The organism is Hyphomicrobium sp. ghe19 (assembly GCF_902712875.1).
Lineage (GTDB): Bacteria > Pseudomonadota > Alphaproteobacteria > Rhizobiales > Hyphomicrobiaceae > Hyphomicrobium_B.
The window spans coordinates 344,916-460,258 of record NZ_LR743509.1 but is presented as its reverse complement, the minus strand read 5'-3'; the positions used below and the strand labels follow the sequence as shown (position 1 = coordinate 460,258).

General features: G+C 60.4%; 106 protein-coding genes, 1 tRNA gene and 1 other RNA gene (2 of these 108 cut by a window edge). 51 read left to right on the top strand and 57 right to left on the bottom strand.

What is annotated here, in order from left to right:
- From AACL53_RS02140 to AACL53_RS02105, 8 genes are all read right to left on the bottom strand, one after another.
- Positions 1-77, bottom strand: partial view of an NAD-dependent epimerase/dehydratase family protein gene (locus AACL53_RS02140; protein ID WP_339081997.1) — the beginning only. Its footprint begins 928 nt before the window's first position; only the first 77 of its 1,005 coding nucleotides appear in the window; its start codon is at positions 75-77; the stop codon falls past the left edge of the window.
- Positions 78-163: 86 nt separating this feature from the next.
- Entirely contained in the window at positions 164-1,528 is a 1,365-nt protein-coding gene (locus tag AACL53_RS02135; RefSeq protein ID WP_339081995.1) for an MATE family efflux transporter, read from the bottom strand.
- 18 nt (positions 1,529-1,546) lie between these two features.
- Positions 1,547-2,152 (bottom strand): recombination mediator RecR, encoded by a 606-nt coding sequence (gene recR, locus AACL53_RS02130; RefSeq protein ID WP_339081993.1) that lies wholly within the window; start codon positions 2,150-2,152, stop codon positions 1,547-1,549.
- A 57-nt stretch (positions 2,153-2,209) separates the two neighbouring features.
- Positions 2,210-2,530, bottom strand: a complete 321-nt coding sequence (locus tag AACL53_RS02125; protein WP_339081992.1) for a YbaB/EbfC family nucleoid-associated protein — start codon at positions 2,528-2,530, stop codon at positions 2,210-2,212.
- Positions 2,531-2,568: 38 nt separating this feature from the next.
- The gene (locus AACL53_RS02120; RefSeq protein WP_339081991.1) at positions 2,569-4,383 is read right to left on the bottom strand and encodes a DNA polymerase III subunit gamma/tau; all 1,815 of its coding nucleotides are present in this window, start codon (positions 4,381-4,383) and stop codon (positions 2,569-2,571) included.
- Positions 4,384-4,483: 100 nt separating this feature from the next.
- Positions 4,484-4,579: signal recognition particle sRNA small type (gene ffs, locus AACL53_RS02115), an RNA gene on the bottom strand.
- Between the two features lie 98 nt (positions 4,580-4,677).
- The gene (locus AACL53_RS02110; RefSeq protein WP_339081989.1) at positions 4,678-5,589 is read right to left on the bottom strand and encodes a prephenate dehydratase; all 912 of its coding nucleotides are present in this window, start codon (positions 5,587-5,589) and stop codon (positions 4,678-4,680) included.
- A 27-nt stretch (positions 5,590-5,616) separates the two neighbouring features.
- Positions 5,617-6,351, bottom strand: a complete 735-nt coding sequence (locus AACL53_RS02105; protein WP_339081987.1) for a 3-deoxy-manno-octulosonate cytidylyltransferase — start codon at positions 6,349-6,351, stop codon at positions 5,617-5,619.
- A 161-nt stretch (positions 6,352-6,512) separates the two neighbouring features.
- Between AACL53_RS02105 and AACL53_RS02100 the strand changes: the two genes are divergently transcribed.
- The 8 genes from AACL53_RS02100 (at position 6,513) to AACL53_RS02065 (ending at position 16,235) form a co-directional block, all read left to right on the top strand.
- Positions 6,513-7,076, top strand: a complete 564-nt coding sequence (locus AACL53_RS02100; protein WP_339081985.1) for a cytochrome c family protein — start codon at positions 6,513-6,515, stop codon at positions 7,074-7,076.
- A 163-nt stretch (positions 7,077-7,239) separates the two neighbouring features.
- A complete protein-coding gene (locus AACL53_RS02095; RefSeq protein ID WP_339081983.1) occupies positions 7,240-9,177 on the top strand; it encodes an extracellular solute-binding protein in 1,938 nt (645 codons plus the stop codon).
- On the top strand, positions 9,174-11,081 hold the full coding sequence (locus AACL53_RS02090; protein ID WP_339081981.1) for an extracellular solute-binding protein: 1,908 nt from the start codon (positions 9,174-9,176) through the stop codon (positions 11,079-11,081). Before AACL53_RS02095 ends, AACL53_RS02090 begins: the two co-directional genes overlap by 4 nt.
- Complete coding sequence (locus tag AACL53_RS02085) at positions 11,081-12,202, top strand: microcin C ABC transporter permease YejB (protein WP_339081979.1); 1,122 nt, start codon at positions 11,081-11,083, stop codon at positions 12,200-12,202. The genes AACL53_RS02090 and AACL53_RS02085 overlap by 1 nt, the downstream gene beginning before the upstream one ends.
- Before the next feature lie 2 nt (positions 12,203-12,204).
- Entirely contained in the window at positions 12,205-13,419 is a 1,215-nt protein-coding gene (locus tag AACL53_RS02080; RefSeq protein WP_339086858.1) for an ABC transporter permease, read from the top strand.
- A complete protein-coding gene (locus AACL53_RS02075) occupies positions 13,419-15,050 on the top strand; it encodes an ABC transporter ATP-binding protein (RefSeq protein ID WP_339081977.1) in 1,632 nt (543 codons plus the stop codon). Before AACL53_RS02080 ends, AACL53_RS02075 begins: the two co-directional genes overlap by 1 nt.
- Positions 15,051-15,061: 11 nt before the next feature.
- Positions 15,062-15,697, top strand: a complete 636-nt coding sequence (locus tag AACL53_RS02070; RefSeq protein ID WP_339081975.1) for a glutathione S-transferase family protein — start codon at positions 15,062-15,064, stop codon at positions 15,695-15,697.
- An 88-nt stretch (positions 15,698-15,785) separates the two neighbouring features.
- Complete coding sequence (locus tag AACL53_RS02065; protein WP_339081972.1) at positions 15,786-16,235, top strand: hypothetical protein; 450 nt, start codon at positions 15,786-15,788, stop codon at positions 16,233-16,235.
- A gap of 10 nt (positions 16,236-16,245) precedes the next feature.
- Here the strand turns inward: AACL53_RS02065 and AACL53_RS02060 are convergent, their stop codons facing one another.
- Both AACL53_RS02060 and AACL53_RS02055 read right to left on the bottom strand, forming a co-directional pair.
- The gene (locus tag AACL53_RS02060; RefSeq protein ID WP_339081970.1) at positions 16,246-17,142 is read right to left on the bottom strand and encodes a C40 family peptidase; all 897 of its coding nucleotides are present in this window, start codon (positions 17,140-17,142) and stop codon (positions 16,246-16,248) included.
- Positions 17,139-18,560 (bottom strand): M17 family metallopeptidase, encoded by a 1,422-nt coding sequence (locus tag AACL53_RS02055; protein WP_339081968.1) that lies wholly within the window; start codon positions 18,558-18,560, stop codon positions 17,139-17,141. The genes AACL53_RS02060 and AACL53_RS02055 overlap by 4 nt, the downstream gene beginning before the upstream one ends.
- Before the next feature lie 247 nt (positions 18,561-18,807).
- On the opposite strand from AACL53_RS02055, the gene AACL53_RS02050 reads away from it, so the two are divergent.
- Positions 18,808-19,758 (top strand): tetratricopeptide repeat protein, encoded by a 951-nt coding sequence (locus AACL53_RS02050; protein WP_339081965.1) that lies wholly within the window; start codon positions 18,808-18,810, stop codon positions 19,756-19,758.
- A gap of 181 nt (positions 19,759-19,939) precedes the next feature.
- Here AACL53_RS02050 and AACL53_RS02045 read toward each other — a convergent pair whose 3' ends face one another.
- From AACL53_RS02045 to AACL53_RS02000, 10 genes are all read right to left on the bottom strand, one after another.
- A complete protein-coding gene (locus tag AACL53_RS02045) occupies positions 19,940-20,923 on the bottom strand; it encodes a type II secretion system F family protein (RefSeq protein ID WP_339081963.1) in 984 nt (327 codons plus the stop codon).
- Positions 20,924-20,962: 39 nt separating this feature from the next.
- Complete coding sequence (locus AACL53_RS02040; protein WP_339081961.1) at positions 20,963-21,952, bottom strand: type II secretion system F family protein; 990 nt, start codon at positions 21,950-21,952, stop codon at positions 20,963-20,965.
- Entirely contained in the window at positions 21,945-23,438 is a 1,494-nt protein-coding gene (locus tag AACL53_RS02035) for a CpaF family protein (protein WP_339081959.1), read from the bottom strand. Before AACL53_RS02035 ends, AACL53_RS02040 begins: the two co-directional genes overlap by 8 nt.
- A gap of 13 nt (positions 23,439-23,451) precedes the next feature.
- On the bottom strand, positions 23,452-24,753 hold the full coding sequence (locus AACL53_RS02030; protein ID WP_339081957.1) for a CtpF protein: 1,302 nt from the start codon (positions 24,751-24,753) through the stop codon (positions 23,452-23,454).
- A 15-nt stretch (positions 24,754-24,768) separates the two neighbouring features.
- A complete protein-coding gene (locus AACL53_RS02025; RefSeq protein ID WP_339081955.1) occupies positions 24,769-25,506 on the bottom strand; it encodes a CpaD family pilus assembly protein in 738 nt (245 codons plus the stop codon).
- A gap of 18 nt (positions 25,507-25,524) precedes the next feature.
- Positions 25,525-27,138, bottom strand: coding sequence for a type II and III secretion system protein family protein (locus AACL53_RS02020; RefSeq protein WP_339081953.1), 1,614 nt, complete (start codon positions 27,136-27,138; stop codon positions 25,525-25,527).
- A 39-nt stretch (positions 27,139-27,177) separates the two neighbouring features.
- Positions 27,178-27,984 carry a Flp pilus assembly protein CpaB gene (gene cpaB, locus AACL53_RS02015; RefSeq protein ID WP_339081951.1) on the bottom strand — a complete coding sequence of 269 codons (807 nt, stop codon included), beginning with the start codon at positions 27,982-27,984 and terminating at the stop codon, positions 27,178-27,180.
- Positions 27,985-28,203: 219 nt separating this feature from the next.
- Complete coding sequence (locus AACL53_RS02010; RefSeq protein ID WP_339081949.1) at positions 28,204-28,713, bottom strand: prepilin peptidase; 510 nt, start codon at positions 28,711-28,713, stop codon at positions 28,204-28,206.
- 98 nt (positions 28,714-28,811) lie between these two features.
- Complete coding sequence (locus AACL53_RS02005; RefSeq protein ID WP_339081947.1) at positions 28,812-28,988, bottom strand: Flp family type IVb pilin; 177 nt, start codon at positions 28,986-28,988, stop codon at positions 28,812-28,814.
- Positions 28,989-29,194: 206 nt separating this feature from the next.
- Positions 29,195-29,374, bottom strand: coding sequence for a Flp family type IVb pilin (locus AACL53_RS02000; protein ID WP_339081945.1), 180 nt, complete (start codon positions 29,372-29,374; stop codon positions 29,195-29,197).
- A 564-nt stretch (positions 29,375-29,938) separates the two neighbouring features.
- Here AACL53_RS02000 and AACL53_RS01995 point away from each other — a divergent pair.
- The 4 genes from AACL53_RS01995 to AACL53_RS01980 all read left to right on the top strand — a co-directional run bounded on the left by AACL53_RS01995 (position 29,939) and on the right by AACL53_RS01980 (position 32,721).
- Complete coding sequence (locus tag AACL53_RS01995) at positions 29,939-30,448, top strand: pilus assembly protein N-terminal domain-containing protein (RefSeq protein ID WP_339081943.1); 510 nt, start codon at positions 29,939-29,941, stop codon at positions 30,446-30,448.
- Between the two features lie 159 nt (positions 30,449-30,607).
- The gene (locus tag AACL53_RS01990) at positions 30,608-31,177 is read left to right on the top strand and encodes a TadE/TadG family type IV pilus assembly protein (protein ID WP_339081941.1); all 570 of its coding nucleotides are present in this window, start codon (positions 30,608-30,610) and stop codon (positions 31,175-31,177) included.
- A 3-nt stretch (positions 31,178-31,180) separates the two neighbouring features.
- Positions 31,181-31,807, top strand: coding sequence for a TadE/TadG family type IV pilus assembly protein (locus tag AACL53_RS01985; protein WP_339081939.1), 627 nt, complete (start codon positions 31,181-31,183; stop codon positions 31,805-31,807).
- A gap of 302 nt (positions 31,808-32,109) precedes the next feature.
- Positions 32,110-32,721 (top strand): TetR/AcrR family transcriptional regulator, encoded by a 612-nt coding sequence (locus AACL53_RS01980; RefSeq protein ID WP_339081937.1) that lies wholly within the window; start codon positions 32,110-32,112, stop codon positions 32,719-32,721.
- On the opposite strand, the gene AACL53_RS01975 is transcribed toward AACL53_RS01980, so the two are convergent.
- Positions 32,687-33,616 carry a metal-dependent hydrolase gene (locus tag AACL53_RS01975; RefSeq protein ID WP_339081935.1) on the bottom strand — a complete coding sequence of 310 codons (930 nt, stop codon included), beginning with the start codon at positions 33,614-33,616 and terminating at the stop codon, positions 32,687-32,689. The genes AACL53_RS01980 and AACL53_RS01975 overlap by 35 nt on opposite strands.
- A gap of 222 nt (positions 33,617-33,838) precedes the next feature.
- Here AACL53_RS01975 and AACL53_RS01970 point away from each other — a divergent pair, with 222 nt between their 5' ends.
- Positions 33,839-34,756: a cation diffusion facilitator family transporter gene (locus AACL53_RS01970; protein WP_339081933.1), complete on the top strand. Its 918-nt coding sequence runs from the start codon at positions 33,839-33,841 to the stop codon at positions 34,754-34,756.
- On the opposite strand, the gene rimO is transcribed toward AACL53_RS01970, so the two are convergent.
- A complete protein-coding gene (gene rimO, locus AACL53_RS01965; RefSeq protein ID WP_339081931.1) occupies positions 34,753-36,144 on the bottom strand; it encodes a 30S ribosomal protein S12 methylthiotransferase RimO in 1,392 nt (463 codons plus the stop codon). The two genes, AACL53_RS01970 and rimO, sit on opposite strands and share 4 nt — an antisense overlap.
- A 71-nt stretch (positions 36,145-36,215) precedes the next feature.
- Between rimO and AACL53_RS01960 the strand changes: the two genes are divergently transcribed.
- Complete coding sequence (locus AACL53_RS01960) at positions 36,216-37,244, top strand: XdhC family protein (RefSeq protein WP_339081929.1); 1,029 nt, start codon at positions 36,216-36,218, stop codon at positions 37,242-37,244.
- Positions 37,241-37,852 (top strand): nucleotidyltransferase family protein, encoded by a 612-nt coding sequence (locus tag AACL53_RS01955; protein ID WP_339081926.1) that lies wholly within the window; start codon positions 37,241-37,243, stop codon positions 37,850-37,852. The genes AACL53_RS01960 and AACL53_RS01955 overlap by 4 nt, the downstream gene beginning before the upstream one ends.
- On the opposite strand, the gene AACL53_RS01950 is transcribed toward AACL53_RS01955, so the two are convergent.
- Genes AACL53_RS01950 through AACL53_RS01930 form a run of 5 tightly spaced genes read right to left on the bottom strand, consistent with a single transcriptional unit; the run spans position 37,831 to position 43,975 of the window.
- Positions 37,831-38,934 carry a DUF1513 domain-containing protein gene (locus AACL53_RS01950; RefSeq protein WP_339081924.1) on the bottom strand — a complete coding sequence of 368 codons (1,104 nt, stop codon included), beginning with the start codon at positions 38,932-38,934 and terminating at the stop codon, positions 37,831-37,833. The two genes, AACL53_RS01955 and AACL53_RS01950, sit on opposite strands and share 22 nt — an antisense overlap.
- Positions 38,924-39,994 (bottom strand): imelysin family protein, encoded by a 1,071-nt coding sequence (locus AACL53_RS01945; RefSeq protein WP_339081922.1) that lies wholly within the window; start codon positions 39,992-39,994, stop codon positions 38,924-38,926. The genes AACL53_RS01950 and AACL53_RS01945 overlap by 11 nt, the downstream gene beginning before the upstream one ends.
- Positions 39,991-41,154 (bottom strand): di-heme oxidoredictase family protein, encoded by a 1,164-nt coding sequence (locus AACL53_RS01940; RefSeq protein WP_339081920.1) that lies wholly within the window; start codon positions 41,152-41,154, stop codon positions 39,991-39,993. Before AACL53_RS01940 ends, AACL53_RS01945 begins: the two co-directional genes overlap by 4 nt.
- Before the next feature lie 8 nt (positions 41,155-41,162).
- Positions 41,163-42,641, bottom strand: a complete 1,479-nt coding sequence (locus tag AACL53_RS01935; RefSeq protein WP_339081918.1) for a multicopper oxidase family protein — start codon at positions 42,639-42,641, stop codon at positions 41,163-41,165.
- Positions 42,642-42,688: 47 nt separating this feature from the next.
- Positions 42,689-43,975, bottom strand: coding sequence for an imelysin family protein (locus AACL53_RS01930; protein ID WP_339081916.1), 1,287 nt, complete (start codon positions 43,973-43,975; stop codon positions 42,689-42,691).
- A 214-nt stretch (positions 43,976-44,189) separates the two neighbouring features.
- On the opposite strand from AACL53_RS01930, the gene AACL53_RS01925 reads away from it, so the two are divergent.
- The 8 genes from AACL53_RS01925 to phoB all read left to right on the top strand — a co-directional run bounded on the left by AACL53_RS01925 (position 44,190) and on the right by phoB (position 51,651).
- Positions 44,190-44,687 carry an Rrf2 family transcriptional regulator gene (locus AACL53_RS01925; RefSeq protein ID WP_339081914.1) on the top strand — a complete coding sequence of 166 codons (498 nt, stop codon included), beginning with the start codon at positions 44,190-44,192 and terminating at the stop codon, positions 44,685-44,687.
- 48 nt (positions 44,688-44,735) lie between these two features.
- Positions 44,736-46,001: an ATP-binding protein gene (locus AACL53_RS01920; protein ID WP_339081912.1), complete on the top strand. Its 1,266-nt coding sequence runs from the start codon at positions 44,736-44,738 to the stop codon at positions 45,999-46,001.
- Positions 46,002-46,396: 395 nt separating this feature from the next.
- Positions 46,397-47,425 carry a phosphate ABC transporter substrate-binding protein PstS gene (gene pstS / locus AACL53_RS01915; protein WP_339086856.1) on the top strand — a complete coding sequence of 343 codons (1,029 nt, stop codon included), beginning with the start codon at positions 46,397-46,399 and terminating at the stop codon, positions 47,423-47,425.
- 93 nt (positions 47,426-47,518) lie between these two features.
- Positions 47,519-48,502 carry a phosphate ABC transporter permease subunit PstC gene (gene pstC / locus AACL53_RS01910; RefSeq protein ID WP_339086855.1) on the top strand — a complete coding sequence of 328 codons (984 nt, stop codon included), beginning with the start codon at positions 47,519-47,521 and terminating at the stop codon, positions 48,500-48,502.
- A 2-nt stretch (positions 48,503-48,504) separates the two neighbouring features.
- Positions 48,505-49,356 carry a phosphate ABC transporter permease PstA gene (gene pstA / locus AACL53_RS01905; RefSeq protein WP_339081910.1) on the top strand — a complete coding sequence of 284 codons (852 nt, stop codon included), beginning with the start codon at positions 48,505-48,507 and terminating at the stop codon, positions 49,354-49,356.
- On the top strand, positions 49,353-50,138 hold the full coding sequence (pstB, locus tag AACL53_RS01900) for a phosphate ABC transporter ATP-binding protein PstB (RefSeq protein WP_339081908.1): 786 nt from the start codon (positions 49,353-49,355) through the stop codon (positions 50,136-50,138). The genes pstA and pstB overlap by 4 nt, the downstream gene beginning before the upstream one ends.
- 57 nt (positions 50,139-50,195) lie before the next feature.
- The gene (gene phoU / locus AACL53_RS01895) at positions 50,196-50,909 is read left to right on the top strand and encodes a phosphate signaling complex protein PhoU (RefSeq protein ID WP_339081906.1); all 714 of its coding nucleotides are present in this window, start codon (positions 50,196-50,198) and stop codon (positions 50,907-50,909) included.
- A 34-nt stretch (positions 50,910-50,943) separates the two neighbouring features.
- Positions 50,944-51,651 (top strand): phosphate regulon transcriptional regulator PhoB, encoded by a 708-nt coding sequence (gene phoB / locus AACL53_RS01890; protein WP_339081904.1) that lies wholly within the window; start codon positions 50,944-50,946, stop codon positions 51,649-51,651.
- A 33-nt stretch (positions 51,652-51,684) separates the two neighbouring features.
- Here the strand turns inward: phoB and AACL53_RS01885 are convergent, their stop codons facing one another.
- The gene (locus AACL53_RS01885) at positions 51,685-52,674 is read right to left on the bottom strand and encodes a zinc ABC transporter substrate-binding protein (protein ID WP_339081902.1); all 990 of its coding nucleotides are present in this window, start codon (positions 52,672-52,674) and stop codon (positions 51,685-51,687) included.
- 181 nt (positions 52,675-52,855) lie between these two features.
- Between AACL53_RS01885 and AACL53_RS01880 the strand changes: the two genes are divergently transcribed.
- The 7 genes from AACL53_RS01880 to AACL53_RS01850 all read left to right on the top strand — a co-directional run bounded on the left by AACL53_RS01880 (position 52,856) and on the right by AACL53_RS01850 (position 57,619).
- On the top strand, positions 52,856-53,518 hold the full coding sequence (locus AACL53_RS01880; protein ID WP_339081900.1) for a DUF1007 family protein: 663 nt from the start codon (positions 52,856-52,858) through the stop codon (positions 53,516-53,518).
- A gap of 123 nt (positions 53,519-53,641) precedes the next feature.
- On the top strand, positions 53,642-54,034 hold the full coding sequence (locus AACL53_RS01875) for a hypothetical protein (RefSeq protein WP_339081898.1): 393 nt from the start codon (positions 53,642-53,644) through the stop codon (positions 54,032-54,034).
- 162 nt (positions 54,035-54,196) lie between these two features.
- Positions 54,197-54,691: a 5-(carboxyamino)imidazole ribonucleotide mutase gene (gene purE, locus AACL53_RS01870; protein WP_339081896.1), complete on the top strand. Its 495-nt coding sequence runs from the start codon at positions 54,197-54,199 to the stop codon at positions 54,689-54,691.
- Positions 54,692-54,702: 11 nt separating this feature from the next.
- Positions 54,703-55,800, top strand: coding sequence for a 5-(carboxyamino)imidazole ribonucleotide synthase (locus AACL53_RS01865; protein WP_339081894.1), 1,098 nt, complete (start codon positions 54,703-54,705; stop codon positions 55,798-55,800).
- A 172-nt stretch (positions 55,801-55,972) separates the two neighbouring features.
- Positions 55,973-56,740 (top strand): intradiol ring-cleavage dioxygenase, encoded by a 768-nt coding sequence (locus AACL53_RS01860; RefSeq protein ID WP_339081891.1) that lies wholly within the window; start codon positions 55,973-55,975, stop codon positions 56,738-56,740.
- Positions 56,741-56,978: 238 nt separating this feature from the next.
- A complete protein-coding gene (locus tag AACL53_RS01855) occupies positions 56,979-57,341 on the top strand; it encodes a hypothetical protein (protein WP_339081889.1) in 363 nt (120 codons plus the stop codon).
- 149 nt (positions 57,342-57,490) lie between these two features.
- Entirely contained in the window at positions 57,491-57,619 is a 129-nt protein-coding gene (locus tag AACL53_RS01850) for a hypothetical protein (protein WP_280140513.1), read from the top strand.
- Between the two features lie 28 nt (positions 57,620-57,647).
- Here AACL53_RS01850 and AACL53_RS01845 read toward each other — a convergent pair whose 3' ends face one another.
- From AACL53_RS01845 to AACL53_RS01825, 5 genes are all read right to left on the bottom strand, one after another.
- Positions 57,648-58,883, bottom strand: a complete 1,236-nt coding sequence (locus AACL53_RS01845) for a hypothetical protein (RefSeq protein ID WP_339081885.1) — start codon at positions 58,881-58,883, stop codon at positions 57,648-57,650.
- A gap of 28 nt (positions 58,884-58,911) precedes the next feature.
- Complete coding sequence (locus AACL53_RS01840) at positions 58,912-59,877, bottom strand: HAD family hydrolase (RefSeq protein WP_339081883.1); 966 nt, start codon at positions 59,875-59,877, stop codon at positions 58,912-58,914.
- Positions 59,878-59,946: 69 nt separating this feature from the next.
- The gene (locus AACL53_RS01835) at positions 59,947-60,831 is read right to left on the bottom strand and encodes a formate/nitrite transporter family protein (protein ID WP_339081881.1); all 885 of its coding nucleotides are present in this window, start codon (positions 60,829-60,831) and stop codon (positions 59,947-59,949) included.
- Positions 60,831-61,502: a TlpA disulfide reductase family protein gene (locus tag AACL53_RS01830; protein WP_339081879.1), complete on the bottom strand. Its 672-nt coding sequence runs from the start codon at positions 61,500-61,502 to the stop codon at positions 60,831-60,833. The genes AACL53_RS01835 and AACL53_RS01830 overlap by 1 nt, the downstream gene beginning before the upstream one ends.
- Before the next feature lie 84 nt (positions 61,503-61,586).
- Entirely contained in the window at positions 61,587-63,356 is a 1,770-nt protein-coding gene (locus tag AACL53_RS01825; protein ID WP_339081877.1) for a glycosyltransferase family 39 protein, read from the bottom strand.
- 60 nt (positions 63,357-63,416) lie between these two features.
- On the opposite strand from AACL53_RS01825, the gene pyrE reads away from it, so the two are divergent.
- Positions 63,417-63,995: an orotate phosphoribosyltransferase gene (pyrE, locus tag AACL53_RS01820; protein WP_339081875.1), complete on the top strand. Its 579-nt coding sequence runs from the start codon at positions 63,417-63,419 to the stop codon at positions 63,993-63,995.
- Positions 63,996-64,145: 150 nt separating this feature from the next.
- On the opposite strand, the gene AACL53_RS01815 is transcribed toward pyrE, so the two are convergent.
- On the bottom strand, positions 64,146-64,817 hold the full coding sequence (locus AACL53_RS01815) for a dienelactone hydrolase family protein (protein WP_339081873.1): 672 nt from the start codon (positions 64,815-64,817) through the stop codon (positions 64,146-64,148).
- Positions 64,818-64,971: 154 nt separating this feature from the next.
- On the bottom strand, positions 64,972-66,561 hold the full coding sequence (locus AACL53_RS01810; protein ID WP_339086854.1) for a phosphoenolpyruvate carboxykinase: 1,590 nt from the start codon (positions 66,559-66,561) through the stop codon (positions 64,972-64,974).
- Between the two features lie 458 nt (positions 66,562-67,019).
- Between AACL53_RS01810 and AACL53_RS01805 the strand changes: the two genes are divergently transcribed.
- From AACL53_RS01805 to AACL53_RS01785, 5 genes are all read left to right on the top strand, one after another.
- On the top strand, positions 67,020-67,724 hold the full coding sequence (locus tag AACL53_RS01805; RefSeq protein WP_092863498.1) for a response regulator transcription factor: 705 nt from the start codon (positions 67,020-67,022) through the stop codon (positions 67,722-67,724).
- Between the two features lie 26 nt (positions 67,725-67,750).
- A complete protein-coding gene (locus tag AACL53_RS01800) occupies positions 67,751-69,598 on the top strand; it encodes a stimulus-sensing domain-containing protein (RefSeq protein ID WP_339081870.1) in 1,848 nt (615 codons plus the stop codon).
- Positions 69,582-70,058 (top strand): HPr kinase/phosphorylase, encoded by a 477-nt coding sequence (locus AACL53_RS01795; RefSeq protein WP_339081868.1) that lies wholly within the window; start codon positions 69,582-69,584, stop codon positions 70,056-70,058. Before AACL53_RS01800 ends, AACL53_RS01795 begins: the two co-directional genes overlap by 17 nt.
- 107 nt (positions 70,059-70,165) lie before the next feature.
- Complete coding sequence (locus AACL53_RS01790) at positions 70,166-70,567, top strand: PTS sugar transporter subunit IIA (protein ID WP_339081866.1); 402 nt, start codon at positions 70,166-70,168, stop codon at positions 70,565-70,567.
- Positions 70,568-70,576: 9 nt separating this feature from the next.
- Positions 70,577-70,882 (top strand): HPr family phosphocarrier protein, encoded by a 306-nt coding sequence (locus AACL53_RS01785; protein WP_092863486.1) that lies wholly within the window; start codon positions 70,577-70,579, stop codon positions 70,880-70,882.
- 76 nt (positions 70,883-70,958) lie between these two features.
- On the opposite strand, the gene AACL53_RS01780 is transcribed toward AACL53_RS01785, so the two are convergent.
- A complete protein-coding gene (locus tag AACL53_RS01780) occupies positions 70,959-72,377 on the bottom strand; it encodes a pilus assembly protein (protein WP_339081862.1) in 1,419 nt (472 codons plus the stop codon).
- Positions 72,378-72,736: 359 nt separating this feature from the next.
- Here AACL53_RS01780 and ahcY point away from each other — a divergent pair, with 359 nt between their 5' ends.
- The 7 genes from ahcY (at position 72,737) to trxA (ending at position 86,325) form a co-directional block, all read left to right on the top strand.
- Positions 72,737-74,146 (top strand): adenosylhomocysteinase, encoded by a 1,410-nt coding sequence (ahcY, locus tag AACL53_RS01775; RefSeq protein ID WP_339081860.1) that lies wholly within the window; start codon positions 72,737-72,739, stop codon positions 74,144-74,146.
- Positions 74,147-74,350: 204 nt separating this feature from the next.
- Positions 74,351-76,864 (top strand): ATP-binding protein, encoded by a 2,514-nt coding sequence (locus AACL53_RS01770; protein ID WP_339081858.1) that lies wholly within the window; start codon positions 74,351-74,353, stop codon positions 76,862-76,864.
- Positions 76,865-76,875: 11 nt separating this feature from the next.
- Positions 76,876-78,423 carry a tRNA (adenosine(37)-N6)-threonylcarbamoyltransferase complex ATPase subunit type 1 TsaE gene (gene tsaE / locus AACL53_RS01765; RefSeq protein WP_339081856.1) on the top strand — a complete coding sequence of 516 codons (1,548 nt, stop codon included), beginning with the start codon at positions 76,876-76,878 and terminating at the stop codon, positions 78,421-78,423.
- Positions 78,424-78,445: 22 nt separating this feature from the next.
- Positions 78,446-79,186 carry a nucleotidyltransferase family protein gene (locus tag AACL53_RS01760; protein WP_339081854.1) on the top strand — a complete coding sequence of 247 codons (741 nt, stop codon included), beginning with the start codon at positions 78,446-78,448 and terminating at the stop codon, positions 79,184-79,186.
- Positions 79,186-82,314, top strand: coding sequence for a double-strand break repair protein AddB (addB, locus tag AACL53_RS01755; RefSeq protein ID WP_339081852.1), 3,129 nt, complete (start codon positions 79,186-79,188; stop codon positions 82,312-82,314). The genes AACL53_RS01760 and addB overlap by 1 nt, the downstream gene beginning before the upstream one ends.
- Complete coding sequence (gene addA, locus AACL53_RS01750) at positions 82,311-85,895, top strand: double-strand break repair helicase AddA (RefSeq protein ID WP_339081850.1); 3,585 nt, start codon at positions 82,311-82,313, stop codon at positions 85,893-85,895. The genes addB and addA overlap by 4 nt, the downstream gene beginning before the upstream one ends.
- Before the next feature lie 97 nt (positions 85,896-85,992).
- On the top strand, positions 85,993-86,325 hold the full coding sequence (gene trxA, locus AACL53_RS01745; RefSeq protein ID WP_092863464.1) for a thioredoxin: 333 nt from the start codon (positions 85,993-85,995) through the stop codon (positions 86,323-86,325).
- 92 nt (positions 86,326-86,417) lie between these two features.
- On the opposite strand, the gene AACL53_RS01740 is transcribed toward trxA, so the two are convergent.
- From AACL53_RS01740 to aroA, 18 genes are all read right to left on the bottom strand, one after another.
- Positions 86,418-87,017, bottom strand: coding sequence for a cysteine hydrolase family protein (locus tag AACL53_RS01740; RefSeq protein ID WP_339081847.1), 600 nt, complete (start codon positions 87,015-87,017; stop codon positions 86,418-86,420).
- Positions 87,018-87,053: 36 nt separating this feature from the next.
- On the bottom strand, positions 87,054-87,449 hold the full coding sequence (locus AACL53_RS01735; RefSeq protein WP_339081845.1) for a DUF779 domain-containing protein: 396 nt from the start codon (positions 87,447-87,449) through the stop codon (positions 87,054-87,056).
- A gap of 77 nt (positions 87,450-87,526) precedes the next feature.
- Positions 87,527-89,047, bottom strand: coding sequence for an aldehyde dehydrogenase (gene adh / locus AACL53_RS01730; protein WP_339081843.1), 1,521 nt, complete (start codon positions 89,045-89,047; stop codon positions 87,527-87,529).
- A gap of 248 nt (positions 89,048-89,295) precedes the next feature.
- On the bottom strand, positions 89,296-90,645 hold the full coding sequence (locus tag AACL53_RS01725; protein WP_339081841.1) for a folylpolyglutamate synthase/dihydrofolate synthase family protein: 1,350 nt from the start codon (positions 90,643-90,645) through the stop codon (positions 89,296-89,298).
- A 23-nt stretch (positions 90,646-90,668) separates the two neighbouring features.
- Entirely contained in the window at positions 90,669-91,754 is a 1,086-nt protein-coding gene (gene accD / locus AACL53_RS01720; RefSeq protein ID WP_339081839.1) for an acetyl-CoA carboxylase, carboxyltransferase subunit beta, read from the bottom strand.
- 176 nt (positions 91,755-91,930) lie between these two features.
- Positions 91,931-92,761 (bottom strand): tryptophan synthase subunit alpha, encoded by an 831-nt coding sequence (gene trpA / locus AACL53_RS01715; protein ID WP_339081837.1) that lies wholly within the window; start codon positions 92,759-92,761, stop codon positions 91,931-91,933.
- Between the two features lies 1 nt (position 92,762).
- On the bottom strand, positions 92,763-94,004 hold the full coding sequence (gene trpB / locus AACL53_RS01710) for a tryptophan synthase subunit beta (RefSeq protein WP_339081835.1): 1,242 nt from the start codon (positions 94,002-94,004) through the stop codon (positions 92,763-92,765).
- A gap of 44 nt (positions 94,005-94,048) precedes the next feature.
- Positions 94,049-94,699: a phosphoribosylanthranilate isomerase gene (locus AACL53_RS01705; RefSeq protein WP_339081833.1), complete on the bottom strand. Its 651-nt coding sequence runs from the start codon at positions 94,697-94,699 to the stop codon at positions 94,049-94,051.
- A gap of 13 nt (positions 94,700-94,712) precedes the next feature.
- The gene (locus AACL53_RS01700; RefSeq protein WP_339081831.1) at positions 94,713-94,952 is read right to left on the bottom strand and encodes a hypothetical protein; all 240 of its coding nucleotides are present in this window, start codon (positions 94,950-94,952) and stop codon (positions 94,713-94,715) included.
- Positions 94,953-94,969: 17 nt separating this feature from the next.
- Entirely contained in the window at positions 94,970-95,320 is a 351-nt protein-coding gene (locus AACL53_RS01695; RefSeq protein ID WP_339081829.1) for a LapA family protein, read from the bottom strand.
- A gap of 49 nt (positions 95,321-95,369) precedes the next feature.
- Positions 95,370-95,666 (bottom strand): integration host factor subunit beta, encoded by a 297-nt coding sequence (ihfB, locus tag AACL53_RS01690; RefSeq protein WP_092863431.1) that lies wholly within the window; start codon positions 95,664-95,666, stop codon positions 95,370-95,372.
- A gap of 32 nt (positions 95,667-95,698) precedes the next feature.
- Positions 95,699-96,664: a signal peptide peptidase SppA gene (sppA, locus tag AACL53_RS01685; RefSeq protein WP_339081825.1), complete on the bottom strand. Its 966-nt coding sequence runs from the start codon at positions 96,662-96,664 to the stop codon at positions 95,699-95,701.
- A 226-nt stretch (positions 96,665-96,890) separates the two neighbouring features.
- Complete coding sequence (gene rpsA / locus AACL53_RS01680; RefSeq protein WP_339081823.1) at positions 96,891-98,612, bottom strand: 30S ribosomal protein S1; 1,722 nt, start codon at positions 98,610-98,612, stop codon at positions 96,891-96,893.
- A 329-nt stretch (positions 98,613-98,941) separates the two neighbouring features.
- Entirely contained in the window at positions 98,942-100,702 is a 1,761-nt protein-coding gene (lpdA, locus tag AACL53_RS01675; RefSeq protein WP_339081820.1) for a dihydrolipoyl dehydrogenase, read from the bottom strand.
- Positions 100,703-100,711: 9 nt separating this feature from the next.
- The gene (locus AACL53_RS01670) at positions 100,712-102,025 is read right to left on the bottom strand and encodes a 2-oxo acid dehydrogenase subunit E2 (protein ID WP_339081818.1); all 1,314 of its coding nucleotides are present in this window, start codon (positions 102,023-102,025) and stop codon (positions 100,712-100,714) included.
- Between the two features lie 18 nt (positions 102,026-102,043).
- On the bottom strand, positions 102,044-104,722 hold the full coding sequence (gene aceE / locus AACL53_RS01665) for a pyruvate dehydrogenase (acetyl-transferring), homodimeric type (RefSeq protein WP_339081816.1): 2,679 nt from the start codon (positions 104,720-104,722) through the stop codon (positions 102,044-102,046).
- 232 nt (positions 104,723-104,954) lie between these two features.
- Positions 104,955-105,584: a (d)CMP kinase gene (gene cmk / locus AACL53_RS01660; protein ID WP_339081814.1), complete on the bottom strand. Its 630-nt coding sequence runs from the start codon at positions 105,582-105,584 to the stop codon at positions 104,955-104,957.
- 76 nt (positions 105,585-105,660) lie between these two features.
- Entirely contained in the window at positions 105,661-107,004 is a 1,344-nt protein-coding gene (aroA, locus tag AACL53_RS01655) for a 3-phosphoshikimate 1-carboxyvinyltransferase (protein ID WP_339081812.1), read from the bottom strand.
- Positions 107,005-107,238: 234 nt separating this feature from the next.
- On the opposite strand from aroA, the gene AACL53_RS01650 reads away from it, so the two are divergent.
- The 5 genes from AACL53_RS01650 (at position 107,239) to AACL53_RS01630 (ending at position 112,157) form a co-directional block, all read left to right on the top strand.
- Positions 107,239-107,616: a TIGR02300 family protein gene (locus tag AACL53_RS01650; RefSeq protein ID WP_339081810.1), complete on the top strand. Its 378-nt coding sequence runs from the start codon at positions 107,239-107,241 to the stop codon at positions 107,614-107,616.
- 90 nt (positions 107,617-107,706) lie between these two features.
- Positions 107,707-107,782, top strand: a tRNA-Ala gene (locus AACL53_RS01645).
- Positions 107,783-107,926: 144 nt separating this feature from the next.
- On the top strand, positions 107,927-109,978 hold the full coding sequence (locus tag AACL53_RS01640) for a carbon starvation CstA family protein (protein ID WP_339081808.1): 2,052 nt from the start codon (positions 107,927-107,929) through the stop codon (positions 109,976-109,978).
- 3 nt (positions 109,979-109,981) lie between these two features.
- The gene (locus tag AACL53_RS01635; RefSeq protein ID WP_339081805.1) at positions 109,982-110,197 is read left to right on the top strand and encodes a YbdD/YjiX family protein; all 216 of its coding nucleotides are present in this window, start codon (positions 109,982-109,984) and stop codon (positions 110,195-110,197) included.
- 139 nt (positions 110,198-110,336) lie between these two features.
- Positions 110,337-112,157: an ABC-F family ATP-binding cassette domain-containing protein gene (locus AACL53_RS01630; protein WP_339081803.1), complete on the top strand. Its 1,821-nt coding sequence runs from the start codon at positions 110,337-110,339 to the stop codon at positions 112,155-112,157.
- 75 nt (positions 112,158-112,232) lie between these two features.
- Here the strand turns inward: AACL53_RS01630 and pqqA are convergent, their stop codons facing one another.
- Entirely contained in the window at positions 112,233-112,322 is a 90-nt protein-coding gene (gene pqqA / locus AACL53_RS01625) for a pyrroloquinoline quinone precursor peptide PqqA (protein ID WP_045838205.1), read from the bottom strand.
- 147 nt (positions 112,323-112,469) lie between these two features.
- A complete protein-coding gene (locus AACL53_RS01620; protein ID WP_339081800.1) occupies positions 112,470-113,201 on the bottom strand; it encodes a hypothetical protein in 732 nt (243 codons plus the stop codon).
- 267 nt (positions 113,202-113,468) lie between these two features.
- Here AACL53_RS01620 and AACL53_RS01615 point away from each other — a divergent pair, with 267 nt between their 5' ends.
- Entirely contained in the window at positions 113,469-113,912 is a 444-nt protein-coding gene (locus AACL53_RS01615) for an Hsp20 family protein (RefSeq protein ID WP_339081797.1), read from the top strand.
- A gap of 139 nt (positions 113,913-114,051) precedes the next feature.
- Positions 114,052-114,339: a DUF1150 domain-containing protein gene (locus tag AACL53_RS01610; protein WP_092863391.1), complete on the top strand. Its 288-nt coding sequence runs from the start codon at positions 114,052-114,054 to the stop codon at positions 114,337-114,339.
- Between the two features lie 100 nt (positions 114,340-114,439).
- Here AACL53_RS01610 and AACL53_RS01605 read toward each other — a convergent pair whose 3' ends face one another.
- On the bottom strand, positions 114,440-115,343 hold the 3' portion of the coding sequence (locus tag AACL53_RS01605; protein WP_339081794.1) for a complex I NDUFA9 subunit family protein. The gene runs 71 nt beyond the window's last position; the window shows 904 of its 975 coding nt (coding positions 72-975); its start codon lies off the right edge, out of view — the gene reads right to left on this strand; the stop codon is at positions 114,440-114,442.

The following is a 115,343-nucleotide window of genomic DNA, read 5'->3' as shown; positions in this document are numbered from 1 at the left end:
ACGTGCTGGCCGATGAAGCCAGATGCGCCGGTGACGAGAATGCGCTGCGCAATGGCCAAGCCGGTTCCCTCGGACATGCCGGTCGGCGAGCCAACCGGCGCAAAAAGGACGTCCCCGGACGATCTAGAAACTGCGTCGCGAAAAAGTGCAACGACGGCGACGCCTAAAGCTTCAGCGTTTCCCCAACCCGGGCGATCAGCCTGTATCCCGCCATTATGGCAATCAAACCGAACGCGACGCCACCGATCATATTTCCGGCCAGCACGCCTTCGGCCCCGTAATACTTGCCGCCGAGCAGCACGAACGGCACGGTTCCGACGGTCGCCCTCCCCCAATTCAACAGCGTCGAGAGGTGGGCGCGACCGAGCGTATTGAATACCGCGTTGGTGATGAAAACCGTGCCGAGAAAAACGAACAGCGGCGACAGCCAGCGACAGAAAAAGACGATCAGATCGCGCGCCTCCGGTCCCGCCTTGAAGAGGCTGGCAAGCGGATGCGCGACGAGTGCCAGAATGAGCCACGCGAGGCCCGTGAACGCAGCCATCGTCAACAGCGACAGCGTGAAAACATCCCGCATTCGTGACGGCGAGCGAGCGCCGAAGTTCTGCCCGAGAATGGGCCCCACGGTGCCTGAGAGCGCGTAAATCGCCCCGAACGCGACCGGCGTAATACGTCCGATAATGGCCCAGGCCGCAACCGCGGCATCTCCATAGGCCGAAATCGCGAGCGTGATGTAACCGTTCCCGACCGCCGGCGCGATATTGGTCAGCACCGCAGGGCCGGCGATGAGGCAGAAGGGCGAAGCATCTTGCTTGAGCGTTGCGATTTTCGGCCGCCCCATCAGATCGTGAACCGAGATGACGCCGTAGAGGCCGACGCCCATGATCACGATGCGTGCCAGCAACGACGACAGCACCGCGCCTTCCAGGCCAAGTCCGAAATGCACGATGAAAACGAGGTCGAGGATCGTGTTGACGATGGCGCCGGACAACGTGACGTGCATGGCGCGGCGCGCGTCCCCGACCGAACGCAGCACAGCCGCCGACGTCATGCCGAGCGAAAGAAGCGGCAGCGTCGGCACCAGGACGACGAGATAGAAGCTCGCCAATTCGAGTGTGCGGCCGGTCGCGCCGAGAAGTTCGAGCAGAGGCCGAATGGCAAACCAGATCGCAACGCTGGCGGCCGCTGAAAATAGAAATGTGAGTACGTGCGCGTTCGCCGACAACCGGCGTGCGCGAACACGTCTGCGGGCACCCAGCGCCGGCGCGATCAGCGACGTCGCGGCAATCGACAATCCTATGCCGATCGACGTCGAAAAAAAGAGAATCGAACTCGCATATCCAACCGCCGCGACGATCGCTTCGTCGCCAAGGCGCGACAGAAAATAGATGTTTGCAAGGTCGCCGATGAAGATCGCCATCAACCCGACGGCGCCTGCCGTCGTCATCGACAGAATGTGGCGGAGGAGCGACCCGGTGACGAACCTCGGACCTTCATTACGACGACGAACGATCTCGACGTCTGTCATGGGCGGAGGCCTTGCTTTTTATAGTTTGCGCCGGGCTTTGAACGCGGCGGCGAGCGTACCATCGTCGAGATAATCGAGTTCGCCGCCGATCGGAACGCCTTGCGCAAGGCGCGATACCGTAACGTCCGCCGACACGAGTTGATCCGAAATAAAATGCGCCGTCGATTGGCCTTCGACGGTGGCGTTGAGCGCGAGCAGAATTTCTTTGACTGTCGGTGATTGCGCCCGCCCAACGAGGCTCGCGATGTTGAGCTTGTCCGGACCGACGCCGTCGAGCGGCGACAGATGCCCGCCGAGCACGTGATATTGCGCCGAGACGACGCCCGCACGTTCGAGCGCCCACAGATCGCCAACCTCCTCGACGACCACGATCAAGCTCGTATCGCGGCGCGGATCGGCGCAAATGCTGCACGGCGAAACCGTATCGAGATTTCCGCACACGGGACATTCCGCGATTTTCGCGATCGCCTGCTGCAAAGCTTCCGATAAAGGAACGAGCAGCTCGTTGCGCCGCTTGAGCAGCGACAGCACCGCCTTGCGCGACGAGCGCGGCCCGAGCCCCGGCAACCGCGCCAGCAGCTGCACGAGGCGCTCGATTTCAGGGCCTGCGGTTTTGCGAGACATTCAGTGCGATGCCGGGAGAGCCGATGCGATGATGAGGACTCGCAGGTCTTCGAGTTTCTAGAAAAGCTTCATGCCTGGCGGCAACGGAAGGCCGCCGGTGATCTCGGCCATCTTGTCCTGCATGGCCGTATCGACCTTGCTGCGCGCGTCCACCGCCGCGGCAACGATCAGATCTTCGAGAATCTCGACTTCGTCCGGCTTCATCAGGCTCGGATCGATCCGCACGCGTTTCACTTCGCCTTTGCCGTCGACGGTCAGATGCACGAGACCGCCGCCCGACTGGCCTTCATGTTCGGCCTTGGCGAGATCGTCCTGCATCTCTTTGAGGCGAGCCTGCATCTGGCCCACCTGCTTCATCATTCCCATAATGTCTTTCATATCGTCCTCGCGGCAACACGCCGTAAACGGCTCAAGCTTTAGACGGCTTCACTCTCGCTGTCCGTATCAGTCTCACGGCCGACGATTCGCCGCACCTCTGCGATCTTCGCATCGGGAAACGCTTCGAGCACGGCACGCACCGCCGGATGCGCTTTCAGCGATTCGAGTTCGGCCGCTTCGCGTTGTCTGCGCACGGCGCCGACGGCCGGAGCACCGGCTTCTTTCGAAAGCAAAACGACCCAGCGCCGGTTCGTCCAGGCATTGAGCTTCTCGCGAAGCTCGTTGGGCAGCTCCGGAGGCGCCTCGGGAAAAAGAAAGAGATCGATCGACCCAGCGGTCGCATCGAATTTCACGAGGCTCACATGATCTTCGAGATGGATCGTGAGCTTCACATCGCGCTTCGCGCTCGTAAGCGCGATGACCTCGTCGAACGAACGCGGATTGGCGAGAGGAAAAGCACTCGGACTTTCTCCATCGTCTTCGTCGTCGCCGATCGGCTCGCCGTCGTCGAACTCGAACGCGTCCACCGCCTCGTCGTCGAAGCTTTCGGCAACCGGGGCGCTGGCGCGCGAATTGAGCGGCTGGCGTTGGTCGCCAGCGCCGCCGCCGTCGCCCGCGGGAAGAGCCGGACGCCGCGCCGGCACTGCGCCGCCACCGAGCGCCCGGATCAACTCGTCCGGCGTCGGCAGATCCGACGTGTACGCAAGGCGAATGAGAACCATCTCGGCCGCGACGCGCGGATTGGGCGCCCGCGCCGTTTCCTCGAAACCTTTGACGAGCATCTGCCACGCGCGCGACAGGTATGGCATGGAAAGCCGGCCCGCGAGATCTTTTAACCGCGCTTTCTCTTCAGCCGTCAGGCCTTCGCCCGCAGGCTCTTCGCCAACGGCTTTGACGCGCGCGATGGCATGCACCGCTTCGGCAAGGTCGGACACGATCTCGGCCGCCTCGGCGCCGTCGCGATGCAGCGACGACAGCCCTTGAATTGCACCGGCGACATCCCCGCGGAACAGGCATTCGGCGAGATCGAAAATGCGTGCGCGGTCGGCGAGACCGAGCATGTCGCGCACCTTCGCGGCGGTCACATGCCCCTCGCCCATGGCGATGGCCTGATCGAGAATGGAAAGTCCGTCGCGAACCGAGCCCTCGGCCGCCCGCGCGATCAGTTGCAAAGCATCCGCATCGGCGCTCGCACCCTCGGCACCGACGATTTTTTGAAAATGTTCGGCAAGCACCGGCTGCTCGACGCGGCGCAGATCGAACCGCTGGCAGCGGGACAGCACGGTCACGGGAACCTTGCGGATCTCCGTCGTCGCGAAGATGAAGCGGACGTGCGCCGGCGGCTCTTCAAGCGTCTTCAGGAGCGCGTTGAACGCGCCCTTCGACAGCATGTGAACCTCGTCGATGAGGAAGACTTTGGTGCGCGCAACGAGCGGCGTGTACTGCGAACTCTCGATGATTTCGCGAATGTTGTCGACGCCGGTGTTCGACGCGGCGTCCATTTCGAGCACGTCCGGATGACGGCCCTCCATGATGTCTTTACAGTGAACGCCGAGACCCGGCATGTCGATCGTCGGCTTGTCGTAGCCGGGCGCTTCATAATTGAGCGCGCGCGCCAGAATTCGCGCCGTCGTCGTCTTGCCGACGCCGCGCACGCCGGTCAGCATATAGCCTTGAGCGATCCGCCCCGACGCAAAGGCGTTCCGGAGCGTCGTCACCATGGCCGACTGCCCGATCAGATCGTCGAACGTCGCCGGACGGTACTTACGCGCCAGGACGACATAAGGCTTCGCGGGCTCTGAGCCGCCAGAAGCCTCGACGCCGTCCGACGCATCTGATTTTTTCTTTGCCATTGGTCCCTGGATCGAACCTTTCGCCCGGAAGGGGCGAGGGAGCAAGGCGACCCGCGATGAGTCGCGCCCTCGCGGAGGGCCATCGGCCCGTGAGCGCAAATAAAGAGGCTGGCGAACGACCCGACTTCTGATCGTTAGGGCTGCTTCCTTCCGGACCTGACCCGGTTGGCGACGAATTCGTCCGTCGCCAGCCCGCTCTTATAATGGGCCGGGCAGCGGAAAAGTACAACCCTCCGGAAGATCAAGGATTTAACTCATCCTCGAAAATCTGAGGCGGCTAGATGTCCTCGGCCATCAACCAGGGCGCTTGATCGGCACGAGGCCGCTTGCGGCAAGCTCGCGGGCTTCCTTTCGGAATGGGCTCGCCGGATAGGTGCCGAAAATTTTCGTCTGCGTCGAGAAAAACGAAAGCTCTTCCAGCGCCAACTGAACGGGCCGGTCGACCGGGTGGCCTTCGATATCGGCGATGAACATCGTCGCGTTGAAGGTGCCTTCTTCCTGATAGCTCTCGAGCTTCGTCATGTTGACGCCGTTCGTCGCAAACCCGCCGAGCGCCTTGTAGAGGGCCGCGGGCACGTTGCGGACCCGGAAGAGGAACGTGGTCATGACGGGGCCGTTTCCAGGCTCCGCGTCGTCCGGGTCCTTCGCCAGAATGACGAACCGCGTCGTGTTGTGCTCCTGATCCTCGATGTCGCTCTTCAGGATCTTGAGGCCGTAGATTTCGGCGGCAAGCCGCGACGCGATGGCGCCCGTCGTAACGTCGTCGCTTTCCGCGACAAGGCGCGCGGACCCGGCGGTGTCGGCTTCCGGAACTGGCTTCAAGCCGAGCATGCGCAGCGTGTTCCGGCACTGACCGAGCGCCTGCGTGTGGCTCATCACACGCTTGATCGTCGACATGCTGGCTTCGGGCTTCGCCATCAGCTGGTGGCGCACCCGCAGAAAGTGCTCGCCGACGATATAGAGACCGGCATCGGGCAGGAGATGATGGATGTCGGCGACACGTCCGGCGACGGAGTTTTCGACCGGGATCATCGCGTACTGCGCTTCCCCCGTTTTGACCGCCGCCAAGGCGTCCTCGAACGTCGGATAGGCGACGCTTTCGAAATCGGGATAAGCTTCGCGCGCCGCCAGATGCGAATTCGCCCCCGGCTCGCCTTGGTACGAGATTTTGCCGGCGCCGAGCTCGGAGCCTGATTGATTTGTCATAGCCTGTCGATTGTCCGGGAGAAGATGCTAAGGCGCGATGAGGCGGCGGGCGCGCTCAAGGTCGGCGGGAGTATCGACACCGAGAGGAACGGTGTCAACGATAGCGACGTCGATGCGCATCTGAGCCTCAAGTGCCCGTAATTGTTCAAGCTTTTCGCGTTTCTCGAGAACCGCTGGAGGCAGCCCGACGAAGCGTTCGAGACTATCGCGGCGATAAGCGTAGATCCCGATGTGATGAAAGTGCGGCCCCTCACCGTGAGGCGCGGTCGCGCGCGTGAAATAAAGCGCCCGGAGCCGGTTCTCACCGATCGGCGTCCCGACGACCTTGACGACGTTCGGATTGAGACGCTCCTCGTCATCGGAAATGAGCGCGGCAAGCGTCGCGATATCCGTTTCACCCGACGCGAGCGGCGCGACACAATCCAATACGAGCCGCGGATCGAGCGTCGGCAGGTCGCCCTGTAGATTGACGATAATCTCCGCTTTCCGCGCCGGATCGACCTTGGTGACGGCCTCGTGGATGCGATCCGAGCCCGATGCGTGGTCGGCGCGTGTCATGACGGCCTCGCCGCCGGCCGCTTTCACAGCCTGTAAAATCTCGGCGCTGTCGGTCGCGACGATGACGCGCCCTGCGTTCGCTTCGACCGCACGCCGCCAGACGTGGACGATCATCGGCTTTCCATGAATGTCGGCGAGCGGCTTGCCGGGAAGCCGCGTCGCCTGCATCCGCGCCGGTATGAGGATCAGAGTCTCTTGGGCCACTGCGTTGAGTTCTTTTGTTCGGTGACAAATTGCCACGATATCGCTATCGACATTCAAAAAACGTCGATGTGCTTGCGGGGTGGACGAGCTTATATACCGCAAATCGATCTCGTCACCTTGAATTGCGCGTCCTGGGGAAGCCGAAGAGGGAGCGAAGATAAATGGACAGTTTCGAGTTCACGAAGATAGCGGGCGCTGTGCTGTCGGCGCTGCTTTTGATTTTCGGAGTGAAGACAGCGATCGACATGAACGTCGGGCATACGCCCGAGAAGCCCGGATTCGTGCTGCCGGCTGCCGCACCCGCCGCCGAGGCCGCGACATCAAAGGAAAGCGCTGCGGAAGCCGCGCCCGCCGCTGGCGGCGGCGGTGAAGAAGTCGTCGCACTCCTGGCGAAGGCAAATCCCGAAAACGGCAAGGCCATATTCAAGAAATGCCAGGCCTGCCACGTGTCCGAAAAAGGCAAGGCGCCGACAGTCGGGCCGAACCTGTGGGACGTCGTTAATCGCCCGAAGGCGAGCTTCCCCGGCTTCAGCTATTCTGAAGCCATGAAGTCCAAGGGCGGCAATTGGTCGTTCGAAGAACTCGCACATTTTCTTCACGGTCCCAAAACCTTCATTCCGGGCACCAAAATGGTGTTCAAGGGGCTCCCCACCGCCTCTGATGAAGCGGACGTAATTGCCTATCTGGCGACGCTTGCAGATACCCCCGTTCCACTGCCAAAATGACGGCGTTTTAACTCGCTAAGAACGGAAAACTTTGCGACCCTGCCGGGCACTCGGCGGGGTCGTTTCATGTGCGGCTCATGTCCCGCCGGGCGGCCTTATCCCCGGTAGCCGAAGCCATGTTAAGCTCGAATTGCAAGCGAGAGTTGGAAGGACGAATTCGAATATGCAGATGCGCCTGACGCCGTTCATGGTTGCCGCGCTGGCGTTCTTGAGTTTCTGGCCGATCCCGAACCCGGCAAATGCGAACGAATCTCAGTGCCGCAACGCCATGTCTCTCGTCGGCGAGCCCAAATACGGACCGGACTTCAAAAATTTCGATTGGGTCAATCCCGACGCACCGAAGGGCGGAACCGTGCGCCAATGGGCGAACGGCACCTTCGACACGCTGAACCCCTTCTCCGACAAAGGCGTCAAGGCCGCGGGACTTGGACTGTTGTACGACAGCCTGTTTACGCCGAGCCTTGACGAGCCCTCGACGCAATACGCGCTCATCGCTGAGTGCGCGTCCTATCCGGATGATTTTTCCTCGGTGACTTTCAAGCTCCGCCCCGAAGCGAAATTTCAGGACGGTCAACCCATCACGCCCGAAGACGTGATCTTCTCGTTCGACGAGTTCAAGAAGGTCAATCCGTTCTACGCGTTCTACTACAAGAACGTCGTAAAGGCCGAAAAGACCGGCGATCACGAGGTGAAGTTCACGTTCGACAAGGCCGGCAATCGCGAGTTGCCGATGATCGTCGGCGAGCTGAACATCGTGCCGAAGCATTACTGGGAAGGCAAAGACGCCAACGGCAAACAGCGTAGCCTCGCCGAGACCACTGTCGAGCCGCCGCTCGGCAACGGCCCCTACAAAATCAAGTCGGTCGATACGAGCCGCAAGATCAGTTACGAGCGCGTCCCCGACTACTGGGCGAAAGATCTGCCCGTGATGCGCGGACAGCAGAATTTCGACACTCTCGAATTCACGTATTATCGCGACCGCACGCCCGCCTTCGAAGACTTCAAGACCGGATCCATCGACGTGTGGGGCGAGAACCAGGCAGCAGCCTGGGCGACGCAGTATAATTTCGACGCCCTGAAGAAGGGCCTCGTGAAAAAGGAAGCGATCCCGGTCAAGCGCGTCGCGCCGATGCAGGCATTCGTCTTCAATCTCCGCCGCCCGCAATTCCAAGACCCGCGTGTGCGCCAGGCGTTCAACCTGCTTTTCAATTTCGAGGAAACCAACAAGAAACTATTCTTCGACCTCTATCAGCGCGTCGATAGCTACTTCGCCAATTCCGATCTGGCGGCGACCGGCCTGCCGCAGGGGCGCGAACTCGAAATCCTGAACGAAGTAAAAGACGAGGTCCCGCCGGAAGTCTTCACGACCGAATGGAAGAACCCTGTCAACACGCAGGAAGGCGATTACCGCAAGCATCAGCAGGAGGCTCTGAAACTTCTCGAAGCCGCAGGCTGGAAAATCAGGAGTGAAGCAGTCGACGATCCGTCGTGCGGAACCTGGTGCAAGATCAAGAAGACGATCGGCCTTTCATCGGGCTCGACTGCGCGCGCCCTTCGCAACGATAAGGGCGAGCAGATGACGGTCGAATTCCTGATCAATGGCGATACGTTCGAACGGATCATCCTGCCTTACGTGAAAGATCTTTCCGCACTCGGCATTAAGGCGACCGTGCGTAACGTCGACGATGCGCAGTATAAGCAGCGCGAAGACAATCGCGACTTCGATATCATCGTCGACACGTTCGCCCAGTCGAATTCGCCCGGCAACGAGCAGCGGGATTTCTGGGGCTCGGCGTCGGCCGACAAACCGGGCAGCCGCAATACGGCCGGCATCAAGAACCCCGCTGTCGACAAGATCGTCGACAAGATCGTGTTCGCAAAGGATCGCGACGATCTCGTTGCCGCAACCCACGCGCTCGATCGCGTGCTGCTGTGGAATAACTACGTCGTACCGCACTGGCATTATCCCTTCGAACGCCTCGCCTACTGGGACATCTTCGGACGCCCGGCGAAATTGCCGTCGCAGACAGCGGGTCTGACTCAGGTCTGGTGGTTCGACGCCGACAAGGCGAAGGCCGTTCAAGCCGCGAAGGGAAAATGAGCCGCGTGCCAGGATTTCCCTCAGCTCGAAAGACCACGCTTCTCCCGGTGACGTTCTTCACCGCGCTGGCGCTGCTGTTCTCCGTGTCATGCGCGAGGATCGCGAGCGCCGAACCGCGTCATGGTCTCTCGGTTTTCGGCGAGCTTAAATATCCAGCGGATTTCCAGCACTTCGACTACGTCAATCCGGATGCGCCGAAGGGCGGCCGCATGGTGACGATGGGAACCGGCGGCGCCAACACGTTCGACACGCTGAACCAGTTCATCCTGAAAGGCGACGCCGCCCAGGGCCTCGACTCGTTGTTCGATGCCTTGATGGTGCGCGCGCAGGACGAGCCCGATGCCGTCTATGGCCTCGTCGCCAGGTCGGCCGACGTCGCGCCCGACAAAATGTCGGTGACGTTCAAGCTGCGCCCCGAAGCGAAATTCTCCGACGGGTCGCCGCTGACAGCCGAAGACGTCGTCTTTTCCTTCGGCGTCTTGAAGGAAAAAGGCCATCCCGCAATCTCGATGACGCTGCGCGATGTCGTGTCCGCGGAAGCACTCGATAAGGAAACGGTGCGCTACACGTTCAAGGGCGACTTGGTGCGCGATCTGCCGATCACCGTCGCCCAGTTGCCCGTACTTTCGAAGGCCTATTACGCGACCCAGCCGTTCGAAGAGACGTCCCTGAAAGCGCCGCTGGGCTCGGGGCCATACAAGATCAAGAGCTTCAATCCCGGCACCGACATCACCTATACGCGGCGCGAGGACTATTGGGCGAAGGATCTGCCCGTGAACAAGGGCCGGTATAACTTCGATGAGATCCGCTACGACTATTACCGCGACCGCAACATCGAACTTGAGGCGCTGAAATCCGGCAACTTCGACCTCCGCGAGGAGTTCTCGAGCGTCAGCTGGGCAACGGGTTACGAGATTGCCGCCGTCCGCGAAGGGCGGCTGATCAAGGCGTCGCTGCCGGATGATCGCCCGTCCGGGGCGCAGGGATATTTCCTCAACACCCGTCGCGACAAGTTCAAGGACCCGCGCGTTCGTCAGGCGCTCGATCTCGTTTTCGATTTCGAATGGTCGAACAAGAAATTGTTCTACGGGCTCTACAAGCGCACGACGAGCTATTTCGAAAATTCCGATATGAAGGCGACAGGGAAGCCGAGCCCTGAAGAGTTGGCGCTGCTCGAGCCCTACAAAGATAAACTTGCGCCCGAAGTCTTCGAAGAACCCTATACGCCGCCGGTGACTGACGGCAGCGGCAACAACCGAGACAACCTGAAGAAGGCCCGCGATCTTCTCATCGCAGCGGGCTGGAAACCCGGCTCAGATAATTTCTTGCACAACGACAAAGGCGAACGGCTAACGATCGAATTCCTCGACTTCGAGGCGATGTTCGAGCGCATCACCGTTCCCTACACGGAAAACTTGAAGCGCATAGGCGTCGATGCCTCGTGGCGGCTCGTTGATCCTGCCCAATACGAGCGGCGCGTGAAGGCGTTCGATTTCGATATCGCGACCCAGCGTTACTCCTTGCGGCTGACGCCCGGCATCGAGATGCGCAGCTATTGGGGCTCGGAGGCAGCCAAGACCGACGGCTCATTCAACCTCGCCGGCATATCCGATCCCGTTATCGATGCCCTCGTCGACAAAGTTGTCGCAGCGAAATCGCGGGCCGAACTGGTCACAGCGACGCGCACCATTGATCGCGTGCTCCGTGCAGGTCATTATTGGGTTCCGCACTGGTATAAGGCGTCGTACTCGATAGCGTATTGGAACAAATACGCGCGACCTGCCGTGCAGCCCAAATATGATGCAGGCATACTCGATACGTGGTGGTACGATCCGGCAAAGGCCGCAGCGTTAAGCTCCGGTAAGCCGACCGCTCAAACTCAGGAACAACCGGCAAAGCCCTGATGGCTGTTTATCTTTTAAAACGCATACTGCTGGTGATCCCGACCCTTTTCGGGATCATGCTGTTCTCGTTCATCATCATCCAGTTCGCTCCTGGCGGACCGGTCGAGCGCATGATCGCGGAGTTGACGGGGCAATCGTCCTCGATCGTCAGCCGCATGGGCGGCGGCGGCGGCGACACCCTCGGCGGCGGAGCCATGAGCAATCAGCTCGGCGTCGGCGGCGGCGATTCCATCACCTCGAAATATCGTGGCGCCCAAGGCCTCGATCCGGCCTTCATCAAAAGTCTCGAGAAGCAGTTCGGTTTCGATAAGCCTGCCTACGAACGCTTCTACCTGATGATGAAGAACTTCCTGACGTTCGATTTCGGCAAGAGCTATTTCCGCGACGTCTCGGTACTGGAGCTGATCAAGGAGAAGCTTCCGGTTTCGATCTCGCTCGGCATCTGGATGACGCTGCTGACCTACCTGATCTCGATCCCGCTCGGCATCCGCAAGGCCGTGAAGGACGGCGAGCCGTTCGATACGTGGTCGAGCGCGGTCCTCGTGATTGGCTACGCAATACCGGGGTTCCTGTTCGCAGTCCTCCTGCTCATCCTGTTCGCGGGCTCGCAGTTCTTCCAGTGGTTCCCCTCGCGCGGCCTCTTCTCTGACAACTGGGACCAGCTGTCGTGGTTCGGCAAAGTCACCGACTATCTGTGGCACCTCGTGCTGCCGATGATCGCGATGGCCGTCGGCTCGTTCACCGCGATGACGTTCCTGACCAAAAACTCGTTCCTCGACGAGATCCGCAAGCAATACGTCGTGGCGGCGCGCGCCAAGGGCCTGACCGAAAGCCAAGTCCTTTACGGCCACGTCTTCCGCAACGCCATGCTGCTCGTCATCTCGGGCTTTCCGGCAGCCTTCATCAGCGCGTTCTTCTCAGGCGCGCTGCTGATCGAAACGATCTTCTCGCTTGACGGTCTCGGCCTTCTCTCGTTCGAGAGCATCGAAAAGCGCGACTATCCCGTCGTCTTCGCGTCGCTCTACATCTTCTCGCTCGTCGGCCTGTTCGTCGGCATCCTGTCCGACTTCGTCTATACCCTCGTCGATCCTCGCATCGACTTCGAGACACGCGAGGTATGACGATGGATCAACGGGCCGATCGCGCATCAGGCGCCACTGTATCCCCGGAAGCGGCACCTGCGAAATCGCGCCTTCAGCGGCTGCGGCAGCGCTTCCGGCTGTCGCCCGTCAACCGCCGCCGTTGGGAACGGTTCAAATCCCATAAGATCGGCTATCGCTCATTCATCATCTTCACGACCCTGTTCGTCGCCTCTCTCTTCGCCGAGTTCATTGCCAACGACCGCCCGCTGATCGCAAGCTACAAGGGCGAAATCCTGTTTCCCGTTCTCGTCGATTATCCGGAAGAGAAGTTCGGCGGCTTCCTTGCCGTAACCGACTACAGGACACCCGACATAGCGAACGAGATCAACGCCAACGGCTGGATGCTGTGGCCGCCGATCCGCTATTCCTATTCGACGATCAACAAGGATTACCCCGGCCGCATCGGCGAAAGCGGCGTCTGCCTCGGTTATCCGGCGCCACCTCCGTGGGCAACGTCCCTCAAGCTCTGCCCCGCGCCGCCGGACCAGCTTGCGCGCTATGAAGAGCTCGGAAATACCAACTGGCTTGGCCTCGACGATCAAGGGCGAGACGTTCTCGCGCGCGTGATCTACGGTTTCCGTATTTCCGTCCTGTTCGGCCTGATCCTGACGATCGTCTCGTCCGCGGTCGGCGTTGTTGCCGGCGCCGTGCAGGGCTACTTCGGCGGCCGCGTCGATCTCATATTCCAGCGCGTGCTCGAAATCTGGAACTCGATTCCGGAACTGTTCGTGCTGCTGATCATATCCTCGCTCTTCGTTCCGGGATTCTGGACGCTGCTCGGGATTTTGATGATCTTCAGTTGGACGTCGCTCGTCGGTCTCGTCCGCGCCGAATTCCTTCGTGGCCGCAACCTCGAATACGTCCGCGCCGCGCGCGCGCTCGGCCTTTCCGACTGGCAGATCATGTTCAAGCACTTGCTGCCGAATGCGATGGTCGCGACGCTGACGTTCCTGCCGTTCAAGCTTTCGGGCGGCATTGCAGCCCTGACGGCGCTCGACTTCTTAGGCCTCGGCATGCCGCCCGGTTCTCCGTCGCTTGGCGAGCTTCTGCTCCAAGGCAAGAAGCACCTCGAAGCGCCGTGGCTCGGCATATCCGGCTTCATCGCTGTTTCAATCATCCTGTCGCTCGCGATCTTCATGGGTGAAGCCGTGCGCGACGCACTCGATCCGCGAAAGACCTTCAGGGGCAAGAGTTGATGTCAGCCGCAGCGCCTCTCGTCGATGTTCGCAATCTGTCTGTCGCTTTCGGCGACGGCGCCGAAGCGGTGCGCGTTGTCAAAGGTGTGTCGTTCACGGTCGGCAAGGGTGAGACGGTTGCGCTTGTCGGCGAATCCGGCTCCGGCAAGACCGTCTCCGCAATGTCGATCCTGCGCCTGCTTCCCAATTCCGCCTCCCATCCGACGGGCGAGATTCTGTTCGAGGGGAAGGACATCCTGAAGATGAACGCGGCCGAGCTTCGCGCGATCCGCGGCCGGCGCATCTCCATCATCTTCCAGGAGCCGATGACGACGCTCAACCCGCTTCACACCATCGAGAAGCAGGTCGGCGAAATCATCAAGCTGCATCAGACCGTCTCGGTTGAGAATACTCGCGAACGCGTCCTCGAGCTTCTGAAGAAGGTCGGCATCCGCGATCCCGAAAAGCGGCTCGGCGCCTATCCGCATCAGCTGTCCGGCGGCCAACGTCAGCGCGTGATGATCGCGATCGCACTCGCCAATAAGCCGGACCTGCTGATCGCCGACGAGCCGACGACCGCCCTCGACGTGACGATCCAGGCGCAAATCCTCGAGCTTCTGAAGTCGCTGCAAAAAGAGATGGGCATGGCGATGCTGCTCATCACACACGACCTCGGCATCGTCCGCCGCATGGCCGAGCGCGTCTACGTCATGCGCCACGGCGAGATCGTCGAAACGGGACCGGCGGAAGAAGTCTTCACGGAGCCGAAGCATCCCTACACGCGCCATCTGCTCGAAGCCGAGCCCAAGGGAATGCCACCCACCACCGACACCACGCGGCCCGTGGTCGTCGAGACCGACAACCTCAAAGTCTGGTTTCCGATCAAACAGGGATTGCTTCAGCGGACGGTTGATTACGTGAAAGCCGTCGACGGGTTGTCGATGAAGCTCAGGGCCGGTGAAACCTTAGGCGTCGTCGGCGAATCCGGTTCCGGCAAGACGACGCTCGGCCTCGCCATTTTGCGTCTTCTCTCCTCCGACGGACCGATCGCTTACGTCGGCAAGCGCATCGACGGTTTGACGAACAAGCAGATGCGCCCGCTCCGCAAGGAAATGCAGATCGTCTTCCAAGATCCCTACGGTTCTCTCTCGCCGCGCCTCACCGTGGGCCAGATCATCGAAGAAGGGCTGACGATTCAAAATCCGGAGCTTGACGACCGCCAGCGCCGGGAACGCGTAAGCGCCGCCCTGACGGAGGTCGGTCTCGATCCGGCGTCCCAAGACCGCTATCCGCATGAATTCTCAGGCGGCCAGCGACAGCGCATTGCAATTGCCCGCGCCATGGTTCTGCAGCCGAAGTTCGTCATGCTCGACGAGCCGACGAGCGCGCTCGACATGAGCGTGCAAGCCCAGATCGTCGATCTCCTGCGCGACCTGCAGACGAGGCACGATCTTGCCTACCTGTTCATTAGTCACGACCTGAAAGTCGTGCGCGCGCTTTGCAACTACGTCATCGTCATGAAGAACGGCAAGGTCGTCGAGGAAGGCCCCGCGCGCGACATCTTTGAAAAGCCGAAGGACGAGTATACGAAGGCTCTTCTCGCGGCCGCATTCGACCTCAAAGTCGCCCACAGGGGAGCGCTCGCGAGCTGAACAGGAGGCCGATGATGGCAACGCCTAAGCTCGTTCACTACCACGCGCCACAAACGCGCTCCTTCGCCGTTCGCTGGCTCTTCGAAGAACTCGGATCACCGCCCCACGAACTCAAAGTGCTCAATATGAAAAAGGGCGAGCACAAAACGCCCGAGTTCCTCGCGATCAATCCGCTGGGAAAACTACCGACGGTCACCCACGACGGCGTTCCGGTGACGGAAGTCGGCGCCATCGCCATCCATCTCGCCGATCTCTTCCCTGACGCGCAGCTCGCTCCCCCATTAGGCGATCCCGCGCGCGGCACCTATTTGAGGTGGATCATCTTCAACCACGGCGCCGTCGAGCCCGCGGTCGCGGACCGCTGGCGAAAAATCGAGTCCTCGATGCCGTCAGCGATGAGCTACGGAACCTACGACGGCATGGTGAGCACGCTGGTGGGCGCGCTCGGCAGCGGACCTTACATTCTGGGTGAACGATTCTCTGCCGCCGATGTCGTAGTTGGTTCGTCCGTACGCTGGCTGACGCTGTTCAAGCTGCTGCCCGAGACGCCCGAATTCACGAGCTATCTTGAACGCCTGACGAGCCGCCCGGCCTTCAAGAGCGCGCTGGCGAAGGACGAAGAGCTGGTGCGCGCCCTGGCATCCTGAAAAACGGAATGTCACCGTGGCGTGCTTTCGGAACCCCCGGGATCGGCTATCCTGGGGTTCCGAATCGCCGATGTGAGATCCGTCCACAATGCTTCCCAATGACGTCTTCCGGGACCGCCTCGAGCGGACGCTCATTGATCTCGAAGCGTGGGCCAAGGCGACGGCCGATTGCGCCGAAATCGGCATCGCGGCTTCCGAGCGCTACTGGCGAATGGTCGTGGTCCCGAATGCCGATCTTGCTTGCCCGTTCGAGCTGATGATCAAATCCGATCAGAAATTTGGACTGAAGCTCGCAGCTGAAACCTACGACGACCGGCCGATCGAGCGGCTCGATTTGTTCCCGGCCCTCGTTCGGGCGATCGAGGCCGGCCGCGTCGACAAAATCGAAATATTCAATGCCATGACGGATGCTCTCGTCGGTGTCGCGATGCGCGTCGAGCTGGCACCCGGGTGGGACTGGATCGGCGACCGGCGGATCGCTCCGCCGACGCCGGCTGAAGAACGGCGGACACGCCGCTTCTTGCCCTATCGCCGCTGAATAACGGTGATTAGAAAGACGGCGCGTGGCCGGCGAGCCGCTTGATCGCCGAGATATGGCTGCCGGATTTTGCGATCCGTCGCGCGGCCTCGGACAGCGGCTCGACCGCGACCACCATGTGATAGGCGTTGGCGTGAATGAACATAACGCCGTCAAGCATGATGCCGACGTGCCCCTTCCAGAACACGAGATCTCCGCGCGCCAACCCTTCGAGATCTTCCGAGACGAGAACGTTGTCGCCAAGCTCCGCCTGCTGCATATCGCTGTCGCGCGGCGCCGGAATGCCCGCAGCCTGAAGCGCCGTCTGCACAAGGCCCGAACAGTCGATTCCGACGCGCGTGCGGCCCCCCCAGAGATACGGCGTACCGATGAAGCGCTCGGCGATTTCTGCGTAATCGCGCACAAAGCGATCTTTCACAGAGGCGTGCCGCGCGTAGATGAAACCGCCACTCTCGAGTTCGAGAAATCGATCGTCGCCGCCAATAACCGCAATCGGCGTGTTGAGTGCGAGATGCATGATCGGCGGCGACTTGATGTCGGGTGCGCCGTAAAGAAATGTCCCGAGCGTCTGCACGCGATGGGTTGGACGTATCGCGCCGCGCGCAATCGTGTCCGAGCGCAGATAGCCGACGTACCCGTCGCGCGCGAGCTGAACCCACGCCCAGCCGTTGGCATCGTCGAAGATTGTCAGGCTCTCGCCGAACAAAACTTCGGTTTCGAAACCACACGACGGATCGGGCTGCTTGCGAAGCGGCACCGTGGAACGCACGACAAAACCGGGTTCTCCGGTGACGTAACGCTCGGCACGAACCACGCCCTCGAGCGATTTCGCCGCGAGGTCCGGACGAAAGACGTTGCGGCGCGGATCGAGGGCGCCTGCGGTCCGTTGCGAAACTCCAGTGGTCACGAGGTGAGCTCTCGCCTCAGTTGTTCCATCACTGCGCGGGCCGTCTGCGGCTCCCCGCCCTTCGGGCCAAGGGGCCGAGCCGCCGGTCGCCACCCATATAGGTCGAAGTGGGCGAAACGGCGAGCCCGGGTGACAAAGCGCTTCAGAAACAACGCCGCGGTAATGGCGCCGGCGAATGGCGATTCCCAGACGTTGTTCATGTCGGCAATATCGCTGTCGAGATGACGGCGGTAACCATCCCAAAGCGGCAGATTCCACAAAGGATCGCCGATGGAGGCGGCAAGCGGCGGCAGGCTGCGCGCCAGGTCATCGTCATTCGTGAAGAACGCAGGCAAGTCCGGCCCAAGAGCGGTTCGCGCCGCGCCGGTCAGCGTTGCGAAAACGAAGATGCTGTCGGGCTCGTCCGCATCGGCGAGAGCCAGCGCATCGGCGAGCACAAGCCGCCCTTCCGCGTCCGTATTGCCGATCTCGACGCTGAGACCAAGACGGCTTGCAATCACATCGCCCGGCCGGAAGGCATCGCCACCGACAGAGTTCTCCGCTGTCGGGATCAGCACGCGAAGCCGGCACTTGAGACCCTGCCCCATGATCATGTGCGCGAGCGCCAACGCCGTCGCAGCGCCACCCATGTCCTTCTTCATCAGCAGCATCGCACTCGCGGGCTTGATGTCGAGACCGCCGGTATCGAACGTGATGCCCTTGCCGACGAGCGTGATCTTCGGCGCGCCGGCCGGCCCCCAGCTCATGTCGATGAGACGCGGCTGCCGCGGGCTCGCGCGGCCCACGGCATGAATGAGAGGAAAGTTCTCCGTCAGCAGCTCGTCGCCGGTGGTCACCGAAATATCAGCCCCGTGGCGGTCGGCGAGCACACGCGCGATGGCTTCGATATCGGCAGGCGCCATATCCGACGCGGGCGTGTTGATCAGATCCCGGCCGAGCCAGACGGCTTCGGCAGTATTGATGATGCGATCGGAGCCCGCATTGGCGAGCCGCAGTTTGGGGCGGCTGCCGTTCTTGTCTTTCTTCAGGTAGCGCGAAAACGAGTAGCCGCCGAGAGACCAGGCCAATGCGGCAAGATCGGCGTGCGCCAGCTCCGAAGCGAAGCGATACGTTCCCGCCGGCAATCCTGAACCCAAAAGCCCGGCAAGCAATTCGGATGGGCCGCTCGGTTCCCCCTGCTGGCCGTTGCCGACCCCGAGCGCGACGGACGCGATGTTTCCGTCCGCGCCCGGAATAAGAACGGTGCGCTTGGCATTCCCTGAAAACTTCTGCGCCTTGAGCCAGGCGCGCTGAACGTCGTCGAGCGAGCCGATGGCATCGACGCCGTCGGACGGAACGAAATGAACAGGGATGTCGTCAGCGGCCGCAGCGCCAAGTGCAAATGTTTCCGCCGCCGTCCAGGCTGTCGTCTCGGTCATTCGTCTCACACTCCACTGCGTTGCATTGATTCGGTTGCATTGATTCGATTGAGTCGCGCGCCGGCTGCAACTGCCCAGGGCTGTCGAGGGCCGCCGGGGCGGCCACAGCACAAACCTTTTCAGCGATTGCACTGCTTATACAGGTCTGGCGCAAAACTTAAGCGTTTGTTGACCCATGCCTCAGAAACTGACGGTCTCGCAAAGATTCGCCAGGGGAACGGCGAATCAATCCCCGACGGAGACTTTCATGACGCGTTTCGAGCATCCCTTCGCATGTGTAGTGCTGCGGCCCCGGCGCCTCGGCACCCTCGCGGCCCTGACCGCGAGCTTGCTCTTAGGGGCCTGCTCCGCGTCAACCGATCTGTTGCCGAGCATCGCCATGAAACCGAATGACACCAAGACCGCCGATGCCGGCCCATCGTCTCCACAAAACGAGTTGCAGAAGGCCACGATCTACTGGGGCAACGAGTACAACAAGAAGCCGACCGAGCTTCGCCCGGCGCTCAACTATGCGAAAAATCTGAAAGCCCTCGGCGAAAAGGACAAGGCTCTCGCCGTCCTTCAGCAGGTCAGCCTGCTTCATGGCAACGATCCGGAAGTCGCCAGCGAATATGGCCGCCTCGCGCTTGAAATGGATCAAGTCGGCGTCGCCAATCAGATGCTGACGCTGGCCGACGACCCGACGAAACCCGATTGGCGCATCGTCTCGGCGCGCGGCACGGTCATGGCGAAGCAGGGCAAGTACACCGAGGCTATCCCATTCTATGAACGCGCACTGACGCTTTCACCCAACAATCCGACCGTCACGAACAACCTCGCGATGGCTTACGCGATGAACGGCGATCCGAAGAGGGCCGAGGGTCTGCTCCGCCAAGCGGTATCCTCGTCCGGAGCGACGCCGAAAATTCGCGAAAACCTCGCGCTCGTACTGGGTCTCCAGGGCCGCTACGACGAATCGAAAGCCATCGCCTCCGGCGTCCTCAACACCGATACCGCCTCCGCCAACGCGGCTTACCTGAAGCAAATGGTGAAGATCGAACCGACGACCTCCATGCCCGACGCGAGCAGCTTTGCCGCCAATACCTCGGTCAGCCCGGCGGCTCCCGTCCAGAAGGCAGCGGCAACGGCCGGTTCTCTGCCGGTGACGCAAGGCGTCTGGCAAACGAGCACCGACGAGCCGCTGCCGGTCGCGCACTGACCTCGAGCGGCAACTACAAAACTCGACAGTCGACGCACTATCAGCCGGCCAACTGCGCCGGCTGTTCGCGTTCGTGCGTCCATTCGGCGTCATTAAAAAAAAGCCCCGGCCACCAAATGGGGCCAGGGCCAACGCGACACAATTTCAAAAACGCGGTCGCCCGGTCAACTTGTGGGACGGTCTACTTTTCCATCTGCATGTAACTGATGCCGGCCGGGCCGAGGATGACGATGAAAAGCACGGGCAAAAAGAACACGATCATTGGAACTGTCAGCTTCGGCGGCAGAGCAGCAGCTTTGCGCTCGGCTTCCGACTGCCGGATCTCGCGATTTTCCTTCGCCATCGTTCTGAGCGCTTGCCCGACCGGCGTGCCGTAACGCTCGGCTTGTACAAGCGCCGTCATCACCGATTTGACGCCGGGCAGTCCCGTCCGCTTGGCCAGATTCTCATATGCCTGCCTGCGATCCTGCAGATACGACAGCTCTGCCGTCGTCAACATCATTTCCTCGGCCAGCTCGACCGACTGGGTGACGATCTCCTTGCCGACCTTCGCAAAGCCCGCCTCGACCGACATGCCCGATTGCACGCATATCAGGAGCATATCGAGCGCATCCGGCCACGCTTGCTTGATCGCCAACTGCCGTTTCTGAACGCGGTTGGAGATGAACATGTTCGGCACGTAAAAGCCGAGGAACCCCGCGGCTAATGCCATCAAGACATTGACGAGCGCAGAGTAGCCACTGTCGTAGAGAACAAAGAGATAGAATAGCGCGAAAAAGAAAATCACGATCGGAGCGGCGACGCGGAAGAACATGAAGGACACGATATTCGCCTGCCCGCGAAGACCGGCGCGCTTCAGGTTTTCACGCAATTCCTCGTTGTCGAAGCGCTCGCGAAGCTTCAGCTGATCGACGACCTGCTGCATGAAGCCCTTCGGCGTCGCTCGCAACCGCCCGCTCTGGGGCCGATCCTTCGTCGCCAATTCCGCGAGACGGGCCGACCGCATCTTGCCGCGTTCGATGGCCATCTCCTTCATGCGCCGGTTCATCTGATCACGTTGCAACATCGGCAACGCAATCGTCAGAACCGTCGCGAACACGCAGACGGCGGCCAGCACCGTCGCGATGAATTGCGGGTCCATTACAACGTCGACGAACGACAACATCGCTATACCGCCAGCATGTCTGTTTGCACGAGCAGAAGCCTAGAACTTGAAGTTGATCATCTTCTTCATGACAAGAACGCCCATCATCATCCACGCCGCGCCGCCCGCGACCATGAAGTGCCCGATCGTCGTTGTGAAAAGCGGCATGATGTACGCAGGCGAAGAAAGAAAGACCATTGTCATGACACCTGGCGGCAACGAGGCAAGCACCATTGCGGACGCTTTCGCTTCAGCCGAAAGCGCCTTCACTTTGAGCGCCAGCATTTGCCGGTCACGGAGAACGTTCGAAAGATTCGAGAGCGCTTCAGACAAGTTGCCGCCGGATTGCTGCTGAATGCCGATGACGATGGTCAGGAAGCGCACATCCGATATCGGCATGCGGTCGCACATCCGCTCCAGGCCATCCGCGATGGAAACGCCGAGCCGCTGCTGCTCGACGACTTCACGGAACTCACTGGCAAGCGGCTCCGGACTTTCGCGCGAAATGACCTGAAGACATTCGCTCAACGGCAGGCCGGACTTGATGCCGCGCACGACGACGTCGATGGCGTTCGCCAATTGCGAAACGAATTTCTGCTGACGCCGGCTGATCATCTTATTGAGGATCCAGCGCGGCATGCCGAACCCGCCGACAATAGCCGCGACGACGGCGCCGCTCAACGGCAGCCCCATAATGAATATCGCGATCGACGCGAAAAGAGCGCCAAGCAGCGCGCTCGCAATATAGAATTCTCGCGGGGTCATTTTCGAGCCGGACCGCATCAACCGCAGACTGAGCGTCACCTTCTTGTCGGCTTTCTGGCGGTCGTCGATTTCCTTCAGCGAATCCGCGACGGACTTCTTGCGGCTGCTTTGCAGGTCGCCGGCGCCTCCGGAAATGCGCGAGCCTCGAGCACTGGATACGCTCTGCAACCGCTTCGACTGCCGGTCGTCGGCAAAATATGGATACGCGATCGCGAACACCGCGCCGGCGAATGCGAGCGCCGCAAGCAGCGGCACCATGAGCGAAAAAAGGTCGAGATCACCCATTGCGATCACCGAGCGGACTGCCGTGTTTGTCTTCGATCTCGGACTGGACGAGCGCTCGTGTCAGGCGTTCCGTCTCACCGTAATATTCCGCGCGTTCCATGAAGCGGGGCCGCGTAATGCCCGTCGACCGGTGCCGGCCGATCAGCTTGCCGTGCGCGTCCTCGCCGGTGATTTCGTAGATGATCAGGTTTTGAAGAGTGATGGTCTCTTCTTCCATGCCCATGACTTCAGTGATGTGCGTGATTTTGCGCGAGCCGTCACGCAAGCGCGACGCCTGAACGATCACGTCGATGGAACCGCAAATCATCTCGCGAATAGTCTTGATCGGCAGCGCGTAGCCGCCTTGCATGATCATCGACTCGAGGCGGCTCAGCGCTTCGCGCGGGCTATTGGCGTGCAACGTGCCCATCGAACCGTCGTGGCCCGTGTTCATCGCCTGCAGCAAATCGAACGCTTCCGGTCCGCGGACCTCACCGACGATGATGCGTTCCGGACGCATACGAAGGCAGTTCTTGATGAGATCACGCATCTTGATCTCACCTTCGCCCTCGAGATTGGGCGGCCGCGTCTCGAGACGCACAACGTGCGGCTGTTGCAGCTGAAGCTCGGCCGAGTCCTCGCACGTGATGATGCGCTCGTCATCATCGATCGAACCCGTAAGACAGTTGAGAAGCGTCGTCTTGCCGGAACCTGTGCCGCCCGAAATGAGGACGTTGCAGCGAACGCGCCCGATGATCTCGAGGATCGTCTTCGCATCCGGCGTAATCGACCCAAACTTGACCAGCTGCTCGAGGCGCAAACGGTCCTTTTTGAATTTACGAATCGTCAGCGCGGGCCCATCGATCGCGAGCGGCGGCGCAATGACGTTGACGCGCGATCCGTCGGGAAGACGCGCGTCGCAAATCGGGCTCGATTCATCGACCCGCCGGCCGATCTGGCTGACGATGCGCTGACAGATATTCATGAGCTGTTGATTGTCGGCGAACCGGACGTTGGTTTTTTGAACCTTGCCGCCGACCTCGATGAACGTCGTGCCGGCGCCGTTCACCATGATATCGGCAATGTCGTCTCGCGCCAGAAGAGGCTCGAGCGGGCCGTAACCGAGCACGTCGTTGCAAATGTCCTCGAGCAGTTCTTCCTGCTCGGAAATCGACATCACGACGTTTTTGATTTGAATGATTTCGCTGACGATATCGCGAATTTCTTCGCGCGCCGCAATACTGTCGAGCTTCGACAGCTGCGTAAGATCGATCGTATCGATCAGCGCGTTGAAGACGGTCGTTTTGACGTCGTAGTACTCTTCCGAGTGCCGCCGCTGCGTCTCGGCGACGGCCTCAGCTCGCTGCGGCGTGGGGCTCGGCGCGGCGGGTGCTCGCGCCGGCGTCGATGCGCGCGGTTCGATAACGGCGGCGGCTGCCTGCGGTTCAGGAGCCTGCTGCGCAACGCGCCTCTCTGACGATTGATCGTTGGAGCGCCTACCGAACATGGGGCTTAGATCCTCAACGCTTGAGCTTCAACTTCTCCAGGATCGGCGCGATGGCCGACAACGGCGAACTTGGTTTTTCCGCTTTAGTGTCTTTACGCCGCGTTAGCCTGAACGCTAATTCGTGGAACTTCTCGATCGACTTCGCCTTCGAGTTGAACTCGCCGATCATTTGACCGTTGTTCGCCGCCTGGCTGAAGGTTTCGGAATCGTAGTCGATCACCGAGATGACCTTGAGGCCAAGAGCCTGCTCGAATTCCTTGACACTGATTTCCTGGCGCTTCGGCACGTTTGCCATGTTCAGGATCAAGTGCGGCTTCTCGTCGTTTTTTCTCGACGTTTTGAGAAGATCGATGATGTTCTTGGCGTTCCGCAGGTTTGCAAGATCCGGAACGGCCGTGATGACAACCTGGTCGGCCTGCATCAGGACGCGCTTCGACCACGGCGACCAACCATGCGGCAGATCGACGGCAACGAACGGCACATTCTGGCGCGCCACATCGATGACGATGGCGCAAGCTTCAGGCGAAATGTCGAAGTCGCGGTCGAGTACGACGGGCGCCGCAAAAATGGAAAGATGCTGCGAGCATTTCGTCAGCAGGCGATCGAGCAACTGGTCGTCCAGACGCTCCGGCGTTGCCAATGCTTCAGCTATGCCCTGAACAGGATCCTGATTGAAATCGAGGCCTGTGGTGCCGAACGCGAGATCGAGATCGGCGATCGTGACATCCGATTTCAAAACTTCCGACATCGTCCACGCCACGTTGTGGCAAATGGTCGATGAACCGACGCCGCCTTTCGCTCCGATGAATGCGAAGACATGGCCGACAGGATCGGTCTCCGGATTGTTGTAGAGATTGGAAATGCTCTCCATCAACCCCATCGGATCGACGGGAGAGACGAGATACTCCGCGACGCCGCGCTTCAAGAGCTCGCGATAGAGAAGCACGTCGTTGTGCCGCCCGACGACGATGACCTTCGTTCCCGGATCGCAGCTCTCCGCTAACCGATCGAGTTCGACGAGCAATTGGCTGCCCTTCAGAGCGCTGTCGAGGATGATCAGATTGGGCGTCGGGCTATCGAGATAGTGCGCGACGGCCGCGCCAATGCCGCCCATGTGGACGCTGACGTGCGCTTTCGACAACCGGCGATCATCGGCTGCATACTGAAGCGCGTCGGCAACCTGCGGATCATCGCAAAAGGCTTGAATGGAAATTCGCGGTATGGGACGGGCGCGATCGGCCGGAGGGAGATCCGACGAGCCACCATCTTCGAGCACCGGTTCCTCGCTTGGGCTATCTGGAGCGTGCTTGGACATGTCGTCTCCGAAAGATCAATTGGTGGTGGGCTTGGCGATCGTCGCAGCTTCGGCATCGGCGCCAAGTGGCTTACCCGTCACGTATTTGGAATACATATCGTCCCGCCGGTTCGCGTCGCGACTGGTCATCGTACGCGGACCGAGCAGGTCAGCCGGGTTCGCCACCATGACGGCAAGATTGCGCTGACCAGCGCAGCCGAAATTGGGATACGGCGTATTTTGATAGGTACGACCGAGATTTTCCGACCAGTCCCGCCCGCACTCGGGCGCTTCGGCGACGTAGCGCATGTAAGACAACCGCAACGGCGCATCCCGCCCGTCCGCATGGTAAGCCTCGACAGCGATCGAGGTTTCCGAATAACCGGTCTCGATCATCAAACGGCGCGCTTCGTCGGCTGCCTGCATAGCAGCGCCCTCGTTCGCCGAACCGCCCGGAGCCGAAATGACGACGCGGCTGTTTCCTGCGTCCGAAGCGCGGCTTCTGCCGGCGAACTCCAAAACGCGCGCGCGCTGCGCGGGTGTCAGACCATCGGAACTCGCAGCTATACGCAGATTGAGCGTCGCCGGCTGCTGTGACACGAGGATCGGATGTCGTTGCTCGGGATCGATGACTTGCCAGCCCGCGACCTGAGGGCCGGGAGCATCGTGACGGCATCCGGCGACGGAAAGCGGAAGCGAAACGATGACAAGAATTTTGGCGAAGCCCGAGCATAATTTCCGGGGCCCGCGGTCGGTCGTGCACTTGATCGGCATGATGCGTCTGCGCCCCAGTTATTCGACGATGAAACCGTAATCACCCTTGAGACCGCCGGAAGGCATCGCTTCGCTCTTGCCGTAGATCCTGTTGAGATGACCGAGAAAGTCCGCCTTGAGGTCGGTCGCCGGCGCGAGCCCATCGGTCGGCGCCGCAAGCTGCTGACGCGAGGTCGGCTGCACCAGGTAAGGCGTCACGATGACGACCAGCTCCGACTCCTGGTTTTGGAAATCGCGGCTTCGAAACAGCGTGCCGAGAATAGGAATGTCCTTGGCGCCTGGCAGGCCATCGATGTTTTGCTGCGTTTTCGTATTGATGAGGCCTGCGAGGGCGAGCGATCCGCCGGACGGCAACTCCACGACGGTTTTCGCCTGCCGCGTATCGAATACCGGATTGCCGCCGATGAATTGCGAAATATCGCTGACGCTGGTGTCGATCTTCAGACTGATGCGGCCTTCGGAAAGCACAACAGGCGTAAAGCCGAGCTGCACGCCGAACTTTTTGAACGCGACGGAACTCGTGCCGGTTTGCGTGTCGATGCCGGTGACGTATGGCACTTCGCCGCCCGCGAGGAATTCGGCTGGCTCACCCGAAATGGCGGTCAGGTTCGGTTCGGCGAGCGTCCGGATCAGACCGTCGCGTTCCAACGCCCGGATCGCCGACTGGATTCGATTGCCACCCGAACCCCATCCCGACAGCAGACCGCTGTTGCCGAGGGCGCCAGGGGGGCCGGTGTTGAACGCGCATATAGAGCCAATCGCGCAGGCTGCACTGGCCGCCGCAGGAAGTCCGAACGTCGGAAGCGTTCCGAGACCTTGCGCCGCCGATATCGGTAATGAGTTTTCCGTCAGAAGCGTTGTCGAGAAGCTTCCCGATTGCAACATCCCGCCAAGATTGACGCCCAGCTGCTTCAGAACCGTCCGCTGAACTTCGGCGACCGTCACCTTGAGCATCACTTGCTCTTCAGCTTCTACCGTCAGCATATTGATGACGGGTTGTTTCTGCTGATTGGTCTGACTGTCGCCCATCGTAACGCCCTCTTTGACGTTGATGGACGTGCTGGTGAGCTGCTGCGAGATGAATTGCGCGGCGATGTTGCCGGCGCGGGTCGAGTCGATCGGACTCTTGACGCTTCCCGTCAGGATGACCGTCTGATTCAGCATCTCGACCTTGATGGAAGCACCGGTGATGATCCGGTTGAGGAGCGATTGCAGCCCCGCCGTCTCTCGCTCGATGTAAAGCTCCATGGTCGCGAATTGCGCACCCGACGTATCGAAGAAGAAGGCGTTGGCTTCGCCGGTTCCTTTGGCGAGCAGGAAGACGCGGTTTGAACTCAGAACCACCGCATCGACCACGGCGGGGTTCGACACCATCACGTCGCGGACATCGCGCGGAAATTCGAGTAGGACCGATTTTCCCATCCCGATCTTCAGGCTTTTCCTGATAGGGCCGCCGGTGTCCTTGATGCGAATGAACGATTGATGCCCCCCAGCATCCGCCGAGAGGTCGCGATAAACTTCTTCGGACTCTGGCGGCTGTGCCACTGCCGCCGAAAAGGCAAGCGTCGCGCCAAAAAACATCACGATGGCGCGCAATCGAGCGCGCCAAGAAAATCCGGAATTACTGCGCATGAGCCCTAAACCTATGACGACTACTGATTAATCATTTACTCAGTTCACGCCATACACACGCGACTTGGCTCCGTAGCGAACGATGCGCACGGAATTGTTTTTAGGTTTGTCGAGACTGACACCGCCGGCCCTTGCCGGGTCGGTGCTTAAATCGGCAACGCTGCGAAGGGACAAAGTGATCTCGCCCATCGAATTCGCGAGCGCCATCATCTCCGCTTGGCGCGGCGTCAGCTCCAACGTCGCCGTCGTTGCCGAACTGTCCGCTGCCTTCTTGCCTTCCTTCGTCTCGATCTGCTGACCGATTGCCATGACACGGACGTTCCGGAACAGCGTGTCGACGACGCTTGCGTCCTGACCGCTGCGGCCCCGCACCTGCCGGATCAGAATGACGTCCACATGATCGTTGGGGAGAATGAGGCTGCCGGCCGCCGTCTCGGCTTTGATCTTCGTCGAGATGGCGCGCATGCCTTGCGGCAGGATCGCAGCGAGAACGCCGCCCTGCCCCGCCTTGATCAGCTTCTGCGCGGTAACAGGCTCTCCGGCAAGCAGCGGCGAGCGCGCTACCGAACCCGAGAGGTTATGCATGATCGACTGGCCGCCGCTCTGCTTGGTGATGTAGCTCGCGGAGACGGCTTCCGAAGGCCAAGAGACCCATCGGAAGCTTCCCTCGTTGACGATCTGCCCCACCGGGATATCCGATCCGGCCACCAGCACATCGGTGCTATTGACCGTCTTCTCGACAGTGATCGGAGCCGCGGGCGGGCGCACGAACGCGCTCGCTACGTAATACGCGAGCAGGGCGGCGCTTAAAGCCACCGAAAATCCAATGAGCTGAGCCCGTTTCATCCGCCCCGTAGTCCCCGAGAGCACAAATCGATCTGCTCAGGACGATGACGGCCAATTGTCAATTTGAGGTTAATCTCTGTCTCGAAGCGAGGCTAAGCGCTCGAAACGTTGTAGAGACAGTTATGAATACGTAAATGCTCGTCCGGCGAGCGCGCAAATCCTTTGATCGGCGCTTCCGGCCGGCGCGCGGAACGCGTGTCGGAAACGCCCAAAGGAAAGCTAGACGACGAGAGACAGAAAGATGTCCGTCGCCGGGAAGATTGCGAGACCACCCGCTGCAACGGCGATGCCGTAGGGAATGGGACCTCTTGGAACGTGGAGGCGCTGCGCCCAGCCCGGAAGAGCTAGCTTTTCAGCGGGAAACCAGTTGCGATATCCGAGGATTACGAGCGAAAGTACGCCGCCGAAAATCGCGACAAAAACGAGATACTCGACGATGTGATTTGCACCGATCCACACGCTTCCGGCGGCGATCAGCTTGGCATCTCCACCACCGAGAAGATTGAGCGAAAAGAGCGTGAATGTAACACCAAGGACTGCAAACCCGATCGCCAGGTTCGTGCCGAAAGTCTCGAGCGGCATGCGCGTGAGCAGCGCCACGGCAATAAATCCGCCGACGAGCGCGAGCGAGATCTTGTTCGGTATTTTCATCGTGAAGAGATCGTTGGCCGCGGCAAAGGCCATCGCGACCGGGAACGTCATGAGGAGGATTGAAGCGAGCGACGCCATGTGCAGAGACCTAGATGGATGCAAAAGAGGCTGGGAGAATGCAGCATGCGAGTAAAGGCGCGCCTAACGGCGCCGAAACCTCGGCCATCGAATCGCCCCTACAGATTGGCCGCAAAGTACGTGCCGATGGTTGCGAACATGCCCTGCAAGGCTCCGGATATCTGCGACAGTGCTGCGACCATGCAGATACTCACAATCCCGGAAATCAAAGCATATTCGATAGATGTCGCGCCGCTTTCATTGCTTAGAAAGCTCCGGACGAACCCTTTGTGCATGTCGGTTACCTTGTACTGTCGGAGCCGAAGTCGGGCACCTTCCATGAGGAATTGTGGAGCAGAGATCTTAGTCTCGAGTGGCCCCATGAAATTTGCGAAGCGTATCGCAAACAGCCGCATCGACCGGAACTATCTCGGATGAAAAAATGCGCCCGGAGTTGTTTTTCCGAGCGCATCTTATTCGCAAACCTAGGAAGGCCGTTGCCTTACTTAGCCGTGTTCGCGGTGTTGAGTTCGTTGCCAACCTTGGTGAACGTGTCGTTCAGGTAGCCCTTAAGACTGCCGAGGGTGCCGATAATCCCAACAGCGACGATCGCGGCGATCAGGCCATATTCAATGGCCGTTGCGCCCGACTCGTCATTCATGAAACGCGAAAACAAGTTCATCCGTACTCTCCCAAACTAGTCTGAAGTGTAGTGTCCAATCCTGCTTCGCCGGGGGGATCCGTCCTCTCCAGCGAACTTTAGCGACAATAATGCTCAAAAATTAAATTCAGGTAAAACCGCTCAGGTTGCACGGATGATCTGACTAAAGCGCAAGTGAGCACCGGATATTTCTCAACAATTACGAATATAGCCACAGCAATAATCAGATAACCATCATTACCAAATCACGAATAATCGAATGAATACATAAATTCTCGCAGTATTCATTAGTTAATACTGTTTAATTATTCGATCTTAGCCTTCGGATCGAGAGGTGGATAGAGCAAAGCCTATACCATCTTCCGCACCGCAATCCGGGACACAGCTGCGCCTCACCTTGGAATGAACACGGCCTCCACTCACGGGCGCACATTCAACTCAAGTAACTTTTTCATTCCGCGAATGACGCGCTGCAACCTGCAGGATCGGGCCGCGGCAACTCCGCGCTCGATTGAAACGGCCATTACCAGTTCCTTCACCAATTCATGCGGTAATTATCTCTTCCTCGAGATAGCCGGATGCCGAATGCTCAGAAAATCCAGACGAACCGCAACGCCGCTCCTCAGGGCTATTCGCGGCATCGCGTATGCGAGCCTTATTGCATTGGCAGGCATCCCGGCCACCGCCGGAGACTTGGTCGTACGGTACGATCAATCCCAATTGCTGCGGCTTCCAAGACCGGCATCTGAGATTATCGTGGGCAATCCTTCGATCGCAGACGTCACTCTCCAAGACGGCAACCTGGTCGTCGTGACCGGCAAGACCTTCGGAATAACGAACATCATCGCCCTCGATAGCGACCACAACGTCATCCAGGATCAGCGGGTGATGGTGGAGCGCGACGATCGCCGGATCGTCAACCTGCATAAAGGAAGTCAGCGCTTCACGTACGCCTGCACGCCCAACTGCGAGCCAACACTGACAATCGGCGACGAAAAGGACTTCTTTGATAACGTCAAGTCGGCAAACTCCAGCAAGACGAAGTTCTCCGAAGGCTCATCTGATCAGGGCGCCAACGCAAACAACCAGCAATAATCAGTGAGCAGCGGAACGGCGCCGATTCCCGGCGGCGCCGTGTTGGATGCGATTAACGCTTTGTGAACCGCGCCAAAGGAAAGATGTTTCGATAAATGCGCTTTTAATGTTCCAGGTCTACCTCTCAACGCAACGCACTGATGAGGGATCTCGAGCGCAATGACGGCTGGCATTAAGCCGCTTTTGGATCTTCGCGGCCTTCGTCGCCTTCAGCGCGACGACCAGGGCACGACCGCGATTGAGTTTGCGATCGTCGCCACGCCCTTCATGTTGTTCATCCTCGGCCTCGTCGGCTGCGCCTTCTATTTTTTCATTATCAGTTCGATCGAAAAGGGCATGGACCAGGCGAGCCGCCTTATTCGCACCGGACAGGCCGTCACGCAGAAAATGACCGTCGACCAGTTCAGAAAGAAAATCTGCACTGGGGCAGGCCCGTGGATCGATTGCAATAAACTTCAGATTTTTGCGCAGGCTGCGGACAATTGGAATAGCGGTATCCAGCCGTACAAATGTCTGGACAACACCGCGAACCTGTCTCTCGTCATGAAGCCGACGGACCTCATAGCCATTTACACCGGCACTGCGAGCCAGATCGTGATCGTGACCACCTGTTATAAATGGGACTTCACCGCCAAGCTCCCGCTCATCAAATTTGGCAACGCTCCCGACGGCACGACGATGATGCAAACCGCTACTGCTTTCCGCAGCGAGCCCTACCCGAGCAATTGAACCATGCATCAGTTTGGGCCTTCTCGATTGATATCTCAGTTCCGCTCGCTGCTCCGGGAGAGCTCCGGCGTCGCCGCCGTCGAGTTCGCGTTTCTCGCGCCGCTACTGATGCTGATGACTTTCGGCACCTTCGAAATCACACGCGCACTGATCGTTCACAAGCGCTTCCAGAAAGCGACGGCGATGATCGGGGACCTCGTAGCCCGCGAGCAGCAGCTCGGCGAAACAAGTGCGGACGCAAAAAATCAGCTGAATGCCATCATGGTCGCAGCCGTCCAGGCAATGTCGCCGTACAGCTCCAACGCGATGCGGATGGGCATCTATCAATTCAGGGCCAATAGCACCGACGCCACGAAGACCAGAATCGAATGGTCTTACGCGTACAATTCCATGGTCATCCAGCCATGCTCTCTGACGTATACTGCGAATAAGCTGGTTCCGGCGAACCTCCTTTCGAAGGGTGACGCCGCAATCATAATCGACGCACAATATCAGTTCTCGCCGCTGCTGAAGAACCTGCTGCCGGCCGTCATAAAGAGCCTGACCTGGTCCGACACGGCGACCTTTTCCCCGCGCTACGGGTCGGTCTTCTACGGTCAGGCGACCCAAAATTCGGTTTGCCCGACCTAATTGGCCCATTCATCTCGAAATTTCTGGGGTGTGTGCGTTCCGCGCATCAACCATCAATGAAATTCGAATACTTTTTTTAATTAATCCGAGTACGGAGGAATTTAATCCTCCTATGCCGGATCAATGAGCACCCCATTATCTTAAACTCCGCCGTTATCGCAAGTGCTAAGAAAACTTTTTTCTCTAGGCGCACGGAATTGAGCATTCGTTTCTAGTGGCGCCCTAACAGACCCTTGTCTTGTTGCAACCATCCGGTACAGTTTACTCATTCTAATTAAAAGTGCGCCAGGGATTGCAACCTTATGGGACGAAGATCCGTTCATTCGCCGGAGGAGTTGCGGCAGCTTATTCTCGACGCTTCCCAGACCATTGTGGAACGCAACGGGATTACGGGCCTGTCAGCTCGTGAAATCGCGCGGATGATCGGTTATTCGCCGGGCACGCTCTACAATATCTTTGAAAACCTGGACGACGTTCTGCTGACGCTCCAGGTGCAATTGATGGGTCGCACACTCGAACATATGAAGCGCGTTCCGCTTGGGCAGGATAGGGAAAAGAACGTCCAGGCTTTGGCGCACGGCTACGTCGATTTCGCTCTCGTCAATCGCCGCATGTGGAATCTATTTCTAGCGCACAGCTTGCCGCCAGGAACCAGTGTGCCGGTGCTGCTTCACGATTATACGAATAGCCTCATCGATATCCTCAAAGACCAACTCGCTTCGATCGTACCTGATGCATCGCCTGACTCTCTCGATGCGATGGCACGCACTCTGTGGGCTGGCCTTAATGGCATCACAGCAATTGCGGCAACCGAAAAGGGCGTCTACCTCACGCCCGCGACCGCGCAATCATTCGCCAAGGAATTGACGACGAACTTTATCAGGGGTTTGCGCTGCCAGGCAGCACATCACTAGCGGGAGCCGGAAGCGGTGCCGCTTCTGCCGCCGGTTGAGGCTGCACACTTGGAGCCGCGGGGTTCTTCGCCTCTCCAGGACGATCGCCAGAATGCTCGCCGATAGAACTCGTCGTCATACCGTTCGCGCTATCGGGCTTGCGGCTCGCGAAATGCGGACCTTGAAGGATTCCGAACCACTTGTCGGTCGGCAGCATCCGCTGCTGTAAGCCCGTCCACATGCTACGCGAACTAAGCCCGTCGACGAATGTCGTTGTCTGCGGTGAAATCATGATCGCCGCCGCAGTTGCCCCCGCCATCGCGAGCGAAGCACCGAGATGCCGGCGATCGAATAACTTCAACGCCGTGCCGAATGACGATTTGATGCGCGTGTCCATCACGTCGACCGAATAGATCTCATCGAGCGTCAGATGCGTGATGTAGCCGACGAACATGAACGCGCCGGCAAGCCACGAAACGCCCTCGGGCTTGCCGAGCAGATACCGAAAGACGATGGCCGTCGCGACTGACGAAAAGACCGCTGCAAGGATCGAATGCCAGATCCCTCTGTGTACCGAGATACGATGGAAGATCGCATGCAGGCCGTATCGAACGACGAGAAGCGTCCCAAGCCACAGCACCCAAAGCTCGGCAATGGAGAACTCCGTCGCCGCATTGAACAGCACCGCGAATGAAAAGAAGATCGCAAGCCCCGCGAACATCGCCCGGCTCGGCCGCGAGTCCTTGAGGTCGATGTCGGGCAGCACGGAACCGAGAACGCCGGCCAAAGTTACCGCAACCAGATTTTGCGGGGCGACGACGTCCGCCGCGAGGGTGAGAGTTGCAAGCGCGCCAGTTACAACGGTACCAATCGCGATGTGAGTGGTGAAATTCGCCATCGTTGCCACCAACCGCATTTGCCCGCTCGCAAACCGAGACGTATGGACTGGCTAGCGGCCCTCTCTTCGGCTAATGGAGCATCAGATTCGCACCGCCCCGACGAGGGCCTGATGCGGCACGGATGTGGATAAGCCTGCCGGGAGCACGGCCTGATGAGGCCGAACGCTCCTTCCAATTTCGCCGCTGCGATTCGAGTATAAGACCTGGGCGCAGCCATCGACGACGGAACACCGCTTTTAATGTCCACCGCCACTAAAAATGAACACGGCAGGATCGCACGCATAGCGGCGATCAATATCGGCGTCGCGCTGACCGTCGTGACCTTGAAATATATCGCCTACGCGGTTTCGGGATCGGTCGCCCTCTTCTCCGATGCGCTCGAAAGCATCGTCAACGTGATGACCGCCATCGCGGCCTTTAGCGCCATTCGCCTCAGTGCCAAACCGGCCGACGCCGATCATCCCTTCGGCCACTACAAGGCCGAATTCCTCGCGGCCATGTTCGAAGGCGCAATGATCGCCGTCGCCGCGGTTCTCATCATGATCAAAGCCTATTCCGGCCTGGTGAACGGCGTCGAACTCGCGCACCCGGGCCTCGGCCTCGCGATCAACGTTCTGTCGACCGTGATCAACGCGGGGTGGGCTTGGGCGATGATCAAGTGGGGAACGAATTGGCGCTCGCCCGCGCTCGTGGCGGATGGCAAGCACTTGTTTACGGACGTCATCACGTCCGTCGGTGTCGTCATTGCCCTGATCGTTGCAATTCTGACGGGCTGGACGATCCTCGACCCATTGATCGCCGCCGTCGTCGCGACCCACATCCTATTTATGGGCTACAACATCGCGACGGAATCCATGTCGCGATTGATGGATCAGGCGGCGAGCCCCGACATCGAGGGCCGCATCAGAGGTGTCATCGAAGCGAACGGCCACGGCGCGCTCGAAGCACACGACATTCGCACCCGCCAAGCCGGACGCGCCCTGTTCATTGAATTTCATCTCGTCGTGCCGGGCACGATGACTGTCGATGATGCTCACGTCATCTGCGACCGGCTCGAGAATTCAATCGAGCAGAGCATCGAAGGCTCCGAGGTCGTGATCCACGTCGAGCCGGAATACAAGGCGAAGCCGGAGGAATCCGGCGCCGTGCCGCTTTAGGCCCGCTCGGCCCAGAGATCGTACTCGTCGGCTTCGACCACTTTGCCGCGGACGATATCCCCGGCTTTCAAATCGGCTTCGCCATTCAGAAACACGTTGCCGTCGATATCGGGCGCGTCCCACTTCGAACGGCCGATGGCGCCGTCCTCGTCGACTTCATCGATGATGATGTCGATCGTCGAGCCGACCTTTTCTCGCAGTATCTCGCTGCTGACGTCCTTCTGGGCGGCCATGAAGCGGTGCCAGCGCTCCTCTTTCACCTCTTCCGGAACCGCGCCCTCGATCGCGTTGGCCGTCGCACCCTCCACGGCTTCATACTTGAAGCAACCGGCGCGGTTGATCTTGGCTTCCTTCAGCCAGCCGAGCAGGAATTGAAAATCCTCTTCGGTCTCGCCCGGGAACCCGACGATGAACGTCGAGCGAATAGCGAGATCCGGGCAGACGTCACGCCAGCGGCGAATACGTTCGGCCGTCTTCTCCTGCGACGCAGGCCGCCGCATCGCCTTCAGGACCGACGGAGAGGCATGCTGAAACGGGATGTCGAGGTACGGCAGGATCTTGCCTTCCGCCATCAGCGGAATGACGTCGTCGACATGCGGATATGGGTAGACGTAGTGCATCCGCACCCACGCGCCGAGATCGCCCAGCGCGCGCGACAAATCGAGAAAGCGCGCTTTGAGCGGACTGCCCTTCCACGGGCTCTCCGCGTATTTCAAATCGAGACCGTAGGCGCTCGTATCCTGGCTGATGACGAGCAGCTCTTTCACGCCGGCGCTGACGAGACGCTCGGCCTCCGTCATCACGTGGTTCGACGGCCGGCTCGCGAGATCGCCCCTGAGCGACGGGATGATGCAGAAGGTGCAGCGATTGTTGCAGCCTTCCGAAATCTTCAGATAGGCGTAATGGCGCGGCGTGAGCCTAAGCCCCTCGGGCGGCACGAGATCGAGAAACGGATCGTGCAGCGGCGGCACGGCGTCGTGAACGGCTTCAACGACCTGCTCGTACTGATGCGGCCCCGTCACCGCGAGAACTCCCGGATGGGCCTCGCGAATGCGATCCTCTTCCACGCCGAAGCAGCCCGTCACGATTACCCGGCCATTGCCGTTCATCGCTTCGCCGATGGCGTCGAGGCTTTCCTTTTTGGCTGAATCGAGAAAACCGCACGTGTTCACCACGACAACGTCGGCGCCGTCGTAATCGCGGGCTATCGAATAGCCTTCCGACCTGAGCTTGGTGATGATGCGTTCGCTGTCGACCAGGGCTTTCGGACACCCGAGCGATACAAACCCGACTTTGGGCGTGCGTGATTGCGGCGCGACCGCGCCATGCGCCAGCCGCCGCACCTTTGCACTTTCCTTTGCCTTGATCTTTACTGAGGGTCTCGCCATCTTCGCGCTTCTAGCCTTCGGGCCAGACAAGCGCAATCGCGACACTATGGCCGTTATCCAAAGTTGAGCCCGTGACCGACCTCCAAGCCGATCAAGTTGCTTCCAAAACAGACGCTCCGCTCACCAATGCAAGGGCAGCGGCGAGGGCCTGGCTCGAAGCCGGGCGTCCCGTTGCCATGGCGACGGTGATCGACACCTGGGGTTCGGCCCCCGTCCGCGCCGGCGGCCAAATGGCGATCGCCGATATCGACGAGTTTCAAGGCTCGGTTTCCGGAGGCTGCGTCGAAGCCGACGTCATTGCCGCGGGCATGGATGTCATTGAAACCGGCAAACCGGAGATTTTGAGCTTCGGCATTGCCGACGAGACGGCCTGGCGCGCTGGCCTCGCCTGCGGCGGCAAAATCCGCGTCTACGTTTCGCGGCTCGACCCGGGAACCGACCTCGAATTCATCAAGCGCTTGGACGAAGCCACAACAAGCCGGTCCCCACTCGTGATCGCGACGCGTCTCTCGGACGGCGCCCGCGAGATCCACGATGGAACGGCAACGACCAACCCGGAAATTGCCGAAGCGATCCGGCGCGCGCACAGCGCCGTGGACAAGGCCGGCGAAACGTTTCTGCACGCGTTGACCCCTCCGCCGCGCATCATCATCGTTGGAGCAACCCACATCGCCCAGCATCTGGCGACGATGGCGACGGCAGCCGGGTACCACGTCAAGGTGATCGATCCGAGAACTGCGTTTGCGAGCCCCGCGCGTTTCGATCCCTCGCAGATCATCGCCGGATGGCCGGAAGAGTGCTTCAAGAAAATGATCGCCGATCCATTCTCGGCAGTCGTGACGCTCACCCACGTCGATCATATCGATGATGAAGCTCTCACCATCGCGCTTAAGTCGCCCTGCCGTTACATCGGCTCGCTCGGCTCGCGCAAAACACATGCAAAGCGCGTCGCACGTCTGAAGGCCGCCGGATTTACCGATGCCGACATCGCGCGCATCAACGCCCCCGTGGGTCTCGATATCGAAGCCGAGACGGCAGGAGAAATAGCGACCTCGATCCTGGCACAGATCATCTCCGCATTCCGGAAAGCGCCGGAGTGAAGCTGGCCGCGGTCATTCTCGCGGCCGGACGCTCGTCGCGCTTCGAGAATGGTCATAAGCTGCTCGCGGAGATCGACGGCGTCTCGATGGTCAGGCGCGTCTGTTCCGCCCTCGCACAATCGAAAATCGGCGACATCATTTTAGTGACCGGCGCGAACGACGACAGAGTTGCAAAAGCCGCGGGACATGGCCGCTGGCGGATCGTCGAAAACCCCGACGCTCGCGATGGCCTTTCCACGTCCCTCCGCGCCGGGCTTCGCAACATCGATCCGACATCCGATGGACTTCTCGTCGCGCTCGCCGACATGCCGGGAATATCGAGCGCACTGATCGATACATTGGTGTCGGCATTTGAAATCAACCCAGATGCAATCGTCTTTCCGGCCTCACCCGACGGTCGCCGGGGCCATCCGATCATCTGGCCTCGATCACTCTTTGCGGCACTCCAAACCGTATCGGGCGACTCGGGCGGCCGATCAGTAGTCGCGGATCATCGAGATCTCTGGCGCCCGGTCGCATGCGATGACCCCGGCGCCTTCGCCGACATCGATACGCGCGCGGATCTCGCGACGTTTATTGCGCCGGATCAGCCGACGCGCCGCAAGTGATTGTCGAACGAGATATCCTGAAGCTCGTGCTCCGTGATCGTCGAAGCGCGCGCCGTTTCGTAACGCACGACGCCGAAGCCCGATGACGCTGCGAAATCTTGCTGGCCCTCGGGCGCAATTCCGCACACGTCCTTCAAGTTGCTCTGCCCGACGACAGTCGCAGTCGTCGTATCGACGTAGAGCACATGTCCGGCTTTCGGAGCGCTGGCCGCGATGTAGCGCCCGTCGGCGCTCACGGCCATCGCACCAATATACCCCTTGAGATCGCTGCCGCCCTTGGCCTGCGGCTCGATGAGCTTCAGAGCCCGATCCACACCTGCGCTGCCGACGAGCTGCGGTGTCTCGCTCGGGCTGCCTTCCCATTGGGCGCCAAACCATACGAGGCCCGTCGCATCCTGCGTGACGTGGCGAATGGAAAGCGATTTGAGATCGCCCGTCATAGTGTGCTTGGCGATGAGCTTCCCGCTTTCCCGATCGACGAACGCGAGCGATGGCTCCATCGTGTCGACGTTGAGATTCTCGCGCCCGGCATCCGGCACGGTGTCGAGGCCGCCGTTCCCGACGGCAATCGTCTTGCCGTCCGCCAGCAACATGATCTCGTGCGGCCCCGTACCGTAGCTCGGATGCTCGCCGATTTTCTTGAAGCCCGAAGCGACGTCGTAGATGCCGATCACGCCGTCCCCGCTGTCGATATCGTTTTCCGAAGCGTAGAGCAGCCGGCCGTCCTGCGAGAAGCTGCCATGACCGAAATAATGGCGGTTCTCGCCAGGCGTGACAACAACCGGCTGCTGCGCCGTTTCCAAATCGAAAGCGACCGCGAAAGCTCCCGGCCGCCGCGCAAAGACTGCAACCCTGTTCGAGGGCCGGTGGATGGCGATGTCATGCCCACGGCCCGAGAGCGCGACGTCCCGCAGAACAGATCCGTCGGCACGAAGAAGAAGAACCGTGTAAGAGCCGTCCGCGCGACGCGCGGCGGTCACGTAGGCGATGTCGTTTGCACCCATCGCGAGCGCGCCGCGCATCGGCGCCGCGCCGACGAACGCGAGCGTACCGAGCAACAATGATCTGCGATCAATCGCCATCGAGCTCATTGAACCCCACAGTCAGCTTGGCTGCCACCGACAGCCTGTTGGACACCATGTTGCGAAGGCCGTTTGCCCGGTCGAAAAGCTCACGCGGCGTCGGAGTGTCGTCGCGTTCCTCATGCGATGAATGACCGCCGGCGCCGTCGCTCGCCTCGAGCGCACGCCACGTTCCGGCAACCCAATCCTTCATCCAGCGCCTCTCGGGCGGCAGATAGCTTTCGAGCTGCAAAGCATCGTAGAGCTGATGCAGCGACCCGATGCTCGCGGCATAAAACGGCTTCTGAAGTCCCGATTTGTCGTACGGCGGCTTGAGCCGGATCTTGGGATCGATCTGCGGCTTGATCTGCAAATCCGCCGTCAGCGATAGCCCGACGATCAAGGCCTTGACGACTTCGACCGCGGCCTCGCTCTCATTTTTGTACGTGTCGTTCTCGGGCCCGGGATGAAGCATCTTGTCGGCCCAGCCGCCCGGCTTTTCCCATCCTGTTGAGACTTCACTCACGAGGCGAACGATATTCCGGGCAATCGCCCCTGCGAAGACGCAACGATAACGCGCAACCTCCTCGGGCCCAAGCGGCACGTCCTTATCCTGCATCAGATATTCAAGTGCGCCGAGACCCTGCACGGCCGCGCTCTGCTTGGCGAGCGCCCCAGGCTGCGCAATCGCATCATCCTGCGCCGTCAGGATGAGGCGCATCTGCCGCCCGAGAAAACCGCGCGGGTCAGGCCAGAATGAAATCTGCTCGCGACGGCCTTTCTCCTGCATCGGCCCGAAGCGAAGAAAATCGATGCCGGCGTACGCTTCGACCACTTTCGCAAATTGCTGCGAGAGCTGCTGCCGCGATTCCGCCGATCCGCTTTTGCAAACGCTTTCGACAGCCGACGGCAAAGGCTCCGCTGCAGCCTTCAGCGCGTCGATGTGCGGAATGATGTGCCGCTCGATAGCCGCCTTCACCATCCCTGCGTGGCTGACCGGTTCGTTCGCCGTGACACCGGCAGCTTGGCTAATCAATGCAAGGATCGAGAACCCGACCAGCATCACTCTCTGTACCATCATAACCCATTCACATATTCGACGAGCCGCTTCTTGTCGTCGGACGAGAGCGCCTCGAAAAGATTGCGACTGCGCTCGGCCTCGCCGCGATGCTTCCCAATCGCTTCCTCGACAGTCTCTGCCGACCCGTCGTGAAGAAAACGCCGCTGCTCCGAAGGTAAGCGGTGACCGATAAGCGGTGCGGTTCGCCATTCCGACGATTTGACGCCCGGCTCTCCGACACCGTCATCGAGCGCAGGACCCATATCGTGAAGAAGGAGATCGGTGAAGGCCGGAATTTGCCGCCCATCGCGCGTTGCGAGCGTCGGCACATGACAACTGGGACAACCGCTTGCGGCAAAAACCGCTTGGCCGTCCGAAGGATCAGCCTCCGGAGGCACGCGCAGCGTTTTGAGGTAGCTCTCGACCATCCGAAGCATCACGGACGAGAGTTCCCGCCCCTCGAACTCCGGGCTCTCGCCGTTGGGCGCGGCCAGGCACGCGGTCTCGAGCTTGGTGCAATCGCCGTAGGGGAACGGCATTGCCGGACTGGACATGCCAATGTCGATTGCGAAGGCATGGGCGACTTGTTCGTCGAGCGTCACGTGCCCCGCTTTCCAGCCGTATCGCCCAATCCCCCGTGGCGTGACGTTCGCACGCCCCTTGATACCGTCGCCGTTACGATCGTCGAGATCGGCGCGCTTCAAAATCTCTTCGTCCGCAACATCGTCGAACGCCGCCCTGCCAAACAGCGGTGGCGCGAGCCGAACGCCCGCATGCACTCCGGTAGCAAGCGCCGGACCTTCTAAGTTGTATTTGAGATGAGGAAGAAAGCGCGCCTGCCCCTCCGGCATCAATCCGGGCACCGCATTGTTTTGCAGTTGCAGCCCGTAATAGGGATCGATCGCCCCACCGGCATTACCGAAGCGCACGACGGCACCCGAAATATCGGCCTTGCCGTCGTCGCGCGTCACGACGCGCGCGCCTTCACCGCGCGCATGGCAGCCGGTGCAGGAGCGCGATGAGAAAAGCGGCCCCAGTCCATCGGTGGCTTTGGTCGAGGCCGGCGCTGGAATCCATTGACGGTCGAAAAGCGCCTTACCGACAGCCGCATCGAGTTCACCGGCGCGAAGCGCATAAAGTGGCGCAATGGCGAAAAAGAAAAGCGTAAGCGCAACGCGCATGCCACTCTTCACACGACCTCGATGTAGCCCATCATGCCGGCTTCTTGATGTTCGAGAATATGGCAATGGAACATCCATTTTCCGGGATCGCCCGCAACGAGGCCGACCTCAATGCGCTCATTCGGGAGCAGGAGCACCGTATCGCAGCGAACACGCGGAATACGACGCACGCTCGAATTCAATACTTCGAATGTGTGCCCGTGAATATGGATCGGATGCGCCCGCGGCGTCGTGTTCTTCAACTCGAAAATATAGCTCTGACCCGCCTTGAGAACGGCGAGCGGAGGCCCGAGATCCTTATGTTCGTGTCCCGGCCAAGCCTGCTTGTTGATCGCCCAGAACGTATGCTTCGCAAGGCACAGCGGCCCGATCTCAATGCCTGAATTAGCTACGCTTTCCGCAAGTGCAGCACCCGTCGGGGTCGCGGAAAATTCAATCGGTATATGCTCGGCGTTCGCCTCGTCAAGTTTCGCGAACGGCATGATCTTGAGGGGCGTCGCCTTGAATTTGCCCTTGCGCTTTGCCGGCCCCTCGGACTTGAACTCCGCGAGAACGAACGGCTCCTTCGAAAAATAATCGAAGAGCTTCACGGACTGTCCCCGGGGCGCCGTGCGCAGCAAGACGTCGAGACGCATCGCGGTACCCATCCGCCAGGATTCGAGCGGCATCGGCGGCACACCGTTGCCGTCAACGGCGATGATTGCAGCTTCCGCGTTCTCGAACCCGATTTCGGATACGCGCATCGGATCGAGGTTGTAAAAGCGAATGCGGACGTCGGCCGACGATGGCACGGTGATGACCGGAGATTTCTCGCCGTTGACCGACCGGACGGTCCCGGCCGTGCCGCTGCGCGCTGCGCCCTGGTCCGTCGTGAATGGCAGGAACGTACCGTCAGGCCCGATGCGCCAATCCTTCATCAGCAGCACGCATTCCGCGTCCGGCGGCGTGATCTCGTCGCCCTCGACGATCAGCACACCAACCAACCCTCGTCCGAAATGCTCGGTCGAATTGCAGTGCGTGTGAAAGAAGAACGAGCCCGTGTCCGGCGGCACGAAAGAATAGCGCCCTTCCGCTCCCGGCGGGATGGGCTGCTGCGTCATGTACGGGACGCCGTCTTGATCGTTTGGAATGCGCAGGCCGTGCCAATGAATCGACGCGACCTCGCCCGCAACCGGCAGATTGTTTTTGAAAACCGTGTCGAACCGCTCACCGAGTTTGAGGCGCACGATCGGAAAGGTCGTGCCCTCTTCGAACGTCCACAACGGCAGCGTCTTGCCATCGAAGCACGGCAACGCCGTCGGCCGCTCGGCAAGATCGAAAGTCACGGCTTTCACGCCGCTCGCGATCGGCTTCGCAATGACTTCCGGCGTTCCGGCCGCCTTGGCCTTGGTTTTGGCTTCGACTGTTCTCGCAACGCCGAGAAAACCCGCGGCGGCACTTGCCGAAAAAGCCGCCGCACCGGCGATGAGATCTCTGCGTGTCACCATGCGAAGACCTCATCCGGAGCAACGGCGTTGGTTACAAGGTAGGCCAATTACTTCGCCCCGGCGACCTTGGACGGATCATCGAGGCTGTCCGAACCTTCGATCTTCACCTTGAGGTTCAGCGCGGCGACGACCGCTTCGATGGCACGCGCCTGGGCGACAAGAGCATCGACAGCATCGAGAATGAGCTTGTTGCCTTCGTCGTTACCGGCAGCCAGCATCTGATCGTACATCATTTCGCCGGAATCGGCCTTGGCTTTGATGGCATTCATCTTTTCGAGCGTAGTGGCCATCGCTTCGTCGACGCGCTTTGCGGCATCGGGCGCCTTCTCGCGCGCAAGTTCCGCGATGCTCGGACCGCTGATCGGCGTGGCGCCGTCGTATTTGCCATTCCAGATCTCGGTCATTCCGACTTCGTCGTAATAGTGGCTGTTGTGCGTGTTGTTCGAGAAGCAATCGTGCGCCTCTTCCGGATCGTGCAGCAGCACGCCGAGCTTCATGCGTTCGCCCGCGAGTTCGCCATATGAAAGCGATCCGATCCCCGTCAAAATAGTCGACAGCTGCGCGCTCTCGTCGAGACCGGCGAGAGCCTTGCGCGCGGCACCATCCGGCTTCCAGTTTCCGGCCATCTCTGCGAGATCATCGACAAGCAGACCCGACGCCGCCTTCAGATACGCGCGGCGGCGATCGCAATTTTCGTGTGTGCAGTTCTTGAGATCGAAGTCGCTGGCTGCCCGTTCGCCCGATTTGACGCCGGGCTTGTGGAGATTCTGTCCCCACAGCAAGAACTCGATCGCGTGATATCCCGTGCCGACATTCGTCTCGACATCGAGCGCGCTGTTGAGTTTGGCGATGACCTTTTTGTCGATCTTCGAAGCGTCGAGAATTTTCGGCCCGAGGCGGATCTTCTTGTTGGCGATGATATTCGCCGTGTAGAGAGGATTCTCTTCCTTGGTGTCGCCGTAGCTCGCCTTGTCGACGTAGTCGATCAAACCTTCATCGAGCGGCCACGAGTTCACGTTGCCTTCCCAATCGTCGACGATCTTGTTGCCGAAACGAAAGCCTTCCGTCTGCATGTAGGGAACGCGCGAAGCTTTCCACGCCTCTCGTGCAGCCTGCAGGGTCTCCGCACTCGGCTTAGCCAACAAGGCGTCGATCGATTTATCGAGATCCTTGGCCTTGGCGAGGGCATCGCCATACATCGCGTGCGCGAGGTCGCCGTAATTCTTCATGATGTCTTTGGTCGCGGGCGCCGCGAAAGCGGGGGCTCCCGTCATCAGAACCGCCGCCAGCGCGAATTGAGTTGCGCAGGCCCATGCGAACGCCTTTTTCGACATCTCGGTCTCCGTAGCTGCTAGGTTTTGACGGCACTAAATGAGTGCGGGATCACCGGATCCAGTTATTATTGACGGCGTAGGTATAGAATGCGGGTTGACCTGACTGTCAAGTGAACTCGGATCGGTGCCGCCCCTTGCCACGCCGATAAGATTTGTGAAACAAGCAAGTCACGGACATTTGAGCCACGGCCGCGCGGCACCGGGTAAATTGAAGATGCGCTTGACGAAGCAAACCGGCCACGCAATCCGCATTCTCATCGATTGCGCGCTCGCCGGAGATCAATTGATAAAAGTCGCCGATATCTCCGATCGGCTCGGCGTGACCAAGCAGAACGTCTTTAAAATTGTCCACATCCTCTCGCACGCCGGGTTTCTCGCGGCGGTCAGGGGCCCGAACGGTGGCGTCAGGCTCGCCAAGCCCGCCACGTCGATCAAGATCGGAGACGTTGTCCGCTCCATTGAAGTAACTCGAGTACAAGTCGAGGGCGGCAATGATCCGACGTCTAACGATACCGACCCCGGCAATATCAACGCGATGTTCGACGATGCTCTGACGGCATTCATCACCGTGCTTGATCAGCACACGCTTGCCGAACTCGCGGTTCGATCGCCGATGGGATTGAAACAGATCGAAGAGCCCGGCGAGAATGACCACGGCAGCAGCAAGGCACGGAGCAAAAAGCCCGCTGCCCGCGGTTCCCGGCGAAGTTGACCCTTGCTGACTAGCTTATCGCGCTCATCCGGAATACTTGCACGGACCATGACCCGTGACACCATTCGCTTGCCTTTCGCGGCGCTTGCCGCAATGGCGCTCCTGGCGCTCATTCCCACGTGGATTTGGGTAAGCGATCCGCTGCGCGCCATCATTTTCTTAGGCGCCGGCTTGCTCGCGGGAATTGCTGGGCTCTTGGCTTGGCCGCGCACCGCACTCGATCAAAAAGCAAGTGAAATGGCTGGAATTAGCTCGAATTCCGACACGATGCTGACGTGGACCGATCTTGCTGCGGCAATACCCGATCCGGCGATCATCCTCGATCAGACATCCGTCATTTTGAATTATAACCAAGCCGCGTTGAACCTTTTCGACCGGCTGAGACAGGGCGTGCCTCTCGAGCACGTCGACCGCGACCCCGAACTCATCGCGGCTGTTTCAGGAGCCTTCGAAAACAGCGAAAAGAAAACGGCGCGTCTCCTTCCCCGCGGCGGGCTCGGACAACGCCTCATCGCAACCGTGACGCCGCTGGGCCGGAGCAATCAGCATGGACCGCTTGCAGCTCTGATTACGATCCAAGATGAATCCCAGCATCATCGCCTGCTCGAGATGCGCACCGATTTCATCGCCAACGCAAGTCACGAACTGCGCACGCCGCTCGCGTCCGTACGAGGCTTCATCGAAACGCTTCAGGGACCGGCGCGAAACGACGAAGCCGCCCGCGAGCGCTTCCTCGCCATCATGGCGGACCAGGCAGAGCGCATGACACGTCTCATCGACGATCTACTTTTGCTCAGCCGCGTCGAAGAGAAAGCCAACCTGAAGCCGACCGGCCGCGTCGATCTCAACGATCTGATGGAAGAGGTCGTGCGATCGATGGCGCCATTTGCACAGGAACGGAGCATTACGATCAGTGTAGAGCCCTTGGCCACCCCGTTGGTGGCGATGGGCGACCGCGACGAACTCTTTCAGGTCTTTCACAACCTCGTCGAAAACGCCGTCAAATACGGCCGCGACGGCGGCACGGTAAAAATCGCGTTGAAAAAGAAAACGAGCGTCCGTGACGAAAGCGTCGCGGCCCGCGCGTTCGTTTCGATCACCGACGACGGCCCAGGCATCGCGCCTGAGCATTTACCAAGGCTGACTGAGCGCTTCTATCGTGTCAGCACCGAGCACAGCCGCCGCATCGGCGGCACGGGCCTTGGCCTCGCAATCGTGAAGCACGTCCTGAACCGCCACGAAGGCGAACTTTCAGTCCAATCCGTGGTTGGCCAGGGGACCACATTTGACGTTGTTTTGCCGGCCTACAAATAAAATACATATAAAACAGCCGCTTGAGCTGTCACAAATCCATTGCGTCCCATCGCTAGAAGAGTGCAGCGACGGATGACGGCATTCGGAAGCGGCCGCTAAGCGGCTCACTCTCATGGTGCCACGTTTGTCGCAATGCGCGCCTTGGGGAAGGCCGCGGAGGATTCGGTAACAGCATGTCAGCATGACAAGCCGGAGCCGCCCGATGAGACCCATCACTGCTACTGTAAGAAATGTAGGCAACGCCGAGAATGCATACCGAATTCAGAGCGTTAACGTTTCACATAGCCGTGACCTTACTGGACTAGAGAGTGCGGGCCGAGCTCAGCTCGGCGATGGAGTGGTGAGGGCTTGAACGCCCCCCGTTCAACAAGGAGACCACAGTGAAACAGTCTTTTCTGGCGTTATTTGCGGCGTTCGCGGCAACTGCTGCCGTAACCGCTCCGGCCACGGCGGCGGATATTTCCGGCGCGGGCGCGACCTTCCCGTACCCGATCTACGCAAAGTGGGCTGACACCTACAAGAAAGAGACGAACGTCGGTCTGAACTATCAGTCGATCGGTTCGGGCGGCGGCATCAAGCAGATCCAAGCCAACACGGTTACCTTCGGTGCAACCGACAAGCCCCTCTCGGGCGAAGACCTCGAGAAGAGCGGCCTCATTCAGTTCCCGACCGTCATGGGCGGCATCGTTCCGGTCGTCAACGTCGAAGGCATCAAGCCGGGCGATCTCGTATTCGACGGCCCGACGCTTGCAAAAATCTATCTCGGCGAAATCACCGCCTGGAACGACCCGGCAATCCAGAAGCTGAACCCCGGCCTGAAGCTTCCTTCCGACGCCATCGCCGCCGTTTTCCGCTCTGACGGATCGGGCACGACGTTCGTCTGGACGAACTACCTCTCGAAGGTCAGCCCTGACTTCAAGTCGAAGATCGGCTCCAACACGTCGGTTCAGTTCCCGGTCGGCCTCGGCGCCAAGGGGAACGAAGGCGTCGCCAACAACGTGATGCAGACGAAGGGTTCGATTGGCTACGTGGAATACGCCTACGCCAAGCAGAACAAGCTGGCCTACACCAAGATGATCAATAAGGACGGCAAGACGGTTGCTCCCGTCATCTCGTCCTTCCAGGCCGCCGCTGCTGGTGCAGACTGGTCGTCGGCTCCTGGCATGGGCGTGATCCTCACGGAGCAGGCTGGCGCCGAATCCTGGCCGATCACGAACCCGACGTTCATTCTTATCCACAAGAAGCCGACGGACGTCGCAGCCGTTAAAGAAGCCCTGAAGTTCTTCAACTGGGCCTATGCCAACGGCGGCAAAGAAGCCGAAGCGCTTGATTACGTGCCCCTGCCCGACAGCGTCGTAGCTCTCGTCAAGAAGAGCTGGGAAGGTGTCGTCGGCGAGGACAACAAGCCGGTCTTCTCGAACTAATCTATCGGACGACGAGAAGCGCCAATACGGCGCTTCTCGATTTGTTTATAACGCAGACGTCATTCTTCAGTCTGGAGCGATATCTTGACCTTCATGGCAGACGTTCATTCTAATGCGACGGCTGCAGCCGTCGCACGGCGCAAAGTTCTCGAACGTCTTCGCACGACAGACGGAATTTTCCGCGGTTTGACCCTCTCCTCCGCGTATTTCGTCCTGATCCTTCTAGGTGCGATCTTCGCTTCACTTGTCGTCGGTGGCTACCTCGCATTCAAGACCTTCGGCTTCAGCTTCCTGACGACCGAAGTCTGGAACCCGGTCACCGAGCAATTCGGCGCTCTGGCCGCGATCTACGGAACGCTCATCACGTCCGCAATCGCGATGCTCGTCGCGGTGCCGATCAGCATCGGCATCGCAGTGTTTCTGACAGAGCTTTGCCCGATGGCTCTGCGCCGCCCGATCGGCATCGCGATCGAGCTTCTCGCCGGCATCCCGAGCATCATCTACGGTATCTGGGGCTTGTTCTTCTTCGCGCCCATGATCCAGCAATACGTCCAGCCGGAATTGATCGCGACGTTCAAGGACGTACCCGTCCTCAACCAGCTGTTCGCCGGCCCGCCCTACGGCATCGGTATTCTGACGTCGGGCCTGATCCTCGCGATGATGGTTCTGCCGTTCATTACAGCCGTCTGCCGCGACGTTTTCGAAACCGTCCCGCCGGTCCTGAAGGAAGCGGCGTACGGCATGGGCTGGACGACCCGCGAGGTCGTACGCAACGTCGTAATCCCATACACCCGCGTCGGCATCATCGGCGGCGTGATGCTCGGCCTTGGCCGCGCACTCGGCGAAACGATGGCTGTCACCTTCGTCATCGGTAACGCGCACCGGATCTCCGCTTCGATCTTGGCGCCGGGAACGACGATCTCGGCAACGATCGCGAACGAATTCACCGAAGCGGTCGGCGACATCTATACCTCGTCCCTGATCGCCCTCGGCCTCATCCTCTTCTTCATCACGTTTATCGTCTTGGCTCTCGCGCGCCTCATGTTGATGCGCATCGAGAAGAAGGCGGGAGCATAAACATGGCCATGGATCTCGCGAAATACCGCCGGCGCCGCATCAGAAGCAAGATCACGGTTGGGCTTTGCTGGGCGGCCTCGGCCCTCGGCTTGACCATTCTCACCGTCATTCTGGCGACGCTGCTTTACAAAGGCCTCGCCGGTCTCGGCCCGAAGGTCTTCACCGAAATGACGCCGCCACCCGGCAGCGACGGCGGACTTCTCAATGCCATCGCCGGAAGCCTCGTCATGACGTTCGCCGGCGTCGTCGTCGGCACGCCTATCGGCATTCTTGCGGGTACCTACCTCGCGGAGTACGGCCGCTACAGCAAGGTTTCGTCGGTGATCCGCTTCATCAACGACATTCTTCTGAGCGCACCGTCCATCGTAACCGGCCTCTTCGTTTACGAACTGCTGGTACGCCCGATGGGTCACTTCTCCGCATTCGCCGGCGCAGCCGCCCTCGCCGTGCTCGTCATCCCGACAGTCGTTCGCACCACCGAGAACATGCTTCTTCTGGTGCCGAACCAGCTTCGGGAAGCATCCTCGGCGCTCGGATTGCCCCAGTCTCTCGTCATCCGTAAGATTGCCTACAAGGCCGCTCGGGCCGGAATGATCACCGGCGTGCTCTTGGCGATCGCACGAGTTAGCGGAGAAACGGCGCCGCTGTTGTTCACCTCGCTGAACAACCAGTTCTGGAGCACCAATCTCAACGCTCCGATGGCAAGCTTGCCCGTCGTCATCTTCCAATACGCTCTCAGCCCCTACGAGGACTGGCAGCGTCTCGCTTGGACAGGCGCACTACTCATCACCGCAGCCGTGCTGACCCTTAGCATCGCCGCACGTTGGTTAAGCTCTTCGAGGACGCAGCAATGAACTTGATGTCGAAAGATGTAGACACGGGGCTTACCGAAAAGATCTCGGTCAGCAACTTGAAATTCTTCTACGGCTCGACCCTTGCCCTGAAGAACATTTCGTTGCCCCTTTACGAGCGCCAGGTGACTGCCTTCATCGGCCCGTCCGGTTGCGGCAAGTCCACTCTGCTTCGTGTTTTGAACCGCATGTACGACCTCTACCCGAACCAGCGGGCCGAGGGCGATGTGATGTTCGACGGCGAGAACATTCTCGACATGAAGGACCTCAACCTTCTCCGCTCGCGCATCGGCATGGTGTTCCAGAAGCCGACGCCGTTCCCGATGACGATTTACGAAAACATCGCGTTCGGCATCCGCCTTTACGAGCGCCTGCCGAAATCGGAAGTCGATGCGCGTGTCGAATCCGCGCTCGAGAAAGCCGCGCTTTGGAAGGAAGTGAAGGACAAACTTCAATCGAGCGGCCTCAGCCTTTCAGGCGGCCAGCAGCAGCGCCTTTGCATCGCCCGGACGGTCGCCATCCGTCCGGAAGTCATCCTGTTCGACGAGCCATGCTCCGCACTCGACCCGATCTCGACGGCGAAGATCGAAGAGCTGATCGACGACCTGAAGAACGAGTTCACGATCGCCATCGTCACGCACAACATGCAACAGGCTGCCCGCGTCTCGCAGCGCACCGCGTTCATGTATCTCGGCGAGCTCGTTGAATTCGGCGTCACTCAGAAGCTTTTCACAAACCCGACGGACAAGCGGACACAGGACTACATCACCGGCCGCTTCGGATAGGGCGTGCTCCGATAGTACGAGGCGTCCAGTCTAAATCTGACTTTAGGAATTGAGACCATGAACGAACATACCGTGAAGTCATACGAAGACGAGCTGAGGCTCCTCGATCGCCGCATCGCGCAGATGGGCGGCTATGCCGAGAAGCTGCTCGTCCAGGCCATGGATGCCCTTGAGCGTCGCGATCCGAAGCTTGCGGAGAAAGCTGTTGCCGACGACGTCATGGTCGATCAGCTCGAGCGCGAGTTGCAGGAACAGGTGATCGTGATGATCGCCCGGCGCCAGCCGCTTGCGAACGATCTCCGTCACATCATGACGGTCATCAAGATCGCGGGCGATCTCGAACGCATCGGCGATCTCGCGAAGAACATCGCTAAGCGCGCTCTTGCGATTGCCGGCGAGACCTACCCGAAACCCCTGATGACCGGCATGCGCCACATGACCGAGATGGTGCAGCATCAGCTCAAGGACGTCCTCGATGCACTGACGACCCTCGACGCCGAAAAGGCGATGCAGGTCTGGCGCGACGATCAGCAGGTCGACGCGATGTACAATTCTCTGTTCCGCGAACTTCTGACCTACATGATGGAAGATCCGCGCAACATCGGCATCTGCACGCACTTCCTGTTCGGCGCCAAGAACATCGAACGCATCGGCGACCATACGACCAACATCGCCGAGAACGTCTACTACCTCGTCCACGGCGTTCCGATCGCAGATGATCGGCCGAAGGGCGACGAGACGTCGTCGACGCTGATAACGCCGCGTCAATGACCAGAATAGTTTGAAGGAACACTGACGAAACGCCATGCCAGCTAAGATCATCGTCGTCGAAGACGAATCGCCTCTCGCAGAGCTTCTGAAATACAATCTTCAATCCGAAGGCTATGACGTCGTGCATGCCGCGGATGGAGAGGAAGCAGAGTTGCTTCTGTCGGAGCAAAGTTTCGACCTCGCGATACTCGACTGGATGATCCCCAAGATCTCCGGTATCGAGCTGTGCAGGCGCCTTCGCAATCGGACCGAGACGCAAAGTCTTCCGATCATCTTGCTCACCGCACGCGGCGAAGAAACCGACCGCGTGCGAGGATTGACGACAGGCGCCGACGATTACGTGACGAAGCCCTTCTCCGTTCAGGAGTTGATGGCAAGGATCAAGGCTCTGCTTCGGCGCGCCTCGCCGGAGCGGATGAGCGACATCCTCGTCTCCGGCGAGATCACGATGGATCGCGGCGCGCACAAAGTAACGCGTGGCCCTCGCGAAGTTCGCCTCGGCCCGACAGAATACCGGATGCTCGAAGTTTTCATGGAAAGCCCGCGCCGCGTGCTCTCTCGCAGCCAACTGCTCGACCGCGTCTGGGGTCAGTCCTCCGAAGTCGACGAGCGGACGGTCGATGTTCACATCGGTCGCCTCCGGAAGTCGCTGATCCGTGGCAACGAAAGCGATCCGATCCGCACTGTGCGTGGCGCCGGATACGTATTCGACGGCCGCGAGGCGGAAGCCCAAGCCCAATAGCGAACCGGGCAACGGGCTCCGCGATTGCCTTGCTTATTCCTCGCCCTTAAGGCAGCTCGCGACATTGTGGGCTAAGCCGCGCATGAGTTCGAAATAGAGGCCGGGGCCGGGCGCCAGCATTTGGCCCTCGGCGTCGATCGTGCCGGAGCGCGCATGCGTTCCCTCCGTCACGGCCGCCACGAGGTTTGGCTGAAAGCTCGGTTCGGTGAAGACGCAAACGGCGCCGAGAGACGACAGCTTGCGCCGGACTTCCGTCAGGCGCTTGGCGCTTGGCGGCACATCGGGACTGACGGTGATCGAGCCCGCGGCGCTCTGCCCGAAGTGGTTCTCGAAATACTGTGTCGCGTCGTGAAACACGATGAACGGCTTGCCCTTCGAGCCGTTAAGTTCCGCCGTAAGCTCGCCGTCGAGCGCGTCGATATCGGCAATGAGAGACGCCGCATTGGCTTTGATCTTTTCGGCTTGCTCAGGATATCGCGCCTGGAGCACCTTGGCGACATCGGCGGCGATCGCCTTGGCATTCTGCGGATCGAGCCAGATATGCCCGTCCTTGCCATCCTCGTCATGATCGTCGTCGTGCTCTTCCGCGGCACCGGAATGCGCGTCTGCTTCAGCCGCCGCCTCCTCATGCCCATGCTCATGCTTTTCGAAGGTGCCGCCTTTGCGCTGATCGAGAAGCTTGACGCCGTCCGCGCCCGCCAGCGTCAACACCGTGACGTTCGCGGGCAGAGATGTCACGATTTTCCGCGTGAAGGGTTCGAGTTGATCGGACACCCGTACGAACACATCCGCATCGTGGATGGCCCGCGCTGTCGATGGCTTCAGCGTGAAGGTATGGGGCGAAGCGGAACCCTCGACGATGAGCTGGGGCACGCCGACACCCTCCATCACCCGGCTGACGAGGGAATGAATGGGCTTCGTCGTGACGACGACTTTCGGCGGCTCTGCGGCTTCCGCGCCCGGAACGAAGAATTGCGCCAAAGCAACGAAGAACGCCGAATACCGCACCGCCGAACCCATCATGCGCCATCTCCTTTTGCGCTAAAGCGTATGTTATAACAACCATTTGAAACGTCGCGCAACTGGTACGGCAAGCCTCTTAGGCCACTCGATAGACCAAGGGCGTCGCAATCTCGCCATGTTAAATGTGCGTCCGTAGCTGTCGCCGAAGAGATTCCCATCGCACGAAAGGTCTGAGCTCAGCGTGCTCAAAATCAGCAAGACATACCGTCACTTGGCTTTGGTCTTCATTTCCATGTTGGCCATCGTCATCCCCGCATCCGCCCATCCGCATATGTGGGTCACGTACGTATTGACCGTGGACTACGACAAAGGCGCCGTCAGCGGCGTCGATCACGCGTGGACTTTCGACGACTCCTACACGTCGATGGCGCTCGAAGGGCTCGATACGAACAACGACGGCAAGTATGACCAGCACGAACTGGCCGAGCTTCTGAAGGTCAACATGGATGGCCTGAAGGAGTTCAACTACTTCACACTAGCGAAACTCGGAGAGGACCAGCTCGAATTCTCGCCCCCGACTGGCGCTCGTCTCGAATATACGAACGGGGTGTTGCGCCTCTACTTTCATTTGCCGCTCGCCAAGCCCGTGCCAGCCGATGCCGAGGGGCTGACGTTTGCCGTCTTCGATCCGTCCTACTTCATCGACTTCCAGCCCGAGAAGACGGACGCCATAAAGCTTGCAGCCGCACCCGCGGGCTGCTCGGCGACGCTTATCGATCCCGACGCGGAGAAACAGGACGCCCAGGCGAAGAAACTCGGCGATGCAATGGCCCAGCAATTCGGCGCCGGCTCCGTCGGCTTCGGGTCCTACAAAACGGTCGCAGTGACCTGCAAAAAGTCCTGACCGCGGCCTCACAAGCGACGTTTCGATTTGCGACAGGAATTAACTAGCGCTTCATTTTTCGCGGGTGGCCGACGGCGTTTGAATTAAATTCGACGAGTTCCTTGCGAGCTCGAGACAACGCCCATGCCGATGAAGATCCGAGTAATCCTTTTCGCGTTGTTGATGCTGTCGCCTGTGGCGGCGTCACGCGCCGGGCTCGACACGGACACTGTGGCGAGCGCGGATAGAACGTTCGAACTGATCGTCGTCGAAGCCGAGGGCTGCATTTACTGCGAAATCTTCAGGCGTGACGTGCTTCCGGCCTACGAAACCTCCGAACAGGGGAAAAAGGTGCCGGTCCGCTTCGTCGATGTTAACGACGTCGACGCCGGCCACCTCGATTTCAATGCCTCGGTAGACATCGTGCCGACATTCGTGGTGGTCAAATCGCAGCACGAAGTGGGCCGCATCTCCGGCTATGTAGGCCCCGAGAACTTCTTCCATTCGATCAGCTATCTCCTTGGGTCCGCGCCCTAAGGACGAGCGAAATGCCGCCAGGACCGCTGCCCGGTCCCGCAATTTGGGCGAACGGCGGCCGCGACGCCCATTTTCTCCACTGCGAGACGCCGTAAACCCTTGTAAACTGGGCCTCGCTCCTGTACCGACGCGGTTTCCGTTTTCGGGGCTTTGGACGCCATTATGAGCCGGATCAGGCCGCAAGTCGGCATTATCATGGGAAGCCAGTCAGACTGGCCGACGATGCAGCTCACCGCTGACATTCTGACCGAACTTGGCGTCGCGTTCGAAACCAAGATTGTATCCGCGCATCGCACGCCAGAGCGGCTTTACAGCTACGCCAAGGGCGCGAAGGCTGCGGGCCTCAAGGTCATCGTCGCGGGTGCCGGCGGTGCCGCCCATCTTCCGGGAATGACGGCCTCGATGACGCCGCTACCCGTCCTCGGCGTGCCGATCGAATCGAAAGCGCTCAAAGGCCAGGACAGTCTCTATTCGATCGTCCAGATGCCGGCCGGCGTGCCCGTAGGCACGCTCGCCATAGGCGAAGCCGGTGCGAAGAACGCGGGGCTCTTGGCAGCTCAGATCCTGGCACTCTCCGATACTGCTCTCGCCGAGCGCCTTGAAGCCTGGCGCAAGCAGCATTCGGCTGCCGTCGCCGAAACGCCAGTACGGGTTTAATGACTACCACGATGACCGCATTCCCTCCCGGCTCGACAATCGGAATTCTCGGCGGCGGCCAGCTTGGCCGGATGCTCGCCTTGGCAGCCGCGCGCCTTGGCCTCAAGTCGCACATCTACGCCCCCGAATCCGACAGTCCCGCATTCGACGTCGCGACCAAATACACGGTTGCCGCCTACGAGGACGAAGCACGCCTCACTGCCTTCGCCGAAGCCGTCGATGTGGCGACGTACGAATTCGAGAACATTCCGGTCAAAACCGTCGAGTTCCTCTCCGCCCGCATTCCCGTTCGCCCCGGCGCCAAAGCTTTGGCGTGCGCCCAGGACCGCATGAACGAGAAGTCGCTGGCGCGCGAGCTTGGCGCAATGACGGCCGAGTTCGCTGCAATCGATAGCCTCGACGATCTGACAAAGGTCCTCGACGGCGGCTTCCAGATTCCGTCCGTGCTGAAAACGCGCCGGCTGGGTTACGACGGCAAGGGCCAGGCCAAGATCCTGAAGCGCGCGGATGCGGGCGCGGCATGGGCCGCCATGCACGGCCAGCCGTCGATCCTCGAAAGCTTCGTGAATTTCCGCGCTGAAGTTTCCGTCGTTGCGGCGCGCGGCGTCGACGGAGCGTTCCGTGCCTTCGACGTAACCGAGAACGAACACCGCAATCACATTCTCCATCGCTCCGTCGCGCCGGCTTCGGTCGCGCCGGATACCGCTGCGGAAGCGATCGAAATCGCCCACAGGATCGCGGAAAAACTCGACTATGTCGGCGTCTTCGCGATCGAGTTCTTCGTCGTCACCGAAAACGGCCGCGACCGCCTCTTCGTCAACGAGATGGCGCCGCGCGTCCACAACTCCGGCCACTGGACGATGGACGGCGCGCTCACATCTCAATTCGAGCAGCACATTCGCGCCGTCGCCGGATGGCCCCTCGGCGCAACGGAGCTGAAAGGCCCGGCCGCAGAAATGATCAACCTGATCGGCGACGACATTCTTGCCTGGGAAAAGATCGCAGCCGAACCCGGCGCATTCTTCCACCATTACGGCAAGCGCGAAGCCCGGCCCGGCCGCAAGATGGGCCACGTCAATCGTCTGCTCGCGAAAAAGCCGAGCGCCTGACGCACGTCCAGTCTCGCTGACAAGACACACTGACACTCGCATAGAAATCGATTTGAACCCGGCGTCTGCGCGCTTTGGGCGCCAATGAAGTACGGCGCAGATTTACTATGTTCAGCGGATAGAGCAGCGCCCACTCCAGCGCGCTCGCTGAATTCAAGAGAACAGAATGCCAATGACCAAATCCCTATCGCGTCGACAGGCTTTGACGGGCGTGCTCGCAGCGCCGGCCGCAACAGCGATCATGGCAGGCTCCGCGTCTGCTGCGAGCGATACGCCGGCTGCGGCCGAGCAACCTCATGGCCAATGCGTGCTTCTGCCTCAATCCGTCGAAGGACCGTTCTACTTCGATCCCAAGCTCGTGCGATCCGATATTTCCGAAGGCCGTCCTGGCGCGCCGTTACGGCTTTCGCTTCGCGTCATCGAGGCTGGCCCCTGCACGCCGATCGCGAACGCGCGCGTCGACGTTTGGCATGCAGACGCGACCGGTATCTATTCCGGATATTCGGGCCAAGGTGCATCGCGCGAGATCTCGACGAAAGGCCAAACCTATCTGCGTGGTACGCAGATGACCGACGCGGATGGGCGCGTTTCATTCAACACGGTCTACCCCGGATGGTATCCGGGACGCACGCCACACATCCACGTCAAGGTCTTCTTGAACGAGACGAGCCTCGTCATCGGACAGATCTATTTTCCCGACGACTTCAGCGCGCGCATTTATTCAACACGCGAGCCCTACAACGCCCGTGCCGTTCCCGACACGACGAATGCCACCGACTGGATCTACGGCGACGGCCAGCGCGAAGGCGGCGGCACGGTGCTCGCGATGAGCGAAGACGGCGACACCATCGTCGCGGGCCTCCTGATCGGCGTCGACAAGAGCGGGGAAGCCGCAGCGAAAGCCGGGCGCGGATTTTTCCGCCGGCTGCTGGGTCTCTGATGCTGCAGTACGGCAAACGAAAAACGGACCGACTTAACGCAGAACTATCGAAAATCCGTCGCAACCCTCCAAAAAATCGCGCCGCTTTAACTGCAAATAAAAGTTAGCAGCCAATTTAGCTCGACTTTGCGGACCGATCGGAACTGATCGCGAGGCTTTGCCGTTTGCGCAAGTAGCATCATTCGCTGGTGCGCACTGAGCCGTCGAGCGGCACCACCAAGAAGAAGAAGGAGCCACCATGAAACGAGGTCTAGCATTTGTTGCGGCGATGGTCGCAGCGCTGGCGATGCCATTAGCGGCGGCAGACGCACGCCAACACGGCGGCGGCGGTCATAAGGGCGGCGGCCATCACATGAGCGGCGGTCATCACCGCGGTGGCGGCCATATGGGGAATCGCGGACATCGTGCCGGAAACCATTTCCGCGGCGGCGGAAATCATTACCGCGGCAGCGGCAAAAACTACGGACGCCATTTCAACCGCGGCCGCCACCACGGCCATCACGGACGCCGGTTCTGGCACGGCCGCTGGTACGCCTACGGCGTCGGCTCCTGCTGGCGCTGGTCGCCGCGGTACGATGAGTTCGTCTGGGTCTGCTACTAAACGGCTCGTGCGTCCCTCCTCGCGTTGAGGTAGAAGCGTAACGAACATCAGCGGCTCCGCTCTGCGGGGTCGCTTTTTTATGAGCTAAACTGACAGCTGAAATTCATGCCGATTGATGGCATGATGAAAGCCAACACAGGTAGGGAACCATGGACATCAGATCGGTCGTCATCGGAGTGCTCGCCGGAACCGTGATCGTGCTCGGCTATCTCCTCTGGGATTCGCAGCAGACGAAGGTCAAAGTCGATCTTCCCGGCATCAAGATCGAAGGCCGGTGATGCGCGAAATGCCGAATTACCGGCTCTCTTATTGCTCTCCTGGAAAATCGTAAAGGTTCTTTGGGCGCTGAATGCCCGCCGCATCGAAAAACGCATCGAAAATTTTCAGAAGCGCAGAATTGATCGCCGAAGTCTGTAAACTAGCAACGCGCGTGGTGACTTCGACATCTGCATGGAGAGCAGGTAGGCCATCGCGGAAGGGATCCCTCCTGTAGAGAAGGACATAATCTCGAACTCCAAATGCTCCTGCGACAACGTCTACCGGGAGCGAAACCCCAAGCTTTTCTACTGCAAACTTGAGGTATTTCGGCAACATATCGCGAAACGCTTGCTCTGCCGCACCCCACGGAATTGCATTCCCGTATCCCTCTGGATTCGACGTCAATTCGGCATCGAACCCCCAGATCTCCCGCGAAAGGAATAACTGAGCTGCCGACCGAACCACACCAGCTGGCCAATCCGCGTCAAACGCGATCGCCCCCTGCGCATTCGGCTCCCACGACGCACCGTTGACTCTTGCGCCGAATGGCCAAAGATGATCGGGCCCCTGTCTCGCGATCGTAAGAGCATCCGCTCGTCTCAAAGCTGGAACGGCTGCGGTAGGAATCACCCGCAAATAGAAGACCGGCTTCTCAGGGATAAAAAACTTTTTATTTTGATGAGACACTATTGGGGAACCCACCTCTACAAACCGTGATGGATCGCCAATATTTGAAGATTGTCGTTCAAACTTCAGTGCATTCGAGGGGAATGAAGAGCGTATGGCTTTCAGCGCAATTTTGATTTCAGCTGCGAGCGAAGCTCCGATTTTCTTGATCTCAACATTTGACGCTTGCGGTCCAAGATCGAAAATAATCGGCCCGGCCTTGTGTCGAAGATCAAACGGCAGATCCTCTCGACTCCCATAAGCTTCATTCATTACCATTATAAGCCGCCGGTCCGACAACGCGTGCAGCGCATACCCCAGTTCGATTGCGACGTTGGAGTTTATTAGTCGCTTATCAGAATCTTGCCCCGCGGTGCCTACCGCGGTGACGTCAGCAACGAAAACGTCGCTTGCCGCGATCTTCTCGAGAATGGTGTTCGCTAAGTCGGGCGAGCCCGGAACGCCTTTACGGTCGTGATCCAGCGAAATCTCACGCATAGCCTCACTCAGCTCGTCGGAGCTGTTAAGCTCTGCTATTGCCTGCTCAAGTGCTTCGCGCACAAAGTGGCGGCCAATTTTCCCGGGCGTATCGCTTTGCCATGACCAAAATACCTTCAAACAAAGCCTCCCCTAATATTACCGACTGCTAAGAGCACCCCAACCCCCTCGCCTCTTCCTTCACCCGCACATCCGCGATGATGCGATCGAGCAGCAGGCACGTGCGCTTGAATAAATCCGAGCCTTTGCGGTAATCAGCGCCCGCGTAGAAATCGCAGCGGCCGGCTTTGAAAAGCTCGACGCACTTCGCTTCGCTCTCGCCCGGATCATGCACGGCAATCGCGTGGCCGCCGTTCTTCTTCAGAAGCGCCATCGACGGCACGTCCGTATCGCCATCGCCGAAATAAATGAAATTCGAAAACGGGATCGGCCGCTCATCCTCGGGCATGTGTGCGTTGATGTTCTCGCCGAGATCCTCGATGCCCTTGTTGATCCGGAAGAGGAACTGCGTCTTGCCGGTGTCGGAGATGACGCGCTTCGGAAACGGCAGATCGTAGGCGTCGAACCAATACTCGCTCGCAAACACGTTGGCGAAGTGCGGATAGATCTTCGTGCCCTCGATGATCTCCGTCAGCCCCGACGACACGAGGTAATGCTTCACGGTGATGCCCGCATCCCCAGCGCGCTTTTTCACGTAGGCGTGCATCTGCTCGAACCAGGCCTCGACGCCGGGATAAAGCTCAACCTTCCGGCCCTGGGCGACGAGATCGGCGCGGTCGATGCGGACGCCCTTCTCTTTCGCCTTCTTGTAGAGCAGATGCATGTAGGTGATCAGCGCGTCGGCGCGCTCGGCCTTCGACACGCGCGTACACTCCGCCCAGAACTCCTTCGGCTCGATGCCGAGCTTGGGAAGAAACGCGTATTCCTGCATCGGACGCGGCGACAGCGTGCCGTCGAAATCATAGACGAGCGCGATGGTCTTCTTGCTTTGCGCAACCTGTCGCGAAGAAGCGTCGCTGGCACCGGAAGCCCGTGCAGACCGCCGGCGCGCGCTGACAGCCTCGGCCTCGCCCGACTGCGCCTTCGTCCCTCGTCCGCCTGCTCGCTCGACCATGAGCTTTCTCCGCTCTCGACTTGTAGAGCGGAGAAAAGCGTGATTCGGGTGGCGCAAGAAAGTCGGGCGTCAGCGGTCCGCGCGTTCCGCGTAAATTTCTTCGCGCACCTGCGCGTAGCTCAGCAACGAAAAAAGCACCGTGCCGCCGAAAACGTTGCCTGCGAGCGTCGGCAGGAAAAATCCGAAGAATCCCTTCTCCAGCGTGATGAGGCCCGTAAGCATTCCGTATATCGCTTCGGCGCTGCCGGCGACGATGTGGGTAAATCCGAACAATGCGATCAGGTAGGTGAGCAGCAATATGACGAGAAATTCGACGCCTTCCGTCGACGCGATGATCCAGACAAGCGCCGCGATCAGCCAGCCCGCGCCGATGCCCTTGGCGAACATCTCCACCGGCGTGTTGCTCATCACGCTGGTGACGATATTCGCCAGCGATGGTCCGAGATCGGGCGAAATGATCGGCAGCCGAACGATGGCAAACGCGAAAATAAAACAACCGGCGATGTTCGCCGCGAGAACGATGCCCCAGAGGCGAAGCATCTTGATGAACCAGTGGAATTTCTTCCGCGCCATGACCGGCAGCACCGCGGTCAGGACGTTTTCGGTGAAAAGCTGCTGATGGCCGAGGATGACGATCAGAAAGCCGACCGCGTAGCCGAGCTTGGCGACAATCGGTGTCCACTCCGACGCCGGAAGGTGCGCCGCAAGGGCTGCCTCGGTGAGAAATGAAAAGCCGATGGAGATGCCGGCGGCGATGCCGGACCACCAAAGTGCGGAAGCGGGGCGGCGTAACTCCGCCTCCCCTTGCACACGTATGATCTCGTAGATGACCGCCGGTCGTGGCTTGACCGACTCGCGAACCTGCGCGCGTTCCTTGCGGCTGAGCCCGGACCCAGGCGGAGGATCTTGCGTATCCTCCGTTTTCGCGTCGGTCTCTGTTCGCTTTTCAGCCATTAGTGTTTGCAGTCAGGCCCGTGTACGTGCCCCGGCTCGCCGTGCCCATGGTCATGGGCATGATCATGCCCGTGACCATGATCATGGCTGTGATCGTGACCGCAGCCGCATTGATCGCCGTGATCGTGATGGTGCGCCTCGGGATCGACGAGCGCCGCTGCGAGCTTGCGCTCCAACGCAATCGACATTTCGCGCGGACTATCCTTGTCCTCGATCAGCAACGCCATCACTTCCGCGCCGAGCCGGAAATCGTCGACCGCGCCGAGATAGTGCCGCCGCAACCGCCCCTGACGATCGAAAATCAACAGCGCCGGCGTACCCTGCAGCTCGTATGCCTTCATCGTCTCCGGAATACCTTCAGCACTCGGCTTGTCGAGCGCGATAGGAATGGTGATGCCATTTTCCTTCAGGAAGGCTTCGACTTTCTCGGGCGTCTGCTCGTCGAACTTTTCGAAGGCCATGTGAAGGCCGAGCACCGCCACCTCGTCCTCGGTGAAGCTCCCGCGAAGGCGCATGGCCTGCGGCAGGCCGAACTTCTGCGAGCCCGGACATGCGAGCTGCCAGATCGCGATAACGACGACCTTGCCCTTCTCGGCCTTCAGCGTGCGCTTCGTGTCGGAGTTGAGCCAGCGCTGCGCGATGATCTCGGGCGGGCGTTCGGGGTTGAACATCTCAAAACAATCCTTGCGCTATTTTAGTCTCATATAGCATCCAGGCGCCCCGACCGGCAGTGGCCAGAAAGGGACGAACCCTGGTCAGTCACAGTCGCCTGATTTCTCGGGGCCTGCCTTCGGCGTGTTTTCGGGGCACGCGAACTCGCTCGGAATGGTGCACGGCTCTGTCGGATTTGGCGAATAGATCCGGAAATGCAATGGGCAGCCGCGCATCACGTTGTAGGCCGAGACGCAGCCGATAGGCGGCGGGAGGGGCGCGAGCGACTTCGATTGGAGCGTCCAGTTCGTTCGCTTCTTCCACCGGTCCTCGACGATCGAAAGCGCTGGAATTTTGGCCTCCACACTCTCCGCGAGAGCTTCCGGCAACTGCCGGTCGGGAGGAATGCCAAGCACGAACCGGCCAGACGGCTCGCGGAACCCGATGAGGGCCGCATTCTTCCCGGGACAGGCCGCAATAGCTTTTGCAAGCTGCTGCGCGGGCCAGATCTTGTCGATACTTGGCAGAACCACGCCGAGCAGCGTGATGGCGAAAAGACCGAGCGCGGCAACGCCGACTGCGGCCCAGCGCCGAAGCTGTCCTTCCGAGCCAAGGCGTCCACTCCAGATGAAGAGCACGGCAATGAGCGCAATCAGCACGGCCGGTATGATTCCCGGAACCTCGCCCGTAAAAAGATAGACGCCCGCAAAAACCGCGAGCGGCAGCGCCGCGAAGTATGTCGGCCATGTCGTGAAGAGGCTCCACGCAGGACGCTTGCCCAGTCCGCCCTCGCTCGTCACGACAATCGCAACGCCGAGCGCGAGCGCCGGAAACATCGCCTGCACCATGTAGGTGCCGGGCTTCGACGAGAGCGCTTCGAGGTAGACGAGGTATCCGATCACCCATGCGAGCAGAAACCGCGAAAGGGCCTGGTCCCGGCTTCCCCAGAAGCGCTTGAACGCTGAGCCGATCAGCACCGTCCCCGGAAGAAAGCCGAGGACGAGAGCGAGCACGAATGTGCCCGGGAAAGCGCGGAGCTTCATATCTTGCGCACCGCCGAGTGCGCCGAGAAAAGCGCGCCAGCCCATCCCGGCAAAAGGCGTTCCGTCCTGGTGCGCGCGAACGATCAGCCACGACGCCCCGATAGCGAGCGCGATCGGAACACCGATGAGCGGCCGCAAGCGCTTCAGCCACGTCAGATCCCGATCCATCACATAAAGCGCGATCAGCGTCGCGAGGACGAGGATGGGCACGAGCAGAGCATTGATCAGAACGCCGAAACCGAGAGCAATCCAGAAGAGGAGAGCTATCGGATAGCCTTCGTCCAGCTTGGTATAGATGCGCGCCAACGCGACCATTGCGACGGTCGCAGGCAAGAGCGATAGCCCCTCCGCGATGGCGAGTTGCGAAACGAGCACCGTCAGCGGCGCGACCGCGAAAAGCGCCGACGCGATCAGCGCCGTTTCCGCACCGACCAGCCCGCGCCCGAGCCAAAATAACGCCAGAACCGCAAGCGTCACCGCCAGCAATGACGGGATCCGGTAGATGCTGATGTCGCGCGCGAGCGAGTCACCGGCGAGCCATCCTGCCGCGCCCTGCGCCCAGAACGTGCCTATCGGCCGGTATTGATGGACGACGCTGCCGTAACGCGGGTCGGTCCAATCGCCCCGCGCCACCATATCCCGCGTCGTTTCAGCATAAACGATCTCGGTCCGATCGACCGCCGGCAGCCGCAAGACGCCCGGCAAATAGACCGCGAGGCATAAACCCAGAAGGGCAAGCGATGGCGCCCACGGCCGCGCTGCGATCGTTGCCCACCAGTTCCACATTGCGCGTTGGCGCTCCACCACAATATGTCCTTCGAAACTTGACATGCCTCCGGAACTCGGCTGTTTGCGCATCGAACGCAGAAAACGCAAGGGCTCAACTACCGCATGCCAGTAAAATCGGCTGATCGCACAGCTCGCCGCGCCCGGCTCATCGAGATCATCAAAGAGCGGTCTTTTCAGGAAGGCCCCGCGTTCAAGCTCGCCTCCGGCAAAACCTCGACTTTTTACTTCAATATGAAGCCGACGATGCTCGACAGCGAGGGCGCTTACCTCATTGCGTCACTGATCCTCGATCAGCTGGAAAACGTCGAAGCCGATTTGATCGGCGGCCTCGAAATGGGCGCGGTGCCCATCGCATCGGGCGTAGCCGCCGTTTCTTACACGCAAGGGCGAAAGCTGCCCGCGTTCTTCGTTCGCAAACAGGCGAAGGAACACGGCACGCAGGCACTCGTCGAAGGGCTGGCCAAGGGCGACAGCATGGCCGGCAAGAAAGTCGTTGTCGTCGAAGACGTGACGACGACCGGCGGTTCGGCCTTGAAGGCAGCCGATGCTCTGCGCGCCGCCGGCGCCGAGATCGTCAGCGTCATCACCGTCGTCGACCGGCTCGACGGTGCAGCCGAAACGTTCGCAGCCGCCGGACTGAAGTTCGAACCGCTTCTGACGCTCGCCGATTTCCGGAGCTAGCAAAAGAGCGGCGCTGCCCCCGCCTTGTCATCCTCGGCTTCATGCCGAGGATCCATCGGGCAAAAAGCACCGGCGCCGGCTGAAAAATGGATCCTCGGGCCAAGCCCGAGGATGACAGCGACCAGATCTTGAATAGCTGGTGCGGCGCGCCTAGCCGATGTGTCTCTTCAGAAATTCGCTCGTCCGCTCCCAAGCGAGTTCGGCGCAGTGACGATCGTGCACGGAGCGCTGTTCGTTCATGAACGCGTGGCTCGCGTCGTAGCGGTAAAACGCACCGGGCTTGCCCGCCTCTTTCAAGCCCGTCTCGAACGCATCGACCATCGCCGGCGTAATGAAATCGTCGCTGTTGGCGAAATGCCCCTGGAAAGGCACTTTCACGTCAGCCGGCTTCGCGACTGCTGCGGGCGGCAGGCCGTAGAACGAGACCACCGCGGAAAATTCCGGCACGCGACAGGCGGCGAGCACGGCAACCGCGCCACCCATGCAGAAGCCCGAAACGGCGACCTTCGGGCTGGACCGCAACAGAAATTGCCCCGCGCCCCGCACATTCTGATCCGCTGCATCGAGGAAATTCAGCGAATTCATCTCGGCGTTCGCCGCATCCGCATCGTGATAGGGAATGACGACGCCGTTGTAGAGATCGGGCGCCAGCGCATCATAACCCAAGAGCGCAAACCGGTCGCACAGACCTTTGATCTGATCCTGCAAACCCCACCATTCCTGAATGACGACAACGCCGGGCGCGTTCGCCTTCCCGGCGAGCGACAGGTAACCTTCCGCGGTCTTGCCGTCCGGACGGGCGAATGGAATGCGGGTACCCATTTGATGCAGCCTCGTAAGTTCGTGCCGATTGATTGCGCGGCACTTGTTTATGCGCAGCGCCGGAGGTGAGCAATGGCCCCGTGCCGCCCAACGCGCACGGCGAACCGTCGGCAATTAGCCGGCTTAAGGAGATCTCAGGCGAAGCTTGCCCCGTTTACTCCGCCGCGACGCTGGGATGTTGCACCGGGCTCGCTTTCAACACATCGGAATCGACGTATGGCGCGAACTTCGCGAAATTATCGTGGAACATCTGCGCGAGCTTCGCGGTCATCGCATCGTAGGCTTGCGGATCGGCCCACGTTTCGCGCGGGGTCAACAATTTCGGATCGACCCCCGCGACCGCAACGGGTACTGCGAAGCCGAAAACGGGATCGATCCGCATCGGCTGATCCTTGAGATCACCGGAAAGAGCCGCCTCGAGAAGCGCGCGCGTCACCTTGATCGGAATGCGCGTCCCCTCGCCATACTTGCCGCCCGTCCAACCCGTGTTGACGAGCCAGCAATCGACGCCATGCTGCGCGATGAGGTTGCGCAAGAGATTGCCGTAAACTCTGGGATGACGCGGCATGAACGGCGCGCCGAAGCACGTCGAAAATGTCGGCTGCGGTTCCGGACCCATGCCCTTCTCCGTTCCAGCGACCTTCGCCGTGAACCCCGAAAGGAAATGGTACATCGCCTGGCTCGGCGTCAGCTTCGCAATCGGCGGCAGCACTCCGAAAGCATCCGCCGTCAGCATCACAATGTTTTTAGGATGACCCGCAGTGCCGGTTGCGCTCGCGTTGGCAATCGCGTCGAGCGGATAGGCGGAGCGGGCATTCTCCGCGAGCCGATTGTCGTCGAAGTTTGGAACGCGCGTAGCGGGATCGATGACGACATTCTCCAGCACCGTTGCGAAGCGGTTCGAGGCGGCCCAGATCTGCGGCTCAGCGGATTTCGACAGTCGGATCGTCTTCGCGTAGCACCCGCCCTCGAAATTGAAGATGCCGTTGTCTGACCAGCCGTGCTCGTCGTCGCCCAACAGTTCGCGCGAAGGATCGGCCGAAAGCGTCGTCTTGCCGGTTCCCGAAAGGCCGAAAAAGACAGCCGAGCTTCCATCCTTGCCGACATTCGCCGAGCAGTGCATGGGCATGACGTTCTTGCCCGGCAAAATATAATTCAGGAACGAGAACACGCTTTTCTTGATCTCGCCCGCATAGCTCGTGCCGCCGATGAGAACGATGCGCTTGGTGAAGTTGCACGCGATGACCGTCTCGGAGCGCGTACCGTGGTAGAGGGGCGCAGCGCGGAAGCTCGGCAGATCGACGACGGTGAATTCCGGAAGGAAGCCCTCGAGCTCGCTTGGCTCGGGCCGGCGAAGAAGATTGCGAATGAAGAGCGACTGCCAAGCATACTCGGTCACGATACGCGTCTTGAGCTGGTGGCCCTTTTCCGCGCCAGCAAAAAGGTCCTGAACGAAAAGCTCCTTGTGCCGCGCAAAGCTGATGAAGTCGGCGAGCAGACGGTCGAACTCTTCTTCCGTCATTCCGCGGGCGTTGTCCCACCAGATCGCGCCTTCGGTCTCCGCGTCGCGAACGATGTATTTGTCTTGAACCGAACGGCCGGTGTGCTGACCCGTCTCGACGACGAACGCGCCACTCGCGGCGAGCTTCCCTTCGCCTCGGCGGATGCCGTACTCGACGAGTTCAGCCTCCGAGAGGTTTCGACGAACGCGCTGCGAAGTTAGCGTCGGGAACAATTCAGCCATCGATGTCAGCCCCATAAAATAGACGCTGCGGCGCATCTAAGTCTCTGCACCTGCAAAGCAACGCCCGATCGAGTCATTTTGTGCCGCACAAAAGAGGGTCATTGGGCCCAAATGACGCTGGTGGCGAAGGACCTACCATAAACTGGGGCCAATTGGAGGCAGCATGCTAATGTCACACGAAAAAACCGGTAACATAATGTTACCGTTTGAATATTCTGAGATTCGTCTTCATGCAGAGGATGAGTGCAAGAAACGCGGCAAACAAGCGGAATTTGGAAGTTGTGACCACACAAATCGCCCAGTTCGCTTGCCGTTGAAGGCGTGGTCGCCTATTCAGGGGCCATTCAGCCTCCGGCGTCCATTGGACGGGGCGCCACAATTGGTACACCATGCCGCCATAAGCGCCTAATGCTGGCGCGGTGCACATCCGCTGCGGCCGAGGGGCACAAGAGGAACAGATGAAGGAAAAGAGCACCATAGCGCTCGTCGATGACGAGCGGAACATCCTGACCTCCCTGCGGATGGCCCTGGAGGCCGAGGGCTACAAGGTCCGAACCTATGGGGACGGGGTCTCGGCACTCGAAGCGCTGACTGAAGAGCCGGCGGATCTCGGGATATTCGACATCAAGATGCCGCGCATGGACGGGATGGAGCTTCTCCGCCGCGTCCGTCAGCAGTCGGCGATGCCGGTCATCTTTCTGACCTCGAAGGATGAGGAAATCGACGAGCTTTTCGGCCTCAAGATGGGGGCCGACGATTATATCGCCAAGCCGTTTTCGCAGCGGCTCATCGTCGAACGCGTCAAGGCTGTTTTGCGCCGTGTGGCCCCCAAAGACGGCACGACGACGGAAGACGAAGCCAAGCGCGTGCTCGAAAGGGGCAAATTGAAGCTCGATCCCGAGCGTCACACATGCCACTGGGATAACCGGGGCGTCACGTTGACGGTGACGGAGTTCCTGATCTTGCAGGCGCTGGCGACACGGCCGGGCGTCGTCAAGACGCGCGACGCCCTGATGGATGCAGCCTACGACGATCAGGTCTATGTGGATGACCGCACGATCGACAGCCACATCAAGCGATTGCGCAAGAAGTTTAAACAGGTCGATGACGATTTCGACGTGATCGAAACACTTTATGGCGTCGGCTATCGCTTCAAAGAGTAGGCGGCCGATCAGCCACCGGGGACGGGATGGCGCTCGACAGCAATGACATTGCGGCGGCCGCAACGCTGAGAAGCGCTGCGGACGTTTCCGCGCCTTCAACAGGCGTGAAGAAACCGAAAATTGATTTCCGTGCCGCGGCCGCGAGAGCGAGCGCCGCGACCGGCCGCTGGCTGTCGCAAAGTTTCATCGGCCGCGTCATCGGAAAAAACCTCAGGCGGCGCATTCTTCTGGCGAACGTCCTGGGGCTCGCTGGCCTCCTGTTTGCGATGCTCTATCTCAGCCTCCATCACGGCTGGCTGCTGGACGCAAAAGTCGACGTCGTAAAAACGGTCTCACGCATCACGTCGGAGGCGATCGCGTATCGGGCGGTCAACGAGCGCGCGATTTTCGATCCGAACCGAATTCCTGAGAAAACGATGGCAAGAGCCCAGCGCGACGATGCGTTCGCCGCGCTCGAATTGCCCATCGATCCACATCAAGCCGCGATTATTCTGAAAAAGCTCGTGGGTCCGGCAAACCTCAAAGCGCGCATCTATTCCGCCAAGGGGACGTTGATCCTCAACGGCGAGACGCTCTTTTCGAACGATGATCCGACCGCCGAGGCCGTTGCGGTCGCCGCCGATGAACCCGCCCCACGGCTCAAGAATTTTTGGACCCGGCTCCACTATTGGGTGATCAACAAGGAACTGAAGGTCTATCGCGAGCTTGGCACCGCCAACGGGTTTCTCTATCCGGAGGTGCAGCGCGCCGCGCAGAATGGCGTCGAAACCCCCATTTTGCTGCTCAACCGGCACGGCCAGCAAATCGTGTCGATGGCGGAGCCCATCAAACGCGGCAATAAAATTCTGGGCGTCCTCCTCCTGTCTACAAATCCCGGCGACATCGACGATGTTCTTTGGGACGAGCGTTGGCTGATCTTGCAGATCGCGGCGATGGCGCTGCTGGTCGCGATCGGCAGCTCGCTTGTTCTTGAGAGAACGGTTGCAGGGCCGATGCGTCGCCTCTCGGAAGCAGCCAACCGCGTGACGCAGAATATCTCCGCCCGCGAACAGCTGCCGGATCTCACCGAACGCCGTGACGAGGTCGGGCAGACGGGCCGTGCATTCGTCGCGATGACGAACGCACTTTATCGGCGCATCGAAGCCAGCGAGAAATTCGCGGCCGATGTCGCCCATGAATTGAAAAATCCTCTTGCCGCTGCACGCTCGACGGCCGAAGCCCTCGCCTACGCGCGATCCGACGCCGACCGCACCGAGCTCGTGCAAGAGATCCAGACCGAGTTGAAGCGGCTCAACCGGCTGATCAACGACATTTCGAGCACATCGCGTCTCGATGCCGAACTCGCCCGGCAGGAAATGCAGGCCGTCGATGTCCGCACGGTGTTGGAGAGCGTCAACAGCCTATTCACGGAGATGCTTGCCGACGACACGCGCAGCATCCGCCTGATCGTCGAGCCTGGAACGGCCGCAGCCTACACGGTGCGCGGCAACGACGGGCGCCTCGGCCAGGTCTTCACGAATCTCATCGACAACGCCTTGTCGTTCTCGCCGGAAGGCGGAACCGTAACGGTTCGCGCCAAGCTGAACGACAGAAAGATCGAAATATCGGTCGAGGACGAGGGGCCAGGCATCCCGCCGGATAAGCTCGCCCAGATCTTCGATAGGTTTTACAGTGACCGCCCGCAGACCGATGCCAAGCGCGGAAAGAACTCAGGGCTCGGCCTGTCGATTTCCCGCGAAATCGTCGTCAGCCATAACGGTGAGATCTTCGCGGAGAACCGTGGATCAAACAGCGTGCAGGCGCCAAGGGGCGCTCGCTTCACCGTCCGTCTGCCGCTGGCGACAGTAGGACCCGGACTTGTCTGGAGAAGTTGAGCGCGTCCACGCGACCGCCATCGCCATTGGCGGCCGTGTGGCTTTGATCCGCGGAGCTTCGGGTTCCGGCAAGTCCGATCTTGCATTCCGGTGCCTGGCTCTCCCGCGGTCCTCGATCGTTCGGGATAAGGTTCTGCTGGTCTCGGACGACCAAGTTGTGTTGAAGCAGGAGGGCAACTTCCTGCGCGCTAGCGCCCCGGCTCAGTTGCGCGGCAAGCTTGAAGTGCGGGGCATTGGCATCCTTGAGGTTGATGCCGTCGGCGAAGGGAACGTCGTTCTCGTTGTCGATCTCGTCCGCGACGGCGCGATCGAAAGATTTCCAGACCCCTGGCAGTTTGCCCATATTCTGGGATTGGACGTACCTGTTATCCGGTTATCGCCCTTTGAGAGCTCAAGTCCCTTGAAACTTGTAGCAGCCATCGACATGGCCCCCCAGCCACGTGTGCAACCAAAGGCCTGAATGAGGTCCAGAAACTGCTTGCGCCCGCTCCAAACACTTGCCAATTTCCGCGCCATACGGCGGCGAAACACGAACTTGCCGCACGAGAATGAAATGGCCCGTCGCTCATGATCGGACTTGTCATCGTCACGCATGGCGGGCTTGCGCAAGAATTTCGCAACGCGCTCGAGCACGTCGTCGGCAAACAGCAGTCGCTGGAAACGATCGCCATCGGCCCGGACGACGATATGGAAGCGAGGCGCATGGAAATTTTGAGCGCGGTCCAGCGAGTGGATAACGGCAAAGGCGTAATCGTTTTGACGGACATGTTTGGCGGAACACCTTCCAACCTTGCCATCTCGGTTATGGATGAGACGAAGGCGGAAGTGATTGCTGGCATCAGCCTTCCCATTCTGGTGAAGCTTGCCAGCATTCGCGGCGACACGCCGCTCGACCAAGCTGTCATCATGGCGCGCGACGCCGGCAAGAAATATATCAAGGTCGCGAGCCAAGAGCTTTCCGGCGGCTGAGAACAAAAAATGCCTGAACTGGTCAACAGTCTGAAACCGGAAGCCGTCGTCATCATCCGCAACGTCAAAGGCCTGCACGCGCGGGCCTCGGCGAAGTTCGTCAAATGCGCTGAAAGCTACGAGGCGCACGTCACGGTCACACACCACGGCAACTCCGTCGGCGGAACATCGATCATGGGATTGATGATGCTCGCCGCAGGTCCGGGATCTGAGCTCCACATCGTAGCCGAAGGCCCGCAGGGCCCAGAAGCACTCCAAGCTCTCGTCCGATTGGTCGAAGCGGGCTTCGACGAAGAGTGCGTCGGCGACGCCTGATCTGATCCCTCGCCAACCTCCGCACTCGGCGGCCGGCCTCCCGCAAGGGGAGTCGCCGAGTGCAATCAAAAACCCATCACTGCGAAAGATAAAGCGTTGAGATTTTCAGCGCGATATCGCGGAACGCCGCCTTCAGCGCATCGCCGGTCGTCGAGTTGTAAAAGTGATTGATATCGGTCGCGCAGCTCTTCAGCGTGTCGATCGCTGTCTGGTTGTCGAGTTGGAAGCCGACGGTGTAAACCTCGATACCCTTTGCTTTCATCGCGGTGCACTGGGATATCGCCTGCGCGCTGGAGCACACTCCGTTCGCCGCATTCGGGCATTTCGTGAGCGAGCTCGAATCATCGGGAACACCATTCGTCGTGTACTGAGTGTTGTATTCGCCGTCCGTCATAAGGACCGCAATCTTCTTCAGCTTATCCGTGCCGTAAGCGGCCGGCGTGCTTGAAGAAGCCCACAACGAAGACCAGTTGGGAGCCAACATATACCAGGCCCAGGCAGTACCGATATGCCCGGCCGTGCTGCCGGCGGTCGCAAGACCGCTTATTTTTGCAAGCAGCGAAGTCTTGTCACTTGTAAGTGGAAGAACCTCTGCAGCCGTAGCAACGTCGCAAGTCGGACTGTACGTCGTCTTGTTGTTTTTCGTCGAGCCCACGTTATGCATCATCACGTACTGGCCTGACTGTGGTGCCGCGTCGGTATATTTCTGTGTACCAGTACGTTCGACGACGCAGGGATTGGGAAATGTCGTCGCCGTCGTGCCCGTCGCCTTCTTGTAAGCCGCAGCCGGAAGACGCACGTCGTACGCGAACGGAACGATCGCGATCTTCGACGTATACTTGCTCTGATCTTTCCAAACCACGATGTTGACGAGATCGCTGGCCGCGGCCTTCATGTCCGTCAACTTTTGCCCCTTCATCGACCCCGTGATGTCGAGCATCATGCTGACTTCGAGGTTGAGCTCCGCGTTGCCCCCGACCGCAAGAACGGCCTTGGCATAATCGGACCCATCGGCATGAAGAAGCGGCAAGGTCTTCACGCCGGCCACGCTCATGAACGGCGTCGAGATCTGAGCGTTGCCCTTGGACACAACCGCCGTTCCGTTGTCGGTGACGGCAAAGTCGACGGTATCGGAGTTGGAAACGACCGAGATGCGGCTCTGAACGGCCTGCTTATAGAATGCCTGCGCCACCTTGATAGCGGCAGCTTGATCGCCACCGTTGGTCTGAAGTGCACGAGCGCCGGCCAGCACCGCTGCGTCTGTCGCTTCGAGCGTTTGATTACGCGCGTTGACGAGCCGCCCATAGTCCACCGCCAACCCGATCATCATGACGAGCACGAGTGTCATGAGACCGAACAGGATCGCGACGTCGCCCCGCGAATCGGCGGCGAACCGGCAGAACGCCGTCATCCCGCTCGGACGCTCCGCTGGGAGATCCCCCGCCTTCCAATAACCGCACAGCGCACGCCGCAGCGAAAAAGACGCGAACTTCATCGACCGACTCCGGTGAATACTTTGACGTCACCCTGCGGCCTTGTTGATTTAAGTCGAATTAATGCGATATGCCGAGTTGTTATCGAGATTAACCGGAGATATACTAGAAATACTCAGTTTTAGATAAATTCTATGCTTTGAATTTACTTTTCGTTCACGCGCGAAATCGTCTCGTCGTCGCCGTTCAATCGAAGCTCGGCGGGACATAAAGACTTGCTTATATGTTATTGCGTGAGGTGCCCGAGTTCGGTATAGCAACGGGCAATGACAGTTTGCGCGGCCCGACAGGCCAAAGCGTGCACGTTCATGCACCACGCAGCCCTCCGCATTGCAGGCGCATCCATGAGGAAAAGAGCCCTATGAGCACGAAATTCACGGATTACATCGTCAAGGACCTCGGCCTCGCCGACTGGGGACGCAAGGAAATTGCCATCGCCGAGACCGAGATGCCCGGCCTCATGGCGACGCGCGAGGAATACGGCTCTTCCAAGCCCTTGAAGGGCGCGCGCATCGCCGGCTCGTTGCACATGACGATCCAAACCGCCGTCCTGATCGAGACCCTGGCAGCCCTCGGCGCCGACATTCGCTGGGTCTCGTGCAACATCTACTCGACCCAAGACCACGCCGCGGCAGCCATCGCAGCCGCCGGCATTCCCGTATTCGCGTGGAAGGGCGAAACCCTGACCGACTACTGGGACTACACGCGCAAGCTCTTCGAGTGGGGCGACGGCGGCATGCCGAACCTGATCCTCGATGACGGCGGCGACGCGACGATGTTCGTGCACCTCGGTCTGCGCGCAGAGAACGGCGACACAGCCTTCCTCGATCAGCCCGGCTCCGAAGAAGAAGAAGTGTTCTTCGCACTTCTGAAGAAGACGTTGGCCGAGAAGCCCAAGGGCTGGTTCGCGTCTCTCGCGAAATCCATCAAGGGCGTGTCGGAAGAAACGACCACCGGCGTCCACCGCCTTTATGAAATGCAGAAGAGCGGCAAGCTCCTCTTCCCGGCAATCAACGTCAACGACTCCGTCACGAAGTCGAAGTTCGACAACCTCTACGGCTGCCGCGAAAGCCTCGTCGACGGTATCCGCCGCGGCACCGACGTGATGATGGCTGGTAAGGTCGCGATGGTTGCGGGCTTCGGCGACGTCGGCAAGGGATCGGCTGCCTCGCTCAGGAACGCGGGTTGCCGTGTGATCGTGTCCGAGATCGATCCGATCTGCGCACTGCAGGCCGCGATGGAAGGCTACGAAGTCGTGACGATGGAAGACGCCGTTCCGCGCGCCGACATCTTCGTAACGGCAACGGGCAACAAGGACATCATCACGATCGAACACATGCGGGGCATGAAGGACCGCGCGATCGTTTGCAACATCGGCCACTTCGACAACGAGATCCAGGTTGCCGGCCTCAAGAACTTGAAGTGGAACAACATCAAGCCGCAGGTTGACGAGATCGAATTCACGGACGGCAAGCGCATCATCCTTCTCTCGGAAGGCCGCTTGGTGAACCTTGGCAACGCGATGGGCCATCCCTCGTTCGTCATGTCCGCGTCGTTCACGAACCAGACGCTGGCGCAGATCGAGCTGCACATCAACCAAGGCAAGTACAAGAACGAGGTCTACACGTTGCCGAAGCACCTCGATGAGAAGGTCGCAAGGCTCCACCTCGCCAAGATCGGCGCCAAGCTGACGAAGCTCAGCCCCGATCAGGCCTCCTACATCGGCGTCAAGCCCGAAGGCCCCTTCAAGGCGGATCATTACCGCTATTAATGGCCGAGTTCCGCTTAGCCGGAACCGAATTGCGCGGCGCCAGGGGAACACTCTGGCGCCGTTTCATTTTGTGGCACCCGCCGCGGTAGCGGTAAGGGCTCCAGCACCCCATACTCGGGGTGATTCGTGCCGCAAGGCCCGGACTCCCATTGGTGTGCCCGCGCATGGTGTACGGGCCGCTTCCAAGAGCTACAACGGAATTAAATGCGCACGACGCCCGGCCAGAACCGACGGTTGACGACCCGGCTCCAGCTGGCGCTTCTGCTGCTCGCGGCGATGGCCTGCGTCGCCACCATGCTCGCCGTCTTCGTGGGCGGCCATCAAATGGAAGCGAACGAGCTGAGCGAACGTCAGTTGGCCGTCGTCGGCATCGTAGCCGCGACCGTGTTCATGGCGGGCCTCATCATCTGGCACATGGGCAGCGTCGCCCGCAAAGAAGCCGGCAAGGCCAAAGCCGAGAGCCAACATCTTCGCCGTAACCTCGCGGCAGCGGACGCGATCATCCGCGCAGAGCCGCAGGTCCTCATATTTTGGGAGCAGGGACAGGCTGTCCGCATCGCCTCTCATACGCTGACTGGAATTCCGGGCCTTCCGGAGCAGCACGCAGAGATCCTGCGCTTTGGACAATGGCTGCAACCGGCATCCGCCGACACGCTGAAGACGTCTCTCGACATGCTCTTCACTAATGGCCGTGCCTTCAGCATCATCCTGAAGACGAGCGCCGCCGCCGCCATCGAAGCGGAGGGCCGCGCCGCGGGCGGCCGCGCCGTGCTGCGCTTCAAGGATGTGTCGACTTACAAAGCCGAAATCGCGAGGATCGACGAGCGCCACGCCGCCCTCACCCGCGACATTCACTCGAGCCGCGCCCTCCTCGACACCCTGCCGATGCCCGTTTGGCTGCGCGATCCGGCGAACCGCCTCATCTGGGTCAACAAAGCGTACGTCAAAGCGGTCGAGGCCGAGAGCGAGCTTGAGGTCCTGGACCGCCAGATCGAATTGCTCGAGACGCGCCAGCGTAAGCATGTGTTGAAAGCCGTCGGCGCTGGCCAAAGCTATCGTGCGCGCGTTCACCTCATCGCAGGTGGCGAGCGCAAACCACACGACATCGTCGTCATACCCGTCGACGGCATGATGGCCGGAGCGGCGATCGACGTCACGGACATCGAAACCGCGCAAGGCGAACTCGATCGCCAGGTTGAGGCTTACGACCGGACGCTCGACCGCGTGGAAACTGCTGTCGCGCTGTTCAATCGCGAGCAGAAGCTGGTTTTCTACAACGCCGCCTTCACGAAGCTTTGGTCGCTCGACCCGGAGTGGCTGACGACCCGCCCGACCGACTCCGACATCCTCGATCGGCTGCGCGAGATCGGCGTACTTCCGCCGGTCGTCAGTCATCGCGATTGGAAAGCCCAGGTCCTCGCCGGCTACCGCTCCGGCGCGCCGCTCGAAGACATCTGGCATCTGACGGACGGACGCATCGTCAACGTCATCGCAGAGCAGCGCCCCGATGGCGGCGTCACCTACCTCTTTGGCGACGAGACCGACCGCCTTGCGCTCGAAGCCCGCTATAACGCCCTGATCGACGTGCAGCGCGAAACACTCGACAGCCTCAAGGAAGGCGTCGCCGTGTTCGGAACGGACGGCCGCCTCAAGCTGTTCAACCGGGCTTTCTGTGGGATCTGGCAAATCCCCGCCGGCAAGCTCAATGAACTGCCGCATATCGGCGAGATCATCGCCGCGGTTCAAAACCTCTATCCGGACGCTGGAACGTGGATGCGCATCGGCCGCGCGGTCACCGCATTCCAGGACGAGCGCGAGACATTCTCAGGCCAGATGATCCGCACGGACAACGTCGTCGTCGACTACGCGTTGATGCCGTTGCCCGACGGCGCAACACTGCTGACTTACGCCGACGTGACGGACGCCAAGCGCGCCGAGCGCGCCCTCGTCGAACGCAACGAAGCGCTCGTCGCCGCCGACCGCCTGAAAACGAACTTCATCGGCCATATCTCCTACGAGCTGAGAACCCCGCTGAACACCATCATCGGTTTCTCCGACATGCTCGCGAGTCCGATGTTCGGCGAACTGAACGACAAGCAGAGAGAATATCTCGCCGACATCATGTCCTCGTCGAAGACGCTCCTCGCAATCATCGACGACATCCTGGACCTGACGACGATCGAAGCCGGCGGACTCGAGCTCAAAGTCGCGCCGGTCGGCGTGCGCGCGATCATCGACGCAGCCATTCTTGGCATTCGCGAACGCGCGGTCCGCTCGCGCCTTACGATCGATATCGCGGTCGCCGACGACGTGACGGAAATCATGGTCGATGAAGCGCGCATGCGTCAGGTGCTGTACAATCTCCTGTCCAATGCGGTCGGCTTCTCGAAAATCAACGGCACCGTGTACCTCGCCTGCTGGCGGCAAGCCGGAAACATCTTCTTCAGGGTCGAGGACGCCGGCATCGGCATCCCCAAAGATCAGATCGGCCGCGTCTTCCAGCGCTTCGAAAGCCGCAGCCGCGGCTCCGAGCATCGTGGCGCAGGCCTCGGCCTTTCAATTGCCAAAAGCCTCGTTGAGCTTCACGGCGGCAATATCGAAATCACTTCGGAGGAAGGTCGGGGAACACGCGTGGTCGTTCGAATTCCAGAGCGGCCCGTCTCCCGGACATCCGGCGGCGACAGAGACAGGCTGGCGGGCGGCGAGCGCGCAGCATAAAACCGAGCGCGATGATAAACCCGGCATTCTCATTCAACGACCTGACGGAAGGCGACGTCTCGCGAGTGGCGCAAGAGGTCGCGTTCCTCGTGCAGCCCGGAGATACGTTGGCGCTGGAGGGTGATCTCGGCGCCGGCAAATCGACCTTTGCGCGTGCCCTCATACGAGCGATTTCGGGCAATCCGTCGCTCGAAATTCCAAGCCCCACCTTCACCCTGGTGCAGGCCTACGAAACCCCGCGTTTCGACATCGCACACTTCGACCTCTACCGTCTTTCCGACGCGAGCGAGATCGACGAACTCGGTCTCGACGCCGCCCTCACGCGCGGCATTGCCATCATCGAATGGCCGTCGAAGGGTAACGACCGCGTTCCACGCGAGCGCTTCACCATTCGCTTCGACGAAACAGACGCGCCGGACCGCAGAAACGTCAGCATCGGCACGCCAGCCGATTTCGTGGCCCGTATCGAGCGCTTCGCCGCGATCCGGGATTTTCTGTCGCGCGCAGGCTGGGGCGAAGCGTCGACGGCATTCAGCTATCTGCAGGGCGACGCCTCACCGCGCCGCTACGCTCGCCTTCAGAAAGCCGACGGCACGCGCGCAATCCTCATGGATTCACCCCAGCGGCCGGATGGTCCACCGATACGCGACGGCAAGTCTTACAGCGCCATCGCGCATCTCGCGGAAAGCGTCAGAGCCTTCGTCGCAATCGACGGTGCGCTCGCGGCCACCGGACTCTCGGTCCCGCGCATCCTTGCCGAGGACCTCGCGCAAGGACTGCTGATCATCGAGGATTTCGGCGACGAAGTTTTCGGCGCTGAAGTTTCTCGAGGACGCGATCAGGCCGGACTCTGGAAGCGCGGCGTCGATACGTTGATCGCGGTTCAGAGCATTCCTCCACCGACGCGCATCGTCCTTTCGGATGGCTCAACGTTCGCACTCCCCGAAGCCGACGAGGGCGTGCTGGAAATCGAAACCCAGCTTCTTCTCGATTGGTACTGGCCGGCGCTCCACGGCACACCTGCGCCCCAATCGGCTCGCGACGCATTCACGGCGTTGTGGAAGAGCACATTCGAGCGGGTGTTGAGCCAGCCGAAAACTTGGCTGCTCCGCGACTTTCATTCGCCAAATCTGATCGCACTCGACGACCGGCCGAGCCCACGCGACGTCGGCATCATCGATTTCCAGGATGCCATGATCGGGCCCGCTGCCTATGATCTCGTATCCCTTCTCCAGGATGCTCGGCTCGACGTGCCGGAAACCCTGGAAAAACAACTGCTCGACCATTACATCGCGATCAATTCCTCCCGGAACCCGGCATTTGACGAGCCCGAATTCCGCTTCAGCTACGCCGCACTAGGGGCACAACGAAATACCAAAATCCTCGGCATCTTCGCGCGGTTAGCTATGCGCGACGGGAAAAGGCAATACCTGGCCCATATGCCACGGATCTGGGGGTATCTCGAACGAGACCTGCAGCATGAGGCTCTCGCCGGACTGAGAGCATGGTATGACGCGAACCTACCTCGGAGCCTGCGCGCAGAAGCCCTGAAGATCTAACCCGATTTCGGAGACGCTTCACATGACGTCCGCCACGCGCCCCACCAGCGCATTCGTACTGGCAGCCGGCAAAGGCGAGCGCATGCGTCCGCTGACCAATACCCTGCCGAAGCCGCTCGTGCCGCTCGACGGCAAGCCACTGATCGATCACGTGCTCGATCGTCTAGCCGCCGCAGGCATCAAGCGTGCCGTGGTCAACGTTCACTACCTCGCTGACAAAATCGAAAAGCATCTGGCACACCGCTCCGCTCCGAAAATCACCATTTCCGACGAGCGCGACAAACTTCTCGACACGGGTGGCGGGGCGTTGCGTGCGCTGCCGAAGCTCGGCGACGAACCATTCGTCATCCATAATTCCGATTCAGTTTGGATCGAAGGGCTGGGCTCCAATCTCGATCGCCTGCTGAGCGGTTTCGATGCAAACCTCATGGACAGCCTCATGCTCGTCGCGCCTCTCGCCGCAAGCATCGGCTACGACGGTCCCGGTGATTTCCAGATGGACTCGACGGGCCACCTGACGCGTCAGACCGGGCCACGCCTTGCGCCGTTCGTCTTCGCCGGAGTTTCAATCGCCCATCCGCGTCTGTTCGAAAACGCGCCGAGCGGACCGTTCTCGTTGAACAAACTGTGGGATCGCGCCATCGACAAGGGCCGGCTTTATGGTCTCCGTCTCGAAGGCATTTGGATGCACGTTGGCACCCCTGATGCGCTAGCGGAAGCGGAAGCCGCACTCAGAGCACCGCTGACGACGAGTTCCGACTGATGTCGGCAAACGTCTTCACATTGCCGCTCGGAGTGCCGTTTCTCGAAGCGCTCGCACGCGCGATCCTGAACGGCGATCTTCCGGCCGCCGGTGGCACGCCGCCCGGCATTCTGACGCTTCCGAAAATTACGCTACTGCTGCCGACACGCCGCGCGGCACGCGTCGCGCGCGAAGCTTTCCTGGCCGTCGCGAACACGCGTGCGCTGATCATGCCGCGCATCCAGCCGATCTCGGAAGGCGAAGGCGACCTCTCACTGATCACGAGCATTGCGGAACTAGGTCCATCCGGCGCGGAAGCGCTGGAGCAACCGCCCGCGATCAATGCACTCGACCGGATGCTGACCCTGATGCAGCTCGTCGCGCGGTGGCGCCAATCGATGGCGGAAGCCGCCTCGCAATCGGGAAACACCACCCTCGGATCGACGCCGGCACAAGCAGCCCAGCTCGCCGCCGAACTCGGCAAGCTGATGGACGACATCGAACGCGAGAACGTCTCGCTGTCGGGCATCCAATCGCTCGTTCCCGAAGCCTACTCCGAGCATTGGAAAAAGACGGTCGACTTCCTGAAGATCGTCACCGAGTACTGGCCGCTCCATCTCGAGGCGCACGGCCTGACGTCGCCCGAAGCCCGCCGCAACGCACTGATCCTCGCCGAAGCCGACCGCATCGCGAAGCTGAAACCCGACGAGGTCGTCATCGTCGCGGGCGTCACGGGCTCCATCCCTTCAACGGTGACGTTGATGCGCGCCGTAGCCGCCCACCCCTCGGGCGCCATCGTCCTTCCCGCTCTCGATCAAACGCTCGACGAGGAAAGCTGGAACCAGATCGTGCCGCTCCACCCGGAGCACCCGCAGTTCGGCTTGCGGAAGCTGCTCGACGGCCTCGGCATTTCGAGAAGTGACGTGAAGACATTGCCCGGCGTCAACGTCGACGCGGCCCGCACCGCGCGCTCAGCGTTTTTCAGCGAGGCGATGCGGCCTTCCGCGACGACCGCGCGCTGGCACGAATTCGCGGCCAAAGCCGACCGCGACGAACTTGAGGCCGCGCTTTCCGGCGTATCCTTGATCGAAGCACCGTCCGCGCAGGACGAAGCCGAAACCGTTGCATTGATCCTGCGCGAAGCCATCGAAACGCCGGGTCGAACCGCCGCGCTCGTTTCGCCGGACCGATTGCTCGCGCGGCGCGTCGCGATCCGTCTCGAAGCCTGGGGCATCCGCGTTGACGACAGCGCCGGACGGCCGTTCGCGAAAACCGTTCCGGGCGCGTTTCTCGCCCTCGTCATCAACGCAGTCGTCAGCGATTTCGCACCGGCCGAGACGATGGCGCTGCTGCGCCACCCGCTGTGCCGCGCCGGCATGAAAACCTTCGATATTCGCCGCTTTGCGCGCGCGCTCGAAATCAGCGCCTTCCGCACGGCATACCTCGGCCGCGGCGTGGAAGGGATTCTCGCCGCCCTCGACACGGCCGAGCGCGACGACGGCGAAAAGAAATTCATGCATGTCGCTGCGCGGCGCCTATGGGCCGAAGACCGCGAAGGTTCGCGCCTGCTCGTGACGAAGGTTGCAGAGGCTTTCAAACCGCTGACCGATCTCTACGCCGATCAAAGCCCGCACACGCTCGCCGATTTCGCCCGTGCCCATGCCGAGAGCGCCGAAGCTCTCGCCGCACTTCCCGAAGATGAAGCGTCTACGTCCAACGGGCAAAACCCGCTTTGGCAGGGTGAAGCCGGCAAAGTCGCCAGCCACTTCTTCATGGAGCTTCTGAAGCCCGAAACACCCGACGTCGAAATACGCGCCACCGATTACGCCGATCTCTACGCGACGCTGCTCGCCAAGGAAAACGTCCGCGAGCGCACCGCCGTGCATCCGCGCATTGCGATCTGGGGTCCCTTCGAAGCGCGCCTGCAGCAACCCGACGTGCTGATCATCGGCTCGTTGAATGAAGGCACCTGGCCTGAAGCCGCAGAGCCCGGCGCTTGGCTCAACCGGCCGATGCGCAGCGAGCTGGGGCTCCCCTCACCGGAGGAAGAAACCGGCCGCGCCGCCCACGACTTCGTCTCGCTTCTCGGCGCCGAGACGGTTTATTTGACACGTGCCGAAAAGGTCGGCGGCGTTCCGACGGTCCCATCCCGCTGGCTCATGCGCACGACGGCGCTGCTTAAAGGCATGGAGCTTTTGCCCGCTCTCGATGCGGACAAACCTTGGCTGGCTTGGGCGCGATCCAGAGACTTTATCGACAAGAAAAATGAGATTCGTGTCGAGGCGCCGGAGCCAAGGCCGCCCGTCGATGCACGCCCGCGAAAATTGAGCGTGACCGAGATCGAGCGTTGGACGAGCAATCCCTACGCGATCTTCGCACGCCACGTCCTGAAGCTCGATCCATTGCCGGAGCTGGGTGCCGCACCCGACGCGAGCCTCCGCGGCGGACTGGTGCACAGTGTCATGTCGCAATTTGCGACCGAGTACCCGAGCGCGCTGCCCGCTGATCCGCGTGCGGAACTCGAACGCATCGCCACCGTCGTCCTCGAAACCTACACGGGCCATCCCCGCGTCGCGGCCTTCTGGCTGCCACGCCTTAAACGTTTCCTCGCATGGTTCGCGATGACGGAGGCGGCGCGACGCGACGGCGTCCAGGCGATCATCGCCGAAACTTCGGGAAGGCTCGTACTCGACTCCGGCGGCAGGCCATTCACACTGACGGCGCGCGCCGATCGCATCGACGACAAGGGCGCGGCGATTGTCATTACCGACTACAAAACGGGAGCCGCGCCGAGCGACACAGCCGTCAAGGCAGGACGCTCACCGCAGCTGCCACTCGAAGCCGCAATCGCACTCGGCGAAGTCGGATTTCCGCACCTCAGCGGACATACCGTCGAAGCGTTGCGCTACATCCGCGCTTCCGGCGCCGAGCCGCCCGGCGAAGAGCGGACGATCAAATGCGACGACGTCGCAGCACTCGCCGCCGAAGCACGCGCGGGACTTGAACAGCTCATTACCGCGTTCGATCGCGTGGAAACGCCCTACCGCGCCATCCGGCGGCCCGGCTATCGTTACGATTTCGATGCGTACGCGCATCTCGCGCGCGTTGCCGAATGGTCGGCACACGTCGACGAGGAGGCAGCGTCTTGAACCTCGAAATCAAGAAGACCTCGCCTGAAGACATCCGCCGCTTCACCGATCAGGCACAGAGCGACGCTTCCGCCCCGCAAAATTCCGCCTGGGTCAACGCCAACGCCGGAACCGGCAAGACACACGTTTTGACGTTGCGCGTATTGCGCCTGTTGCTCGCCGGAACGCGCCCCGAGCGCATCCTCTGCCTCACCTTTACGAAGGCGGCCGCAGCCGAAATGTCGAAACGCGTTTTCGACCGTCTCGCCGGCTGGGTGACAGCCGACGACGAAACGCTGCACAAAGACCTTTCCAAGATCGTCGGCCTGCCCGCCTCCGTCGACTTGATGCAACGCGCCCGAACGCTCTTCGCGCTCGCTATCGAAACGCCCGGCGGCCTCAAGGTGCAAACGATCCACGCCTTCGCCGAGCGGCTCTTGCAGCGCTTCCCCCTGGAAGCAGGCGTGCCGCCTGATTTCAAGATCCTAGACGACCAGGCCGCACGCGAACTCAAGGCCGACGCGATCGAGGCGACATTGACCGAGGCAACCGGCGCACCGAATGCGTCGCTTGGCAAGGCACTCGATTTCGTCATTCGCTACGCCGCCGACGCGCATTTCGATCAGCTTATTTCCAAGGCGGTCGAGGAGCGCAAATGGCTCGAAGCTACCGCCCACGTCGAACCCGGCAGGATCGAAGACGGGCTCGCGGCGATGGATGCTCATCTTCGCAAAGAACTTAACGTGCGTGCCTCCGTCGCAGTCGCTGATCTTCATACCGAATGCGCGAACGTTCTCTCGAAGGAAGACATCCGCGAACTCTCGGAGCTGCTGGCAACCGGCGGCAAAACGGATGCCGGCCATAGCGCAAAATTAATCGGGATGATGGCGCACGCCGAGCCCCAGCGCCGCGCGCATGCTCTCGGCGATTACTTCCTCGTCGACAGCGGAGAAGCGCTCCGAAAGAGCCTGATGACGAAGGCACTTTCCCAGGCAAAACCGGGCTTGCATGATCGCTGCCAGCAGGCGCAGCAGAATTTCTTCAAACTTTCTCAGGAATTGAAAGCGCTGACGCTGATCGACGCGTCGCTCGCCCTTTATCAGCTCGCCGGCTCCGTGCTGAGGCGCTACGCGGCTGCGCGAAATTCTGCCGGCGCGCTCGATTTCGACGATCTCATTCTGAAAACCCGCGAACTTCTGACGAGCGAAAAAGGCCAGGCGCAGTGGGTTCTTTTCAAGCTCGACGGCGGCCTCGATCATATTCTCGTCGACGAAGCGCAGGACACGAGCCCCGAGCAGTGGGAGATCATTTCCGCGCTCGCGCACGAGTTCTTCGCCGACATGGGTGCCGGTGCAGTGACGCGCACCGTATTTGCCGTCGGCGACGAAAAGCAGTCGATCTATTCGTTCCAAGGCGCCGCACCGAAGATGTTCGCCGAAATGGGCCAGCGTTTCGCGGCGCTCGCCACCGGCGCCAATCTCGCGTGGAGACGCGTGCCGCTTACGCTGTCTTTCCGTACCGTCGCGCCCGTTTTGGCCGCAGTCGATCGCGTGTTTGCCGATCCGGCCCGCACGCCCGGATTGACCGCCGACAATGGCAGCATCGACCACGTCGCCAACCGAATCGGGCACGCGGGCCTGGTCGAGATATGGCCGACCGAGATGCCCGACGAAACGGTCGTCGCCGATCCGTGGAACCCTCTTTCCGATACGAACGAGCGTTCGCCCGCTAACCGGCTCGCGGATCGCATCGCGGATACGATCAAGAACTGGATCGACGGGGCCGAACGATTGCCTTCCGAGAACCGCCCCATTCGCGCCGGCGATATCTTGATCCTCGTGCGGAAGCGAAACCCGTTCGCGGTGCCCATGGTCGCGGCACTGAAGCGGCGTGGCATCCCCGTCGCAGGTTCAGACCGCGTCAGGCTGACGGATCAGATCGCAGTTCAGGACCTGATCGTCCTCGGCGACTTCTTGACCTTGCCTGAAGACGATCTGGCGTTGGCGACCGTTTTGAAGGGTCCCCTCTTCAACCTCAACGACGACCATCTTCTCGAAATCGCGCATGGCCGCAAACGGACGCTGTGGTCCGCTCTGCTCGAAAGCGCCGATACGAATTCCGCATTCACGGACGCAGCCGAAACGCTGAAACGCTGGCGCGACAAGGCAGACTTCATCCCGCCGTTCGAGTTCTTCTCTCGCGTTCTCGATCGCGATGGCGGCCGCGAGAAAATGCTGAACCGGCTCGGACCCGAAGCCGCCGATGTCATCGACGAATTCCTCGATCTCGCGCTCTCCTTCGACGAAAGCAATCCACCGTCGCTTACGCAATTTCTAGCGAAGCTCCGCGACGCGAACCCCGAGGTGAAGCGCGACATGGAGCACGGCCGTGACGAAGTTCGCGTCATGACCGTGCACGGCGCAAAAGGCCTCGAGGCACCGATCGTCTTTCTTCCCGACACCTGCACCACGTCGTCTGGTGACGACGCATCTTCGCGTCTCGTGAAACTTGCTGCACATTCGCTTGCAGAGGAATCCTCCGAAGCAATCGTCTGGTGCGTCAAGGGTACAAACCGCGTTCCGGCTGTTGAAGGGGCGCGCAGAGAAAAGGAACAGGCCGACACGGAAGAGCGAAATCGGCTCCTCTACGTCGCCATGACGCGAGCCAGGGACAGGCTCTACATCGCGGGCTTCGAAACCAAGCGCGGCCGCGCCGATGGCTGCTGGTATGACGTGGCGTCTGCTGCGTTGATCCCGGCCATGGAGGAAATCGATCTCGGCGACGGCCGGAAAATTTGGCGCATGGAATGGCCGCAAATAGCGGAGCCTGAAAAGCCGAAGCACGAAAAGCGAGCCGAACAGAGCGCGTTTGCCCGGCCCGGCTTCGCAACGCGCCGTGCGCCAGCCGAACCGAAACTTTCCGTGCCGCTCGCGCCGTCGCGTCTCGAACCTTATGCACCCGATGCCGAGGGCGAGCCGCGCGTTCCCGCCAAGCAGGACGCCGCAGCGACGAACGACACGCCCTCGCCACTCAGTGCCGGCGGCGCCAATCGGTTCTTACGCGGAACGATCACGCACGCGCTCCTTCAGCATCTGCCATCGATTGCTGTTGACCGGCGTGAGATGATCGCGACCGCCTTCGTCGACAAACGCGGCGCGGCTCTTCCCGCAAGAGTGCGTGCGAGCATCGTCAAAGAAACGCTCGCGATTTTAGAGCACCCGAGTTTCGCCGCGATCTTCGGAGCCGACAGTGTTGCGGAGGCGCCGATCGCCGCCGTCATACCGCGGCCGAACGGTAAGGGACCGTCCCTCGATCTATCGGGGCAAATCGATCGCTTGGCGCTGACCGAAGGCGAAGTGTTCGTCGTCGATTACAAGACCAATCGCCCGCCGCCCGCCGACGTGCGCCAGGTTGCAGACGCCTATCTTTATCAGCTTGCGGCATATCGGCTGGCTCTTCGAGAAATCTATCCCGGCCGGATCGTGCGAGCCGCGCTGCTCTGGACGGACGGCCCCCGACTCATGGAAATTCCGGGCGACCTCCTCGATCTTTATACGGTCCGTCTTTGGGACCTCGATTGGGGGAGCCTTGACGCTTCCTGACCTAATCCCTACTTCATGGATCAGTTTTCTTTTGCCCGCCGACGGGCGGCAAGTCGGCATCGGCCGATAGAACGGGCCCGAAAATGGAGCATAATCAATGTCTAACGCAGTGACAGACGCCAGCTTCGAAGAGGAAGTTCTGAAGTCTAGCGAACCGGTTCTCGTCGATTTCCACGCGACGTGGTGCGGACCGTGCAAAGCCATGGCGCCGGCACTCGATCAGGTCGCCAAGGAGATGACTGGCAAAGTGAAAGTCGTGAAAATCGACGTTGACGAGAACCCGCAGGTCACCGGTCATTACGGTATACGCGCTATGCCGACTCTGCTGATCTTCAAGGGTGGCAAGGTCGCCGCCCAGCACACCGGCGCGATCGTGCAGAAGAAAAAGCTCGAAGACTGGATCACGTCGAGCGTCGCCGCTGCCGTTTAAGGCGCGTCATTCACGCACGACATCTGGAATTGAAAAACCCCGCTGAATGCGGGGTTTTTTATCTTTGGAATTTTCTTGCGGGACCGGCCCGATCAGTCCGTGATCTTGTCCGCGGCCGGCACGACGACGGCAAATATATCATTGAGCCCCACGAGGCTGGCTTCGTGAAGCTCCTTCGCCGAAATAACGCCGCCGGAAGGATTGGGAAGCGAGCGGGTCGCCGTCGCATTGCCGACCACTGTAGCGCGATAGCCGTGATTGAAAGCGGCCCGCGCCGTCGAATTCACGCACACGTGCGTCATGAACCCGGCGATGGTCAATTCCTCGACGCCATAGCCTTTCAGAAGCTCATCAAGGTTCGTCTTCTCGAACGAACTCGGATAGTTCTTCACGACGACTGGCTCTCCCGCTTTGGGGCTCACCACGTCTGCGATGGCGCCGATCGGAGCGTTCACGTCGTAAGGCGTTCCGGCCCCGGCATCGTGCTGGATGTGAATGACTGGCCGCCCTGCATCGCGGTAACGCTTTAAGAGACCCTGACATTCAACGAGCGCGGGCTCGACGCCCTCGAGCTGCATCACACCTTCGCGATACGTATTCTGGCAATCGATAAGGATCAGCGCAGAGTTGGCGATGCGCGCAGGCGTATAGCCAAGCCCTGTGATATCGCGCAGTGTCCGTGAAACCGTCATCGGTTATTCTCCCGAATTTTGAATTTTTTGAAACGCCTAGAGAGGCGGATGCTCGACGCCGCTCGGCGGCGGACCCAAAGCATCGAGTTCGTCATTTTCAGCATCCGAATAAATGCGCGACCGCGTCAGGAAGCGAACACCCTCCGGGCTTTCGACCGAGAAGCCCGATCCGCGTCCCGGCACGACATCGATGATGAGATGCGTGTGCTGCCAGTATTCGAATTGCGAGCGGCCCATGTAGAACGGCTGGCCGCCGATCTCGCCCATGTAGACGTCTTGAGCGCCAACCTTGAACTCGGCACGGGGGTAGCACATGGGCGCGCTGCCATCGCAGCAACCGCCCGATTGATGAAAGAGCAGCGGTCCGTGGATACCCTCGAGCTTCTTGAGAAGCGTCAGAGTATCGGGCGTCGCCGTCACGCGATTGACCATCGTGCACTCTCCCTCTTGTGAAAAAGGGCATGCACCGGGACCGGCACATGCCCTTCGATCTTACGCGAAGCCCGGCATCAGAAGAAGCCGAGAGCCTTCGGGCTGTAGCTGACGAGCATGTTCTTCGTCTGCTGGTAATGGTCGAGCATCATCTTGTGCGTCTCGCGGCCGATGCCCGACTGCTTGTAGCCGCCGAACGCAGCGTGCGCCGGGTATGCGTGGTAGCAGTTGGTCCAAACGCGACCAGCCTTGATCGCACGGCCCATCCGATAAGCCCGCGTTCCGTTACGCGTCCACACACCCGAGCCAAGGCCATAAAGCGTGTCGTTGGCGATCGAGAGCGCTTCCTCGTCGTCTTCGAAGGTCGTGACGGACACGACCGGCCCGAAGATCTCTTCCTGGAACACGCGCATCTTGTTGTGGCCTTCGAGCACGGTCGGCTCGACGTAATAGCCGCTCGCAAGCTCGCCACTGAGATTGGCGCGACGGCCGCCCGTCAGAACGCGCGCGCCTTCGCCCTTGCCGATCTCGATGTAGCTCAGAATCTTCTCGAGCTGATCGTTGGAAGCCTGCGCGCCGATCATCGTCGAGGCATCCATCGGATGACCCTGCTTGATCTTCACCACGCGCTCCAAAGCCCGCTCCATGAACTTCTCATAGATCGAACGCTGAATGAGCGCACGGCTTGGGCACGTGCAAACTTCGCCCTGGTTCAACGCGAACATCGTGAACCCTTCGAGGCACTTGTCGAAGTACTCGTCGTCGGCTTCCATGACGTCGGCGAAGAAGATGTTCGGCGACTTGCCGCCGAGTTCCAGCGTGCACGGAATGATGTTTTCCGACGCATACTGCATGATCAAGCGGCCCGTCGTGGTCTCGCCCGTGAATGCGATCTTGGCGATGCGCTTGTTCTGGGCAAGCGGCTTGCCGGCCTCGATGCCGAAACCGTTGACGACGTTCAAGACGCCTTCAGGAAGGATGTCGGCGATCAGATCCATGAGAACCATGATCGACATCGGCGTCTGCTCGGCAGGCTTCAGCACGACGCAGTTACCGGCAGCAAGCGCCGGCGCGAGCTTCCAGACCGCCATCAGCAGCGGGAAGTTCCACGGAATGATCTGGCCGACCACACCGAGCGGCTCGTGGAAGTGGTAGGCGACCGTGTCGTGATCGATCTCAGCGATCGAGCCTTCCTGCGCGCGAACGCAGCCGGCGAAATAACGGAAATGATCGATGGCCAAGGGAAGATCGGCGTGCGTTGTCTCGCGGATCGGCTTGCCGTTGTCGATCGTCTCGACGAGCGCGAGGATGTCGAGATTTTCTTCCATCCGGTCGGCGATTTTCGACAGCACGCGGGCGCGCGTGGCGGGAGACGAATTTCCCCAAGCGTCTTTTGCTTTATGTGCCGCGTCGAGCGCGAGTTCGATGTCTTCTGCAGTCGAACGGGCGACCTCGCACACCTGCTGTCCGGTGATCGGCGTGACGTTGGAGAAGTACTGGCCGCGGACAGGAGCGACCCACTTGCCGCCGATGAAATTGTCATAGCGCGGCTTGATGATCTGCCGCCCTTTCAACTTGTCCATTGCTACATGCTGCATCGTGCATCTCCTCCGAATGACGCCTGAACGGCGGTCTTGTTGGTGTTGGAGTTCTCTAGAGTTGCTCTGTTACGCTTTGGTCCCGGAAGCCTCGACTTCTCAGTTGGCAGATCAGCTATGCTTCGTCATTGGCCGTGGCCGGCATTGTCCCGCCAACCTAGCGATTTTTGTGACCTTTTCGTACTGTAAATATCGAATGCGGGCGAAGCACTTTGACCTTGCGCAACGAACCTGCTGCCTTGCCGACTTTATTCATGGCCTTTGTGCAATAAAAGTACATATCCTGCAAGATAGAGCGATCCGCATATCAATACGCGCTTCGGCCCCTTCGAAAGCCCAGCAATTGTTTCGAGCGCATCAATCACGTTTTTGCGATCAGCCGCCTGCATGCCGGCCCCGCGCGCAACCTCGGCAAGGTTCTCTTCGCTATGCGGCGCCTCGTTAGCTCCGGGGATCGGAACTGTATAGATGGCCCGCACAAGCCCTCGGAACGGCGCAAGAAAACCAAGCGCATCCTTCTGGCCCATCATTCCGACAATCAGATAGACGGGCTTCGGCGACTTCTCATCGAGCATTGCCAGCGTATCGGCGAGCATATCTCCGGCGGCGGGATTATGACCGCCGTCGAGCCATAGCTCCGTCTCGTCACCAAGAATGTCGGCCAGCGGCCCTGACGTCAGGCGCTGCATCCGCGCCGGCCACTCGACGGAACGAAGTCCCGCTTCGAGGGCGCTTTCGTCGATCGCGAGAGAGGGTATTCTTTCGCCGAGCGTCAGCGCCGCCGCCACGGCGGTTCCAGCGTTGATGATCTGATGCCGCCCGATGAGCGCCGGCAAAGGCAAGTCGAGCAGTCGATCGTTCTGCTGCACGATAAGACGGCCTGTCTGCTCGTAAGCGTCGTAATCGCGACCCCAGACGGTCAGCGACGTTTTTACAGCCCGCGCGCGCGATTCAAGGACCGCGAGAACGTCATCCGTTTGCTGCGAGATGATCCCAGGAACGCCGCGCTTCAGAATGCCGGACTTTTCGAAAGCGATCTTGGCGAGCGTCGGACCGAGCTTCTCGGCGTGGTCCATCGAGATCGGCGTGATGACCGTGAGCGCGGGTTCAGTAATGACGTTCGTCGCGTCGAGCCGGCCGCCAAGCCCGACTTCGAGCAGGAGAACATCGGCCGGCCGTTCCGAGAACGCGAGAAACGCCGCCGCTGTCGTGATCTCGAACTGCGTGATGTCCTCGCCGTCGTTCACTGCTTGGACGCGCGTCAGAACATCGACGAGCAGGTCCTCGTCGATCGGATGCGATTTGCCGTCATCTCCGGCAAGCGAAATTCGCTCGTGAAATCGCACGAGATGCGGCGAGGTATAGACGTGCACGCGCTTTCCGGCGGCTTCAGCAAAAGCGCGAAGATACGCCGTAACCGAACCCTTGCCGTTGGTGCCCGCGATGTGGACCACCGGCGGAAGTTTTTTTTCGGGATGGCCGAGCTTTGCAAGCAGCCGCTCTACGCGGCCGAGCGAAAGATCGATCAGCTTCGGATGCAAGAGCATCATGTCGGCCAGTAAAGCGTCGCTTGTGGGCCGTGTCGTCGACGAGGTCATGCCCCGTATACCTTCGAGAAGAGCTAGGCGCCGCGAGGCGCATCTTTGGGATTTGCCGATGTTGACGATCCCGCCTCATCGCGCTTCGGCTTGTCGCCCTTGCCCGGCTCGAAGCGTTGGCTGTTTGGCACAGCCTCCGGTTCGACGACGCCGCTCTCCCGCGCGGCCGTCTCGATGACTTTGCTATCGACTGGAGCGCCGTTGACGTACGGCTTGCCATTCATCTTGCGTGTGTCTTTCGCCTTCGTCGCCTGCACCCCGCTCATCAGGAGCTTGCAGACGCGCGCGAGCGTCTCCCGCATCTGATGACGATGCACGACCATATCGATCATGCCGTGCGAAAGCAGATATTCCGCACGCTGGAAGCCGTCCGGCAACTGCTCGCGGATCGTCTGCTGGATGACGCGTGGACCCGCGAAGCAAATAAGTGCGCCGGGCTCCGCGATATGGATATCTCCGAGCATCGCGTAGGAAGCGGTCACGCCTCCCGTCGTCGGATCCGTCAGAACGACGATGTAGGGAAGCCGCGCGTCTCTCAGACGTTGCACGGCAATCGTCGTGCGCGGCATTTGCATGAGGGAAAGGATGCCCTCCTGCATGCGCGCACCACCCGAAGCCGCGAATAGAATAAACGGCGTTCTGAGATCGAGCGCGCGCTGCATGCCGGCGATGATCGCCTCACCGGCGGCCATGCCGAGCGAACCGGCCATGAAGCGGAAGTCCTGAGCCGCAGCGACGACCGGCAAACCTTCGAGTTCGCCTTCGCCGACGAGAACGGCATCATCGAGCTTCGTCGCAGCCTTCGCGTCTTTCAGACGATCGGAATATTTGCGCCCATCACGAAACTTCAACGGATCTTGCTGCACGGTCGGCACTGGGACGGTGCGATACTCTCCGCCATCGAACGTATGCTGCAGGCGCTGCTGCGAACCCATGCGCATGTGATAGTTCGAGCCGGGCACGACGAACTCGTTGGCCTCGAGGTCTTTGTAAAAGACCATCTGACCTGAATCCGGGCACTTCACCCACAGGTTATCCGGAACGTCGCGCTTCGCCGTCGATAAGAGCCCACTGATCTTTGGGCGGACGACGTTGTTAATCCAATTCACGTGTTCTTGGCTCCTTGTAAGCCGCAGCAGGTGCCTATCGCTTGAACGTGCGGGCACAATGGCAAGCTCCTCGCAGTCCGCCATTTTTTAGCGCCTCTCGAGGGACCGGCGCCAGGACAATGCCCAAAATGGGGGTGCAGAAGGCCCTCTCCAATAGAACTTATCCAAGGAAAGCGCTAGTCGGCCGATAGCGCCAGGCTCAATTCCTTGACGAGTTCCGACACGCCCTTTCGCGTGCCTTCCGTGGCCTCGCCCTTCGCTCCAAGAGATTTTTCTATAACAGAAACAATGGCTGAGCCGACGACCACGCCATCAGCCCCCTTCGAGATCGCCTTGGCCTGCGCACCGGATCGGACGCCGAAGCCCACGACAACCGGTAGCGGGGTTTCGGCCTTGATCGCCTTCACCTGGCTGTGGACATCGTTAACGACGGGCGCGGCGGCGCCGGTGATGCCCGTGATCGAAACATAGTAAACGAAACCGGACGTATTCTTCAAAACTGTCGCCAAACGCGCCTTGTCCGTCGTGGGCGTTGCGAGCCTGATGAAATTCAGCCCGGCCGTGAGTGCCGGAAGGCACAGCTCGTCGTCGGCCTCAGGCGGCACGTCGACGACAATGAGTCCATCGACGCCTGCGGCCTTCGCATCCTTGATGAAGCGCTCGTTGCCATAGACGTAGATCGGATTGTAGTAGCCCATCAGCACGATCGGCGTCGTGTTGTCGTGCGCGCGAAAATCGCGAACCATCTGCAGCGTTTTGATCATGTTCTGACCAGCCTTCAGCGCCCGCTGCGACGAGGCCTGAATTGCCGGACCGTCCGCCATCGGATCGGAGAACGGCATGCCGAGCTCAATGATATCGGCACCGGCTTTGGCGAGATCGCCGAGAATCTGCGCGCTCGTTTCCGGATCAGGGTCGCCCGCAGTGACGAACGTGATGAGCGCCGGCCGGTTTTCTTTTTTCAGTGCTTCGAACCGGGCATCGATGCGCGTGACGTGCTTGGTCATCTTAGATCTTCATCCCAAGATGTTTGGCGACCGTGAAGAGATCCTTGTCGCCACGACCGGATAGATTCACGACCAGCAGATTGTCCTTCGGAAGTTTCGGCGCGAGCCGCATGACGTGTGCGAGCGCGTGGCTGGGTTCGAGCGCCGGGATGATGCCCTCGAGACGCGTGCAGAACTGCAAAGCCGCGAGCGCTTCCTTATCCGTCACGGCCACATACGTAACGCGGCCGATATCCTTGAGCCACGAGTGTTCCGGCCCGACGCCCGGATAATCGAGGCCAGCGGAAATCGAATGACCTTCGAGGATCTGCCCGTCGCTGTCCTGCAGGAGATACGTACGGTTTCCGTGCAGCACACCAGGCGAACCGCCCGTCATCGAAGCCGCATGGCCGTTCTCGACATCGAGCCCGTGGCCGCCCGCCTCGACGCCGTAGATCGCAACATCCTTGTCATCCAGAAACGGATGGAAAATGCCGATAGCGTTCGAGCCGCCGCCGATGCAGGCAATGATCGTATCCGGCAACCGGCCTTCGGCTTCCAGCATCTGCGAACGCGTCTCGTGCCCAATGATCGCCTGGAAGTCGCGGACCATGGCCGGATAGGGATGCGGACCAGCCGCCGTGCCGATGAGATAGTAGGTGTCGCGAACGTTGGTGACCCAATCGCGCAGCGCTTCGTTCATCGCGTCTTTCAACGTGCCCGCGCCCGACGTCACGGGATTGAGCTTCGCTCCGAGCAAATGCATCCGCGCAACGTTCGGCGCTTGCCGCTCGACGTCGGTCGCGCCCATGTAGATCTCGCACGGCATGCCGTACTTGGCACAGACCGTCGCAACGGCAACGCCGTGTTGACCGGCCCCGGTCTCCGCGATGATCCGCTTCTTCCCCATCCGCCGCGCGAGCAGGATCTGACCGAGACAGTTATTGATCTTGTGCGAGCCCGTGTGATTGAGCTCTTCGCGCTTGAAGTAGATTTTCGCGCCACCGAGTTCCGCCGTCATACGCTCCGCATGATAGAGCGGGCTCGGCCGGCCGGCGTAATGGAGGTTCAGAAAATCGAGTTCGCGCTGGAATTCGGGATCGGCTTTTGCGGCCTCGTAAGCGCGCTCGAGTTCCAGGATCAGCGGCATCAACGTTTCGGCGACGAAACGGCCGCCGAATATGCCGAAAAATCCCCTGTCGTCGGGACCGGTGGCGTAGCTGTTGAGCGCTGCCTCCGCGGTCTTCTTCGATTTCGTCGCCATGAAAGCCTCGCTTGTCTTCCTGGCCCATCAGGAAGATGAAATTATCACGTCTGCTTAGCTGTCTTTACGGCCAGAAGAAAGCGACGGATCTGCTCAAGGTCCTTGATGCCCGGCGAACTTTCGACGCCCGACGACACATCGACGGCGATCGGCCTCGTTAACGCGATCGCGTCGGCGACGTTGTCGGGACTGAGACCACCCGAAAGCATGAACGGCAGAGCTTCGGAAACACCATCGAGGGCGTGCCAGTCGAACGTTCGCCCGTTGCCGCCAGGAAGCAACGAGCCCGGAGGCGCCTTCGCGTCGAAGAGGATGAGATCCGCAGCACCCGCGTAGCTGCGCGCGCGCTCCGCGTCTCCAGCAGTCGCGATGGCAATCGCTTTGATAACCTCGCGGCCGAATTGCTTCTTGATGGCGGCGACGCGTTCCGGCGTTTCCTTGCCGTGCAATTGCAGGATGTCGGGACCGACGTCATCGAAGATCTCTTGCAGCGTGTCGTCATCCGCATCGACCGTTAACGCGACGATCTTGGCCCTGCCGCGTGCCAGCTCAGCCAGTCCCTTGGCTCGAGAGATATCGAGATGGCGCGGGCTCTTCGCATAAAAGACAAGACCGATGTAGTCGGCGCCGCCGGAGATGGCCGCTTCCAACGCTTCAGGCGTCGTGATCCCGCAAATTTTGGCTGTGGTGACCATCAAACTTCGTGCGTTACTCCGCGGGCGCACCCGCGAGCCGGCGCTTTTGCCAGCGCTTCAGAGCAATAAAAGTCCAAATGCCTTCGACCAGACCGAAGGGCCAGGCGCCCTGCAGAAATCCATAGACCGATCCCATCGCGCAAGCGACGGAAAATCCGAGGATGCACCAAGGGCTGCTGTCCTCGAATGCATAGAACAACAGCATCAGGCTGACGGACACGAGTCCGAAAAGCGTCAGCGCATCGAATGACATTTAGGATCTCGCTTCGGTCAACGGCCGGAGATGGCCAGTCGCTGATCTGCCGGGTCGGCTGCTGCTTCGCGTTCGCGCGCGAGGCGATCGGCTTCTGCTTGCCAGCGCGCTGCGCGCCGGCCTTGCGAACGCGCCGTCTGGCGCCATCGGCTCTGCCCCATCCACGTCGCAATGCCGCCAAGGATGACGCCGACGACGAGAGCCACCATGAGATAAATGTAAAACGGCAGCTCTATGGAAAGCGCCGGTGTTTCCGGACGGAAGGGATCGAGGATCAGATCCACTGGCTGCCGGTTGGAAACCGCAATCGCGACAAGGATGATGCCGATCGGAAAGCCGATTAGCAGCGCGAGAATACGCCTGAACATGATCTTTCCTCACTTGGCGTGCGCGCACCGAACCGCAGCGACCGTATTGTCAGTGTTTGCTGCCGTTAAGCTTATTCAACCGGTCGCGAAGTTCCTTGCCGGTTTTGAAGAACGGCACGAACTTCTCGGCAACGGCGACCGTGGTTCCCGTGCGCGGATTTCTTCCCTGTCGTGATGCACGATGCTTGACCGTGAACGCACCGAAACCGCGAAGCTCCACGCGATCACCTCGCGATAAAGCATCGACAATTTCATCGAAAATTACGTTGACGATGCGTTCGACATCCCGATGGTAAAGATGCGGATTGGCAGTGGCAATCCGTTGCACCAGCTCCGATTTGATCACGTTTCGCTCCCAGCTTCGGCGACCATTTCTTCTTATTTTTCAGAAGGGTGCCAAACTGAGAGAAGACCGTCAAGTCCGAGCGTGGAAATCATCCGATCACGAAGTAAAAAATTTACGGCGTCCCCTGCTGCCGGTCCGAGCAACCAGCCCGCAATGCCGGCCGACATGCCGGCAAAGCCATAAGCGCTGCTGTTTCCGGGCTTCCAGTCGGTAACTTTCGCCGTTTGGGGAACGCTTTTCACGTCCTTGAGCCATTTGACCGCTTCATCTTCGCCGCCAAGTTGATCGATCAACTTTGCATCGAGCGCCTCGCGGCCCGAGTAGATTCGGCCCTCCAGAAGCCCCGGAATATTGGCTGCTTTGACACCCCGGCGGGTCTCGACCAAGCCGATAAACCATTTGAAGCCATCGGCCACCATGCCCTCGGCGACCTTCCGGCTGGCATCGTCGAGCGGCTCGAACGGTGAGGGTGAAGCCTTGAGCGGGCCACTCTTAACCTCGTTCATTTTGACGCCGATCTTGTCCAGCAGTTGGACGACTTCAGGCCATTGCACGATGACGCCGACCGAGCCGGTGATCGTATTGCCGCGAGCCACGATATGATCCGTGGCAAGACCGGCAATGTAGGCAGCCGACGCCGCCACGGTGCCGAATTGAGCGACGACAGGCTTCTTTTTGGCAAGCGTACGGATGCCCTCGAAGAGCGCCTCGCCCCCCGTTGTCGTGCCGCCGGGACTGTTGATGAACAGCAGAACGCCGGAGACACTGCTGTCGTCGCCGATGTCCTTCAGCATTTTGAGCTGATCGCGATCTTCCGTAATGGTGCCTTCGATTGTCACGCGGGCGATCTGCTTTTCGCCGGTCAGCGACGCAAGCTTGTCGCCGCCGAATGCCAGCGCGCCGACCGCGAGAAGGAGGCCGGCGAGCCCGGCGGCGCGCCAAATCGATACCGACCGGCGAAGCCGCCTGCGATCGAGAACCGTTTCCGTTTCAAGCATTGGGGGTGGTGCCCTTTCCGTCATCTCGCGGCAAGTCGAGCGGGAGGCCCGTCGGCGCGGATCGTTCTGGCCGCGAACGTAGGCAAGGTTGCGGCCGCGAGCAACGGGGAAGCCCGCGACGTCTCGCCCAAAAGTTAAGGCGCGCAGCAGAGTTTGCCGCGCGCCTCCAAATTCTTAACTCCGACCGGGGCCGACCAAAGGCCGAGCCCAAGTCTGGCCGAGCCGATTACTCGGCGTCTTCGGCGCCTTCGCGCTTCTTGATGGCGGCCTTGAAGATGTCGCCCAGCGAAGCGCCCGAGTCGGTCGAACCGTACTGAGCAACCGCCTGCTTTTCTTCCGCCAGCTCGAGCGCCTTGATCGAAACCGCGATACGGCGCGCTGCCTTGTCGACCGAGAGGACGGCCGCGTCGACCTTGTCGCCGACGTTGAAGCGTTCCGGACGCTGCTCCGAGCGATCACGCGAGAGATCGGCGCGCTTGATGAATGACGTCAACTCGCTGTCTGCGATCCTGACTTCGATACCAGCGTCGCTGACCGATGTGACCGTGCCGGTGACGGCATCGCCCTTCTTGTACTTCGCCATGGCGTCTGCCGGATCGCCCGACAGCTGCTTGACGCCGAGCGAAATGCGCTCCTTCGAGCCGTCGACATCGAGAACGATGGCTTTGACGTTGTCGCCCTTCTTGTAGTCCTTGATGACCTCGTCGCCGGCCTTCTGCCAGTCGAGATCGGAGAGGTGGACCATACCGTCGATGCCGTTGTCGAGACCGATGAACAGACCGAACTCGGTGATGTTGCGGATCGGACCTTCGACGACCGAGCCCTTCGGGTGCTGCGTCAGGAACGCATCCCACGGGTTCTCCTGCGTCTGCTTCAGGCCGAGCGAGATACGGCGCTTCTGCGGATCGACTTCGAGAACCTGAACTTCGACCTGCTGGCTCGTCGAGACGATCTTGCCAGGGTGCGTGTTCTTCTTCGTCCAGCTCATTTCCGAAACGTGGATCAGGCCTTCGACGCCCGGCTCCAGTTCAACGAACGCACCGTAATCGGCAATGTTCGTCACGGTGCCCTTGACGCGAGCGCCGACCGGATACTTGGCTTCGATCGCCGACCACGGGTCGGACTGAAGCTGCTTCATACCGAGCGAAATACGCTGCGTTTCCGGGTTGATGCGGATGATCTGCACCTTCACCGTATCGCCGACGTTGAGGATTTCGGACGGATGGTTGACGCGGCGCCATGCCATGTCGGTGACGTGGAGAAGGCCGTCGATGCCGCCGAGATCGATGAACGCGCCGTAATCGGTGATGTTCTTGACGAGACCGTCGATGATCTGGCCTTCGGCGAGACGAGCGACGATTTCCGTCCTCTGCTCGGCGCGGCTTTCTTCGAGAACCGAGCGGCGCGAAACGACGATGTTGCCGCGACGGCGATCCATCTTCAGGATCTGGAAGGGCTGCTGCTGATGCATCAGCGGTCCGATATCGCGAACGGGGCGAATATCGACCTGGCTGCCCGGAAGGAACGCAACGGCGCCGTCGAGATCGACCGTGAAGCCGCCCTTGACCTTGTTGAAGATGACGCCCGTAACCTTCTCGCCCTTTTCATAGAGGCGCTCGAGGCGGGTCCAGCTTTCTTCGCGGCGAGCCTTGTCGCGCGAAAGAACCGCTTCACCGAGCGCGTTCTCGACGCGCTCCAGGTAGACTTCAACAGTATCGCCGACTTTGAGGTCGCCCGGCTTCCCGCCGACGCCGAACTCCTTCATCGCGACGCGGCCTTCCATCTTCAGGCCAACGTCGATGATCGCCATGTCTTTTTCGATGCCGACGATCTTGCCCTTTACGACGGAACCTTCGAACAGGTCGTCCTTGGCAAGGCTCTCGGCGAGAAGCGCGGCAAAATCTTCGCGCGAGGGATTAAAATCTTTATTGGCAACTTCAGCGGACATTCGTTCTCCTTGATAACGACGTGTTGCCCGGCTCGGCGGCCGGGCGAGTTTGGGTTGATATTTGAAGCGCCAATAGGCAGACCCGCGCGAACGCGATGCCTGGCTTGATGGCGCGGATGTCTGGATGTGATGTCGCCGTGATGGGCCGCAGCCCTGCCGGTCAGAATTCGGGGGCCCCTATGGGGCGCCCAACCGGCTGATCTTCCTCTTGACCATCCGACAGCGACGTCGAATGGCGCTGATATAGCCAACCGCCCCCCCGAAAGCAAGGGCTGCCAGGCCCCCGCCCAAGCCTTGGCCTGCATCCAGGTTGTAAGGCCCGCGAAGCCTCAGGTCCGGCCCCGCAGCGGTTTCGGGGGCATCAGGTCCGTACAGACGCCTTCCGCCACCTCGGCGGCCATGCCGACGGATTCCGACAGCGTCGGATGGGGATGGATCGTCTTGCCGATATCGACCGCATCCGCCCCCATTTCGATGGCGAGACAAATCTCGGAAATGAGATTTCCGGCTTCCGTGCCGACGATGGCCCCGCCGATAATCTGCTCCGTGCCCTCGTCAAAAAGAAGTTTCGTGAAGCCCTCGTCCCGGGCGTTCGCGATGGCGCGCCCCGACGCCGCCCAGGGAAACACTGCCTTCTTAAATGCAATGCCCCGCGCCTTAGCCTCAGTCTCAGTCAAACCCGCCCATGCGATTTCGGGATCGGTGTAGGCAACGGAAGGAATCTGGCGCGCATCAAAGAAGCTCTTCTTCCCCGCCGCATTCTCCGCCGCAACGTGACCCTGGTGGACAGCCTTGTGTGCAAGCATCGGCTCATCCGCGATGTCGCCGATGGCGAAGATGTTCGCGACGTTCGTCCTCATCTGCTTGTCGACCGGAATGAAACCACGGTCAGTAACGCCGACGCCCGCGTTGTCGGCACCTATCGCCTTGCCGTTCGGCTTTCGCCCGACAGCGACGAGCACCATCCCATAGCGCTGCGGCTCGGCAGGCGCGTCGGCACCTTCAAATCTTACATGAATGCCGTCTTGCTTTGCTTCGACTGCAACGACTTTTGTCTTAAGCATCACACGGTCGAAGCGCCGCGCATTGACCTTCTGCCAGACATTGACGAGATCGCGGTCAGCACCGAGCATCAGGCCATCGAGCAACTCGACGACATCGAGCCACGCGCCGAGCGTCGAATAAACCGTCGCCATCTCGAGCCCGATGATGCCGCCGCCGATGACGAGCATTCTGTCCGGAATTTGCGGAAGCTCGAGCGCCCCCGTCGAATCGACGATACGCGGATCTGACGGCATGAACGGCAACGCCGCCGCTTCCGATCCGGCAGCGATGATGGCCTTTTCGAAACGCACCACCTCTTCGTGCCCGTCGTCGAACACGACAGTCATATGATGATCATCGACGAACGTGCCGGTCCCGCGCAGCGTCGTGACCTTGCGCGCCTTCGCAATCGATGCGAGCCCGCCCGTCAGCTTGGCGACGACGGCGTCTTTGAATGCTGCAAGCTTTTTCAGATCGATTTTCGGCGCGGCAAACGTAATGCCGTGCTTCCCCAACGCTGCCGCCTCGTCGATGACGAATGCCGTGTGCAGCAGCGCCTTCGACGGAATACAGCCCACATTCAGGCAAACGCCGCCGAGCGCCGGCCACCGATCGACGAGGATCGTCTTGGCGCCGAGATCGGCCGCACGAAAGGCTGCGGAATAACCGCCGGGCCCAGCACCCAGCACCAGCACCTCGCACGAATGATCCGCAGAACCCGAAAATTTTCCCGCTGACGCAGGAGCAGTCGGGGCCGCCTCCTTCTTCGGCGGCACCTTCTCGGGCTCGGCCGGGCTCTCCGTCTCGCCATCCGTTTCGAGCGTGAGGATCGGACTTCCTTCGCTGACCTTGTCGCCGACCTTGATCAGAACCTCGACGACTTTACCGCCCTCAGGAGCCGGCACATCGAACGAAGCCTTGTCGCTCTCGAGCGTAATGAGTGCGTCTTCGGCGGCGATGGTCACCCCCGCCTTCACGTGCACTTCGATGACGGGAACATCTTCGAAGTCGCCGAGAACCGGAACGCGAATTTCTTTTCTGCTCATTCCTGCGCCCTACAAGACCAGCTGCCGAACATCGGCCAGCGCATCGCAGATCTTTCTCAAGAACCGTGCGGCAAGCGCACCATCGACCACGCGATGATCGTAAGAAAGACAGAGCGGCAGCATCAGCCGCGGCTGAAATGCGGAACCGTCCCACTGAGGCTTCATCTGTGCGCGCACCGCTCCCAGAATGGCGACCTCCGGTGCGTTGACGATAGGTGTGAAACCTGTGCCCCCGATGCCGCCGAGGCTCGATATCGAGAACGTCGCGCCTTGAATATCCGTCGGCGTGATCTTGCCGTCGCGCATGCGAGCGGAAACGGCCGTCAGCTCCTGGCTCAATTCGAGGACACCCTTGCGATCGACGTCGCGAATGACCGGCACGACAAGTCCGTCCGGCGTGTCGACCGCAACACCGATGTTGTAGTAGCGCTTGAGGATGAGCGCATCTTTGCCCGGCGCAAGAGACGAATTGACGTCCGGATATTCCTTCAGCGCCGATACCGAGGCCTTCAGCAGAAATGCGACAAGCGTCACGCGATAACCCTTGTCCTTCGCCGTCGCGTCGAGATCCCGGCGATAGGCCTCGAGATCGGTGATATCGGCTTCGTCGGAATTGGTGACATGCGGAACGTTGAGCCATGCGCGATGCAGGTTCGGCCCGGTCAATCTTTTCAGCCGCGACATCGGCTTCGTTTCGACCGGCCCGTACTTCGAGAAATCCTGGGCCGGAATTTCCGGGATGCCCGTCATCTGGCCCGCACCAGCACCCGGCGCCACCGCGGGCTGACCGCTCCGCGCGATATAGGCTTTGACATCGTCTTTCGTGATGCGGCCCTTGTCGCCCGTTCCTTTGACCTTCGTCAGATCAACGTCGAGGTCGCGCGCGATGCGCCGGACTGATGGGCTCGCATAAACCGACCCGAAATCACCCGGCGGAGGTATCGATCCCGCGTCTTTTGCTTCAGGGGTTGCTTCGACGGACTTCTGCTTTTCGGATTCACTCGCCGTTTTCGCCGCCGCCTCGGACTTGCCGGACTTGTTGGCACCCTTCGCGCTGCCTGCCGGCGCTTCGGACTTCGTATCACCCGAAGTATCGAGCTTCACGATCGCGATGCCTTCGCTCACCTTGTCGCCGATGGAGACGAGAATTTCCGCCACCCGGCCTTGAAAGGGCGCAGGCACGTCCATCGCAGCCTTGTCGCTCTCGAGCGTGATCAACGGATCGTCGAGCTTCACGTTGTCGCCAGGCTTCACTTGAATTTCGACGACGGGCACATTCTCGAAATCACCGATGTTCGGCACCTTGACGTCGACGAGCGGCATGTATCGAAACCTGTTCTGTCAGCTGTGCGTGGGATTGGCCTTATCGGGATCGATCCCGTATTTCGCGATCGCTTCGGCAACCTTGATGGACGGAATCTTGTTCTCGTCGGCAAGAGCCTTGAGGCTAGCAACCGTCACGAAATGCCGGTCGACCTCGAAGAAATAGCGGAGCGTCCGGCGATAATCGGAACGCCCGAAACCATCCGTGCCGAGAACCGAATACCGGTTCGGAACCGAAGGCCGGACCTGATCGGCGTAAAGCTTCATGTAATCGGTCGAGGCGATCACCGGTCCCTCGCCGCGCTCGGATATCTTCTGCTTCACATACGGGACACGCGGCGTCTCGGTCGGATGCAGAAGGTTCCATCGCTCGACGTCATGCGCTTCTCGTGCAAGCTCCGTAAAGCTCGTCACGCTCCAGATATCGGCAGGCACGCCCCAATCGTCACGCAGCAGATCGGCAGCCGCGATGACTTCGCGCAGGATCGCACCCGAGCCCATGAGCTGAACTTTGTGGCCCGGCGCACCATCGGGCGCACCGCGGAACAAATACATCCCCTTGATGATGCCGTCCTCGACGCCCTCCGGCATCGGCGGATGCTCATAGTTCTCGTTCAGAAGCGTCAGATAGAAGAAGACGTCCTCCTGATCCGTCAGCATGCGTTTCATGCCGTTCTGGATGATGACCGCGACCTCGTAGTTGAAAGTCGCATCGTACGAGATGCAGTTCGGTACCGTCGCCGAGATGAGATGGCTGTGGCCATCCTCGTGCTGGAGGCCCTCGCCGTTGAGCGTCGTACGCCCCGATGTGCCGCCAAGCAGGAAGCCGCGGCAGCGCTCATCGCCAGCGGCCCACGCAAGATCACCGATGCGCTGAAAACCGAACATCGAATAGAAGATATAGAATGGCACCATCGGCACATCCGACGTCGAATAGCTCGTCGCCGCAGCAATCCACGATGCCATCGCACCGGCCTCATTGATGCCTTCCTGCAGCATCTGGCCGGACTTGTCTTCCTTGTAGAACATCAGCTGATCGGCATCCTCCGGCCGGTAAAGCTGACCGACCTGACTGAAGATACCGAACTGCCGGAACATGCCTTCCATGCCGAAGGTGCGGCTCTCGTCGGGCACGATCGGAACGATGCGCCGGCCAAGCTGCTTGTCGCGCATCAGCGCGGTCAGGATTCGCACGAACGCCATCGTCGTCGAAATTTCGCGGCCTTCGGACCCTTTGAGCTGTGACTCGAACAACGACAGCGGCGGCGCCTGAAGCGTTACCGACGACTTGCGCCGGCGCGACGGCAGATAACCGCCGAGATTGCGCCGCGTCTTGTGCAGGTATTCGTCCTCGGGCGAACCCTTCGGGAATCGAATGAAAGGCAATTCGGCCAACTGCTCGTCGGTCACCGGTACTTTGAAGCGATCGCGGAATTGGCGAAGCGCGTCGACATCCATCTTCTTCGATTGATGAGCGAGCATCGTGCCTTCGCCCGCCTGACCCATACCGTAGCCCTTGACGGTTTTCGCCAGGATGCACGTCGGCTGGCCTTTTTGCTGCGTCGCCGCCGCATATGCCGCGTAAACTTTCGACGGATCGTGCCCGCCGCGCGTCAAGCGCCAGATCTTCTCATCCGACCAATCCTCGACGAGCGCCGCCGTTTCCGGATAGCGCCCGAAGAAGTGCTTGCGGATGAAGGCGCCGTCACGCGACTTGAAAACCTGATATTCGCCGTCGACGCACTCTTCCATCAACTGGCGAAGCTTGCCGGTCGTATCGCGCGCCAGAAGCTCGTCCCATTGCGAGCCCCAAATGACCTTGAGAACATTCCAGCCCGCCCCGCGGAAATTGCGCTCGAGTTCCTGGATGATTTTTCCGTTGCCGCGCACCGGCCCATCCAGCCGCTGCAAATTGCAATTCACGACGAAGATCAGGTTGTCGAGCTTTTCGCGTCCCGCGAGCGAAATCGCGCCGAGACTTTCCGGCTCGTCCATCTCACCGTCGCCGCAGAAAACCCAAACCTTGCGATCTTCCGTGTCGGCCAATCCGCGTGCGTGGAGATACTTGAGAAAACGCGCCTGATAGATCGCCATCAACGGCCCGAGACCCATCGAGACCGTGGGGAACTGCCAGAAATCCGGCATCAACCAAGGATGCGGATAGGACGGAAGCCCGCGCCCACCGACCTCGCGCCGAAAATGCAGAAGCCGGTCTTCATCGAGCCGGCCCTCTAAGAACGCACGCGCATAGATTCCCGGCGACGAATGCCCCTGGATAAGAATGAGATCGCCGCCGTGGCTCTCGGACGGCGCGTGCCAGAAGTGATTGAAGCCGGTTTCGTACAGCATCGCCGCGGACTGGTAGCTTGCGATGTGTCCACCAAGCTCCGTCGACTCTTTGTTCGCACGCAGCACCAAAGCGGCCGCGTTCCAGCGGATAGCGGCCGAGATCCGATGTTCGAGTTCGCGATTCCCGGGGAGCTTTGCTTCGTCGTCGACGCTGATGGTGTTGATGTAGGCGGTGCTCGATGCAAAAGGAATTGCCGCACCGCTGGCCCGCGCCCGTTCGACGACTTCTTCCAGAATATTGTCGGCGCGTTCCGTTCCGCCATACGCGATAACGGACGATATCGAGTCCGTCCAATCGCGGATTTCCGGATCTTCCGGCTTCACGACCTTCTGCTCGTTCTTGCCCATGGCATCCCTTGTTCCCCTGCATCGGGGAGACTCGTGAAACCCCGAGACGGCCATCTCGGTTCGACCTGCGGCATACTTGAAATAGTTTACCACAAAGCTATGGGCGGCGCCGAAGCGTCTCGCAATCAAAAATGGTTTATGAAGCGTACGCTGAGCGGCCGGGACCTATTGACTGCTTCGGACTTCACCTGAGCGCACATCGCGTCAAAATGGACATAGTAAAGCCGGTCGATCAGCGCTCGTTGCTGGCGAGCTCGATCAATTGCAATGCCGCGGCGAATGCCTGATCTGCGTCCAGCGCCGTCGTATCGAGATGAACGGCGTCGTCGGCAGCGTACATCGGGGCTGCGGAACGGCCGCTATCGCGCGCATCCCTTCGCCGGATATCGGCAAGAAGCTCGTCGTAGGTGATGCTATCGCCGCGTGACTGATGCTCCAGAAAGCGCCGCATCGCGCGGGCTTCATCGGAAGCAGTTACGAAGATTTTCACCGGCGCATCCGGACACACGACCGTGCCGATATCGCGGCCATCGAGAACGGCGCCGCCAGCCTGCCGGGCGAATGCTCGTTGATATTCGAGCAACGCCGCACGCACCTCGGGAATTTTAGCCACGATCGATGCCGCATCACCGGCGCGCGGCCCCCGCAATGCGGTGTCATCCAGGCTGTCGGCCTTCACCGATTTCGCGGCGGCCGTCGCCGCCTGAACATCTTCCAAATCACCGCCAGTTGCGAGGATGTCCCTGGCAACAGCGCGATAGAGAAGGCCGGTGTCCAGCCACGCCAATCCGAAATGAGCCGCAATACGCTTTGCGAGAGTGCCTTTGCCCGATGCGGCCGGACCATCGATCGCAATGATCAATTGCGTTCTCCCCGTTCCCGAATGATCCGGGTCGCACCCGTGAGATTGAAGGCGAGACGACAGACAAGCATCGCGGTCACCGGGCGACTGGCTCATTATATCTCGCCCCGAGCGTCTCCATGAGCTGGCGAAACTCGGGGAAACTCGTCGCGATCATCGTCGAGTCGTCCACGACGATCGGCTCATCGCTCACGAGACCGGCCGTCAAAAACGCCATCGCGATCCGATGGTCGAGATGAGTTGCAACAACGCCGCCGCCCTTGAGGCCGCCGTTGCCGCTAACCGTCAAGCTGTCGCCGTCGACCCGCACGGTCGCCCCATTGGCCGCCAAGCCCTCCGCAGTCGCCTGAAGGCGATCGCTCTCCTTGACCTTGAGCTCGGCTAGGCCGTCCATCTGCGTCTGCCCTTCGGCAAAGGCCGAAATTGCAGCTAGTACCGGATATTCGTCGATCATCGATGGTGCCCGTTCGGCCGGCACGCGGACGCCCTTGAGGCGCGAGGCGCGAATGCGAATGTCGGCAACCGGCTCGCCGCCCTCCTCGCGCTCGTTGAGAAACGTGATATCGCCGCCCATTTCCTGCAGCGTTGTATAGAGGCCAATACGTGTCGGATTGGTCAGCACGCCCTCGATCGTGACATCGGAGCCCGGCACGAGCAACGCCGCAGCGGCGAGGAATGCCGCAGACGAAGGATCGCCGGGAACGTGCACATCCCGACCGACGAGTTCGGCATGCCCCGTCACGGTGATGTGCGTATCGAGACCTTTCGCTTCGGTTCGCACCGTTGCACCGAAATGACGCAGCATACGCTCGGTATGGTCGCGCGTTGGCTCGCGCTCAACGACTGTCGTTTCGCCCGCCGCGTGAAGACCCGCGATCAGGACGGCGCTTTTCACCTGCGCCGAAGGCACCGGAAGCACATAGACGATGGGCGTCAGTTCGCTCGTACCCCTGAGGGTCAGTGGCAACTTCTCCTGACCGGGCCCGAGAACCTCGAGACCCATTTCTATGAGAGGAGCCAAAACCCGCCGCATCGGCCGGCGCGACAAAGAGGCGTCGCCCGTCATGGTCACCGTCATCGGATGCCCCGCGACGACGCCCATCATTAGCCGCGTACCAGTGCCGGAATTGCCAAATTCGAGCGGCCCATCCGGCGCTCTGAGGCCACCGACGCCGCGCCCTTTGACCTCCCAAACGTCGCCACGCTTTTCCGCCAGCGCGCCGAGGGCGATCACCGCTTTAGCGGTGTTTATGACATCCTCGGCTTCGAGAAGCCCCGTGACGCGCGTTGTGCCGGTCGCCAGCGCCCCGAAAATCAGCGCCCGGTGCGAAATCGATTTATCGCCGGGAACCCGCACATGGCCCTTGAGCGGCGCCGCCCGGAGCGATGACAGCGGTTTCGGTATGGCTGTAGTGTTCAATTCAACCTTCCAAACCGTTAGGAAATTGGGGACATCGGGCACTTTGGCCTCAGTCGAAGCCCGGATAGACACTGGACCGCGACGCCCTGTCAACGGCACGTTCGAACGAAGGGGAAGACGTCGTCGGCGAAAGCCCTTGACGCAGTCCGGCCAGCTCCCACTTTTTCGTTTTGACAGGCAGCACCACCTATGGCAGACGGGCTGCCTCAAATTCCGAGATGTCGAGGCACGATCATGGCGACCAAGCAAGCGCGAGGGACGAAGCGCACCTGTCAGAACTGCGACGAGCGCTTTTATGATCTCGGTCACGACCCGATCATCTGCCCATTCTGCAATGCCAAATATGTGATCGCATCATCACCTGCGGCATTGGCAGCCCTTCAGGCCGAGCAGCGCGACTTGGCAGCCAAGAAGGCGAAGAAGGTCGCAACGGCCGACGATGCCGACGGTGAATTGCCCGTCGTCGAGGGCGAAGAAGCGCTTGTCGACGTTGAAGCCGACGACTCGGCCGGCGGCGACGACGACGAAACCTTCCTCGAAGAGGAAGAAGAAGGCGGCGACGTTTCCAACATTATTGGTGGTCCGGCGGGCGAGGGCGACGAAGAGCCTTGAAAAAGCTCTGAAACGTTCTTGCAGTTTCCTTCAAGACGACTTATCAGGCACGACTTCGGTGGGATCCAGCCCCGCCGATTGGAATGGTTCGGGGCTATAGCTCAGCTGGGAGAGCGCTTGCATGGCATGCAAGAGGTCACCGGTTCGATCCCGGTTAGCTCCACCAATCCACTCTTGAGCCAATTTGGCTTGGCCGATTAGGCGCATCGCCCCGCGACCGCCGATACGGCTGTTCTCCTTCGCCTTTTTATGTAGTCTCCGTCCCCGAACCGATTTGCGAGCCATAATCGCGAACGATAGGGACGGAACGATGCTTAACTGGCGCTTGAATCTCACTTGGGTGGCTGTCGCTGTACTCGGCGCGATCTCGCTTGCCATCGTCGCTTTATCGCGCGGCGAAACGATCAACGCCATCTGGCTCGTATCCGCAGCGATCTGCTCCTACCTCCTCGCATACCGTTTCTACAGCCGCTTCATCGCCGACCGCGTATTGCAACTCGATCCGAAGCGACTGACCCCGGCCCAGCGCTTCAACGACGGGCTGGACTACTGCCCGACCGATAAAACTGTCCTCTTCGGCCACCACTTCGCAGCCATCGCCGGTGCAGGTCCGCTCGTCGGCCCCGTGCTCGCGGCACAGATGGGTTATCTGCCCGGAACGCTGTGGCTGATATTCGGCGTGATCTTCGCCGGCGCCGTTCAGGATTTCATCATGCTTTGGGCCTCGACGCGTCGCGACGGGCGCTCCCTCGGCGAGATGATCCGCACCGAGCTTGGCAGCACCGCCGGAACCATCGCGATGATCGGCGTCCTCCTCATCATGGTCATCTTGCTGGCGGTCCTTGCGCTTGTCGTCGTCAAAGCCTTGAAGCAAAGCCCGTGGGCGACCTTCACCGTGATGATGACGATCCCGATCGCCGTCTTCATGGGTTTTTACGGCCGCTACATTCGGCCCGGCCGGATCGCCGAGATGTCGCTGATCGGCTTTGGCTTGTTGATGCTGTCTTTGATCTTCGGCCGCCACGTTGCCGAAGACCCGACGCTCGGACCGATGTTCAACTATTCCGGCGAGCAGCTTTCGATGATGCTGATCGCCTATGGCTTCGTCGCCGCCGTTTTGCCGGTGTGGACGCTGCTGGCGCCTCGCGACTACCTGTCGACATTCCTGAAAATCGGCACCATCGCGGGCCTGGCGATCGGCATCTTCTTCGTTCTGCCTGAACTCCGGATGCCGGCCGTTACGAAATTCATCGACGGCAGCGGACCCGTTTTCGCCGGCAGCCTCTTCCCGTTCCTGTTCATCACCATCGCCTGCGGCGCGATCTCGGGCTTCCACTCGCTCGTCGCGTCCGGAACGACGCCGAAGATGCTCGACAACGAGGTCAATGCCCGCTTCATCGGCTACGGCGCGATGCTGATGGAAAGCTTCGTCGCCATCATGGCGCTCGTCGCAGCATCAACGCTCGACCCAGGTCTCTACTTCGCGCTGAACAGCCCGGCAGCCCTGATCGGGACGACCCCGGAAACGGCCGCTGCAGCGATCTCCGGCTGGGGCTTCGCCATCACGCCCGACGCGCTGAGGGAAACCGCAGCCCACGTCGGCGAGGCGACAATCCTCTCACGCACCGGCGGCGCACCGACGCTCGCCGTCGGCATGGCCGAAATTCTCTCCAGCGCCATTGGCGGCAAAGCCATGATGGCGTTCTGGTATCACTTCGCCATTCTCTTCGAGGCGCTCTTCATTCTGACGACCATCGATGCTGGAACGCGCGTCGCCCGCTTCATGATCCAGGATCTGATGGGAACAATAAGCCCGGCGTTGCGGGATACCCGCTCATGGACGGCAAACATCGGGGCAACTGCCATCGCCGTCGCCGGCTGGGGCTATTTTCTCTACCAGGGCGTCGTCGATCCCTTGGGCGGCATCAACACGCTTTGGCCGCTATTCGGAATTGCGAACCAGATGCTAGCCTGCATCGCGCTGACGCTCTGCACGGTCATCCTCTTCAAAATGAAACGGCAGCGCTACGCTTGGGTGACGCTCGCGCCCGCGATCTGGGTCGCGATCTGCACGCTGACCGCCGGCTGGCAGAAAATTTCTAGCGAGAATCCGGCTATCGGCTTTCTGTCGCACGCGGCGAAGTTCTCGAACGCGCTCGCCTCTGGCCAGGTCCTTGCGCCCGCCAAATCAGTCGAGGACATGCAGCGCATCATCTTCAACGACTACCTGAACGCTACGCTCACGGGACTCTTGATCGCGCTTGTTGTCGCCATGGCGGGATTTGGGCTTGCGGCAGTGATGAAGGCGCTCGCCGATCCGAATGTTTCGGCTCGGGAGAGCGCGATGGTTGCGGCGGAGTGATGCATGCGGATATCCAGCACCAGCCTGCTGTTTAAGTTTGCAACCGGCGTCGCGAAGACCGCGCGGCTAATGGTCGGCGTGCCCGACTACGATGCCTACGTCGCCCACCGACGCCGTGCTCACCCGGATGAACCCGTTATGAGCTACGAGGATTTCTTCCGCGAACGTCAGGCGAGCCGATACGGCGAAGGCGGCGGCAAAATCAGCCGCTGCTGCTGACGGAATATCCCCGCGGGAAATTAGTGCGGCAAAACGCACTTCCCGCATTTGTGGCTAACGCTCGCCGCGTCTTCGGCAAATGACCGCGAGGCCACCGCAAGGATTGATCCGGCGCGCGTCCACCGCTACGAGGGGCCTCATGGCACCTCCTCTCATTACGCTCAAAGACATCAACCTGACCTTCGGCGGAACCCCGCTGCTCGAAGGCGCCGAACTGACCGTCGCCCCAGGCGATCGCGTCTGCCTCGTCGGCCGCAATGGTTCCGGAAAATCGACGCTGCTGAAAATCGCCGCTGGATTGGTCGAACCCGATCGCGGCGAACGCTTCGCACATCCGAACGCGAGCATTCGCTATCTCCGGCAAGAAGCCGATTTTACCGGCTTCAAGACCGTCCGCGCGTATATCGAGTCAGGCCTCGCCCCGACCGACGATCCCTATCAAGCCGACTACCTTCTGAGCGAGCTCGGGCTCTCCGGCGAAAGCGATCCTCAGACGCTCTCCGGCGGCGAAGCGCGCCGCGCGGGCCTCGCGCAGGCTATCGTCTCGAAGCCCGATGTCCTCTTGCTCGACGAGCCGACAAACCATCTCGATCTCACCGCGATCGAATGGCTGGAATCGACGCTGCAGGCATCGCGCTCCGCTCTGCTGCTCATCAGCCACGACCGCCGATTCCTCGAAACGCTGTCGCGTTCGACCGTCTGGCTCGACCGGGCTAAGACACGGCGCCTCGAACAGAGCTTTGCAGCATTCGAGGACTGGCGCGACAAGGTCCTGGAAGAGGAAGAAATCGAGCGCCATAAACTCGATCGCAAGATCGTCCGCGAAAACCAGTGGATGCATGGCGGCGTCACTGGCAGGCGCAAGCGAAACGTGCGCCGCGTACGCGAACTGAAAGCCATGCGCCAGGAAGTGCGCGAGCAGCGCCACGCCGTCGGCACTGTCCGCCTCGACGCTTCAGAAGGCAGTCTCTCGGGCAAGCTCGTCGTCGAAGCGACCGGCATATCCAAAACCTATGGCGACACCCACATCGTCTCAAACCTCGATCTTCGCGTGATGCGGGGCGACCGGCTCGGTATCGTCGGCCCGAACGGCGCCGGCAAAACGACTCTGATCAAGTTGATGACGGGAGAAATAGCCCCCGACGGCGGCAACATCCGTCACGGCGCCAATCTCGAAATCGTAGCGCTCGACCAGAAGCGCGACGAGCTCAATCCCAATTGGACGGTTTCCGACGCCCTGACAGGCGGACGCGGCGACCAGGTCATCATCAATGGCAAGGCGCGGCATGTCGCAAGTTACATGCAGGACTTCCTCTTTCTTCCCGAACAGCGACTCTCGCCGATCCGCGTTCTGTCGGGTGGAGAGCGAGCGCGCTTGATGCTGGCGCGAGCACTGGCGAAGCCATCGAACGTACTGATCCTCGACGAGCCGACGAACGATCTCGATCTCGAAACACTCGATCTCTTGCAGGAGCTTCTTTCGGATTACGCAGGCACGCTTCTGCTCGTCAGCCACGATCGCGATTTCCTAGATCGCATCGTAACGAGCGTATTGGCTCCCGACGGCGACGGTCATTGGAGCGAATATGCCGGCGGATATTCCGATATGCTCGCCCAGCGCAAAGGCGAGGGTCTGAAAAAGAAATCGCAATTGAATTCCGGCGGACCGTCCCGCAAGGCAGCGGCGGAATCGAATGGGGCGGCTGCTCCGGCGAAGCAAAAACTGACCTTCAAGGATAAGCACGCGCTGACGACGCTTCCCCTCGAAATGGCGAAACTCGAAGAAGAAATCCAGCTGATCGCCGCGAAGCTCGCCGACGCGGATCTATTCACGCGTGACCGCCCGGCGTTCGACAAAGCGAGCGAAAGGTTGGCACAGGCGCAGCTTCAGCTCGAAACGGCTGAAACGCGTTGGCTGGAACTTGAGGAAAAGCGCGAGTCGATCGAAAGCCTCGGATGACGCAATAAGAAAAGCGACGACCGAGAGACTCGGCCGCCGCTTAAAAGTTCGACCCTAAGGCCGACCCCATCCGAATTAGATGAGATCGATCTCAGCCGGCAGATAGCTGGTCACTTCGAGACCAACTTCCTGTTCGCGAACTTCGGGCTTCGACCACGTCTTCATGGCTTCCTCCAAGTGTGGTTTGTCCACGCTTAACGGGGATCTACCTATGCTCGCCAGGAAATAAGTGCCAATCGTATTTACAATGACCACTCATAAGCCGGCCTAATAACAATATAACACTTCGCAAATGCGAAGGTTATATGCCGGCTATTGCTTGGCAGCCCATTGGTCTTTGACTTCGTCGCAACGCTTCCCAATGAACTCGTTGACTTCCTCGACGATGGAACTCGATAGGATGTTCACGGTGTTGTCCGCCGCAGTCGCGGTCCAAAGCGCACTTTTGATCAGCGTCGGCGCTTCGATCTTGCCCCACTGAGCTTGCGCCTTGATCGCCTTCCCATTCTCGAACGTCACTTTCGGAGTCAAATCGAACGAGAAATCCGTTGCGCCTTTCTTGTCGCTTGCTATCGAGCAGGTGACCGTATGCTTGACGAAAACCACCTCAGCTTTGGGCTCGGTCATCGCCTTCACCAGATCGCCCCGCTTGACGCTCAAGTCTGTCGAACAGTGGGCGCCATCGTAAGGCCAGGTCACCTTCAGTTTGCCGACGAGCTTCACAAGCTGTTCCTTGCGCCAGCTCTTGATCACATGGCAGGCGATGTCGCTCCCCGAAGCGTCCTTCGAATGGAAGGCTTTGCAGAGATCGACCTTGCAGGCCTGACGTGCCGCCTTCTCCGCCGTTTCTTCAGGGGTGAGCGGCCCATCGGGATCACCCAACACCTTCCCGGAGTCTGAGGCCTTCCCGGAATCCGAGGCCTTGGCGGCGTCGGCTGATGCCTTCGCCGGTTCGTCTGCGACGGCAATTGAGCAAGCGAAGGGAACGATCGAAAAAGCCGAAAAAGCGAAGGCCGACACGAACATCACGGACGCAAACTTCATGAATCCCCCTACCCGGAATAAAGCCCTGATGGCCTTGGCTCCTTGGCCATGACCCCAAGGCGGCACGAAGGCAGAAAGGCGGCTCCACAGCATTTTGGACGCACATGAGGCGTCCGCGACACTGCCCACCCCCGATCACGCTTGAAGACCGGTCCGACACCCCCATATCTTAAAAAAATCACCGGGCAGCGATGCCGGTGGACCGGGTGGCCCGAGAGGGTGTCCGGAGAACTTGGAATAGATGGTCGCTTGGCTGAGGACCTTCAAATGACGCGCCTAACCGCACTTTCGAACCCCTTGCTTCTGGGTTTCGAGGAAATCGAACGGCTGGTCGACCGAGCCACCAAGGGTGGCGACGGTTATCCACCTTACAATATCGAGAGGGTCGCCCGGGATGGTGACGACGGCGAGCTTCTCCGCATTACACTGGCGGTTGCCGGGTTTACGCGCGACGAGCTGGAAATAACGCTCGAAGACAAACAATTGACGGTTCGAGGCAAGCAGCAGGACGACAAGGCACGCGATTATCTCTACCGGGGCATCGCTTCCCGGCAGTTTTCGAGAACATTCGTCCTGGCTGATGGCATCGAAGTAAAAAGCGCCGAGCTTTCCAACGGGCTGTTGGCCGTCGATTTACAGCGCCTAGAACCAGAGCGGCTTATCCGGCGTATTGAGATAGGGACGGCGAAGCAGATCAAAAGCCGGACCTGAGCTGAGTCTTTCGCGTCACAGCGCCGGCGGCCGAATCGTCGGAGGATTGGAGCACACTCGCAGAACGGAAAATCGCCAGAGGGCCACACTTTCCGAGCTGCGATGAGAGCCCGGCCTCGACACAAGGAGGAAGAGCGTCATGAACACTAAGACCACCGCAAAAGCTACCGAAGTCCATGATCTTGTAGGACCCGTCATGAGCGAGCTGGAGCTCGCACGGCTTGGCGGCGGCGAGGTCGCATACATCAAGACGCTGACCTCCGACGAAGCGATCGAGATGTTCCCGCAGATCGAAGGCCTCCCGAAGGGCATCCCGCTTTTTTCGCTTCACGCAGCCGACGGGACGCCGATCGCGCTGACCGACACGCTGCAAGCGGCCATTGGACATGCTCAGGAAGACGAGTTGTCCATCGCACCTCTGCATTAAAAAACCGACGAGAAGATCCCCTAAATGCAAAGAGCCGCCCAATCCCTTGGGTGGCTCTACTTTTTTCCCACATTGCCGCGGCGAGCGGGTCAAGGATGCTTCAGTTGCGATAATGGGCGTATTGGCCCTTCGGCTTGAAACGCTCCAGATAGTCGGGAACGATCCCATCGATTGATGCCGGCCGTTCGACGCCGAGTGCCTCGATCGTTCGCCCTTCTTTTTTCGCAGCTTCCGACACAACGTTATTCGACTGTAGCAGCCGGACCTGGTCGAGCGTTATGGGACGCAGCGAATTGGGCAGAGGCGAACTCAAGATGGCCATGAGCTTCGCAAGCCCAAACGGAATGGGCAACAGGAGCCGCCGGCGATCCGCGTAGCGTAGCGTCGCCTCGAGCAGATCCCTGAAGCTGAGAATCTCCGGGCCGCCGAGTTCATAGATCGTCCCTGTCTTTCCGGCACCCGTGGCAGCATTGGCAGCCGCCTGCCCCACGTCTCCCACGAAAACCGGCTGGAATTTCGTGCCCCCGCCCCCGATCAGCGGAAGAAACGGACTCATGCGCGCCATCGCTGCAAATCGGTTGAAGAACTCGTCCTCCGGACCGAACACGATGGATGGCCTCAATATCTGTGCGGCGGAGAATTCGGCGAAGGTCGCCCGTTCTCCCTCTGCCTTCGTTCGCGCGTATCGCGAGGCGGACGCAGCGTCCGCGCCGATCGCCGAAATATGGACGAGCCGTGCCGCCCCCGCTTCCTTGGCGGCTTTCGCAACACGCGCCGCGCCCTCGGCGTGCAAGGCTTCGAAGGTCTGTGCGCCGGTTGGCGCCAATATCCCGACGGCGTTGATGACGATCTCGGCGCCTTCCACGGCCCGCGCGATCGAATCGGCAAACCGAAGGTTCGCCTGAACTCCGTAGATCTGCCCGACGACGCCCATGGGTTGCAGATAGCCCGCGAGGTCCGGCCTGCGAACGGCGGCACGTACCCGGTAGCCCTTGCGGGCCAAC

Coding starts and splice junctions, on each gene's coding strand:
- AACL53_RS02080 (WP_339086858.1), top strand. CDS start 12,205: ATGGATCAACGGGCCGATCGCGCATCAGGCGCCACTGTATCCCCGGAA.
- AACL53_RS01970 (WP_339081933.1), top strand. CDS start 33,839: ATGTCCACCGCCACTAAAAATGAACACGGCAGGATCGCACGCATAGCG.
- AACL53_RS01735 (WP_339081845.1), bottom strand. CDS start 87,449: ATGGTCAATCGCGTGACGGCGACGCCCGATACTCTGACGCTTCTCAAG.
- rimO (WP_339081931.1), bottom strand. CDS start 36,144: ATGGCGAGACCCTCAGTAAAGATCAAGGCAAAGGAAAGTGCAAAGGTG.
- AACL53_RS02100 (WP_339081985.1), top strand. CDS start 6,513: ATGGACAGTTTCGAGTTCACGAAGATAGCGGGCGCTGTGCTGTCGGCG.
- AACL53_RS02070 (WP_339081975.1), top strand. CDS start 15,062: ATGATGGCAACGCCTAAGCTCGTTCACTACCACGCGCCACAAACGCGC.
- AACL53_RS01865 (WP_339081894.1), top strand. CDS start 54,703: ATGACCGCATTCCCTCCCGGCTCGACAATCGGAATTCTCGGCGGCGGC.
- AACL53_RS01920 (WP_339081912.1), top strand. CDS start 44,736: ATGACCCGTGACACCATTCGCTTGCCTTTCGCGGCGCTTGCCGCAATG.
- AACL53_RS01885 (WP_339081902.1), bottom strand. CDS start 52,674: ATGATGGGTTCGGCGGTGCGGTATTCGGCGTTCTTCGTTGCTTTGGCG.
- AACL53_RS01790 (WP_339081866.1), top strand. CDS start 70,166: ATGATCGGACTTGTCATCGTCACGCATGGCGGGCTTGCGCAAGAATTT.
- AACL53_RS02050 (WP_339081965.1), top strand. CDS start 18,808: ATGACGCGTTTCGAGCATCCCTTCGCATGTGTAGTGCTGCGGCCCCGG.
- AACL53_RS02125 (WP_339081992.1), bottom strand. CDS start 2,530: ATGAAAGACATTATGGGAATGATGAAGCAGGTGGGCCAGATGCAGGCT.
- cpaB (WP_339081951.1), bottom strand. CDS start 27,984: ATGAAACGGGCTCAGCTCATTGGATTTTCGGTGGCTTTAAGCGCCGCC.
- AACL53_RS02095 (WP_339081983.1), top strand. CDS start 7,240: ATGCAGATGCGCCTGACGCCGTTCATGGTTGCCGCGCTGGCGTTCTTG.
- AACL53_RS01975 (WP_339081935.1), bottom strand. CDS start 33,616: ATGCGGTTGGTGGCAACGATGGCGAATTTCACCACTCACATCGCGATT.
- AACL53_RS01810 (WP_339086854.1), bottom strand. CDS start 66,561: ATGGCTGAATTGTTCCCGACGCTAACTTCGCAGCGCGTTCGTCGAAAC.
- AACL53_RS01650 (WP_339081810.1), top strand. CDS start 107,239: ATGGCGACCAAGCAAGCGCGAGGGACGAAGCGCACCTGTCAGAACTGC.
- adh (WP_339081843.1), bottom strand. CDS start 89,047: ATGCAGCATGTAGCAATGGACAAGTTGAAAGGGCGGCAGATCATCAAG.
- AACL53_RS01615 (WP_339081797.1), top strand. CDS start 113,469: ATGACGCGCCTAACCGCACTTTCGAACCCCTTGCTTCTGGGTTTCGAG.
- AACL53_RS02040 (WP_339081961.1), bottom strand. CDS start 21,952: ATGGGTGATCTCGACCTTTTTTCGCTCATGGTGCCGCTGCTTGCGGCG.
- AACL53_RS01815 (WP_339081873.1), bottom strand. CDS start 64,817: ATGGGTACCCGCATTCCATTCGCCCGTCCGGACGGCAAGACCGCGGAA.
- AACL53_RS01935 (WP_339081918.1), bottom strand. CDS start 42,641: ATGGTGACACGCAGAGATCTCATCGCCGGTGCGGCGGCTTTTTCGGCA.
- pstA (WP_339081910.1), top strand. CDS start 48,505: ATGGCCATGGATCTCGCGAAATACCGCCGGCGCCGCATCAGAAGCAAG.
- AACL53_RS01610 (WP_092863391.1), top strand. CDS start 114,052: ATGAACACTAAGACCACCGCAAAAGCTACCGAAGTCCATGATCTTGTA.
- trpB (WP_339081835.1), bottom strand. CDS start 94,004: ATGGCGACGAAATCGAAGAAGACCGCGGAGGCAGCGCTCAACAGCTAC.
- AACL53_RS01850 (WP_280140513.1), top strand. CDS start 57,491: ATGGACATCAGATCGGTCGTCATCGGAGTGCTCGCCGGAACCGTGATC.
- AACL53_RS02135 (WP_339081995.1), bottom strand. CDS start 1,528: ATGACAGACGTCGAGATCGTTCGTCGTCGTAATGAAGGTCCGAGGTTC.
- AACL53_RS01980 (WP_339081937.1), top strand. CDS start 32,110: ATGGGACGAAGATCCGTTCATTCGCCGGAGGAGTTGCGGCAGCTTATT.
- trpA (WP_339081837.1), bottom strand. CDS start 92,761: ATGACCAAGCACGTCACGCGCATCGATGCCCGGTTCGAAGCACTGAAA.
- AACL53_RS02075 (WP_339081977.1), top strand. CDS start 13,419: ATGTCAGCCGCAGCGCCTCTCGTCGATGTTCGCAATCTGTCTGTCGCT.
- rpsA (WP_339081823.1), bottom strand. CDS start 98,612: ATGTCCGCTGAAGTTGCCAATAAAGATTTTAATCCCTCGCGCGAAGAT.
- AACL53_RS02020 (WP_339081953.1), bottom strand. CDS start 27,138: ATGCGCAGTAATTCCGGATTTTCTTGGCGCGCTCGATTGCGCGCCATC.
- AACL53_RS02000 (WP_339081945.1), bottom strand. CDS start 29,374: ATGAACTTGTTTTCGCGTTTCATGAATGACGAGTCGGGCGCAACGGCC.
- AACL53_RS02030 (WP_339081957.1), bottom strand. CDS start 24,753: ATGTCCAAGCACGCTCCAGATAGCCCAAGCGAGGAACCGGTGCTCGAA.
- AACL53_RS01770 (WP_339081858.1), top strand. CDS start 74,351: ATGCGCACGACGCCCGGCCAGAACCGACGGTTGACGACCCGGCTCCAG.
- AACL53_RS01875 (WP_339081898.1), top strand. CDS start 53,642: ATGCCGATGAAGATCCGAGTAATCCTTTTCGCGTTGTTGATGCTGTCG.
- pstC (WP_339086855.1), top strand. CDS start 47,519: ATGGCAGACGTTCATTCTAATGCGACGGCTGCAGCCGTCGCACGGCGC.
- AACL53_RS02010 (WP_339081949.1), bottom strand. CDS start 28,713: ATGGCGTCGCTCGCTTCAATCCTCCTCATGACGTTCCCGGTCGCGATG.
- AACL53_RS01855 (WP_339081889.1), top strand. CDS start 56,979: ATGAAACGAGGTCTAGCATTTGTTGCGGCGATGGTCGCAGCGCTGGCG.
- AACL53_RS01925 (WP_339081914.1), top strand. CDS start 44,190: ATGCGCTTGACGAAGCAAACCGGCCACGCAATCCGCATTCTCATCGAT.
- purE (WP_339081896.1), top strand. CDS start 54,197: ATGAGCCGGATCAGGCCGCAAGTCGGCATTATCATGGGAAGCCAGTCA.
- AACL53_RS01930 (WP_339081916.1), bottom strand. CDS start 43,975: ATGTCGAAAAAGGCGTTCGCATGGGCCTGCGCAACTCAATTCGCGCTG.
- AACL53_RS01830 (WP_339081879.1), bottom strand. CDS start 61,502: ATGTTCAACCCCGAACGCCCGCCCGAGATCATCGCGCAGCGCTGGCTC.
- AACL53_RS02085 (WP_339081979.1), top strand. CDS start 11,081: ATGGCTGTTTATCTTTTAAAACGCATACTGCTGGTGATCCCGACCCTT.
- AACL53_RS01805 (WP_092863498.1), top strand. CDS start 67,020: ATGAAGGAAAAGAGCACCATAGCGCTCGTCGATGACGAGCGGAACATC.
- tsaE (WP_339081856.1), top strand. CDS start 76,876: ATGATAAACCCGGCATTCTCATTCAACGACCTGACGGAAGGCGACGTC.
- AACL53_RS02110 (WP_339081989.1), bottom strand. CDS start 5,589: ATGACAAATCAATCAGGCTCCGAGCTCGGCGCCGGCAAAATCTCGTAC.
- AACL53_RS01635 (WP_339081805.1), top strand. CDS start 109,982: ATGCGGATATCCAGCACCAGCCTGCTGTTTAAGTTTGCAACCGGCGTC.
- AACL53_RS02025 (WP_339081955.1), bottom strand. CDS start 25,506: ATGCCGATCAAGTGCACGACCGACCGCGGGCCCCGGAAATTATGCTCG.
- AACL53_RS01620 (WP_339081800.1), bottom strand. CDS start 113,201: ATGAAGTTTGCGTCCGTGATGTTCGTGTCGGCCTTCGCTTTTTCGGCT.
- AACL53_RS01950 (WP_339081924.1), bottom strand. CDS start 38,934: ATGGCGATTGATCGCAGATCATTGTTGCTCGGTACGCTCGCGTTCGTC.
- AACL53_RS01705 (WP_339081833.1), bottom strand. CDS start 94,699: ATGGTCACCACAGCCAAAATTTGCGGGATCACGACGCCTGAAGCGTTG.
- AACL53_RS01695 (WP_339081829.1), bottom strand. CDS start 95,320: ATGTTCAGGCGTATTCTCGCGCTGCTAATCGGCTTTCCGATCGGCATC.
- AACL53_RS02035 (WP_339081959.1), bottom strand. CDS start 23,438: ATGTTCGGTAGGCGCTCCAACGATCAATCGTCAGAGAGGCGCGTTGCG.
- AACL53_RS01760 (WP_339081854.1), top strand. CDS start 78,446: ATGACGTCCGCCACGCGCCCCACCAGCGCATTCGTACTGGCAGCCGGC.
- AACL53_RS01825 (WP_339081877.1), bottom strand. CDS start 63,356: ATGTCAAGTTTCGAAGGACATATTGTGGTGGAGCGCCAACGCGCAATG.
- AACL53_RS01785 (WP_092863486.1), top strand. CDS start 70,577: ATGCCTGAACTGGTCAACAGTCTGAAACCGGAAGCCGTCGTCATCATC.
- AACL53_RS01860 (WP_339081891.1), top strand. CDS start 55,973: ATGACCAAATCCCTATCGCGTCGACAGGCTTTGACGGGCGTGCTCGCA.
- AACL53_RS01700 (WP_339081831.1), bottom strand. CDS start 94,952: ATGTCATTCGATGCGCTGACGCTTTTCGGACTCGTGTCCGTCAGCCTG.
- ahcY (WP_339081860.1), top strand. CDS start 72,737: ATGAGCACGAAATTCACGGATTACATCGTCAAGGACCTCGGCCTCGCC.
- addB (WP_339081852.1), top strand. CDS start 79,186: ATGTCGGCAAACGTCTTCACATTGCCGCTCGGAGTGCCGTTTCTCGAA.
- pstB (WP_339081908.1), top strand. CDS start 49,353: ATGAACTTGATGTCGAAAGATGTAGACACGGGGCTTACCGAAAAGATC.
- AACL53_RS01990 (WP_339081941.1), top strand. CDS start 30,608: ATGACGGCTGGCATTAAGCCGCTTTTGGATCTTCGCGGCCTTCGTCGC.
- AACL53_RS02045 (WP_339081963.1), bottom strand. CDS start 20,923: ATGTTGTCGTTCGTCGACGTTGTAATGGACCCGCAATTCATCGCGACG.
- lpdA (WP_339081820.1), bottom strand. CDS start 100,702: ATGAGCAGAAAAGAAATTCGCGTTCCGGTTCTCGGCGACTTCGAAGAT.
- phoB (WP_339081904.1), top strand. CDS start 50,944: ATGCCAGCTAAGATCATCGTCGTCGAAGACGAATCGCCTCTCGCAGAG.
- pqqA (WP_045838205.1), bottom strand. CDS start 112,322: ATGAAGACGTGGTCGAAGCCCGAAGTTCGCGAACAGGAAGTTGGTCTC.
- AACL53_RS01840 (WP_339081883.1), bottom strand. CDS start 59,877: ATGGTCGAGCGAGCAGGCGGACGAGGGACGAAGGCGCAGTCGGGCGAG.
- recR (WP_339081993.1), bottom strand. CDS start 2,152: ATGTCTCGCAAAACCGCAGGCCCTGAAATCGAGCGCCTCGTGCAGCTG.
- AACL53_RS01725 (WP_339081841.1), bottom strand. CDS start 90,645: ATGACCTCGTCGACGACACGGCCCACAAGCGACGCTTTACTGGCCGAC.
- AACL53_RS01940 (WP_339081920.1), bottom strand. CDS start 41,154: ATGCGCGTTGCGCTTACGCTTTTCTTTTTCGCCATTGCGCCACTTTAT.
- AACL53_RS01640 (WP_339081808.1), top strand. CDS start 107,927: ATGCTTAACTGGCGCTTGAATCTCACTTGGGTGGCTGTCGCTGTACTC.
- AACL53_RS02005 (WP_339081947.1), bottom strand. CDS start 28,988: ATGCACAAAGGGTTCGTCCGGAGCTTTCTAAGCAATGAAAGCGGCGCG.
- AACL53_RS02065 (WP_339081972.1), top strand. CDS start 15,786: ATGCTTCCCAATGACGTCTTCCGGGACCGCCTCGAGCGGACGCTCATT.
- AACL53_RS01800 (WP_339081870.1), top strand. CDS start 67,751: ATGGCGCTCGACAGCAATGACATTGCGGCGGCCGCAACGCTGAGAAGC.
- AACL53_RS01985 (WP_339081939.1), top strand. CDS start 31,181: ATGCATCAGTTTGGGCCTTCTCGATTGATATCTCAGTTCCGCTCGCTG.
- trxA (WP_092863464.1), top strand. CDS start 85,993: ATGTCTAACGCAGTGACAGACGCCAGCTTCGAAGAGGAAGTTCTGAAG.
- AACL53_RS01945 (WP_339081922.1), bottom strand. CDS start 39,994: ATGATGGTACAGAGAGTGATGCTGGTCGGGTTCTCGATCCTTGCATTG.
- AACL53_RS02120 (WP_339081991.1), bottom strand. CDS start 4,383: ATGGCAAAGAAAAAATCAGATGCGTCGGACGGCGTCGAGGCTTCTGGC.
- phoU (WP_339081906.1), top strand. CDS start 50,196: ATGAACGAACATACCGTGAAGTCATACGAAGACGAGCTGAGGCTCCTC.
- AACL53_RS01630 (WP_339081803.1), top strand. CDS start 110,337: ATGGCACCTCCTCTCATTACGCTCAAAGACATCAACCTGACCTTCGGC.
- AACL53_RS01835 (WP_339081881.1), bottom strand. CDS start 60,831: ATGGCTGAAAAGCGAACAGAGACCGACGCGAAAACGGAGGATACGCAA.
- sppA (WP_339081825.1), bottom strand. CDS start 96,664: ATGCTTGAAACGGAAACGGTTCTCGATCGCAGGCGGCTTCGCCGGTCG.
- AACL53_RS02055 (WP_339081968.1), bottom strand. CDS start 18,560: ATGACCGAGACGACAGCCTGGACGGCGGCGGAAACATTTGCACTTGGC.
- AACL53_RS02090 (WP_339081981.1), top strand. CDS start 9,174: ATGAGCCGCGTGCCAGGATTTCCCTCAGCTCGAAAGACCACGCTTCTC.
- AACL53_RS01740 (WP_339081847.1), bottom strand. CDS start 87,017: ATGACGGTTTCACGGACACTGCGCGATATCACAGGGCTTGGCTATACG.
- AACL53_RS01670 (WP_339081818.1), bottom strand. CDS start 102,025: ATGCCGCTCGTCGACGTCAAGGTGCCGAACATCGGTGATTTCGAGAAT.
- AACL53_RS01995 (WP_339081943.1), top strand. CDS start 29,939: ATGCTCAGAAAATCCAGACGAACCGCAACGCCGCTCCTCAGGGCTATT.
- AACL53_RS01780 (WP_339081862.1), bottom strand. CDS start 72,377: ATGAAGTTCGCGTCTTTTTCGCTGCGGCGTGCGCTGTGCGGTTATTGG.
- aceE (WP_339081816.1), bottom strand. CDS start 104,722: ATGGGCAAGAACGAGCAGAAGGTCGTGAAGCCGGAAGATCCGGAAATC.
- pyrE (WP_339081875.1), top strand. CDS start 63,417: ATGCCAGTAAAATCGGCTGATCGCACAGCTCGCCGCGCCCGGCTCATC.